Raw genomic sequence first — 96,907 nt, 5'->3', positions numbered from 1 at the left:
CTGAGCGAGGAGCGACTGGCGAAAACCGATGTGCTTCTGTGGTGGGGGCACAAGGACCACGGCGCCGTCAGCGACGAGGTCGTCGAGCGCGTTGCCAAGCGCGTCTGGGAAGGCATGGGCCTGATCGTCCTGCATTCCGGCCATTTCTCCAAGATCTTCAAGCGGCTGATGGGCACGCCCTGCGCATTGAAGTGGCGCGAGGCCGGCGAGCGTGAACGGCTCTGGGCGATCAACCCGCGTCATCCGATCGCCGAGGGCATCGGCGAGAACTTCGTGCTCGAGAACGAGGAGATGTACGGCGAGCAGTTCTCCGTGCCGGAACCGCTCGAAACCGTGTTCATCTCCTGGTTTGCCGGCGGCGAGGTGTTCCGTTCGGGTCTGACCTGGCGTCGGGGCGCCGGCAACATCTTCTATTTCCGCCCGGGTCACGAGACCTATCCGACCTATCACGACGCCAACGTGCAGAAGGTGCTGCGCAATTCGGTCAAGTGGGCCTACAACGTCGACAATCGCTACACGGCGATCCATGACGCGCCGAACGTGCCGGTCGAAAAGGCGCTGGAGCCGATCGTCGAGCGTGGGCCCAGGCTACATCAGGCCGGCGAAGCGGGTTACAGGTGAGCATCATGCGTCTTCTCGTTGTTGGAACCGGCGGCATGGCCAACAGCCATGCCCAAGCCTTCGCTCAGATCGAAGGCGTGGAAATGGTGGGAGCGGTCGATGTCGACCCCAAGCGCGCCAAAGGCTTTGCCGAGAAACACGGCATAGCCAATACGTTCACCTCGCTCGACGACGCCATTGCCTGGGGCAAGTTCGATGCGGCGACGAATGTGACGCCCGATAAGGCGCATCACCCGACGACACTGGCATTGCTTGCCGCCGGCAAGCACGTGCTGTGCGAAAAGCCGCTGGCGGAAAACTACGCCAAGGCGGCGGAAATGGCCGATGCCGCCGAGCGATCGGGGCTGGTGACCATGGTCAACCTGACCTATCGCAATGTCGCGCCGCTGCAGAAGGCGCGGGCGATGGTGCTGGCCGGCGACGTCGGCAAACTGCGTCATCTGGAGGCGTCCTATCTGCAGAGCTGGCTCGTCTCCAAGGCGTGGGGCGACTGGGCGACGGAATCGCAATGGCTCTGGCGGCTGTCGACCAAACACGGCTCGAACGGYGTGCTGGGCGATGTCGGCATCCATATCCTCGATTTTGCCGGTTATGGCGCCGGCACCGAGGCCGAGCGGATCTTCGCGCGGCTGAAGACCTTCGACAAGGCGCCGGGAAACCGSATCGGCGAATATGAYCTCGACGCCAAYGACAGCTTCGTCATGACGGCCGAGTTCRGCAACGGCGCCATGGGCGTGATCCATGCCAGCCGCTGGGCSACCGGCCATCTCAACGAGYTGCGGCTGCGGCTGCATGGCGACAAGGGGGCGCTCGAAGTGGTTCATACGCCCGATGGCTCGACGCTTCGCGCCTGCCTCGGCACGGATGTTGAAACGGCAACCTGGCGTGATGTCGATGCCGGCACGGTGCCGACCAACTACCAGCGCTTCGTCGCCGCGGTTCGGGATGCCAAGACGGTCGAGCCCGGCTTCCGCCATGCGGCTCGAGATGTCGATGCCGGCACGGTGCCGACCAACTACCAGCGCTTCGTCGCCGCGGTTCGGGATGCCAAGACGGTCGAGCCCGGCTTCCGCCATGCGGCRAACCTGCAGAAGGTGCTYGATCTGGCGATGGAGACCGAGGCGGAAAGGCGCGAACTCTCGGTCTGATAAACGCCTCAGCCGGCCGGCGGGGCGGTGGAGTTGCGCATGACCAGCTCCACCGGCCAGACCTCGTTGAGGTCGGCGGCCGGCGTGCCCTGAAGCAGATCCAGAACCATTTCGGCGATCCGCGTTCCCGCAGCGCGGATTGACGAGCGTGTGGTGGTGAGCGTTGGGATCAGGTTCTCGGGGCTGAGATACGGAAAGACGTCGTCGTGGGCGATCAGCGAGATATGTTCGCCGACCGTCATTCCGGCGCTGCGGATTGCCCGCATGGCGCCGAGTGCCGACATCATCGAGCCGGCCAGCACCGCCGTCGGCCGGTTCTCCTGAGCCAGAAACCCCTGCATCAGGCGAAAGCCCATCTCGTCGGTGAAATCGCCGTTGCCGAGCAGGTTGGGATCGATGCCGATGCCGCGAGCGCCAAGCGCCGCCGCATAGCCATCCTGGCGGTGTTCGGTAAAGGTATAGCCGCGATGGCCGTTGACGAGCGCGATGCGGCGATGACCGAGCGCGGTCAGTAGGTCGGTTGCCTGGCGGATCGCGCCGTAATTGTCGATGTCGAGAAAGGCGAAATTGCCTGCCGTCTCGGTTCGTCCGTGCAGGACGAAGGGCAGCCGCAGGTCTGTCAGCAGAGCGATGCGGGGATCGTCGACCGCGGGCGAATGCAGGATCACCGCATCGACGCGCTTGCTGGCTGCAAGCCGGCGATAGGTCGCAAGCTCCGCTTCCCGACTGTCGACGGTTGAAAGCAGGATATCGACGTCGGCCTGTTGCAGCCGGCTACCGAGCCCACCCATGAACTCGCTGGTGTGCGGGCCGAAATCGCCGCCGCCGCGAAAGACGATGCCGATGGTGCCGACGCGTCCGGTCGCAAGCCCAAGCGCGCTGGTGTTCGGTCGGTAACCAAGTTCGGCCGCCGCCTTCAGCACCCGTTCGCGCGTCGCCTTCTTGACTTCCGGATAGCCGCTGAGCGCGCGGCTGACCGTCGTTTGAGATAGCCCCAGCCGGCCTGCGAACTCCTTGAGATTCATTTCATTTTCCCGTTGCCGTGGAGATCATAGCCTACCGGGCTTTGCCCGTGCAACAAGGCATGGCGTCAGGGGGCAACAGTCGAGCCGACGGTATTTTCCACTGATTGGCCAAGACGACGGACCTGATTGCCGTAGTTGGCGCGGGTACGCGGGTCGAAGATCATGATCGGCGTGGACACCGCGATGCTGGCAGCACTGCCGACGGTCTGGGCGGTGCCCAGCGCCACCGCGCCGACGCGTTCGCCGAGGCCGACATCGGAATCGGTCACCGTCTGCCCGGCGATCAGCCGGTTGCCGAGCAGTTGCACAACCTCAGGGCTTTCGGCGAATTTTCCATGATTCAGCTTGTCGCCGCCCTTGAGTGCCGTCAGGTCGAGAACGGTGATACCGGCCTGTTCCAGCTGGGTGCGATAAGGCTCGACCGTCGGGTCGATCTGCCCGAGCCGATCGATATTGCCGGAGATCCGGCGCGAGAGGTTGAGCGCGCGGTCGTCGCGTGACACGAACAGCGTGAATTTCGGCCGTGCCTTGCCCATCGCCTGGATCTGCTTGCCGAACACGTCGACGTCGAGATCCGGCGAGGCGAGAATGACGTCGGTAATCTTCGGTGCAATGCGGCCGTCGCGGATTGCCATCTGTCTGAGCGCCTCGACCGTGACCCAGGATCCCATCGAGTGGGCCATGACGGTGATTTCGCCGACCTTCGGGTCGCGGGAAGCGCGGCGCAGCAAATCTTCCAGCGCATCGCGGGAATAGTTGGTGCTTTCCTTGTCGTAATTGTAGTCGAAGACGCTGGCGCGCGACGGCCAGGTGAAGATCACCGGCGCGACGTCCGTTCCTGAATCGTGGACGATCTGGGCATAACGATAGACCGCATCCTCATAACGGTTGTTGAAACCGTGAACGAAGATCAGCACGCGCCGGCTTTTCGGCAGGTTGCCCTTCAGCCAGGACTGCGCATCATCCTTGCCCTTGAGCGGCGTTACGCTGACCGTTGAAAACTCGCGTTCGGGATTGGCCGGCAGTTTCTTCGGCCATTGAACCTGACCGACCTCGCGGTTCTTGCCCGGCGGGATCGAGACGACGATTTCCGTCAATGAGAGTTCGTCCGAGCGCTCACCGCTGAAAAGCACGCCCGGCTCAGTAGAGGGCGCGCGGGTGGTGGCGACCAGCAGGTCGACCTCCGAAGCGCCGCCGGCCGTTCCCGAGGGAACGAGCACGCCGACGGGCCGGCTGGCGCAGGCTGCGAGAAAGGATGCCAGGAACAATATGCTGGCGACGCGGCTGATTTGGCCCGGTCGGCCAGCCAGAGAGAACAAACGCAGCAACAAAACCCCCAATGCCGCATCATGCGGCGTGCCGATCCGTCATCGGGACCAGGCAATTCTCTTGCCTGAGAAATGGCAGGATTTCTGCCCTCGGAATAGCTTTTCGGCCTGTTCGGGACCTTTCTGGCGTCGCACGTGCGGCAAACATGCAACATTTCGCGACAGGCGGCCCTGGGTAAAACCCCTCGATATTCATTGAAAAGGGTTTGACCTTTCAATAGCATCCGATCTTCCTTCTTTCGGTGCGGCATCGCATGCCTCATCTGATCTCCCTGAAAACATAAGGAAATCCGGAATGCAGGCGGTTTTCGATGGCCATAATGACGTGCTTCTGCGGCTGTGGCAGAACGCACGCAAGGGAAGCGACCCCGTTGCCGAGTTCGTCGAGGGTACCGATAAGGGGCATATCGATGCGCCACGTTCGAAAGCCGGCGGTCTCATTGGCGGTCTCTGCGCCATCTACGTGCCCTCCGGCGATCTGGTGCTGGCGGGGCCGGACGAGAACGGCCACTATGTCACGCCGCTCTCGGCACCGCTCGAGCATTTGCCGTCGCTCGGCGTTGCCGTCGAGATGGCCGATATTGCGGTTCGTCTCGACCGCGCCGGTGCCTGGAAGCTTTGCCGGTCGACGGCGGAGATCCGCGATGCAGCCGGGCAGGGCACTTTTGCATCCGTTCTGCACATGGAAGGCTGCGAAGCCATTGGTGCCGATCTGTCCGCACTCGAAACCTTCTACGCCGCTGGCCTGCGTTCGCTTGGACCGGTGTGGAGCCGCCACAACGTCTTTGCCCACGGCGTGCCCTTTGCCTTCCCGATGTCGCCCGATACGGCGCCTGGCCTGACCGAGGCCGGCTTCGAACTGGTGAAGGCGTGCAACCGCTTGGGCATCCTGATCGATCTCGCCCACATCACCGAGAAGGGCTTCTGGGATGTCGCCAAGACGAGCGACCAGCCGCTGGTTGTCAGCCATTCGAACGCCCATGCACTGACGGCGGTTGCGCGTAATCTCACAGACAAGCAGCTGGATGCCGTCAGCGAGAGCAAGGGGCTCGTCGGCCTCAACTACGCAACCACGATGCTGCGCGCCGACGCGCAGGAAAATGCGGCGACACCGCTTTCCGATATGGTCCGCCACATCGACTACATGGTCGAGCGCATGGGCATCGACTGCGTCGGGCTCGGTTCGGACTTCGACGGCGCGACGATACCGGAAGACATCGCCGACGCTGCGGGCAGCCAGAAGCTCGTTGCCGCGCTTAGTGGCGCCGGATATGGTGACGCCGAACTGGCAAAGATATGCCGGGAGAACTGGCTGAGAGTTCTGGGGCAGGCTTGGCACGAGGCCGCCTGATCCATGAAGAAGAGCCCCCAAAGGGCACAAACGAGGGAACTGCAAAAAAATGATGCACAAGCTCAATGGACGTCTTCGTCTTCTGACCGCTTCGGCAGCGCTGGCCATGGTGATGGCCGCGACCGCACCGGCCTTTGCCGAAACGCCGAAGGACACGCTGGTCGAAGCCTTTGCGATCGACGACGTTATTTCCATGGATCCGGGCGAAGCCTTCGAGCTGACCGCGGCCGAAATCACCGGCAACACCTACAGCATGCTGGTGCGCCTCGACATCAACGACACCACCAAGATTGTCGGCGATCTCGCCGACAGCTGGACGGTTTCCGATGATGGTCTGACCTATACGTTCAAGCTGAAGTCCGGCCTGAAGTTCGCCTCCGGCAACCCGGTAACCGCTGCTGATGTCGCCTGGTCGTTCGAGCGCGCTGTCAAGCTCGACAAGAGCCCCGCCTTCATCCTCACCCAGTTCGGCCTTACCGGCGACAACGTGACGGAAAAGGCCAAGGCCGTAGACGATACGACCTTCGTCTTCACCGTCGACCAACCCTATGCGCCGAGCTTTGTCTTGAACTGCCTGACGGCGACCGTTGGTGCCGTGCTCGACAAGAAGCTGGTGCTCGAAAACGTCAAGCCGGTCACGCCAACGGATGACTACAAGTACGACAACGACTTCGGCAACGAATGGCTGAAGACCGGCTATGCCGGTTCGGGTCCGTTCAAGCTGCGCGAATGGCGCGCCAACGAAGTCATCGTTCTCGAGCGCAACGACAACTACTATGGCGAACAGGCCAAGCTCGCCCGCGTCATCTATCGTCACATGAAGGAAAGCTCGGGCCAGCGCCTGGCGCTGGAAGCCGGCGACATCGACATCGCGCGCAACCTGGAGCCGGGCGATTTCGACGCCGTTGCGAAGAATGCCGACCTCGGCACGACCAATGCGCCGAAGGGCACGGTCTATTACATCAGCCTCAACCAGAAGAATGCCAACCTTGCCAAGCCCGAGGTGCGCGAGGCCTTCAAGTATCTGGTCGATTACGATGCGATCGGCTCGACGATCATCAAGGGCATCGGCGAGATCCACCAGAGCTTCCTGCCGAAGGGCGTGCTGGGTGCCCTCGACGAGAACCCCTACAAGTTCGACGTCGCCAAGGCGAAGGAACTCTTGGCCAAGGCCGGTCTCGCTGACGGCTTCACCGTCACCATGGACGTGCGCAACGGCCAGCCGGTCACCGGCATTGCCGAATCCTTCCAGCAGACACTCGGCCAGGCCGGCGTGAAGCTGGAGATCATCCCCGGCGACGGCAAGCAGACGCTGACGAAGTACCGTGCCCGCAACCACGACATGTATATCGGTCAGTGGGGCATGGACTATTTCGACCCGAACTCGAATGCCGAAACCTTCACCAGCAACCCGGACAACTCCGACGAAGGCAAGAACAAGACGCTTGCCTGGCGCAATGCCTGGGACGTTCCGGAACTGACGAAGAAGACCAAGGATGCCCTGCTCGAGCGTGACAGCGCCAAGCGTGCGGAAACCTACAAGGAACTGCAGAAGACCGTTCTCGGCGAAAGCCCGTTCGTGATCATCTTCCAGCAGACCGAAGTTGCCGGCTACCGCGGCAACGTCAAGGGCCTGAAGCTCGGCCCGAGCTTCGACACCAACTTCGTTGCTGGCATCTCGAAGGAATAACCCGAAAGGATAGTTCCCTTGAGCATGAGCGGAACAGAACGGATGGGCGGGCGCCGACGCGCCCGTCCGGCGAAGATCATGGGCGCCGTGTTGCGCTTCCTCGTGATCGTCGTCACCACCTATCTCGGCCTTCTGGCCGTGACCTTCTTCATCGGCCGGGTGATCCCGATCGACCCGGTGCTCGCCGTCCTCGGCGACCGGGCGCCGACGCATGTCGTCGAAAGGACGCGCGAGGCGATGGGGCTGAACCTGCCCCTGTACCAACAATTCTTGATCTATGTGCGCCAGGCGCTGACCGGCGACTTCGGTATTTCAGTGCTGACGACCAACCCTGTGATGACCGATATCCGCCGCGTGTTCCCGGCGACCATGGAGCTTGCGACGCTCGGCACCCTGCTCGGCGCCATCTTCGGCGTGCCGCTCGGTGTTCTCGCTGCCGTCAAGCGCGGCAGCATCGCCGACCAGATCGTGCGCATTATCGGCCTTGTCGGCTATTCCGTGCCGATCTTCTGGCTGGCGCTGCTGTCGCTCCTCGTGTTCTACGCCCGGCTGAAGTGGGTCGCCTATCCCGGCCGTATCGATATCGTTTTCGAATACACCTTCACGCCGATCACCGGCTTCTACCTGTTCGACGCGCTCTGGCAACGTCAGTGGGATGTGCTGTGGGACGTCTTCCGCCACATCATCCTGCCGGCATCGCTGCTCGGTTATTTCTCGCTGGCCTATATCAGCCGCATGACGCGCAGCTTCATGCTCAATGAGTTGCAGCAGGAATACATCGTTGCCGCCCGCGCCAAGGGGCTCTCGGAATCCCGCATCATCTGGGGCCATGCGCTGCGAAATGCCGCCGTGCCGCTCGTGACCGTGATTGCGCTTTCCTATGCCGGGCTGCTCGAAGGTTCGGTCTTGACCGAAACCGTCTTCGCCTGGCCGGGCCTTGGCCTCTACATCACCAATTCGCTGCAGAATGCCGACATGAATGCCGTTCTCGGTGGCACCATCGTCATCGGTTCGGTCTTCATCGGCATCAATCTGCTGTCCGATCTTCTCTATCGGACGCTTGACCCAAGGACGCGCCAGCGATGAGCACCGTCACTGAAACACGCCCGATGACACGCCGCGAATGGCTGTTGTCCGACCGGCCGCAATCGCGCACCCAGGCGCGCCTCGGCCGCGCCTACATGACCTGGCAGCGCTTTTCCGCCAACAAGCTGGCCGTTCTCGGCCTGTTGATCCTGCTGGCATTGGTGTTCGTCGCCGCTTTCGCCAACGTGCTGGCACCGCATTCGCCCTATATCGGCGACCTCGCCAATGCCCGCTTGCTGCCGCCCGGCACCCAGGGTTATCTGCTCGGCACCGATGATCTCGGAAGAGACATTCTCTCTCGGCTCATCCACGGCTCGCGGCTGACGCTTGCCGTCGTGCTTTTGGTCGCGATCATCGCCGCACCCGTCGGCCTCATCGTCGGCGCGGTCGCTGGCTATGCCGGCGGATGGGTCGATGCGGTGCTGATGCGCATCACCGATATCTTCCTCGCCTTTCCGAAGCTGGTTCTGGCTCTCGCTTTCGTGGCAGCGCTTGGCCCGGGCATCGAGAATGCCGTCATCGCCATCGCCATTACCTCCTGGCCACCCTATGCCCGCATTGCGCGCGCCGAGACGCTGACGGTGCGCAATTCCGACTACATCGCCGCGGTGCAACTGATGGGCGCGTCGCCGACCCGCATCGTCTTCCGGCATGTGATGCCGATGTGCATGTCGTCGCTGATCGTGCGCGTCACACTCGACATGGCCGGCATCATCCTGACGGCCGCGGGCCTCGGCTTCCTCGGCCTCGGCGCACAGCCGCCGCTGCCGGAATGGGGCGCGATGATCGCATCCGGTCGCCGCTTCATCCTCGACCAGTGGTGGGTTGCCACCATGCCCGGCGTCGCGATCCTGATCGTCAGCCTCGGCTTCAACTTGCTTGGCGACGGCCTGCGCGACGCGCTCGACCCGCGGGAGAGCGGACAATGAACCCGCTTCTGACCGTTGACGACCTGAAGGTCTCGTTTCCAACCCGCACAGGGGTGGTTGAGGCCGTGCGCGGGGTCTCGTTCACGCTCGGCCGCGAGCGCCTCGGCATTGTCGGCGAGAGCGGCTCCGGCAAGTCGCAGACGGGGCGGGCGATCATGGGTCTGACGCCGGCGCATGCGCGGGTCACGGCCAAGACGCTTTCCTTCGAAGGCATCGACCTGCTTTCGGCCGCGCCGAAGGTGCGTCGGGATTTGCGCGGCAAGCGCATCGCCATGATCCTGCAGGACCCGAAATACTCGCTGAACCCGGTGATGAGCATCGGCCGGCAGATTGTCGAGACCCTCAAACGCCATGAGAGCGTCAGCCGCGCGGAAGCGCGTGAGCGGGCGCTTGACATGCTGGAGGCCGTGCAGATCCGTGATCCCGGGCGCGTCTATGATCTCTACCCGCACGAAGTCTCGGGTGGCATGGGGCAGCGCGCGATGATCGCGATGATGCTGGTGGCTGGCCCGGAACTTCTGATCGCCGACGAACCGACTTCGGCGCTCGACGTGACGGTCCAGCTCGAAGTGTTGTCGATCCTCGACAAGCTGGTCGCCGATCGCGGCATGGGCCTGATCTTTGTTTCGCACGACCTGCGGCTGGTGTCGTCGTTCTGCGACCGCGTCATCGTCATGTATGCCGGAAAGATCGTCGAGGAACTGGCCGCTTCCGACCTCGCAAACGCCAAACATCCCTATACCCAGGGCCTGTTGAACTGCATGCCGGCCATCGGTTCCGATCGCCATCCCCTGCCGGTTCTTGATCGCAAACCGGAGTGGGCCCTATGACGACCGCCACCGTATCCGTCGAAAATCTTGTCGTCACCTATGACGAGTTCAAGGCGCTGGACGACGTCAGCATCGACGTCGCGCCCGGTGAATCCTTCGGGCTCGTCGGTGAATCCGGTTCGGGCAAGTCGACCTTGCTTCGCGCGGTCGCCGGCCTTGCGCCGGTGACGTCAGGCAAGGTCCGCGTGCATGACCGGGTTCTGATCGGCAACCGCCGGGACAAGGCGTTTTATCGCGACGTGCAGATGGTGTTCCAGGACCCCTATGGTTCGCTGCATCCGCGCCAGACGATCGACCGCCAATTGCTCGAACCTCTCGCCATTCACGGCGTTGCCGATGGCGAACGCCGCATTCTGAAGGCGCTCGATGAAGTCGGCCTCGGCTCGGGCTTCCGCTTCCGCTACCCGCATCAGCTGTCCGGCGGCCAGCGCCAGCGCATTGCCATTGCCCGGGCGCTGATCCTCGAGCCCTCGATCCTGCTTCTCGATGAGCCGACTTCGGCGCTCGACGCCTCCGTGCAGGCCGAGGTCCTGAACCTGCTCGAACAGGTTCGACGCGACCGAAAGCTCACCTTCATCATGGTCAGCCACGACCTCGGCGTCGTCACGCACATGTGCGACCGCCTGGCGGTGATGCAGAACGGACGGGTGGTCGAACGCCTGTCCTCGGCGGATCTTGTCGCCGGGCGGATCGGCGAAGAGTACACGCGCAACCTGATGGTTGCGAGCAAGGGCTTCCAGCGCAAGGGTGCCGCTGCCTGACTTCAAGGGTTGCACAGTTGGGCCTGACAGGGCCCGACTGTGGTCCAAGGACCCTGGAATAGTTGGGCCTCTCGTTGAGGCGCGCAGCGCGCGACGAGGAGCGCGCGTCACATATGGACGCCATGGCGCCTTTAAGCACGTGGCATTGATTTCTCCCGCAACCGATTCCGATTTTGGAAGAAAAATAAGGCGTTAGCTTGCCTTCTCCCAGATCGATGTGGCGTTGGCAATGACCTTGCGGATGTTGCGCTGCTCGCGCCACTCGCGTCCCATGTCGCGAATGACCGGCTTTCTTTCCGGCGAGAAGATGTAGTTGCGGTAGCCTGCGACGTAGCCTTCCAATGCCGGGTTGACGCCGGAATAGAACTGCTTCTCCGGGTCGCGCGACAAGTCCATCATCTCGGCGCAGCGGCGCGCGAACGTCCCGCGCAGGATAGATGGGGAGGTCGTGAATTTCGGGAAGGTGCGGAAGAGCGGGATCTTGATCCCAAGCAGGCGGCCATACTCGTTTCGCTGATGGAAGTGCCCTTTTCGGCGGATATCCCAGTTCTGATCGGCGGTGTGAAACGACACCTGCATGATCGACGGATCGGCAAAGGGGGCCAGCAGATCCTCGCCCACGTCGCGCAGCGCGACCCAGTCGTCTTCCAGATGGAAGACATAGTCCGACGTGGTCGCGGCCCATACTCTTGCGACTGCGGCGCAAAAACCCGGATGCTGCGGTTCGGAGATCGTCGCGTCGGGGAAATGGCCGCGAACGATGTCGACGCAGGCGGCATGATCCTCCGGCGAGCCGAAGACGGGATCGAGATTGAGATGGGCGATCCCCACATCAAAACGGCATAGGACCTTTTCACGGAAGCTGTTCAGCGTTGCTGAAAGCAACTCCGGTCGCCTGGTTGCGACAATGCAAAGATCGATCCTGGACATTGTGCTCCTGCCCGATGCCGTTTCCTTCGCCGTTATCGCGGATTTTGATGAAGAGTTGGCCTAAATCAAGCGGACGAATGGTATGGCGACGACGAAACGACCGCCCCAGGCGCGGATGGTGGCATTGTCAGCGACGATCTCGTCGGTCAGGTTCCAGGGAAGGATAACGAGATAGTCCGGCTTGGCCACCTCCAGGTGGCTCGGCGCATGCACCGGGATGTGGGTGCCGGGCAAAAGCTTGCCCTGCTTGAGGTCGTTGCGATCGACCGCAAAGGCGATCTCGCCGGGCTTCACGCCGCAGACATTGAGGAAGGTATTGCCCTTCGCGGCTGCACCATAGGCAGCGACCGTCTTGCCCTCGGATTTGGCGAGAGCGAGGAAGTCACGGAATCCCTGGCAGACAGCGGCGATGCGCGTATCGAATTTCGCGTAGGTCTCCATCTGCGTGAGGCCAGCGGCCTCTTCGCTCGCACGTATCGATGCCAGGCGCTCCGTCGCCGGGCGCGTGCCGGTTTCGGTCTGGGCGAAAACCCGTAGCGAGCCGCCGTGGGTCGGCAACTCTTCCACATCGAAGACCTTCAGGCCGGATGCTGCAAAAATGCGTTCAACCGCCGCCAGTGAGAGATAGGAATAGTGTTCGTGATAGATCGTGTCGAACTGGACGCCTTCCATCAGGCGCAGCAGATGCGGAAACTCGAATGTTGCGACGCCATCCGGCTTCAGCAGAATTGCAAAGCCGGCGACGAAATCGGCGATGTCGGGCACGTGCGCCAGCACATTGTTGGCGGCAGTCAGGTCCGCACGGATGCCGCGGGCAACCAGGTCCGTTGCCGTCTTCCGGCCGAAAAAGGCGACCTCGGTCGGAACGTTGCGGGTCTCGGCGATCTTGGCCGCGTTGGCTGCGGGCTCGATGCCCAGAACCGGAATATCCTTGGCGACGAAATATTGCAGCAGGTAGCCGTCATTGGACGCGATCTCCACCACCTGCGAGGCTCCATCGAGCTGGAAGCGCTCGGTCATGGCATCGGCGTAGCGACGGGCGTGATCGAGCCAGCTGCTCGAAAAGGAGGAGAGATAGGCATAGCCATCGGTGAAGATTTCATCGGCCGGCACGGTTTCCGTCGTCTGAACGAGCAGGCACTCGGAACAGACCATTGCCTTTAGCGGGAAGGCGCGTTCACGCGCGATCGCTTCCTCGGTCGGCTCCAGGAAGGAGTTGGACCAGGGGGTCGATCCCAGATCGGCGACGACGGTCTTAAGCGGGGTCGAGCAGAAGCGGCAGTTGTGGGACATTGGGTCGTCAGCCTTTCATGAATGCGTCGATCTGGTCGAGCGTCAGAGCGCGAGCGTCGCCGCCCTTGCGCCAACCGTCGTACCAGTTTGCCGTCCACGCGATCGCTTCGTCTTGCGAAAGTCGGGAGGCCCAAGAGAGAGTCATGGCGGCAAGCGCCGGATCGAGCCCGAGCGTCTGCATTTCCCGCGGCTGGTCGGTCGAGGAAACATCGCGCCATTGCGGCGGCAGGCCCATCGCGGCCTGGACCGCTGAGGCGACGTCACGGACGGGGATCTGACGCTCGGCAGGCGAGGGGCCGAAGTTCAGGGCATCAACGGCAGTCTCGCCGGCATAGAGCGCTTCGGCATAGACGAAATAGCCGTTGAGGCAGTCAAGCACATGCTGCCACGGCCTCGTCGCCATGGGGCTGCGAATATCGAGCGCCTTGCCGGACAGAGCAGCGCGGACAATGTCGGGCACCAGTCGGTCGGTCGAAAAATCGCCGCCACCGAGCACGTTGCCGCCGCGTGCTGTCGCTACCCGGATGCCGCGCTCACGCAGGAAGGCATCACGCCAGGTCGAGACGACCAGTTCACAGGCGGCCTTGGAGCCGGAATAGGGATCGTGCCCGCCGAGCGTCGCATCTTCGGGAAAGTGCCTTCCGCTTTCGTCGTTGCGGTAGACCTTGTCGGTCGTGACCACGACGATTGCCTTCAATGCCGGAGCAATGCGTGCTGCCTCGAGCAGGCGCACGGTGCCCATGACATTGACATCGAATGTTTCGGCAGGGGTTCTGTAGCTTTCTCGCACCAGCGGCTGTGCCGCCATGTGCAGGATGATCTCGGGATTGCTCTTTTGCACCGCGGCCGCGAGCGCATCGGCGTTGCGGATGTCGCCGAGATGCTCCTTGCCGTCAGCCTGTCGCAAAAGGGTGTGCAACGACGGCTCGGCGAGCGGCGCCAGCGCATAGCCGGTGACGTCGGCACCCATTTGCCTGAGCCACAGCTGCGCCCAGCTTCCCTTGAACCCGGTATGCCCGGTTAGAAAGATGCGCTTGCCCGCCCAGAAGTTCCGGTTTGCCAGGCGGCTCATGCCCAGATTTTCCACGGCGCCGAGCCCTGCTGCCAGAGCTCTTCGAGTTGGGTCTTGTCGCGCAGGGTATCCATCGGTCGCCAGAAGCCATCGTGGGGGAAGGCCATCAGTTGCCGGTCTCTGGCAAGGCCCTCCAGTGGCTTGCCCTCGAAGGACGTGCTGTCGCCCTCGATGCGATCGAGAACGCTTCGGTTCAGCACGAAGAAGCCGCCATTGATGCGGCCGTTGTCGCCGGCCGGCTTTTCCGTGAAGCTTCGCACCTCGCCGTCATGGGTCGCCAGCGCACCGTAACGCCCCGGCGGCATGACGCTGGTAACCGTTGCTTCTCTGCCGTGGCGAAGATGAAAGTCGGTCAGCGCCTTGATATCGACATCGGCAACGCCGTCCCCATAGGTCAGGCAGAACGTATCACCCAAGTGGTCCGCCACGCGCTTCAGCCGTCCACCGGTCATCGATTCCGTGCCCGTATCTACCAGTGTCACGCGCCAAGGTTCAGCCTTGTTGGAGTGAAACAGCGTTTCACCCGTCGCCATGTCATAGGTCACGTCGGATGAGTGGAGGATGTAGTTGGAGAAGTACTCCTTGATCATATAGCCACGGTAACCGAGGCAGATGACGAAGTCCGAGAAGCCATAGTGGCTATAGATCTTCATGATGTGCCAGAGGATCGGCCGCCCGCCGATCTCGATCATCGGCTTCGGGCGCAGATGGCTCTCTTCCGAGATGCGGGTCCCGTAGCCACCCGCAAGAATGACAACTTTCATACGACTGCCCCTTGACGCAGTTTACGATATAATACCGTGAAGGATTGCTCCAATAGCGCTATCTGCCGCGGACGGCCCCTCTATATCAGCAGCCGCTTGCCCGATCTACATCTGCAATCGCTTACGCAATTTCGGTTTATTGGCAGCGAGAAATCGCTTTTTTTGACGCACACTTTCGATCGATACGCTGACGAGTGGGTTCTCCAACGGGCTGCTAGGCCCTGAGAAGAAAGCCCTCCGGAGCCACGGTCACCAGAAGCTTGCCGTCAATTTCGCCATTGACGCTGAATTCGGGATGGTCCGCCAGATAGGCGCGCACGGCCGTCTTGGGGTTGTCGCCGACGTTCCACGGACGGTCATTGAAGAAGTCCCGTGGGAGGTCCTCGACGAATGTATCGAACACCACGCAGTAGCATCCCGAGGTGACGAGGGGGGCATAGGCTTCCAGTTCGGCGAGCACGTGATCGTGCGTGTGCATGGAGTCGAGGCACACCATTACCCGTTCGTATCCCTGCGCCGCCTGTTGAACCTGGTCAACGACGTCCTTGGCGATCGAGGAACCTTCGATCAGCTGGATTCTCGACGCCATTGGATGCTCTTCAATGGCCTTGCGATTGTGCTTGCGGATGTCGATATCGATGCCGATCACCTTGCGGTTCGAGACCTTCGGATCGATCGTGACGCCTTTTTCGATCGCATCGCACATATCCAGCATCGCCAGCAGCGAGGCGCTCAGAACGATCGAGCCGCCATGCGCGATACCGGTCTCGATGATCAGGTCCGGCTTTGTCGCCCAGACCAGTTCCTGCATCGCCTGGATGTCCTGCGGATACTGGATGATCGGGCGCCCCATCCAGTCGAAATTGTAGACGTAGCGTTTGTCCATGGACATCTGCCGCCATTGCGACGACAGCGCGGTGAACGCCTCGTCGGTGCCGTAGCCGGCAATGGCAGCCATGCGCTCTGCGGAGAATTGCTTGATCGGGTCCATCCGAAGTCCTTTCGGTCGATGCTGAGGATCGCCAGCGTGTTTTAAGGGGCAAACGAGAGTATGTCCGCAATTCTGTCGATAACGCGCTCTGGTTTAAACGCGAACTCGGCCCGTATGCGGTCGATGTCTATCGGTGGGAATGTGATTGTCGGAGCATGGTCGGCGACGTCAACCCGGCAGCCCGTGTGGCGAGCGAGCCCAGTCACCCAGTCAGCATTGCTGGTCTGTTGACCGCTCGCCACGTTGTAGATCGTTTCCTGTCCATTTTCGGCAATTTGCGTCAAGAGTTTAACCGCGTCGTCGATCCAGATATAGTCCTTGGCCGACGCCATACTGCTCCGCAGCGTGATGTGACCGGCCGCTGCTTCCCGACAGAGATCGCCGATGAAACTCTCCGATGTGGCCGATGCCGGCCCGACGACGTTGGACAGGCGGGCGATGCGCACATTCGGCCTGCCGGACGCATTGCAGATTGCCTCACCTGAAAGCTTGGAGAGATTGTACAGATCCGATGGGTTGCCGGGGCGAACGGTCAAAGCTGCCAATTCGTCCGTGTTCGTGCTGCCGGCATAGACCCGCGTCGACGACAAATAGAGAAACGACGTGAAGTCGCAGTCTCGCAGCAGTTCGGCGGCCAAGCTGACATGCGCCTCGATCGTATCGAAAGGTCTCTGCCGAAAGTCGGCCGTAAGCCCTATGGCGTAGATCACATGCGTGCCATGGCAGGCCTCGGTCAGGCGGGCGTCGCGTGCAGGGGCGATCACTTCGTGGCCGAGTGACGTCAGATAGGTCAACAGGTGGCGCCCGACAAAGCCGCGGGCGCCGAGCAGGGTAAATCTCAAGATCGATATCCCAGGGTTCTCAATGGATTCCCGCCGGTGATCGAATAGGCCTCGACCGTGCCGCGCACGATGCTGCCTGCCGCGATCACGCAGCCCTTGCGCAGGATAGTTCCATCGAGAAGCACACAATTGGCCCCAAGCCAGACATCGTCCTCGATGACGATACCGCCTCTGCTTTCCTGGAAGCCCTGCTCACGTATCGGGCGGCTCTTGTCGCGGAATTCGTGATTGACGGGTGCAAGCGTACAATTCGCGGCGATCAAGACATTGTCGCCGATGGTGATGCCGTGACCGCTGTAGAAAACGCATCCACTGTTGATCGTGCAGTTGCGGCCGATCACGATGTCGCCACTGCCGCCGGCCGGCTTGAACTTCACGAAACTGTCGATGACCGAGTTCTCGCCGATCACGTATTTCGAACCGCGCACGGAGGCTTCCAAATCAGCCAGGTCGCTTATCCGCGCCGTGAGGTGTGCCTCGATCATTGTTCAAGCCGTTCGCTGTGCACGGCCTGCACCAGTCGCACCCTGCAGGGTCACACTACGCTTGTCCGTGCTTGCATTTCCGCGCGTCTTATGTCCTGAGAATTTGTTGGCCGTCAATATCTGCGGGCTGGAACACGACCCTTGTTCTGCCCACCGACCCGTTCCACGAGAAAGCCGATGTCGCGTTTCAATCGTATCGCCACACCCATCCCCGATCTTTTGGTCATCGAGCGTCAGCGCTTTGGCGACGAGCGCGGGTTCCTCTCGCGCTTCTTTTGCCGCGAAGAGCTTGCCGATTTCGGCGCCGATGGCACGATCGCCCAGATCAACCACACGATGACGCACCTCAAGGGCACGATCCGTGGGATGCATTTTCAGCGTGCGCCGCATGACGAGGCCAAGTTCGTGTCCTGTCTCGCCGGCTCCGTCTTCGATGTCGCCGTCGATCTGCGCCCGGGTTCGCCCACCTACCTGCAATGGCACGGCGAGGTTCTGAGCGCAGAGAACGCGCGATCGATGATGATCCCCGGTGGATTTGCGCATGGATTTCAGACGCTCTGCGAAGACTGCGAACTGATCTACCTGCATGACAAACCCTATGCGCCGGAGGCGGAGGGCGGGCTCAATGCGTTCGATCCGAAGCTGGCGATCGGCTGGCCGTTGCCTGTCGCCCAGATGTCGGCGCGCGACCAGGCATTCACCTATATATGAAGCGATTGCTAAAATAGCGTCTGCTGCCTGATCCCTTGCATTGTGCTATCCTCTCGCGCTGGCGGCCGAGTGTCGGCGAGGCGATGGAGATGCAGCGCAAGCTGGTTGCGATCATGGTGGCGGATTTCGTCGGGTCGACCGCGGCGATGGAATCCCATGAGGAAGAAGCCGTCGAATGCGTCTCTGCGTGCCTGAAGGCCGTGGGCGACACGGTCGCGCGCCATGATGGCCGGGTCTTCAACACCGCCGGCGATGCCGTGCTTGCAGAGTTCACGAGCCCGGTCAACGCCCTTCGCGCAGCCATGGAGGCGCGCAGCTCGCTTGCGGCCATCCCCGATGCCACGCCCAACCACATGCGCTTCGGGTTGCATCTTGCCGATGTGCTTGCCGTCGGCGACGACCTCAGGGGCAACGGTGTCAATCTCGCCGCCAGGCTGCAATCGAGTGCTGCCGCCGGCGAAATCGAAGTTTCCCAAGCTCTGTACGAGCAGGTGCGGCGGGTCTCGCCCTGCGCCTTCGAAGAGATCGGCGAGCGTCGCTTCAAGGGTGTCAGCGAGCCGATGCGTGTCTATCGGGTCGGGACGACGATCGACAGGCATCGGTTTCTCTCGGCGCCGACGCGCGAGGCGCCGCCGGCCGCGATGCGGCCCAATTCGGTGATCGTCACGCCCTTCGTCGCCTTCGCTGCCGGTCAAGACGACCAGTCCTTCCTGACGGAGGGGCTGACCGACGACCTCACGCTGGAGCTCGGCCGGCTGAAGAGCCTGTTCGTCAGCTCGCGGTCGGCCTCCGTGGTCCTTGCCATCCGTGATCCCGTCGAGGTGGGGAGGGCACTGGGGGTGCGCTATGTCGTTTCGGGCTCCGTGCGCAAACTGGGTAGCCTCGTGCGGCTCAACGTGTCGCTGTGCGAGACGACCCACGGGCATCTGGTCTGGTCCGACCGGATCGAGCGGCCGTTCGAGGAGCTGCTTGCCATCATCGACGAGGTGACCGCCCGCATCGCCGCAACAGTGGCAGGACGGATAGAGCAGGCGGAGCTGGTCGCCGCGCGGCTGAAGCGGCCGGACAACATGTCGGCCTACGAGTACTACCTGCTTGGCCTCGACCACCATCGCCTGATCGGTGTCGCCGATCGGCATATCGGCGAAGCCATGCACTGGTTCGAGCGCTCGATGGATGCGGATCCAACCTTCGGACGGCCGGTCGCCATGCATGTGTGCGCCTGGAGCAACCTGCCCGATTTCGACCTTTCGGCCGGCGAGCAGCAGGTCGCACACGCGCTCGATCTCGATCCTACCGACCCGGACTCCCATCGCATCATGGGTGCGATCAAGTGCATGGAAGGCGACTTCGCGGCATCGCGGCATCATCACGAGCGGGCGATAGACCTGGCGCCCAACGATGCCTACATCGCGGGCCGTTGTGCGGCTTTCTACACCTATGCGAACCAGGCGGAGCGGGCGCTCGAGCTGCTCGACCGGGCGGAGATGCTGGACCCGTTTCTACCGGTGTGGATTGTAGAGGAGCGCGTCGCCTCGCTCTATGTGCTCGGCCGGCATGACGAGCTTTTTGCCGTGGCGCGGGCGCTTCCCTATCAGACCCGGCGCACGCTGATCTATCGTATCGCCGCGCGGATGGCGCGCGGCGATATTGACCGGGCGCGCCAGTTGGTGGCGCAGATCCAGGCGCTCGATCCAAAACTGACGGCCGGCTATATCCGCACCCAGGAGTTCTTTAGGGATCGGACGATCACCGAAGCGCTTGTCGATCGCGTGCATGCCGCGGGCTTGCCATTGGCCTGATGGCGCTGTCGGCGGATGACGCCGCCCTCGGTTTCAGCTCGCGCGCGCCAAAGCCACGGCGTCGGCCCCCGCCGGGAAATGCAGCTGTTCCGACGTATCATTTGCAGCGCGCCATACCGCGTCCGCCACATCGCTCTCCGTGGTAATCAGGGCCGGGTTTGCAAAAGCGGCAAAGATCGGCTGCGCGAAGGCCGCATAGGTTTCAGGGATCAGATCTTCGATGCGCACGCCGACATTTTGCGAAAACCGCGTGCTCGGAGCGTAGCCGGGCTCGACCAGTTTGGCGCGCACGCCGAAGGCGCGAAGCTCGTGGGTAAGCGACCCGGTAAACCCCTCGATTGCCGTCTTGCTGGCGGTATAGGCGGCGGCAAGAGGCATGGCGGCGAGCGTCACGCTTGATGTCACATTGACCACGACGCCGGACCGCCTGCGGCGCAATTGCGGGATCACCGCCTGTGTCATTGCCATGACGCCGAACGTGTTGGTCTCGAAGATCTTCCGCACATGAGCCATCGGCGTTGCCTCGAAAGCCCCGACCACGCCGATACCGGCATTGTTGACGAGCGCATCAATCGGACCGCTTACCTCCAGTGCCACCGAAATGCTGTCGGGGTCGGTGACGTCAAGCTGCACGATACGCATGCGCTCCGACCGGGGCAGGATATCCTCGCGCGGCGTGCGCATGGTCGCGACCACGTTCCAGCCGTTGGCGTGAAAGAGGCGGGCGGTTTCGAGGCCGTAGCCGGACGAGCAGCCAGTGATCAATACGGTTTTCATGACAATTTCCTTGTTCGGTTCAGATGGTGTCATGATACCGAGCGAAAACCGGACGATATATAATTGAAAGTCCGTATTTGATTTGCGATAGTCCGGAAATGATCGATCCACTCTCGGAAATCATCACGCTGCTGCGACCCCGCGCAGTGTTTACGAAAAGCATCAGCGGTGCCGGCCGCTGGGGCGTGCGTTATTCCGATTTCGGTCATCCCGGCTTCTGCACCGTTCTCGAAGGTGCCTGCCGTCTGGCGGTCGACGGTCAGGACGTGCTGGCGCTTGAGGCGGGCGATTTCGTCCTGCTGCCGACAACGCCGGGCTTCACCATGTCGGGCTTCGAGCCGGTTACCCCTGAATTCATCGACCCGAAGGCAACACCTGATCCGGGCGACGAGGTTCGCCACGGCGACCTCGATGGACCGCCAAGCGTGCGGCTGCTCGGCGGCTACTTCGTCTTTGCAACGGAGGATGCGGGATTGCTGGTGTCGCTGCTGCCGGCGCAGGTGCATGTGCGCGGCGCCGAGCGACTTTCGATCCTGGTTCGGCTGTTGACAGAAGAAGCCGCCGAACAGCGCGCCGGTCGCGATCTGGTACTGGCGCGCCTGGTCGAAGTGCTGCTCATCGAGGCGCTGCGGCTGACCCAGCGGCCGGACGCTCCGCCGGGATTGTTGCGCGGGCTCGCCGATCAACGGCTGGCGGAAGCGATCAGGGTGATGCACGGCAACCCGGCGCGCTCCTGGACAGTGGCCGAGCTTGCGAAGGCGGCCGGGCTCTCTCGTTCGGCGTTCTTCGAAAGGTTCACGCGCAATGTTGGCCTGGCGCCGATGGAATACCTGCTCGCCTGGCGCATGGCGATGGCAAAGGACCTGCTGCGCAGCCACAACGCCGAAATCGCCGATGTCGCCGAACGGGTCGGCTACGGCTCGGCCAGCACCTTCAGCACCGCCTTCAGCCGGCACGTTGGACAGGCGCCGGGACGGTATGCGCGGGCGGGTGCAGAGGGGTAGTCGCTCGGCGCCAGCCGATATGCTGTGCCAATCTCCCGATGCGTATCGATAGATTTGTTCTGCCCTTGAGTGTTTTGGCTCGCTATAGCCTTGGGTGTCGTGCAGCGCGGCTCAGTGTCGGAGTAATCGGGACGGCAGAAGGGATTTGGTTTCCAACGTTACTTGGAAATCAACTCGTTGCGCGCTTCCTGGTGTCCTGCTGACCATGGCCACGATGATCTCAAAGAGTTCGTCTTGCGCCTGCTGAGCGGTGATTTCTGCTGTCGCTGCGGCATGGGACAAGGCGTCGGCGGCGCCCAGCATCGCCCAGAAGCTGGACTGCATGATACCTCTAGGCTGAAAGCGTCGGATGCCCGGTGCTTTCTCCCGCGCAGAAAGAAGATCTCGTAGAACTTTCCCACGGCGAACGCTCTGTTTTAACACCGCCATGACGCGACAGGGCAAGCCCTTTAAGGCGCAGGCGACACACATCGCGCTAACACGATGAGGGGGCTCTTTCGCCCATTCCTGAAAACGTACACGCTAACCAGTGGTCGCTGAGCCAAAGTACGCTCCACCCTCAGTCGTCCAGAGCATTCATGATACTCCGGCCCCGCAGGACGATGGGCCGCCAAGGAGGGGGCGAACGCCGTAAGTTACCGTAACGTACTTGCTACTACGGAGCTTTGCGAAAAGGCTGCCTCGGGCGGGCATCACCCACGTGAGCCGTTAAATAAAGCAACGGGAGAACACCATGAACAGGCACGTGATCGGTCTGTCCCTAGGACTAGTTTTAGGGCAGTCAGCGATGGCTCAGGCCGCGCAGCCCGCTCTTACCGAGGCAGAGGCGCACTCTATTGCCGTGGACGCCTATGTGTATTTCTACCCGCTGTTGTCCATGGACATCAGCCGAAAGACATTCACCAACGTCGAACCCGGCAAGGAATTCGGGAAGGGTCCGATGAACGTCTTCACCAACGTTCCCGAGTATCCTCCGGCGGATTTCAAGGGTGTGGTCCGCCCAAACTTCGACACGCTGTATTCCTCCGCGTGGCTCGACATGACGAAGGAGCCCGTAGTCATCAGTGCTCCGGATACCGACGGACGCTATTACCTGCTTCCGATGCTGGACATGTGGACGGATGTTTTTGCGTCGCCGGGTTGGCGGACCACGGGCACAACCGCAGGGACATTCCTTGTCACGCCGCCGGGCTGGAGACCCGACTTGCGCGACAAGTTCATTGAGGAGTTCAAGCTCCCCGAGAACACCCAGCGAATTGAAGCGCCGACGACGCATGTCTGGGTTATCGGTCGGACAAAGACCGACGGCCCGGCTGACTACGATGCCGTACACAAGATCCAAGCGGGGTACAAGGTTACGCTCCTATCGGACTGGGGCAAGTCAGCGAAGCCGGTTGAGGTTAAAATCGATCCCAGCGTCGACATGAAGACACCGCCAAAGATCCAGGTCGATACGATGGACGCTGGCAAGTATTTCGCATATGCCGCCGAACTGCTCAAGGTCGAGCCGCCCCACCTGACCGATCAACCGATCCTCGCGGAGATGAAGAAGATCGGCATCGAACCCGGCAAGAGCTTTGACATGAGCAAGCTCGATCCGACCGTACAGAAAGCCTTGGAGAGCGCGCCGCAAGTCGCCCAGAGACTGATGGAATGGAAGCTGGCGACGTTGGCGAGGGTAGAGAACGGCTGGTCGATGAATACCGATACGATGGGAGTATACGGCAACTACTATTTGAAGCGGGCCATTGTTGCGCAGCAAGGCCTTGGCGCGAATCTGCCGGAAGATGCCATCTACCCTCTCAATCTCGCCGACGAGTCAGGGCAGCCGCTCGATGGCGCGAATAAATACACGATAGCGTTCGAAAAGAATGCCATGCCGCCCGTCAACGCTTTCTGGTCGATCACGCTGTACGACGCAGCCGGATTTCAGGTTGGCAACAGCCTCGAACGTTTCGCACTCAGTAGCTGGATGCCGTTCAAAGACAACGCAGATGGCTCGCTTGATCTCTACATTCAAAACGAGTCCCCCGGTCCGGATAAGGAGGCCAACTGGCTGCCTACACCGAAGGGAGCGTTCACTCTGACGATGCGCATGTACGCTCCGAAATCCGAAGCGCTGATCGGAAAATGGAATCCGCCGCCCGTCAGGAAGGTGCAGCTTCCGGCCCTGGCTACTCAGTGAGTTTTCGAACAGCAAACCTCGGCTGGGAGACAACTCGGGCTTGAGATGTGTTTTGCCAGTGGCCGTGTGAACGGCTACTGGCAAAAACCTAGTTTGTGGCAATCCGCAACTCTTCAACCAACAGCTCGAATTTTCGGCGGTCTTCGTCTGACAACCGAAAAGCGCTGGCAGATAGTCAGCAAGACCTTTTTCGACTACAGTTGATTATAGCGTGAGCACAATCCACGAAGTTCGATGGAGCCACTGGGCAGGAAAATTTCCAAATGCCAGCGGGCGATTGCTTGAGCCCGACTCGATCCCGGCCTCCTTTTCGGCGTCCATGGAACTCGGGAAGGAGCGCCCGCTTTGCCGATGCAAAATTTGTGAGTGGGGCACAGAGGTGGAACAGAACTCGGAGATCGGCCCAGCCGGGCCTGACGACTTCCCTGCCATTCGAGCCTTGTGCAACAGCTTCATCGACTGGTGCCGGTCACGCTACGGCGAAAACGCTTGGTTCGTCGACCGCTATTACACACCAGAAGAATGGGCCGCGCTCCTGGACAGCCTGCCGAGGATCCACTCGGCTCCACATGGCGAGATCCTTGTTGCCCGCCTGAACGGAAAGGTGGTCGGTTGTGTTATGATGCAGCGGATCGATGAACACACATGCGAGATGAAGCGCATGTTCATCAGCCCCGAGGGCCGAGGCTTAGGGCTGGGCCGCCGTCTCGCCGAAAACATCGTGCGCGTGGCTGCTGAGCGGGGCTACGCGACCATGCGGCTGGATACCGGCCGCAACCACGATGAGGCGCTGAGCCTCTACCGCTCTCTCGGATTCCAGGAGATCGCGCCTTATTACGACGCACCTCCTGAACTGTGCAACCATCTCATCTTCATGGAAGCCCCTCTGGCGGGATAGCTTCTTGGCACGCCATGGCCGCAGATACCGCGTTTGTATCAACTCGGCGACAACACGAGGACAAATGGCAGCGGCTGGCGGTAACGAGCGGGCTCGCAGAGGATCGTCTTCTTGAGGGGGTGAGGATGCTCAAGGCGCGCGAGCCACGTCAGCCTGTCACGGACATACTGGCTGGGCAGTTCATGACGTCTTCGGCGGAAATACGGCCCTGGGCAACTGATAGAAGGAAAACGTCCGGTCGGCGGCGGGCGCGGACCTAGCACCATCATTGTTCTGGAATGGTGGAAAGATGGCGCACCCGACAGGATTCGAACCTGTGACCTTTGGAATCGGAATCCAACACTCTATCCAGCTGAGCTACGGGTGCATCCGTTTGCAGCAAGGCCGCCGAAGCGGACTGTGAGCGGTTCATAGCTTAGCTTGCGCGTCGCTTCAATGGTGAAATGACGGAGTTCGCAGGGGAATTTGCGAGCGGCTCACAAATTGATGCGGAAGCCAGCCGATGGTCGAGCTTTGGAATGGGCCTGATGTGGCTGCCGGGCGGGGCGGGACAAGCTGTGCCCTTTGTGTCAGGCATGGCGGTGCGGGTGAGGGGAAAGGTCGGGCATGCAGAATGGATCAGTGGGGATGTCGAGGTGGTCTGCACCGGAGTCGAACATGACTCGTAAAGCGAGCTGAAGCCCTTGAAGCTTGCTACTCGGTTCCGCTTAAACCGATGAAACACATGGCCCGGCGATTGCCGGGCCATGTGGCGTCGTTGGTTAGGCGGTCTGCATGGCGCCGGGGCCGGGGATCGCCTTGGGCGGGACCTTGCCCATGATGATCATGCCGAGCACCTCGTCCTTGGTCACATCCTCTGTGCGGGCCTGGCCGACGACCTGGCCGTTCTTCATCACCGAGACGCGGTCGGCGAGGTCGAAGACGTCGTGGATGTCGTGGCTGATCAGGAAGATGCCGATGCCTTCGCGCTTCAGCTGCTTGATCAGCTCGCCGACCTGGGCGGTTTCCTGGGGCCCGAGGGCTGCCGTCGGTTCGTCCATGATCAGGATGCGGGCGTCGAACAGGATCGCGCGGGCGATCGCCACCGACTGCCGCTGGCCGCCCGAAAGCGCCTTCACCGGTTCCTTGAAGCGCTGGAAGTTGGGGTTGAGACGCCCCATGACTTCGCGGGCCTTGGCCTCCATCGCCACGTCGTCGAGCGTGCCCCAGGGGGTGCGCAGCTCGCGGCCGAGATAGAGGTTGGCGGCCGCATCGACGTTATCGGCGACGGCAAGCGTCTGATAGATCGTCTCAATGCCGTATTTCTTGGCGTCGCGCGGGTTGCTGATGTCGGCGGCTTCGCCATTGATCAGGATCTCGCCGCCGTCGCGCTTGTAGGCGCCCGACAGGATCTTGATCAGCGTCGACTTGCCGGCGCCGTTGTGGCCGAGAAGCGCCACGACCTCGCCGGGGTAGAGGTCGACGGAAGCGTTGTCGACCGCATGGATGCCGCCGAAGGAGATGGAAATGTTCTTCATTTCCACGAGCGGAGTGCGTTGGTCTTTCATTGGTCGGACTCCTTCTTACTTGGCACGGGCGCGGTAGATCGTGTCGAGCCAGACGGCGACGACAAGAACCACGCCGACGACGATGCGCTGGAACGGCGAGTCGATCCCCAAGAGCACCATGCCCGACTGCAGCGATTGCATGACGAGTGCGCCGATCATCGCGCCGGCGATCGTGCCGACGCCGCCGGCAAGCGACGTGCCGCCGATGACCGCGGCTGCGATCGTGTAGAGCTCGTCGAGCTCGCCTTGCGCGTTAGTTGCGGCGTTGAGGCGGGCCGTCGAGATCGCCGCGGCGATGGCGCAGAGCACGCCCATCAGCATGAAGATCTTGACGGTGACCCAGCGGGTCTTGATCCCCGCCAGTTCGGCTGCCTCAGGATTGCCCCCGAGCGCAAAGACATAGCGGCCGAAGCGCAGGCGAGTGGCGATGAATGTCATGACGATGCCGACGGCGATGGCGACCAGCACGGGGATGGCGATACCGTGCGAGATGAGCAAGCCGCCGTCCGGCCAGGCGATGCCGTTGGCGTCGGCATATTTGCGAGCAATGTTGACCGGCCAGTAATAGTGGTTGGCGATCGCCACCGCGCCCATCACCAGGATGCAGCCGAGGATGCCGAGGAAATATTCGGCCCAGACCGGGCGCAGCGGAAAGCCGAAGCGCTTGCGCTGCTTGCGCGAGTTGAGGATGGCCCCGACGATGGCGATACAGGCGATGATGCCGACAATCCAGCTGGCTGTCGCCCCGATGGACCCCTCGGTGCCACCGCCCATCAGGCGGAAGGTGGAATTCATCGGTGCAACAGTCTGGCCGCTGGTGACGAACCAGGTGGCACCGCGCCAGACGAGCAGGCCGCCGAGCGTGACGATGAAGGCCGGCACGTTGAGGAAGGCGATGATCGAGCCCTGGAGCGCGCCGATCGCGGCGCCGACGGCGATGCCGCAGGCAAGCGTGATGATCCAGATGGCGGGATGCTCGAGCCCGAGATATTGCGGCAGGACCTTGACCTGCATGACCGCCATGATCATGCCGCAGAAGCCAAGCACGGAGCCGACCGACAGATCGATGTTGCGGGTGACGATGATCAGTACCATGCCGGTCGCCATCACGGCGACGGACGAGGTTTGAACCGTCAGGTTCCAAAGGTTTCTCGGCGTCAGAAACAGGCCGCCGGTCATGATCTCGAAGCCGAGCCAGATGATGGCCAGCGCGCCGACCATGCCGAGCAAGCGGGTATCGATCTCGGTGGCGCGGAAGAAGCGCTTCACCGGGTTCTCGTCCGCGTTGCGGGCACGGTTGGCCTGGCTCTGTGTCTGATTGCCTTGTGTGATGTCGGCCATGGACGTGCCTTCCCCCCACTTTCTGTTGATGTCACCGCATCCGCCGGCGCCAAAGACCGGAATGGGACGCGACAAGTCTGATGATGAAGACAGTTGTCGAGCGCTTCTCTCGTTCGTGCCAACGCGTGCCTGAAGGTCTTACAGCGCCGCGTGTGAAATATGACGCGCTAAGGACGCTGTAAAACTTCAAGCATGCTTCATGATCCTCTCCTCAGATCGCTTCCGATTTAAGGGATCATGCAGCGGGCATTGTCCGCCCCGGTCACACCTTGCGCAAGCGCCGCAACGGGTTGCGTTGCGGCGCTTGTCGAAGGTTAGAGCTCAACTCTGTCCGGGCGGCTTATTTGCACGCAGCGACGTCGCCCTTGACGCCCTGGCAAGCTTCGTCCTTGGAGATCCAGCCGGCGTCGATGACGACGTTGAGGTTCTCCTTGGTGATCGGAAGCGGTGCGAGGAAGACCGACTGCATGGCGACGCCCTTGGGGCCGCCATTGAAGGCCGTCACGCCGGCGATTTCTTCCATCTTCTTGCCGCTCGCCAGTTCGGCGGCGATTTCGGCTGCGCGCTTGCCGAGTTCACGCGAGTCCTTCCAGACCGAAACGGTCTGGGTGCCGAGGGCGACGCGGTTGAGGGCTGCCTTGTCGGCGTCCTGGCCGGAGACCGGAACGGAGCCGGCGAGGCCCTGGGCATCGAGGGCTGCAATCGCACCGCCAGCGGTGCCGTCGTTGGAAGCGACGACCGCGTCGACCTTGTTGTCGTTTGCGGTCAGGAACTGCTCCATGTTCTTTTGGGCATTTTCCGGCTTCCATCCGTCGGTGTAGGCTTCACCGACGCTCTTGATCTTGCCGGCGTCGACAGCTTCCTTCAGCACTTCCATCTGTCCGGAGAACAGGAAGTCGGCGTTCGGGTCGGCAGACGAGCCCTTGATGAAGACATAGTTGCCTTCCGGCTTGACCTTGAACACTTCGCGAGCCTGCATGCGGCCCACTTCCTTGTTGTCGAAGGTGATGTAGAAGGCGGCCGGATTTTCGATCAGGCGGTCGTAGCCGACAACCGGAATGCCTTCGGCGGCAGCCTTTTCGATGGCCGGGCCGATGGCGTCGCTATCCTGTGCAAGCACGATCAGAGCGTTGGCACCCTGGGCGATCAGCGACTCGACGTCGGTCAGCTGCTTGGCAGCGGAAGACTGGGCGTCAGCGGAAATGTACTTGTCGCCGGATGCCTCAAGTGCTGCCTTGATGGCGGCTTCGTCGGTTTTCCAACGCTCTTCCTGGAAGTTCGACCAGGAAACGCCGACCACCAGATCCTTGGCGATGGCTGCGGAATGCATCGACGCGATGATGGCAGCCCCTGCCATCAGCTTCAAAACGGATTTCATTTCATCCTCCCGAGTGGCGGCCGGCTGAGCGTGCGAACCTCCCGCACCATCCTCGACCAGCCTTGCAACGCTGTCGAAATGCCACCGTAAACATCGTCCGGTTTTATTTTCTCGACAGTCGAGAAAATGAATGTCAGAGAATCCACGGCCTGTCAACACGGCCGACCCGGTTGCGTATGGACTGCCGATGCGCCGGTTTCCTGGGCTCGTCACCGGGGGTGCGGTGAGGGTCCGGGTGAAACGGACGCAGGCGGGAAGGGGATTGTTGTGTCATTTCAACAGTTCCGGCCGCCAAGCTCGGGTCGGGTGCCGCGTGATTTGCCGGCGACCCCGCTCGGTCTTGATCAATGGCCGTGCGTTTCAGCTCTGATGACAGCCTTCTCGCTCAGCGCCGAGCAAGTTCATTGCCACTCATCGCTGCCGGAAAGGGTCTGTGGATTATTTCTCGACAGTCGAGAAAATCAATGGCAGAGATTGACGAGGTGTCGACAAGGCGATCAGTGCCTTGCCTCGCCGTGCAACAGATGCTTTGGGAGGGCATGTGTTCGAAGGACCCGCCACCGGCAAGGACGTATGATGCTGACCAAGTCCAGCACTGAGCTCGTGCGTCAGCAGAACAGTGCGCTGGTCCTTGCCGCGCTCCGGCGCGCCCGCAATCTCTCGCATACCGAAATTTCCGCCGCAACCGGGCTCGCCTCGGCGACGGTGTCGGCGATCACGGCCGAGCTCGAGCGCGCCGGAGTGATCGCCAAGGCGGAACAGCATGTGCAGGGCGGACGAGGGCGCCCGCGCGTCCTGTTCACGCCACGTCGCGACTGCGGTTACATCGTCGTCGTGCGTATCTCTTCGGATGTGGTGCAGTATTCGCTGACCGACTATGGCGGCACGCTGCTCGACCGCTTCGAGGAGGGCCGCAATCACGACCAGCGCGGCACGGACGCGTTTGCGCGCACCTTCGTCGAGGCGCTGGAGCGCCTGCTGCAGCGCTCGCGCCTGACGCGCGACCGCGTGCTGGCCATCTCCATCAGCAGCAAGGGGCTGGTCGACGCCGATACGGACGCGGCACGGCTGCTCTGGTCTCCGGTGTTCGGCAGCGAGCAGCTCGACTTTGCCGCGTTGCTTGCGCCGGAATGGCGAGCGAGGGTGATGCTCAACAATGAGACCCTGCTGGTGGCACAGGCGCTGGCGGCCGAAGCGGAGCGCGCGCCGGACGGCGGATTTCGATCGCTTGCCGCCATCTCGCTCGGCCACAGCATCGGCCTCGGCGTTGCCCGCAAGGGCAGGTTCGGCGAGATCGACGTGACGGCGCCGAATTTCGGCCACATGCTGCATGCGCCATCGGCCGGACTGTGCCGTTGCGGCGCCTATGGCTGCATCGAAGCGGCTGCCGGTTTCTACGGCATTCTGCGGGCCGCCTTCGAAGTGCCGGCCGACACGATCCCGGCGAAATTCGTGCCAATTGCCGAAATGGACAAGATCGCAGCGAGTGCGCGCCAGGGGCATCGCATGGCCGGCTATGCCTTTCGCCAAGCTGGCATCGCGCTCGGCAACGGCGTCTCGCGCATGCTCAGTCTTTACGAGCGTATGCCGATCTACGTTACCGGCCCCGGCACGCGCTACTTCGATCTCTTGCGCGGCGGGTTGGAGGAGGGCGTATCCCAGTCACTCCAGCTCAGGCTTCAGGGCGCGCCCGAGATATCGGTCGTGCTCGACGAACAGCGGCTCGTGTTCGACGGCCATCTCGAGCGTGCTCTGGGCAAGATCGACAGCGAGATTGCTACGGCCGGATCGCACTAAGGAACAGCCGCTTTGGCGAGACGGGCGAGGCAACCATTTTTGGGGTTGTATCAAGGGCGAACAAACCAGCTAATACAATTTACAGTTATTTAGCAACTCCTTGTCAATGTGACATTGACGCGGGAGACGATGATGTTTTCAGTGATTGCATGCATACGCGATGATCACGATTGGCGTCTGGTGCTGGTGGCGGCCGTGGTTTGCCTGGCCGGTTGCGTCGCAACCATGCTGTTGCTGCTGCGTGCCCAGCGAAGCGAAGGCAGTCAGCGCGGTCTTTGGACCGCCGTCAGTGGTTTTGCCTGCGGCATCGGCGTCTGGTCCACTCATTTCATTGCCATGCTCGCCTATGATGGCGGGATGACGGTTTCCTATGGCGCCTGGGGGACGACGCTTTCGATCGTTCTCGCGATCGCGGCCGCCTGGGTTGCTTTCACGGTCGGGCTTGGCGCTCGCTCGCACTACGCCCTTGCATCTAGCGGTGTCATCCTGGGCGGCGGCATTGCCGCCATGCACTTTACCGGCATGCAGGCGCTCGAGATGCCGGGACACATTGTCTACGATGCAAGGTTCACGGTTTTCGGCATCGTCGCCGGCACCCTGCTGGCGATGGCAGCGCTGCATGCGTTTCATGTGCTGCGCAACGCCCGCAGGCTTGTCGTCTCGACGCTGCTGCTCGTCGTTGCCATCTGCGTCCTGCACTTCACCTCGATGAGTGGCATCACGCTGGTACCGGCGCCGGATATTCCGGCAGCCGATACCATCCATCCGGCCTGGCTTGCCGGCGGGGTCATTGCTGCCTCGACCATGCTGATCATCCTGGCCTTCGGCGCGCTGTTCGTCGATCGGCATCTGACCGACCTGCGCGGGCTTGCCAATGCATCGCTGGAAGGCATGGCCATCGTGCATGAAGGCCGCATCATCGACACCAACGAGCGTTTTGCGCGCCTGACGGGATGGAAGGTTTCGGAGCTCACCGGCCGAGATCCGGCGGAGGTTTTCGCCTTCGGTGAGGAAGGGCTGCAGAGCCATCATCGCGGCGACGGCCCCGGCGAAATCGATCTGATCAATGTGGCCGGCCAGTCCGTGCCGGTCGAGTTCATGTGCCGGACGGTCGAGTATCGCGGCCGCGAATGCGAGGTGATCTTCGTGCGCGACCTCAGCGCGCGCAAGGAAGCCGAGCGCACTATCGAGCATCTGGCCCACCACGATGTGCTGACCGATCTTCCCAATCGTGGTTTCTTCGACCGGCGCCTGGCCCAGGTCATGACGGTGGCGGCGGCGAAGAACGAGCAGCTTGCCATCCTTTGCCTCGACCTCGACCGCTTCAAGGCCGTCAACGACATTTTCGGCCATGGCGAGGGGGACCGCATCCTCATGAAGGTCGCCGACATCCTGCGCAAGGCGGTCGGCGAGGGGGATACCGTCGCCCGGCTGGGCGGCGACGAGTTTGCCATTCTTCAGGTGGGTGGCGAACAGCCCGACGCGGCGCGTCACCTGTCGGACCGCATCCTGACTTATTTTGCCGCCGAGATGGATACGAACCGCGATCCGACCGCCGTCGGCGTCAGCATCGGTGCTGCGATCTACCCTGCTGATGGCGACACGGCTGACCGGCTGCGCAACAATGCCGACACCGCTCTCTACCGCGCCAAACAATCGGGCAAGGGGATCGCCTGCTTCTTCGACACGGAAATGGACGAGACCGTGCGCACGCGACGGCAGATCGAAAACGACCTGCGCCATGCCGTGCTTCGCCGGCAGCTCTTCCTTGAATATCAACCGCTTGTCGATCTGCGCGGCGATCGGATCCTGGGCTACGAGGCGCTCTTGCGCTGGATGCATCCGGAGCGTGGCCTCATCAGCCCCGATGTCTTCATCCCGATCGCCGAGCAAAGCGGTTCGATCATCCAGATCGGCGAATGGGTGCTGGAGCAGGCCTGCAGGGAGGCGGCGAAATGGAACGAGCCTCTACCGGTTTCGGTCAATATCTCGCCGGTGCAGTTCCTGCTTCCCAATCTTTTCGATCAGATCTTTGGTATCCTGCGGCGAACGGGGCTGGAGCCGCGCCGGTTGGAGCTGGAGATCACCGAGGCGGCCCTTCTGCACAATCGCGAAGACGTTCTCGCCACCCTCGGACGACTGAGGATACATGGGGTGCGCATCGTCATGGATGATTTCGGCACCGGGCATTCCTCGCTCAGCAACCTGCAGACGTTCCCGTTCGACAAGCTGAAGATCGATTGCAGCTTCACTGCCGTGATCGACAAGGACCCTTCGGCGCACGCGATCGTCAGGGCGATCATTGCGCTTGGCAACAGCCTCAACCTGCCTGTCGTAACCGAAGGCGTGGAAACGGAGCGGCAAAGGCAGATCCTGGTCGACGAGGGCTGCCTCCAGGTTCAGGGCTTTCTCACTGGCAGGCCCGGCGTTGCCCCGAGCACCGGGCAGGAGGAGCAGTCAGGCGGATGGGAGAATGCGCCATTGCGCGCGGACGGCTGAGGCAATGAACTGAAACACGAAACGGCCGGGCGTGTCGCGCCCGGCCGTTTGTCTTTGCCAAACGGAAACCCGCTTCGCACTTTTCCTCGAAATGCTTTACGCGACGCTGATCTGGCGCTTTTCGATGACCGACTTCACGGCTGCGTCGGCAAGCGCGAGCGCTGCCAGGCCATCCTTGCCCGACGGGGTGATTTCCGTGCCCTTTTCGATCGCGGAGATGAAGCTCTCGATCTCGTTGGCATAGGCTTCGGTGTAGCGGGTCATGAAGAAATCGTGCAGCGGCGGGCGGGTGTAGCCTTCGCCATTGGCGATCTCGATCGACACCGGGCGCTGGTTTTCCGCCGAGACGACACCCTGGGAGCCGTGAACCTCGATGCGCTGGTCGTAGCCGTAGGTGGCGCGGCGCGAGTTGGAGATGATCGCCTGTTTGCCGGAGGCGGTCTGCAGGATGACGGACACACTGTCGTAGTCGCCGGCTTCGCCGATTGCCTTGTCGACGAGGACGGCGGCGGTCGCCGTTACCGATACGGGCTCTTCGCCGAGCAGGAAGCGCGCCATGTCGAAGTCATGGATCGTCATGTCGCGGAAGATTCCGCCCGAGCGCTTGATGTAGTCGACCGGCGGCGCGCCGGGATCGCGCGAGGTGATCGTCACCATCTCGACGTCGCCGATCTTGCCGGCGTCGATTGCCTGCTTGACGGCCATGAAATGCGGGTCGAAGCGGCGGTTGAAGCCGACCATCAGCTTGCCCTTGGTCTCGGCCACCACCTTCATGCAGGCCCGCACGCGATCGACATCGAGATCGATGGGCTTTTCGCAGAAGATCGCCTTGCCGGCGCGGGCGAAACGCTCGATCAGGTCGGCATGGGTATCGGTCGGCGTGCAGATGACAACGGCGTCGATATCGGCCGATTTTTCGATTGCCTCGATGGTGCGGACCTCGCAGCCATAGGCCTTGGCGATGGCATCGGCGGCGGCCGGAAAGGCGTCGGCCACGGCGACGAGCACGGCATCGGGATTGCCGCTGACGGCCTTTGCGTGAACCTTGCCGATGCGTCCGGCGCCCAGAAGACCAAATCTCACTGTCATCTCTGTCTCTCTCGAAATCCGGTCCTCGACCGGGAAGGTGCGTGATGATCGGCGCTCATCGCGCAAAGGCGCCGCGGAGGGGCAATTCCGCGATTGGGTTGCAAGGTGGTTGTCAGCGATGGTGCCCGAGCGGATGCCGCGCGCTTTCCTCTCCCTTGCCCGACCGTTTCTTCCGTGCGGGCGTCCGGCGCCATCTGTTCGGAATGAAATGGTCGAAGAAAACAATTTCGGAATTTTTATTCTATTTTCATGGTGCCCGTCAAGGGCGTGATGCGGTCGCGGGCTTGCGGCGGCCGGTGGATTTCCCCTACAAGACATCCGTTGCCGATCACGAGCGCAAGCACCCAGAGGACAGGATGATCAAACTCATCGACCCGGACCACGCCTTTTACCGTCCCTTGTGGCGGCGGGTTTTGATCTTTTTAGTCTGCGCCGGCTGGGCGGCGCTCGAATTCTATCACGACCAGCCGTTCTTCAGCATCATCGCTCTGGCGATCGCCGCCTATGTCGGGTCCTCTCTGCTGCTGTTTTACAAGCCGACAGACAAGACTGCCGGTGCTGAGGGCTCGGCGTCAAAAGACGAGACGCCCAAGGCTGACAACGACGCGTGAGCGGCGGTCAGGCCGCCTGCAATTGGCGCGACGCCTCGTCGATGAGCATGTTGGCGAGTTTCATCCGGACCGTCGCATTGGCGCGGTAGTCCTGCGGCAGGCGATCGGGATGATTGGCGGCGGCGAAGCTTCGCCGCTTGGCAGCGAGCGTCGTCAATGTCTCCCCTTCACCAAGGTCAAGTTCCTCGGCGACTTCGGCAAGGCTGATGCGGTTGAGAAATTCCGGCATCGGCTCTATCGGCGGCGGCTCGACGAAGGACGCATCGAAATAGGCTCGCTCGACGGCGCTGCGCGCAGCAGACGCGCTGTCGGCGCCGCCGGCGACGAACGTGGTTGCGAACAGAGGCGTGCGCGACGTCGCGAAAACCTCCGCATTGGCGGTCTCTTCCTCGTCTTCTTCCGTCTTCAGCCGCTCGAGCACGGACTGAAACACCGACATTCCGAACATGCAGCCTCCGCTATCCCGGCGCAAAATGCCGGATGGAGATTATCCCAGGCTGATCAACTTGATCATGCCCAGGCTGATCAACCAATGCTGGCTGATCATGCTCGTCCCTGTTTGAGAATGAGGTCGTAGAGCAGCTTGGCGCTCGGCGGCAGCGCGCGTCCCTCGGCGGTGATCAACCCATAGGGCTTGATGCGGATCGGGATCTCGGTTTTGAGGATGCGGATCTCGCCGGCCGGCGTGCCGTTGTCGGCGATCAGGTTGGCGACATCGAGCGCCACCGGCGCAATCGCATTGGTGTTGCGCACGATCGACAGCGTCAGGATGATCGACGAGGTGTTGATGACGGTCGCCGGTAGGCGCACACCCGCGGACATGAAGCTGTCTTCGACGGCGCGGCGCAGCAGCGTTCCCGGCGGCTGGAACACCCAGTCGTAGGCGGGCAGATCTTCGGCGCCGGCAATGGGCTTGTCGAGCAGCGGATGGCCGTCGCGCACGATCAGGCAGACCTCCTCGTAGCCGATCTCGACCATGTTGAAGAGCCGCGGGCTGAGATCGTCTGGGATGCGTCCGACGACGAAGTCGTGGCGGGCGGCGAGCAGCTCGCGCGTCAGCACATTGCTGTTTTCGATCTGGATGTTGATCTCGATGCCGGGATAGGCGGTGATGACCTGGCGGATTGCCGGAACGGCGAGGTTGAGCGCCGGCCCGGTCACCGAGCCGATCGACACCGAGCCGCCGCTGCCGGTCTTCAGTTCGCTGATCTCGCGCGAGGCCTCCCGCAGTTCCAGAAAGATCGTGCGCGCCCGCCGCGCCAACGCCTGGCCGTAGCGGGTCAGTTCTACGCCGCGTGCCACTCGCTCGCAGATCGGCGCCTTCAGGATCGTCTCGATCTCCGCCAGCATGCGCGAGGCGGCGGGCTGGGAGATGCCGAGCGTCTCGGCGGCCGCACTGATGCGACGATGATCGTCGATCGCCAGGATCAGCCGGAGGTGATTGATCTTCAGCCCTGAGCGAAAGAGCCCGCTGTCGAACTGTTCGGCGGCAATCCCTGTCGTGCCGGGCTTTCCTTCTTTCATCATCGTGGGCAATCCAGTTTTCAGGATGTTTCAAAAATCACACTGTTTTCGAGTAGTATATCAATATTGGTATGGTAGCAAAGCGATATTGTATTTGACAGTTATGGCTTTTGATTCCAGTTTTTCCCCATGTGCCAGTGCATGTGGGAGCATGCGGGCGGGGAGGACTTCCTTCACCTGGATCCACCGCCGGAGACGCGATCTCCGGGCCGGTGGATCGCTGCGCATAGGACGGGGAGGCTGCGGGCCTGCCGGCTTCAACACTTTTGGGAGAGACCAGATGAAATTGATTACTTCGCTTCTCGCAGCGGCCGCGATCTCCGTCGCGTCGTTTGCTGCGCCCGCCTTCGCACAGGACAAAGGCACGGTTGGCATTTCCATGCCGACGAAGACCTCGACCCGCTGGATCTCCGATGGCGAGACCATGGAGAAGCTGTTCAAGGAAGCCGGTTACACGCCGGACCTGCAGTTTGCCGACGATGATATTCCGAACCAGCTCGCCCAGATCGAAAACATGGTGACCAAGGGTGCCAAGGTTCTCGTCATCGGCGCCATCGACGGCACGACGCTTTCCGACATCCTGCAGAAGGCCCATGACGCCGGCGTCAAGGTCATCGCTTACGACCGTCTGATCCGCGATTCGGGCAATGTCGACTACTACGCCACCTTCGACAACTTCCAGGTCGGCGTGCAGCAGGCAACGTCGCTGGTGCAGGGCCTGAAGCTCGACGGCGCGACCGAGCCGAAGAACGTCGAACTCTTCGGCGGTTCGCCTGACGATAACAACGCCTTCTTCTTCTACGACGGTGCGATGTCGGTCCTGCAGCCGCTGATCGACAGCAACAAGATCGTCGTCAAGTCCGGCCAGAAGGGCATGGACCAGGTCGGCACGCTGCGCTGGGATGGTGCCGTTGCCCAGGCCCGCATGGAAAACCTGCTGTCCTCCAACTACACCGATGCCAAGGTCGATGGCGTTCTGTCGCCCTACGACGGCCTGTCCATCGGCATCATCTCGGCGCTGAAGGGCGTCGGCTATGGTTCCGGCGACATGGCGATGCCTGCCGTTACCGGTCAGGACGCCGAACTGCCTTCGGTCAAGTCGATCCTTGCCGGCGAACAGTATTCGTCGATCTTCAAGGACACGCGCGAACTCGCCAAGGTCACGGTCGGCATGGTCAATGCGATCATGGAAGGCAAGGAGCCGGAAGTGAACGACACCAAGACCTATGACAACGGCGTCAAGGTCGTTCCGTCCTACCTGCTGAAGCCGGTCGCGGTCGACAAGTCCAACATCAAGGATGTGCTGGTCTCCTCCGGTTACTACACCGAAGATCAGATCAACAACTGATAGGATGACGCACCTGAGGGTCCGCGATCCATCGCGGACCCTTTTATCCCGGTGAGGGAGCCTGTACTCTCTTGCCGACTGCCGCTGGAATGACTGAACATGGACAATATCATTCTCGAAATGCGTGGCATCACCAAGACGTTTCCGGGCGTCAAGGCGCTGGACAATGTCAGCTTCAAGGTTCGCGAAGGTGAGATCCACGCTCTGGTCGGTGAAAACGGTGCCGGCAAATCGACGCTGATGAAGGTACTGAGCGGCGTCTATCCCGCCGGCACCTATGACGGCGAGATCTACTACGACGGCGAGCCTCGCCGCTTCTCGACCATCTCTGACAGCGAACATCTCGGCATCATCATCATCCACCAGGAACTGGCGCTGGTTCCGCTGCTGTCGATCGCCGAAAACATCTTTCTCGGCAACGAGATCGCCACCAATGGGGTGATCCATTGGCCGCAGACCTTTGCCCGCACGCAGGAACTTCTGAAAAAGGTGGGCCTGAGCGAGCCGCCCGCCACGCTGATCACTGACATCGGCGTCGGCAAGCAGCAGCTGGTCGAGATCGCCAAGGCGCTGTCGAAGAAGGTGCGGCTGCTGATCCTCGACGAACCGACCGCCTCGCTCAACGAAAACGATTCTGACGCGCTCTTGAAGCTCTTGATGGAGTTTCGCGCGCAGGGCATGACTTCGATCATCATTTCGCACAAGCTGAACGAGATCCGCAAGGTCGCCGACCAGATCACCATCCTGCGCGACGGCGGAACCGTTGAAACGCTCGACTGTCAGACCGAGGATATCGGCGAAGACCGGATCATCAAGGGCATGGTCGGTCGTGCGATGGAAGATCGTTACCCGCCGCGCGAGCCCAAGATCGGCGAGACGCTCTTGGAAGTGAAGAACTGGAACGTCTTCCACCAGCATCACCGCGACCGGCAGTTCCTGCACGACGTCAATTTTACCGTGCGCGCCGGCGAAGTCGTCGGCATCGCCGGCCTGATGGGGGCGGGGCGAACCGAAACGGCGATGAGCATCTTCGGCAAGTCCTGGGGGCACAAGATCACCGGCGACGTCCTGATGCGCGGCAAGCCGGTCGACGTCAGCACCATCCCCCGCGCCATCGACGCTGGTCTCGCCTATGTCACCGAAGACCGCAAGCAACTGGGTCTCGTGCTGATCAACAACATCAAGGAGAACACCACGCTCTCCAACCTGAAGGCGGTGGCGTCCAACGGCGTCATCGACGATCGCAAGGAGGTCAAGGTCGCCTCCGACTATCGTTCGAAGCTGCGCATCCGCTCGCACTCGATCTATCAGGAAACGGTCAATCTTTCCGGCGGCAATCAGCAGAAGGTGGTGCTGTCGAAGTGGCTGTTCACCAATCCGGAAGTCCTCATCCTCGACGAGCCGACACGCGGTATCGATATCGGCGCGAAGTATGAGATCTACACCATCATCAACCAGCTTGCAGCCGAGGGCAAAGGCATCGTGATGATTTCATCGGAGATGCCGGAACTGCTTGGAACCTGCGACCGCATCTACGTCATGAACGAGGGCCGCATCGTCGCCGAGCTTTCAAAGGCCGAAGCGAGCCAGGAATCCATCATGCGTGCCATCATGCGTTCAGGGGAGAAACACTAATGGTCGCCGATACGAGCACCCAACCGAACAAACCCTCGATCGGGGACTATCTCAAGAACAACATCCGCGAATACGGCCTCCTGGTCGCGCTCGTGGTCATCATGCTGTTCTTCCAGTTCGTCACCAACGGCGTGCTGTTCCGCCCGGTCAACATCACCAACCTGGTGCTGCAGAACTCGTTCATCGTCATCATGGCGCTGGGCATGCTGCTGATCATCGTCGCCGGACACATCGACCTTTCGGTCGGCTCGATCGTCGCCTTCATCGGGGCGATATCGGCGATCATGCTGGTCAAGTGGGGCCTGCCGGCCTTCGTCGTCATTCCTGCCTGTCTTGTTGTCGGCGGCATCATGGGGGCGGCGCAGGGTTACTGGGTCGCCTATCAGAAGATCCCGTCCTTCATCGTCACGCTTGCCGGCATGCTGGTCTTCCGCGGGCTCACCTACGTGGTGCTCGGCGGCCGGCCGATCGGTCCGTTCCCGAAGGAGTTTCAGCTGCTTTCGACAGGCTTCGTTCCGGATTTCCTCTACTTCCTCAATCCGAGGCCCGACCTCATCCAGAACATGGTGGCGCTGGTGGCGGTGCTGGCACTCGTCGGCTACGCCATCTATGCGGGCGTGCGCAATCGCCGGGTCAACGAGCAGCACGGTAGCGAAAACGAGCCCTTCGTCTTCTTCGCCATCCAGATGGCGGTCATCGCCGTCGTTGCGCTGTTCATCGGCTATCAGCTTTCGACCTATCGCGGCCTGCCCAACGTGCTGATTGCCATGGGCGTGCTGATCGCGCTCTATACCTTCGTCACCACGCGCTCGACGATCGGCCGTCGCATCTATGCCATGGGCGGCAACGTCAAGGCGGCGAAGCTCTCCGGCATCAACACCGAGCGGCTGACGTTCTACACCTTCATCAACATGGGTGTTCTGGCCGCACTTGCCGGCATGATCATCACCGCCCGCCTCAACTCGGCAACGCCGAAGGCCGGCCAAGGCTTTGAACTCGACGTGATTGCGGCCTGCTTCATCGGCGGCGCCTCAGCGTCCGGCGGCGTCGGCAAGATCATCGGCGCGGTGATCGGGGCCTTCATCATGGGCGTGATGAACAATGGCATGTCGATCATGGGCATCGGCATCGACTACCAGCAGCTGATCAAGGGTCTGGTGCTGCTCGCTGCCGTCTTCTTCGACGTCTACAACAAGAACAAGGGCTGACCAGCGACCGAACGGCCCGGATCGAACCAGTACCATTGAACGGGCAGCTCCGGCTGCCGGGAGTGACAGCCCGGACTGTCAGGATTGGGTGGCGAGAGCCACCCGAGGGGCCGCGGTTTGCCTGAGATCAGGCGCGAGCAAGGCCCGAACGATGCAAGGAAGGACAGGATCGTGCTGATTTCTCAGATCAGGAACGAAGACGGATCGACAACGGTCGCGGTACGCGCGCCGGGCGAGGTTGCCCGCGCAGTCAACGGCGCGGCGAGCGTCTATGCACTGGCGATGGACGCGGCCAATGCCGGGCGTAGCCTCAAGGACACGATCGAGGCAAAGGGTCTTGGTGCTGCCGTCGATCTCGAAAAGGCCTATGCCGAAGGCCGTCTTCTGCCGCCGATCACCCACCCCGACCCCGCGCACCTGCATCTGACCGGAACGGGGCTGACGCATCTTGGTTCAGCCGCGACCCGCGACGCCATGCACAAAAAGACGACCGAGGCGGCGGAGGAGACGCTGACCGACTCGATGAAGATGTTCCGCATGGGCCTTGAAGGCGGCAAGCCGCAACCGGGCGAAACCGGCGTGCAGCCGGAATGGTTCTACAAGGGTAACGGCACCTCCGCCGTCGCGCCCGGTTCGGCGCTCGTCTCTCCGGCCTTTGCCGAAGACGGTGGGGAGGAGCCGGAGATGGCCGGCATCTACGTGATCTCTGACAAGGGCATGCCGTTCCGTATCGGCTTTGCCGTCGCCAACGAGTTTTCCGATCACAAGACCGAGCGGGTCAACTATCTCTGGCTCGCGCATTCGAAGCTGCGCCAGGCGAGCTTCGGGCCGGAAATCCGCGTCGGCGCAGCACCCGACGATATCAGAGGCACCTCGCGTATCCTGCGGAGCGGCAAGGTTCTGTGGGAAAAGCCGTTCCTATCGGGCGAAGCCAACATGTCGCACAGCTTTGCCAACCTCGAGCATCACCATTTCAAATATGGCCTGTTCCGCCAGCCGGGGGACATCCACGTCCACATGTTCGGCACGGCGACGCTCTCCTTCGGCGATGGTATCCGCACGGAAGAGGGGGATGTCTTCGAGATCGAGGCTGCCGAATTCGGCCTTCCCTTGCGCAATCCGCTCGCAATCGCCGCCGCCGAACCGGTCGCCATACATCAGCTCTGACATATGCGGTATGCCAGTGGCAGGCCGCGACAGGCGCGGTTGCCCGCGAAAAGTAGATGAAGGAGGCTGAGGCCCATGACATTGCACCAAAACCTGATTGCCGGCGAATGGGTTGGCGGTGATGGCGTTGCCAATATCAATCCGTCCGACACCAACGACGTGATCGGGGAATATGCCCGCGCCTCGGCCGAGGATGCGAAGGCGGCGATTGCTGCGGCCAAGGCGGCCTTTCCGGCCTGGTCGCGCTTCGGCATCCTCGAGCGTCATGCGATCCTTCGAAAGACCGCAGACGAGATCCTGGCGCGCAAGGACGAGCTCGGGCGACTGTTGTCGCGCGAAGAGGGCAAGACGCTGGCGGAAGGCATCGGCGAGACCGTGCGCGCCGGCCAGATCTTTGACTTCTTTGCCGGTGAGGCGCTGCGATTGGCTGGCGAGGTCATCCCCTCGGTGCGCCCTGATATCGGCGTCGAGATCACCCGCGAGCCGGTCGGCGTCGTCGGCATCATCACGCCRTGGAATTTCCCGATCGCCATTCCCGCCTGGAAGATCGCGCCGGCGCTCTGCTATGGCAACACCATCGTCTTCAAGCCGGCCGAACTGGTGCCCGGTTGCTCCTGGGCGATCGTCGAYATTCTCCATCGCGCCGGCCTGCCGAAGGGCGTGYTGAACCTGGTGATGGGCAAGGGCTCGGTCGTCGGCCAGACGATGCTCGACAGCCCCGACATCCAGGCGATCACCTTTACCGGCTCGACCGGCACCGGCAAACGCGTGGCACTGGCCTCGGTCGAGCACAATCGCAARTACCAGCTGGARATGGGCGGCAAGAACCCGTTCGTGGTGCTCGAYGACGCCGATCTYGGCGTTGCCGTCGAAGCCGCCGTCAACTCCGCCTTCTTCTCCACCGGCCAGCGYTGCACCGCSTCGTCGCGGGTGATCGTGACCGAAGGCATTCACGACCGGTTCGTGGCGGCRATGGGCGAGCGCATGAAGGGGCTCACCATCGACGAYGCGCTGAAGGCCGGCACCCATATCGGCCCGGTGGTCGACCAGAGCCAGCTCAACCAGGACACCGACTAYATCGCCATCGGCAAACRGGAMGGCGCSAAACTCGCCTTCGGCGGCGAGCTTYTGAAGCGYGACACGCCCGGCTTCTACCTGCAGCCGGCGCTGTTTACCGAGGCAACCAACCAGATGCGCATCTCGCGTGAAGAAATCTTCGGACCGGTCGCTTCGGTGATCCGGGTGAAGGATTATGACGAGGCGCTTGCCGTYGCCAATGGACGAGGCGCTTGCCGTTGCCAATGTAGGTCTCATGACAGCTGCCGCAATCCTTGCCGAGCATGCCGAGTGCCGCACCGACGCCAGCCTGATCGCAATTCCAGCTCGAGAAACCGCGGCTCCAGCGACGCATTTCAAGCGCAATGCCGAGGCCGGCATGGTGATGGTCAACCTGCCGACCGCCGGCGTCGATTTCCACGTGCCCTTCGGTGGCCGCAAGGGCTCCTCCCATGGCTCGCGCGAGCARGGTCGCYACGCCGCCGAATTCTACACAACCGTCAAGACCGCATACACCCTGGCTTAATGGGCGCCGTCGCAGGCCCGCGTTACGGCGCGGGCCGCTCAAGGAAGGATAAGATGAAGAAGAAAGCTGAGTGGCCGCGCAAGCTGCGTTCGCAGGAATGGTTCGGTGGCACGGGGAAGAATGCCATCATGCATCGCTCCTGGATGAAGAACCAGGGTCTGCCCGCCGATACGTTCGACGGCCGGCCGATCATTGGCATCTGCAACACCTGGTCGGAACTGACGCCGTGCAACGCGCATCTGCGCGATCTCGCCGAGCGAGTGAAGCGCGGGGTCTACGAGGCGGGTGGTTTCCCGGTCGAATTCCCGGTGTTTTCCGTGGGCGAGAGCACGCTACGGCCGACGGCGATGATGTTCCGTAACCTCGCGGCCATGGATGTCGAAGAGGCGATCCGCGGCAATCCGGTCGATGGCGTCGTGCTGCTCGGCGGCTGTGACAAGACCACGCCGAGCCTGCTCATGGGGGCGGCGAGCGTCGACATCCCGGTCATTCTGGTCTCCGGCGGCCCGATGCTGAACGGCAAGTGGCGCGGCAAGGACGTCGGGTCCGGTACCGCCATCTGGCAGTTTTCCGAAATGGTGAAGTCCGGCGAGATGTCTCTGGCCGAATTCATGGATGCGGAGCAGGGCATGGCCCGTTCGGCCGGCAGTTGCATGACCATGGGCACGGCCTCGACCATGGCGTCGATGGCCGAAGCGCTCGGCATGACGCTGCCCGGCAATGCGACAATTCCCGCTGTCGACGCCCGCCGGCGGGTGATCTCCCAGCTTTCCGGCCGCCGCATCGTCGACATGGTCAAGGAAGATCTGAAGCCGTCCGATGTCCTGACCAGGCAAGCCTTCGAAAACGCCATCCGCGTCAACGGTGCCGTCGGGGGCTCGACCAATGCCGTGCTGCATCTTCTGGCGCTCGCCGGTCGTATCGGCGTTGACCTGACGCTGGACGACTGGGACCGGCTTGGCCGCGACGTGCCGACGATCGTCAACCTGCAGCCGTCGGGCAAGCACCTGATGGAAGAGTTCTACTATGCAGGCGGTCTGCCGGTGGTCATCAAGGCGGTCGGCGAGATGGGCCTCCTCCACAAGGACGCCTTGACGGTTACCGGCGATACGATCTGGAACGGCGTCAAGGATGTCACCAACTACAATGACGATGTCATCGTGCCGCGCGAAAAGGCGTTGACGCAGTCGGGCGGCATCGCCGTGTTGCGCGGCAATCTGGCGCCCAAGGGCTGCGTACTGAAACCTTCGGCTGCGTCGCCGCACCTGATGCAGCACACGGGCCGCGCCGTCGTCTTCGAAAGCATCGAGGACTACCACGCCCGCATCAACCGCGACGATCTCGACATCGACGAGACCTGCGTCATGGTGCTGAAATACTGCGGCCCGAAGGGCTATCCCGGGATGGCCGAGGTCGGCAATATGGGGCTGCCGCCGAAGGTGCTGAAGAAGGGCATTACCGACATGATCCGCATTTCCGATGCGCGCATGTCGGGCACCGCCTATGGCACCGTCATCCTACACACCGCACCGGAAGCGGCGGACGGCGGCCCGCTGGCGCTGGTCGAGAACGGCGACATGATTGCGGTCGATGTTCCCGCCCGCACCATCCGGCTCGATGTTTCCGATGACGAACTGGCTCGGCGTCGGGCGGCGTGGGTTTCTCCGGTGAAGCCGCAAAAGGGCGGTTATGGCGGCCTTTACGTCAACACGGTGATGCAGGCCGACACCGGCGCCGACCTCGACTTCCTTGTCGGCACGCGCGGTTCTGTCGTCGAACGCGACAGCCACTAGCAGTTTGAGCCGCCACGGCCCGCCGATGCCGATTTATCCCGGCTTCGGCGGGCCGTGGTGGCTTTATTTTAGCGCATTCTTAAGATTGTCGAGTTCGCGAGTTTCACGCCGCCGGTATCCGGTGTAATGATGCAAGCGGAGTAGAATTTTGGGGACCGTGACGCTTTGCTCTCTTCCTGTCCGCAGGAGGCAGACGAGCGTCGCAGCATTGCATCTCAGACTATTGATTTAAGCTTCGTCTGTATTCGCGGGAGGTGTGTGTTGCTCTGCCGTGGTGCCGGTCGTTCACTTGCAGCAAAGCGGGTGATGCATGATCCTACGTGAACGGATCGATATTCCTGCCGACAAAACGTTCGACATTTGCATCGTCGGGGCCGGTGCGAGTGGATTGACGATCGCGTCGGATTTCGCCGGTGGACGCGTTTCCGTCTGCGTGCTCGAAAGCGGAGGGGCCGATGCGATCCCGACGGCCAGTGATCTCTCGGCGGGCGAAAGCACCGGGCTCACCTATGCCGAACTCGATACATGCAGGCTGCGCGGCTTGGGCGGCAGCACCCAGGCCCTGGGCTGGGGTGGTCTCTGCAAGCCGCTCGACGAGCAGGATTTCGCGGTACGCCCCTGGGTCCGGCACAGCGGCTGGCCCTTCGGCCGCGAGCATCTCCTTCCCTATTACCGACGCGCGCAGAAAACGCTAGGGATTGCGGATGTCGAGGCGCTTGGCCAGCGGCAGCCGCTGTTTCCGGGGAGGTCCGACATCATCTCCGTCGATCATCTCGAGCTCTGTCGGCACAATCGGCCCGGCAAACGCCTGCGTCATGCCCTCGAAAACGCTGACAATATCAGCATCCTTCTGCATTCCACGCTGCTCTATCTTTCGTTTGATGAAGAAAAGCGCACGGTCGGATCGGCTGTCGTCAAAAACGGGGCTGACGAAACCATTCACATCCGAGCGCGGACGTTCGTGCTTGCCGCCGGTGGCATCGAGAACGCGCGTCTCTTGTTGCTGAGCGGCGGACCGGGGAGCGACGACAGAACCACTGGGCGGTTTTTCATGGATCATCCGCGATTTTCCATCGGCACGCTGGTGCCGGCCAATGGCAGTGTTCTGAGAACTCTCAACGCTCTTGATCGAATCCGGATCGCGCGCGGCCAGCGGATCCGCGATGCGTTGAGTTACACGCGACAGCGCCCGTATCTCGTCAACGGGCTGACGCTGCCGGCGGAATTGCAGCAGCGCGAGGAGCTTCTCAATTATCGAGCATGGCTCGAGCCATGCTTCATCGGCCAGGACACAGCCAAGCTGCAGGCGATGAAAGAGAAACTGCTCGCTTACAGGGAGCAGCGGCTGCATGGCGTGGAGGCGAAGTCGGCGGTCCGCGCGGCGGGCAAGGAGGGTCTGGTCAGTTGGACCTGGCTCATGCATCTCGTGCGGCCCTCAAGCCTTCTGCGTTCCTTTCGCCTGCTTCACATCGTGGAGCCGGAACCGGAACCGGAAAGCCGCGTCATGCTGTCGAACAAGAAGGACCGTTTCGGATTGCCGATGGTCAATCTGCGCTGGCAGCTTTCGGCCAAAACGGTCGATTCCGTCATGCGTACGATCACAATTTTAGGCAGCGAGTTGACGAAGACCGGCCTGGGCAAGCTGATCGTGAAACCAGAGGAATTGACCGGGCTCGAAAAGCCGATGTGGACCTGGCACCACATGGGCACGACACGGATGCACGTGGACCCCGGTCAAGGGGTCGTGGATACGCAATGCAAGGTCCACGGAACGGATAACCTTTTCATCGCTGGCAGTTCAGTTTTTCCGACGGCTGGAAATGATACGCCAACCCTTACCGTCGTGGCGCTCGCCCACCGCCTCGCCGACCATCTGCTGCAGGTGGTTGGCGGATAGCTTGTCGGTGACTGGGGCGGTCGACGCACCAGCCAGCGCAATCCTTCTCAAAGTTTCATCCGACCCCAGGAAAAACAGCTGCGCCGCGATCGTACGGCTTCATTTTTCCGTCGGCGCGCTGGCGCCGGCCAAATCCGGAAAGCCGCGTCATGCGGACGACCCTAAGCTGAATTTACGGCGTTTCAGGAGATGGTTCTGGGGGACCTTTAGGCACAGGCACGAGATGGAATTGCTCAGCCCAATGGCATAACCCCACCGCTCCAGCGTTGAGCGCTGTCCCGCTTTCCGTCAGTGAATAGACGACCTTGGTCGGGGAACCCGGATAGACTTTTCGGTTCACAAGCCCGTCGGCCTCCAGTTCACGCAATTGCTGCGTCAGCATCTTTTCACTGACCGCAGGGATAGACTGCCGCAGCCGGCCAAATCGACGGGGCGCTGTGCCGAGCTCGCAAAGGATAGTTATCTTCCACTTGCCGGCGACCATCTTCATCGCTGTCGAAAAACCATTGTCCATAGGCCAGTCCGTCCCATTCGCCTTACCTGCGGGTAACCACTTACGCTTCTGTGCGTATTGGCACAGTACTCTTCACATCGTAGCTCTCTCAACGGCAAGCGTACCGAGCGTTGTGCCGACCAATATGGGGTGTCGGAATGAGGCCTGCAATCAGTGTTTTGGGGACCGGACGCATGGGATCGAGGGACCGAACAGCATCTTGCGGCCAGCCAGCCGACCCCATGACGGCCAGCTGGTTCCGGCAAAAGAAGGAGGACGCGCTCGGGTCTTGTTGCCTGCGCAGCAATTCAAAGTGCTACAGCGACCTTTGGGCGTCAAATAAGACGCGCGGCGCTGTAGTCAGACCAATGATCCATAGGAGTAGAATAAAATGCCTTTAGCGCATCTCATCGATTCGTACTGCGCTGCATGGTCGAACGAGGACGGCGAGCAGCGGCGGGCGTTGCTGCTGCCGATCTGGGCCGACGGCGCAACGTATACGGATCCAACAGTTCATGCTGCTGGCGCAGAAGAACTGCTCGCGCACATCGCAGGAATACAGGCCAAGCATCCTGGTGCACGCATTGCACGGACAAGCGACGTGGATGTTCATCATGGGATCGCACGCTTCGCGTGGAGGTTTGTGATGCCGGACGGATCATCCTTCCCTGAGGGGCTGGACATCATCTTCCTCCACCCTGGGCAGGAGCGGATAACACGGGTCGTGGGCTTTTTCGGGCCGTTGGTAAGGTCTTCAGGGGCATAGGCCCCCAATGGCGTGCTGTGGAAGCCGATCTGCAAAGAGGGTGTCGGCCCGATGCACCGGCGTTTTCGGCATTCGATATCGTCGAACGAGATCGAGAATTGATGCCGGACGGAGTTCGATGGGGCGCACTGCGGTGCGCCCCATCGCCAACCTTATTGGCTTTGCGTCTGGCTCTGGCTTTGCGCCTGCTGCTCGACGGTCACCGATACCTTCAGCGTCTCGTTGGCCTCACCATGGATCAGACCCGATATCGGGGCCGCATCGCGGTAGCAGAGGCCGGAGGCGATGCGCACATAGCGGTCATCCGGGCAGATCTTGTTGGCGGCATCGAAGCCGACCCAGCCGAGGCCCGGCAGATGGATCTCGGCCCAGGCGTGGCTTGCTGTCTGCTCCGTTTGCCCTTCCATCATCAGGTAGCCTGAGATGTAGCGCGCCGGCATGTCGAGCGAACGTGCCGCCGAGATCAGGATATGGGCATGGTCCTGGCAGACGCCGTGGCCGGCCTCGAGCGCATCCTCGGCCGCCGTCTCGGCGTGGGTTTCGCCGGCCTTGTACTCCACCGCCTCATGGATCATCGCCATCAATGCATGCATGCGGGCAAGATCGGTGTCGCCCTCGGCCGATTTCGCCAGGTCGCGGATCAGCTTGCCCCCCTTGGTCAAAGGCGTTTCGCGGGCATAAAGCCAAAGCGGGACGTAGGACTGATGCGGGCCCAAGACGCCGTGGCGGTCCTCGGTGTGGACTTCGCCGCTGGCGGTAATGCGGATCGCCTCGCGGTCGCCATCGACGCTGACGAGATGGACGCGATTGCCGAAGTGATCGTCGTAGCTCACCTCCATCACAGCACCGTCGACGAGCGTCTGCCAGCCGAGCACGGTCTGGCCGACCCCGGTGATCGGCGTCAGGCGCAGCCGCTGCAGCGCATACTGCACCGGCTCGTCGTAGTGGTATTCGGTCGTATGGCTGATTTTCAGGTGCATGCTGTCCTCCCGAAATTCAGTTGAAACGATAGCCGTCGGAGATTTCCTGTCCCAGAAGATTGTTCTGGCTGATGAAATCCTCGAGATATTCGTGCAGGCCCTGGTCCATGATGTCGGTGATCGAGCGGCTGCGCAGCGCGGCCAGCGTACGTTCCGCCGTTTCGTGCGCCTCGTGGCGCTCGCCATATTCGCGCTCGAGATAGCCGAGGTTGCTGGCGATCTTTTCATAGCAATAGGCAAGCGAACGCGGCATGCGACCGTTGGAGATCAGGAAATGGGCGATATTCGCCGGCTTCAGTTCGGCATCATAGACCCAGCCGTAGGCGCGGTGGGCCGAGACCGAGCGCAGGATCGATTCCCACTGCACATTGTCCATCGACGAGCCGACGGCGGCGACCGCCGGCAGCAGTACGTAGTATTTGACGTCGAGGATGCGCGCGGTGTTGTCGGCCCGCTCGATGAAAGTGCCGATGCGTGAGAAATTGAAGATCTCGTTCCTGAGCATCGTGCCGTGGAAGGCGCCGCGGATGAGGCCGGCGCGACGCTTGATCGTGTCGATGATCTCCGGCATGTCGGTCGGACGCGCTTTCCTGGAGAGCATCGCCTTCATCTCGAGGTAGCATTCGTTGGTCGCTTCCCACGTCTCGCGCGTCAGCGCCGTGCGCACCATGCGGGCGTTGTGGCGGCCCGCCTCGATGCAGGACATCACGCTCGATGGATTGCTGCGGTCGCGCAGCAGGAAGTCGATGGCATCGATGCTCGTCAGCGTCTCGTGCACTTCGTCGTAGAGTTCGCGCACACCAGCGCTTTGCAGCACGCCGTCCCAATCGCCTTCCGTTGCGCCGCTGCGCGTCAGCGCCATGCGCAGGCCGGCATCGATTAGCCGGGCGCTGTTTTCGGCGCGTTCGATGTAGCGGAACATCCAGTAGAGACCGTTTGCAGTTCTTCCCAACATGGTCTCAGTCCTCCAGCACCCAGGTGTCCTTGGTCCCGCCGCCCTGGCTGGAATTCACGACAAGCGAACCAGCCTTGAGGGCGACGCGCGTCAGGCCGCCGGGAATGATCTGCACCTTGTCGGAGACAAGGACATAGGGACGAAGATCCACATGCCGGGGCGCGATGCCCTTGTTGACGAGGATCGGAACGGTCGACAGCGACAGTGTCGGCTGGGCGATGTAGTTGGTCGGGCGTGCCTTCAGCTTTTCGGCGAAGAGCGCGCGCTCCTTCTTGCTGGCTGTCGGGCCGACCAGCATGCCGTAGCCGCCGGAGCCGTGCACCTCCTTGACGACAAGTTCTTCCAGGTGTTCGAGCACGTATTTCAGGCTTTGCGGCTCGGAACAGCGCCAGGTCGGCACGTTTTCTAAGAGCGGCTTGCGGCCGGTATAGAACTCGACGATCTCGGGCATGTAGGAATAGATCGCCTTGTCGTCGGAGATGCCGGTGCCGGGCGCGTTGGCAATGGTGATGTTGCCGGCGCGGTAGACATCCATGATGCCGGGAACGCCGAGCGCGGACTCCGGGCGAAATGTAAGAGGATCGAGGAAGTCGTCGTCGACGCGGCGATAGAGGACGTCGATCGCCTCGTAACCGCGGGTCGTGCGCATCTTCACCTTGCCGTCGATCACGCGCAGGTCCGATCCCTCGACCAGCTCGACGCCCATCATGTCCGCTAGGAAGGCATGTTCGTAATAGGCGGAATTGTAGATGCCGGGGGTGAGAACGGCGACGCGCGGCTTGCCGCTGCAGCCGGGGGGCGCCAGCGACGCCAGGCTCTGGCGCAGCAGGTTGGGATAGTTCTCGACCGGGCGCACGCGGTTCTGATGGAAGAGTTCGGGGAACATCTGCATCATCGTTTCGCGGTTTTCCAGCATGTAGCTGACACCGGACGGCGTGCGGGCATTGTCCTCCAGCACGTAGAACTGATCCTCGCCGGTGCGCACGATGTCGGTGCCGACGATATGGGTGTAGACGCCGCCCGGCGGCCGGAAGCCGATCATCTGCGGCAGGAACGCCACGTTCTTCTCGATCAACTCGCGCGGCACCCGTCCGGCGCGGATGATCTCCTGCTTGTGGTAGATGTCGTCGAGGAAGGCGTTGAGGGCGATGACCCGCTGTTCGATGCCCTGGGCGAGCTTGCGCCATTCTCGACCTGAAATGATGCGGGGGATGAGGTCGAAGGGGATGAGCTTTTCGGAGCTGTCTGCGTGTCCGTAGACCGCGAAGGTGATGCCGGTTTTCCGGAAGATGTTCTCGGCGTCCTTTGATTTCGCTATGAGCCGATTTCTGTCCTGGCTGGCATACCATTCATGATAGGTCGAATATGGCTGGCGCGGACTGCTGTCCGCATTCATCATTTCGTCAAATGCCAAAGGCGTGATCCCCTTATTTTTGACCATTTGAGTACAACGCTGGATGCAATGCAAGAAGCGTGCACAGTCGCGGGACAAGAAAGTTTTGGCGCGTTATCCCGCCGCTTCCGGGCAAGGCGATGCTCAACAATGGGGCGGGGACGGCCAGTCACCCGATCGGCCCCGACTTTGGCGTCTTAGAAAATAAGCAAATGCTTGAAATTTGGGCGTGTCTGGGAAGCTAGCCCAGGCCGAACACGGTGATTGCGGCGGCTGCCAGACCGGCCAGAACCAGCAGCGACAGCATGGCGGCGGCGCTGGCGCGCGGCCCGGCATCGGCGAGCTTGCGGATGTCGACCTCCAGCCCGAGTGCCGCCATGGCGATGACGGTGAGCCATGTGGCGAGGTGAGCAGCACCGGCGGCGGCCGCGTCGGGGATCATCCCGCTGTTGCGGGCGACCGCCACGGCGAGGAAGCCGAGAATGAACCAGGGCACGAAATACGCAAACGTGGCAAGGCGCACGCGGCGATTGCCGGCAGGCAGGTTAGGCGCCAGGGGATGCGCCTCGCTCGCGCGGTTGATGATCGAGAAGCACAAGACGACCGGGCCGAGCATCAGCACGCGCACGAGCTTGACCAGCGTGCCGACCTGGACGGACAGGGCGCTGAACGGAGCGGCAGCGGCCAGTACCTGCGGTACGGCGTAGACGGTCATGCCGGCCAGAACGCCGAAGCCATAGGGCGACATGTCGAACCAGCCGCCGATCAGCGGCAGGGATAGAACGACGGCAATGCCGAGAATTGCGGTGAACGAGATGGCGGCGGCGACGTCATCGCCCTCAGCACCGATGGCCGGCGCGACGGCGGCGATCGCCGAATTGCCGCAGATGGCGTTGCCGCAGGCGATCAGGGTCGCCATCCGCTTTGGCAAGCCGAGCAGCCGCGCTATCAGATAACCGGAGACGATCGACAGAAAGACGATGCCGACGATGGTTGCGAGCAGCACCGGGCCGCTTGCCAGGATCGCCTTGAAGCTGAGGGTCGCGCCGATGAGGACGATCGCCGCCTCCAGCAGCAGCCTGGAGGAAAAGCGGATGCCGGCCATCCAGCGATCGCCCGGTGTCCAGAAGGTGCGCAGCAGGGCACCGAGAAGGATGGCGATAACAAGCGCTTCCAGCCATGGCCGGCCGGTCCAGCTTGCCTCGAGGCGCTCAAGGCCGAAGGCGGCGAGTGCTACGAGACAACAGAGGATCAAACCCGGCGCGATGCGCGCTATGCGGGAAGAGAGCGTGGGTGCGGGGGCGGCCGATGGGGAATGCGATCTGGACATGGCCGCAACCTAGTCCGATTGATGAATCAGTCTAACGGATTGTTCTTGTCAATTCGATCGCTTTTTGCGATTGATTTTCCATGACCCTTGATCAACTTCGCATTTTCGTGGCTGTCGCCGAGCGTCTGCATATGACACGCGCGGCCGAGGCAATGAACGTCACGCAGTCTGCCGCCAGCGCGGCGATCGCGGCGCTTGAAACGCAACACAACGTCAGGGTGTTCGATCGCATCGGCCGCGGGCTGGCGCTGACGGAGGCGGGGAAGGCGTTTCTGCCGGAGGCGAAAGCCGTGCTTGCGCGCGCGACGGCTGCGACCGCTTGCCTCAACGACCTCTCGCATCTGCGCCGCGGCACGCTCGCGATCGCCGCAAGCCAGACGGTGGCAAGCTACTGGCTGCCGGCACGTCTCGCCCGCTTCACCCATGATTATCCGCATATCGACGTGAAGCTGACCGTGCGCAACACGGCGGTGGTCGCCGAGGCGGTCGAGGAGGGAACGGCGCAGCTCGGCTTCGTCGAGGGCAGGGTCGATGCGGAAAAGCTGGACCATCGCAGCGTGGCGGTCGACCGCATCGCGATCTATGCGCCACCCCGCCACCCGCTTGCCGGAAGGCCGGTCGATCTCGAAGCGCTGCTTGCCGCACGGTGGGTGTTGCGCGAGGAAGGATCGGGGACGCGGGCAATGTTCCTGCAATCGATGCGGGCACATGGTGCGGATATCGATCAGCTGAAGGTCGAACTCGAATTGCCGTCGAACGAGGCGGTACTGACGGCCGTCGAGAGCGGTCCCTTCATCACCGCCGTTTCCAGGCTCGCCGCCCAGCCTTTCGCCGATAGCGGCCGGTTGGTGGAATTGCCGTTCGAACTTGCCGAGCGCAGCTTCGAATTGTTGACGCATCGCGACCGCCAGTTCAGCCGCGCGGCCCGCGCTTTCGTCGATCTGCTCTAGGCGAACGCGAAGGCGATTGCCATCCGGTTCGGCTGCCCTAACAATAGTCGCGCCGGTCCCGGGCGGGCCGGTTCTGGTCTTGCCAGGAGGTGCACCGTGTTCGAAATCGTCGAAAGGCCGGCGCAGCGGATTGCCGGCTCCTTCTGGGAGGGGACCTTCGTCGAGGCGGCCGACGGGGCCGTTCGCCGGCTGATCGCTGAGATGCAGGAGCATCACCTGCGTGTCCATCCGAAGGACCATCCGACGCTCGTCGGTCTGTCGTGGAACGACCGTCCTGATGGCTTCCGCTATCTCGTCGGCTTTGTTTCCCAGACGGCGGAAACGACGCGTCACCCTGGCCATGTGGACCTACCGGCCATGCGTTTCGTCAGCGCCATGCACCACCCTGATGATGGCGACGTCTTCGCGCATTATCAGCACATGTTTGACTGGATCGGGTCTGAAGGGCTCGTGGTCGATACCGGCAGGCTGCACTATCGCGAAGAGTACGAGCCGGGCTTCGTCTCTCTCTCGCTGTCGTCGCTCAGGTTGATGGTTCCGATTACAGCGCCGCGCGTCAAACATGACGCGCAAAGGACGCTGTAACACTTTGAACTTGCTGCATAAGTTTGCCATTAAATCGATTCCGATTTAAGGAACTATGCAGTAGCTGATCGTCAGTATCAGAAAAATTGCTTTGACCATCAACGCCCCCGCGTCTATCGCGGCTGACCTCCCTTTGCCCATTCGGATAGGTCAATGACACTCGCCCGCCTGGCTCCGGCCATCTTCGTACTGCTCTGGTCGACCGGTTGGGTCGTCGCCAAATATGCGGCCGTCTATGCCGATCCGCTGACGTTTCTGGTGCTGCGCTACACCCTGGCGATCCTGCTGTTCATCGGCTTCTGCCTGGTGACCGGGGCGAAATGGCCGAAGTCGTGGTCGGCCGCGGCCCATGCGGTCGTCTCCGGCATGTTTCTGCACGGGCTTTATCTCGGCGCCGTCTGGTGGGCGATCGGGCAGGGCGTGCCGGCTGCGATCTCGGGCATCATCGCCGGGTTGCAGCCGTTGATGACGGCCGTCGCCGCCTCCGTCGTCATCGACGAGAAGCTCAGCGTTCAGCAGAAACTCGGACTGGTGCTCGGCTTCTTCGGCATCGCGCTTGCCGTGCTGCCCAAGGTGTTTTCGATCGACACCGGCGCAACGCCGATCCACCTTTTCCCTGTCATCATCAACGTGCTCGGCATGGCCGCCGTGACCTACGGCACGCTCTACCAGAAGCGGCACCTCCAGAGCGGCGACATCCGTACGATCGCAGCGCTTCAATATCTCGGCGCCCTGATCGTCACGGTCCCGCTGGCCCTGGTGCTGGAGGATCTGCACGTCACCTGGAACCTGCAGATCTTTGCGGCACTCGCCTGGTCGGTGCTGGGGCTTTCCATGGGCGCGATCGCGCTGCTGCTTTATCTGATCCGCCGCGGCCAGGTATCGCGCGCAGCCTCGCTCATCTATCTCGTGCCGCCGCTTGCGGCCGTGCAGGCATGGCTGTTCTTCGGCGAGGCGCTGACGCTGCCGATGATCATCGGCACGGTCATTGCCGTTGCCGGCGTCTATCTCACCAACCGCAAACAGCAGGCATAAAAAACGGCGGGCCGAAGCGACCCGCCGTTCTTATCACTTTGTTTTTACGCATTTCCTGATGGAAAACCTGCTTCGCAGGCTTTCTGAAAATGCGCTAGGCAATGTCTTGCCGATCAGCCCTGCTGGCCGCGGTTGCCGCCACCGGCGCCACGACGCATGCCGCCCTGGCCGCCTTCGCGGCGGTCGCCGGCCTGGCCTTCAGGGCGCGGGCCCTTGTTGCGCCATTCGCCCGGCTTCTGGCCGGGACGACCGTGGTGCTTCTTGGGTTCGTGGTTGCGGTTGCCTTCCGAACGGCCGTCGGCGTGGGGCTGGCCAGCCGGACGCTGATCGCGGCGGTCCTGCTTCGGGCGGTCGTCGCGCAGAAGATCGTCACCGGCAAAGCTGCTTGGAGCCAGTGCCGACTGGCGAGCCGGGCGTTCGCGGCGCGGGCGGGCGTCCTGACGCTGGCCGCCGCCGCCATTGCCGCGGTGCTGGCCGTTGCCATTGCCGTTGCCGCGACCGCCGCGTCCCTTGGACGGACGGGCCTGGTCGGCAGGCGCTTCGCCGCTGGCAACCGCGATGTTGATGCCCATCAGCTTCTCGATGTCGCGAAGCAGGCGGATTTCGTCCGGTGCGCAGAAAGCGATCGCGATGCCGTCGCGGCCGGCGCGGGCAGTACGGCCGATGCGGTGAACGTAGGCATCGGGAACTTCCGGCAGGTCGTAGTTGTAGACGTGGGTGACGCCGGGGATGTCGATGCCGCGGGCAGCGACGTCGGTTGCCACGAGCACGCGGATCTCACCGTCACGGAAGGACTTGAGCGCACGCTCACGCTGGCCCTGGCTCTTGTTGCCATGGATCGAGGCGGCCTTGAAGCCGACGTGGTCGAGATGCTTCATCAGCTTCTCGGCGCCATGCTTGGTACGGCTGAAGATCAGCGACAGGCCATCCGGATTGTCGGTCAGGGTCTTCTTGAGGATGGTCGTCTTCAGGTCCTTGCCGGGGACGAAATGAACATACTGTTCGACCTTGTCGGCGGCCTTGCCCGGAGGCGTCACCTGAACCTTGACCGGGTCGGTCAGATATTCGCCGGCGAGTTCAGCGATCAGCTTCGGCATCGTCGCCGAGAACAGCAGCGTCTGGCGGTTCTTCGGCACGAGCTTCGAAATCTTGCGCAGGTCATGGATGAAGCCGAGATCGAGCATCTGGTCGGCTTCGTCGAGCACGAGGTAGCGACCCTGGGTCAGCGTCACGGCCTTGCGGTTGATGAGGTCGAGCAGGCGGCCCGGCGTTGCGACCAGGATGTCGACGCCGCGGGCGAGCTGTTCGGTCTGCTTGTTGATCGAGACGCCGCCGACGACAACGCCGATCTTCAGCGGGGACTTCTTGACGAACAGCTTGAGGTTGGCTGCGATCTGGTTGACCAGTTCGCGGGTCGGCGCCAGCACCAGGGCGCGGATGTTGCGCGGGTCGGGGCGCTTGCCGTCGGCAACGAGCTTTTCGATCATCGGCAGGCCGAAGGCGGCCGTCTTGCCGGTTCCGGTCTGGGCGAGACCGATGAGGTCGTGGCCCTTCAACACCAGCGGAATGGCCTGCGCCTGGATCGGCGTCGGCTTTTCGAAGCCGTTGGCGGACAGGGTCTCCAGAATGTGTTCGGAAAGACCAAGATCTTTGAAGGTGGACAAATGTATATACCTTTTGGGGGCGCCAAACGCATTCGCCGGAACCGCTATCTGCTGTTCCGGTGTCGTTTGGCGTCAAGAACCCCGCGTGAATTGGGAACTTGTGGGTTAAGAAAAAAGTCGTCAAGCGCCTGTGCTGTCGCCGGTTACGGCGTATGGTTGCGCTTTTCCTTCTTCACGGCTTTCTGTGTTGCCGAGGGCGCGCTCACGCGGCGGCCTGAAGGTGACGCTGCGTCCATGTCGTCGTTTTGGCCCCAAAAGTCAAGGTCCATCTTTTCGCAGGTGCGAAATGAGGTGGGGGCTATTCGGCGACCGACAGCTCGAAATCGGCGTCGGCAGCCTCCTGGCCGTTGACGAGGATCACCACGCGATGGGTGCCGGAATAGTAACGACGGGTTGTGATTGGCCGAATCGCGTGACGCTTTTCGATCCTGATCGTCGCGCCCGGCTCCAGCGTCGCCGATGTCCACTTGAACACCTTGGGCGAGGTCGTGCCATTCGCTTTGCGGTGGTGTACGGCGTAGTCGATCATGATCTTCTGGGTGGTCTTCGCGGTGTGCCTGACCGAAAGCTTGAAGACGAGGCTTTCGCCGAGCGCGATGTCCGACCGGTCGAGCGAGAAGGCTGCGTCTATGCCGGCGGGTGCGGCAAAGCCGAAGTTCGAAAGAGCTGCCTCATGTCCCTGTTTCAGAAGCGTTCGCGAGGCATGGCGCAGCAATTGCTGCCGCTCCGGCGAGGCACCCACCATGTGTTCGGCCACGAAACCGGCCACCAGATCCGGGTGATCCTTGGCAATGTCGTTGAGGCTGTTGGCAACCGAGCGGCGCACATAGTCCTCGGGGTCGTCGAGGAGGGCCGTCAGGATCGGCAGGATCGGCTGGGGATCGCGGATGAGCTTCGGCAGCCGCATTGCCCAGGGCAGGCGCGGGCGGGTGCCTTCGCTCGCCAGACGCCTGACATGGTGATTGGCGTCCGTTACCCATGAGCCGATGATCGTGAGCGCCCGCTCCTGGTCCGTGTCGATGAACACGCGGATACCGAACTCGGAGGTGAAGTGCGGCGTCAAAGCGCGCAGCAGCCACAGCGATAGCTCGAAATCGCCAAGCCCGCGTGCGGCGACATATTGGCTGACGGGCAACAGGGTCCAGCCGCTGAGGCCGGGCCTCTCGTCGGTGTGCAGACAATCGCCAAGCTTTGCCGCGGCTTGCGGGAAGGACTGCGGTAGGGGTTTCGATGAGCGCATCGCGGATCTGCAGCGATCGTTGCATCAGTTCCAGTGCCTCGAGATTGTCGCTGGCAAGCGCCTCGAACCTTTTGCGGTCGAATGTCGGGCAGACCGCGCTCAGGCGGTCTGCGATGGCGGTGACGACGCCCGGATGCAACAGGTTTTTCAGTGGCTCCGCCATCTCTCGGTACTCTCCCGGCTCAGATCTGCTGTTCGACAGCAAAATGCTGCATCAGCATTACCGCGCTGATTGCCGCCATGTAAGGGGCGAAATCCGGGTCGCGACGCACGCGTTCGCCTGCCGATCTGGCATCATCGAGCGTTTCCCACTCGACCAGATCCGCGAGCATGTCGGGCTTTTCGCACGAGCCGACGGCGCGCCAGGAAATGAAGCCCGGATAGTTTGAAACGGCCTGCATCGCCCGATGGCGCGCGGCTGCGGCCGCGGGCTTGTCCACAACGATGCAGACGGCGAGTTCGAGGATGCTCTTGGTGGTCATGTCATGCTCCATGTTGATTGCCGCTTGACTAAAGCACAGTGCAACTGACAGCCTTATGGCCATAGCCTTACATCGACATGCGATGGGAATACGCGAATGAGACCTGCCGACCGGCTGTTTCGAATCATCCAGCTCATGCGGGCGACCGGCCGGACGATGACGGCGCAGGAAATCGCCGACAAGATGGAGGTGGCGCGGCGGACCATCTACCGCGACATGGAACACCTGATGGCTTCGGGTGCGCCGATCGACGGCGAGCGCGGTGTCGGATACCTCCTGCGCGAGAGCTTTGACGCGCCGCCGCTCGCTTTCACCTTCGAGCAGCTCGAAGCGCTGGCCTTCGGCGCGCGGGCCGTGCAGATGCTTGGCGACCACCGGCTGGCGCAGGCCGCGCGCGAGGCCATGGAAAAGATCGAACACGGACTTCCGCCCGAGCACGTGGCGCGGCTGCGCAGCGCCCCGATCCGCGCCTTCCGTTCGGCGCTGCAGCCGAAGCCGCCGCCGATGCTGGGTGACCTGCGCCGGGCGATCGCCGAGGAGCGCAAGGTGCGCATGGCCTATCAAAGCCTCGCCGATCAGAGCTCGGAGCGCACCGTCTGGCCGCTCGGCCTCAGCGTCTTCGGCCATCACTGGCTGCTGACCACCTGGTGCGAGCTGCGCCAGGACTTTCGCGACTTCCGGGTGGATCGCATCCGGGAGATGAAACTCGAGCGCGATCATTTCCAGTCGTCACCAGAGCGCAGCTTCGACGCCTATCTCTCGCGCATGTAGGATGACACCGTAAAAGTGCGCGCGATCGAGGAAAAGATGGAACCGGATCGGGCTTCATCCGTTTCTATTAAGGGCTTATTCTGGCCTGCCCACGAGCAACATCATTGCATGGGAGACAATCGTGCAGAACCGGACTTGGATACTGGCCGCGGATGGCAATACGGCGCGCTTCGTCAAGGGCGTCAACCTGCGGAAGGACGAACGTCAGCACCCGGAAGAAGAGGTTATTCACACCGACCCGAAACGCGCCCAGGATATCATGGCCGACAAGCCGGGACGCAGCCATTCGTCCGTCGGTCATGGCCGGTCGGCGATGGAATACAGCAGTGATCCGGTACGCGAGGAAAAGCATCGCTTTGCCGTCGATGTGGCCAGCAGGCTCGAAGGCTATCTGAACGACAACGCCTTCGACAGCCTGGTGATCTGCGCGGCGCCAAGGACGCTCGGAGATTTGCGCAAGCTGCTTTCTGCCAATGTAAGGCAGAAGACGGTGGCCGAAATCGACCGCAACTGCGTCACTGTGCCGATCGAGCAACTGATCGCCACCGCCCGCTCGGCCGTTTATCCCTGAAGCTTTTGCAGGGAAAGTGCTTAGCGGTTTCCCGTCTGGGCATGCGTAAGGCAGAGGGCGGAAATGCTCTCATACGCATGCCGCATCTTGATGTAACAAGGCGTCCCGTCAGAAATCCGTCGGGACGCCGCCTTCCTCCTTGCGTTTTGCAACGAAGGCGTCGAGTTCGTCTTCGATCGCCGGGTCCAGCGGCGGCCGTTCGTATTCGTTGAGCTTCTGCTTGAAGACACGGTTGGCGTGGTCATAGGTCGTCGGCCGGCCCGCCTCCGTCCAGGTTTCGAAGTTGCGCCAGTCGGAAAGGATCGGCGAATAGAACGCTGTCTCATAGCGTTGCAACGTGTGCAGCGTGCCGAAGTAGTGCCCGCCGGGGCCGACGTCGCGCACCGCGTCGAGCCCGAGTGCATCCTCGCTGACATCGAGCGGCGTCAGGAATTCCGCCACCATCTGCAGCATGTCGACGTCGAGGATGAATTTTTCGAACGAGGCGGTCAGTCCGCCCTCGGTCCAGCCGGCCGCATGCATGACGAAGTTGCCGCCGCCTTGCGTCAGTGCCCAGAGCGATAGCGCGGACTCGTAGGCTGCCTGCGCATCGAGCGTATTGGCGGCGTTGGTGTTGGACGTGCGGTAGGGAATGTTGTAGCGGCGGGCGAGCTGGCCGCCGGCAATGACCGCCTTCATGTATTCCGGCGTGCCGAAGGCGGGTGCGCCCGTCTTCATGTCGACATTCGAGGTAAAGCCGCCATACATGACCGGCGCGCCGCGCCGGACCATCTGGGTGAAGGCGATGCCGCACAGCGCCTCGGCATTCTGCTGCACCAGGGCACCGGCGATCGTGACCGGCGCCATGGCGCCTGCGAGCGTAAATGGCGTGACCACCACCACCTGATTGCGCGACGACATTTCGATGATGCCCTGCAGCATCGGCCCGTCGAGGCGCAGCGGCGAGGAGGTGTTGATGATGGTGAACAGCGACGGTTCGCGCTCCATCTGCTCCATGGATATGCCGCGACCGATGCGGGCGATCTCGATGCCGTCGGTGTTCCGCTCGCGGCCGAGCGAATAGACGTGGAAGACCTTGTCGGTGAGCTTCACCATGTCGGAGAGGCAGTCGAGATGACGCACGGATGCGTGCAGGTCGACCGGCTCGACGGGATAGCCGCCGGTGGTGTGGATGATGTCGTAGGACTGGGCGAGCTTCACCAGCTTGCGGAAATCCTCCTGATTGCCGGTGCGCCTGCCGCCTTCGCGGTCGGCCACGAAGGGGGCGCTGGCGATCTGGGCGAAGACCAGATTGTTGCCGCCGATCGCGACGTTGCGGGCCGGATTGCGCGCATGCATGGTGAAGGAGGAGGGAACCGAAGCGATCATCTCCATGATCAGCCCGCGATCGAAGCGCACGCGGTCGGTGCCGGGGGTGATATCGGCGCCCGCTGCCTTCATGCGCTGGCGCGCCTCGGGCAGGATGACATCCATGCCGATCTCTTCCAGGATCGTCAGCGACGCCTGATGGATCGCCTCGAGCGCGTCTTCTGACAGTACCGAGGATTTGCTCTGGGTGTTGACGAGATTGAGATATTTACCGCCTGAGGATTTTCGTGTGCGCTCGCCACTGCGGCCGCCGGGCCGGCGTCGCCGCTCGAGCGGGGCTGAGGAAGTTTCACCTGTGGCAGCATCCGGAAACTGATCGTCGTTCATGAAAAACCCACCGCGTTGCCGATGGATTTCTGTCGCAGATTTTTCGCGGTCATGCCCCTGCCATTTGCGACAGTTCAGTTCTCTGGTGGAGTAAAGGCCGTCAAAATGCCCGCGGACGCCGACTGCTCGCCTCGCTCAGCGCTTGTCTCCGCGCAGCATCTCGCGCTTCCCGGCGAAGCCCTTGCGCTTCTCGACGGCAAAGCCGGCCGCCTGCAGATTGCGGCGAACGAAGCCGGCGGCGGCATAGGTGGAGAAGCTGCCGCCGGCCGCGGTCTTGTCGAACACCAGCCGCATCAGCTCCTCCGACCACATGTCGGGATTGCGGGACGGTGCAAAACCATCGAGGAACCAGGCATCGAAGCGCTCCTTCGCTTGGGCGAGCCCCTCCAGTGCTGTGCCGCAAACGACGGTCAGGCGAACGCCATCGCCAAGATCGATCTCGATCCTGCCGTCGTTGGTTGCCGGCCAGCGATCGGTGAGGGCCAGCCGTTCGGCGTCGATCTCCGGCCAATGGGACAAGGCGCGGGAGATTTCCTCCGCCTGCATGGGAAAGCGCTCGAAACTGACGAAATGCAGCGTGCCGTCCGTGGTCGCCGTAGCTTTCCATTGCCGCCAGGTTTCACAGAAATTGAGGCCGGTGCCGAAGCCCAGTTCGCCGATGGTGAATGCCCCGCCGGAGGCCCAGCGTTCGGGCAGGCCGTTGCCGGCGAGGAACACATGTCCGCATTCGAGCCGACCGTCGGTGCGGCAATAAAAATGATCGCCAAACTCCCTGGAATAGGGCATATCGCCCTCGTGCCAATCGAGGCTTTGATGGGCCGGGGGCTGGTTCGGTTCTGCGGCGGATCCTGTCATGCGATGGCGATAATCCCGCCACCGGAGAAGGTCAATCGATGAGCGAACTTTTGATCGTCGGCGGCGGCATCATGGGGCTCTGGGCAGCCCTTACGGCAGCACGGACCGGCATGGACGTGCAACTGGTCGACGAGCATCGCATCGGGGCCGGCGCCAGTGGCGGCATACTCGGCGCGCTGATGCCGCACATGCCGGACAAATGGAACGCCAAGAAACAATTCCAGTTCGACGCCCTGGTGTCGCTCGAAAGCGAGATCGAAACGCTCGAGGCCGAAACCGGACTTTCGGCAGGTTACCGCCGCAGCGGGCGGATCATGCCGCTTGCGAAGCCGCATCTGCGCGAGATCGCTCTTCGCCACGAGCAGGATGCGACGCGCAACTGGCGGGCAGGCGACCGCCAGTTCTTCTGGCACGTGCGCGACGAGCTGCCGTCCGGATGGCTCAGTGCCGAGGCGGCGGCTTGCGGATTGGTGTTCGATACGCTTGGCGGTCGGCTTTCTCCACGCCAGATGCTGGCGGTTCTGCGTGCGGCACTGGCGCAATCGCCGAACGTGCGGATCGTCGAGGGGACGGGCGTTCGAGCAATCCATCCGGGCCAGGGCCGCGCCGAACTCGATGACGCCACGGAAATCGCCTTCGGCCATTGCATAGTTGCTGCCGGCGTCGACAGCTTTCCGCTCGTCGATGCGCTGTCGGGACCTCTCCGTGGACCGAGCGGCACGGGGGTCAAGGGCCAGGCGGCGCTGCTTCTGGCCGATGTCGATCCGCAATTGCCCGTCATCTTCACCGACGGCGTCTATATCGTCGCCCATGACGACGGGCATATCGCGGTCGGCAGCACCAGCGAGAACAAATATGCCGATCCGCAGTCGACGGATGAACTGCTGAATGAGCTGCTGGTGCGCGCCGAGGCGCTGGTCCCGTCCTTGCGCGGGGCGGAGGTGGTCGAGCGCTGGGCCGGCATCCGGCCGAAATCGACCGGCCGGGAGCCGATCGCCGGGCGCCATCCGGATCACGAAAACCTGTCGGTCCTGACAGGCGGCTTCAAGGTGAGCTTCGGCATCGCCCACCGCCTCGCGCGCTTCGTCGTCGACGAGATCACCGGCCAGCCGTTGATCGACATTCCGGGATCCTTCTTGTGCCAGAATCACATAGCGGCACTTCGCGAGAAACATCTTTAAGCTGGCGGCATAAGAACGGCCCCGCCATCGGCGGAGCCATGTCGGGACGATCGTAAACCCGATCCTTACATCCAGTAAGGCGGCACGCCGTAATAGTCATAGACCCGGCGTCCGTTCTCGCTGTTCCAGTCGTATTCCTCGTTGCCGTGATATTTCGGCGCCCGCTCGACCTGTTCGCGAGTCACATCAGTCCGATAGCCGCCGAGGTTCTCATCATAGGTCAGCTTGGCCCAAGGCAGTGGATAGTGATCTTCCCCGATGCCGAGAAAACCGCCGAACCCGAGCACGGCATAGGCCACGCGACCGCTGCGCTTTTCCAGGATAACGCGCTCGATCGAGCCGATGTGCTTGTTGTCGGCGCCATAAACCTTCGTGCCTTCAACCTTGTCGCTGGCGATCAGGTCATGGGTTTCCTTGATCCCGGCGTCCTGAAGGTTCGCATTGTGATAGGTCACGCTTCTTCTCCATCGTTGTTTGCTACCTCAGGGGAACGGCTGGTCGGTGGGATGGTTCCGAAAAAGCTGCGGGCGCGATCCGGACGGTAATCGCGTGGTATTGCCCCTTCCACTTCGTCAAGCTGTCACGCAAATCACCTAAGACGCGGGCAATAGAGCGTCGCGTCTTCCCGGGGAGGGTATTGTTGAAGCTCTAAGATTTTGAACCTGCGCACCCTGGCGACGATCGAGATCGATTGTCGCGGGTCTGTGCCAGAACGGATTTCCGGAGCATGCGCATGCGTTACGCCATTTGTTTCACGCCGCCGATGGCCGACCCGCTTTCAACGGTTGCCGCCAGTTGGCTCGGCCGCAATGTCTATTCCGGCGAGCCCACCGAGTTACCATCGATCTCCGGATTGACCGCATCCGAGATCGCCTTCCATACGGCTGTCCCGCGTCGCTTCGGCTTTCAGGCGGTGGTGATGTCGCCCTTCCGGCTTCACCCCGATATGGACGAGGCGCAGCTACTCAAGGCGCTGATGCATTTTGCCGGCGCCCAGACGCCGTTCGAGATCGAGCGCCTGGAAGTGGCCCGGCTCGGCCACTGCTGGGGACTGATGCCGCAGATCCCGAGCACGGCGATGCATCTGCTGGCCGCCAGCATCATCCAGGAATTCGACGCGTTCCGCGCGCCGCTCAGCGAAGACGACATCGAGCGCTCCGACCCCGACAGGCTGACGGCGCCGCAATTTTCCAACCTGCATCGCTGGGGCGATCCTCATGTGATGGATGAATATCGCTTTCACATGATGCTGACCGGGCCGCTCAATCTGGACGCGATGCGCAGCATCGAGGCACCGCTTCGCGACCTGTTCGAACCATGCCTGGCGCCGCCGCTGACGATCGGCAGCCTGGCGCTGTTCGTGGAGCAGGAATCGGGCGCGCCGATGCGCGTCCACTCGCAACACCCGCTCGGCAAGATTTCGGCGGCCAAGCGGGCCGAACGGATCAAGCGGCCGGCAGCCGAGGCGACGCTTGCGCCAGGCCCTATCCCGCCACTGTCGCGGATGGTCGCCTCGCTGATGGCCGGCCGCTAACCGTCTGCACCGACGTCATTTTGTCTCGACAATCCGGTCGGCGGTGATACCGTTCCGGAAAATTCGAAGGGTGATTTGATGTCTGAGACTTCCTATCCGCGTGACCTCGTCGGCTATGGCCGCAACCCGCCCAAGGCAAACTGGCCGGGCGATGCGCGTATCGCCGTGCAGTTCGTGCTCAACTATGAAGAGGGCGGCGAAAGCTGCATCCTCGATGGCGACCTGGCCTCCGAGAGCCTGCTCTCGGAGATCGTTGGTGCACAGCCTTGGCAGGGCCAGCGCAACCTCAACATGGAATCGATTTATGAGTACGGTTCGCGCTCCGGTTTCTGGCGGCTCTGGCGCATGTTCACCAGCCGCGACGTGCCGTTGACGGTCTACGGCGTGACGTTGGCGATGGCTCGCAATCCCGAAGCGGTCGCCGCCATGAAGGAAGCGGGCTGGGAGATCGCCAGCCACGGCCTGCGCTGGCTCGAATACAAGGATTTCCCCGAAGAGGTGGAGCGCGAGCATATCCGCGAAGTCGTTCGGCTGCATACCGAACTGACCGGCGAGCGCCCGCTTGGCCTTTACCAGGGCAAGCCTTCAAGCAACACGCTGAAGCTCGTTCTCGAAGAGGGCGGGTTCCTCTATTCCTCCGATTCCTATGCGGATGAGTTGCCCTATTGGGTGGCGGGGCTGACGGCCGACAAGCCGCATCTGATCATCCCCTACACACTCGACGCCAACGACATGCGCTTTGCGACGAACCAGGGTTTCAACTCCGGCGACCAGTTCTTCACCTATCTCAAAGACACGTTCGACGTGCTCTATGAGGAGGGCAAGGAAGGCAACGCCAAGATGATGAACATCGGCCTGCACTGCCGCCTCGTTGGGCGTCCAGGCCGCGCCGCGGCGCTGGCGCGGTTCATCGACTATGTCATGTCGCACGACAAGGTCTGGGTGCCGCGGCGCATCGACATCGCCCGTCACTGGTATGAACACCACAAGCCGGAAGGGGCTCTCTGATGTCCGATCGCGACGCCTTCGTCAGCCGCTTCGGCGGCGTGTTCGAGCATTCTCCATGGGTTGCCGAACGGGCCTACGACCGGGCGGCCGCAACAGGACTTTCGGCCGGCAACGTGCACTCGGCACTTTGCCAGGCCTTTCGCGCCGGTCTGCCGCGCGAAAGGCTGGCGGTGCTGCGCGCCCACCCGGATCTTGCCGGCAAGCTGGCGATCGCCGGCAAGCTGACGGCGGACTCGACGGCGGAGCAGGCGTCGGCCGGCCTCGACCGCCTTTCGGCCGACGAGCATGCCCGGTTCACGGCGCTGAACGAGGCCTATACGCAGAAATTCGGCTTTCCCTTCATCATCGCGGTCAAGGGCCTGACGAAGAACGATATTCTCGCCTCGTTCGAAAGGCGCATTGACAATTCGACCGAAGAGGAATTTGAAACCGCCTGTGCGCAGGTGGAGAAGATCGCCCGCCTGCGGCTGCAATCCATGCTTCCAGGAGACGAAAATGCCTGACATACCCGTTCGCTATCTGCGCTCATCTTTACCGAGGGCAGTCGAACCGGACCATGCCGACGCCGCCGGCAATGAGCACCGCGGGGCGATGGCCTGATGTCGCGTATTCTTTCGATCGAACCCCTGACGCAGGATGCTTTCGCGCCGTTCGGCACGGTCATCGAGGCTGATCCGGCTTCGATGCGGTACATCAATGGCGGGACCACCGAACGCTTCCATGGCCTGGCGCGTGCCGATGTTGTCGGCGAGGGTGCCGATGTCATCATCAATATCTTTCGCGGCCAGCCGCGCGCCTTTCCTTACGCGGTGGCGATGATGGAGCGACACCCCTTCGGCAGCCAGAGCTTTTCGCCGCTCGAGGACCGGCCCTGGCTCGTCGTCGTTGCCGAAGACGAGGGGGGCCGACCGGGAATGCCGCGGGTGTTCCGGGCGAACGGGCGGCAGGGCGTCAACTACGGGCGCAATGTCTGGCACCATCCGCTGATGTCGGTGGGCGCGGTCAGCGACTTCATCGTCGTCGATCGGGATGGGCCGGGAAACAATCTCGAAGAATATGTCTACGACGAGCCCTTCGTCATCGAGAGCGCAATATGAAGGAAGAGCAGCGATGAGCAGCACCGGCCGCCTGACCACCCATGTCCTCGACACTGCGCTCGGCACGCCGGCCGAAGGCTTGCGCATCGACCTCTTTTGGCTCGAAGGCGACGAGCGGCAACTGATCCGCACCGTTCATACCAACAGCGACGGACGCGTCGATGGGCCCATGGTCGAAGGCATCGGCTTCATGGCGGGCAGCTACGAGTTGGTCTTCCACGCCGGCGACTATCTTCGTCGTGTCGGTGCGGACCTGCCGGAGCCTGCCTTCCTCGACCTGATCCCGCTGCGCTTCGGCATTGCCGATCCGGCCAGCCATTATCACGTGCCGCTGCTTCTTTCGCCCTACGGCTACTCGACCTATCGCGGCAGCTGAGCGTGGGTGGATGAGTGTTCGCGGCGTAAAATTCAGTCGAAAACCGTCGCCTTGATCGGGATTGTGTGAGACGATTTTGAGACTCACGAGGGGAATTCGATGCGTTTCATCAATCCGATCCCTTTCGTCCGCGACATCGATCGATCCAGGGACTTTTACCGGGAGACACTCGGTCTGACGGTGTTGAAGGACTTCGGAAACTTCGTTCTCTTCGAGACCGGTTTTGCGATCCACGAGGGTCGTTCGCTGGAACAAACAGTCTGGCGGGAAGTCGGTCCCGCGGAAGAACCCTATGGGCGAGGGAACCTGCTGCTCTACTTCGAGCATGAGAATATCGAAGCGGCCTTCGAAAGCATTGCGCCGCAGGTGGAGCTGATCCACCCGATTGAGCGGCAAGCCTGGGGACAGCGGGTGTTCCGTTTTTATGATCCCGACGGGCACGCAATAGAGATCGGAGAGCCGCAAACTCTTGGATCTACTGCATAATTCCTCAAATCTGATCCGATTTGAGGATAGAATTATGCAACAAGTTTGAAGCGATACAGCGTCCTTTGCGCGTCATATTTGACGCGCGGCGCTGTAAAGGCGACCTGCATCAATCCTGAAGCTTACGACTGAACCGCCCGTCTCAAAGGACGGTTCGCCGCAAGAAACGATCGCATACGTTTAGTTTATGCGACCAATTTGGAACTGCAGGCATTCCACACACGTGTTGGAGGCCGGCCGCGAAGCCGCCCTTTTCAGGCAATCCGGCTTCGCCGGTTGGCGCGCTCGATCAATCCGCGAGAATGTCGCGGTTGACGTCGTTGATATCGCGCTTGCCGCAGAGCGCCATGGTGATGTCCATCTCCTTGCGGATGATTTCCAGCGCCTTGGTCACGCCTTCCTTCCCCATGGCGCCGAGGCCGTAGAGGAAGGGGCGGCCGATATAGGTGCCCTTGGCGCCCATGGCGACGGCCTTCAGCACGTCCTGGCCGGAGCGGATGCCGCCATCGAGATGCACCTCGATCTGGTGGCCGACCGCATCGACGATGCGCGGCAGCATGCTGATCGAGGAATGGGCGCCATCGAGCTGGCGGCCGCCGTGGTTGGAGACGATGATCGCGTCGGCGCCGGTCGCCGCCGCCATCTTGGCGTCTTCCGGATCGAGAATGCCCTTCAGGATCAGCGGACCGCCCCAGCGCTCCTTGATCCATTCGACGTCCTTCCACGAGAGTTGCGGGTCGAACTGTTCTGCCGTCCAGGCGCCGAGCGAGGACAGGTCGGTGACGCTCTTGGCGTGGCCGACGATATTGCGGAAGGTGCGGCGGTTGGTGCCGAGCATCTTCATGCACCAGCCGGGACGTGTCGCCATCTGCCAGAGATGCTTGGGGGTCAGCTTCGGCGGGGCCGACAGGCTGTTGCGCAGGTCCTTGTGGCGCTGGCCGAGGATCTGCAGGTCGAGCGTCAGCACCAGTGCCGAGCACTTGGCGGCCTTGGCCCGGTCGATGAGGTTCAGCACGAACTCGCGCTCGCGCATGACGTAGAGCTGGAACCAGAAGGGCTTGGTTGTGACCGACGCGACATCCTCGATTGAGCAGATGCTCATGGTCGACAACGTGAAGGGAACGCCAAAGGCTTCGGCCGCCTGGGCTGCCAGCATCTCGCCATCGGCGTGCTGCATGCCGGTCAGCCCCGTCGGCGCCAGCGCCACCGGCATCGACACTTTCTGGCCGATCATGGTCGTTTCCAGCGAGCGGTTGGTCATGTCGACCAGCACCCGCTGGCGCAGCTTCACCTTGGCGAAGTCTTCCTCGTTGGCGCGATAGGTGCCCTCGGTCCAGGCGCCGCTGTCGGCGTAATCGAAGAAGAGCTTCGGTACGCGGCGCTTGGCAAGGGCCTTGAGGTCGCTGATTTCGAGGATTTGCGTCATGGAAACGGCCTTCATCTGAAACACAGGTTAGAGCGGGATGCGGGCGGAAAGCCGCGGACACTTTTCCGCACCCAACTCTTGGGATGACTACCGAGGCCTTACCATGTTTGCCGGAGGCTTGTTAATAGCGCGGACGCAAAGAGGTCAATTTTTTTGACCTCTTTGCCAATGACGGTGAAGTCAGGCAGCAGCGAGTGTCGCCTTGGCCGGTTTTCCCGCCACATAGGTCTCGACGATCGCGCGGTCGTCGCCCATGGTCTGGAGCAGGAAAAGTTCATCGGCGAGTGAGTTGACCACTTCGGCGCGCAGCGCCATCGCCGGTGTTGCCGCCATGTTGAGCACGATGAAGTCGGCGTCGGTGCCGGCCTCGAGCGTGCCGATGCGATCGACCAGCGACAGCGCCTCGGCGTTGCCGCGGGTCATCATGAAGAAGCTGTCGAACGGGTTCAGCCGCTCGCCCTGCAGTTGCAGGATCTTGTAGGCCTCGTCGAGCGTCTTCAGCATCGAATAGCTGGTGCCGCCGCCGATATCCGAGGCGACCGAGGTGCGTACCGGCTTTTCGCGCCGGTTGAGCGCCCGCAACGGGAAAAGGCCCGAGCCGAGGAAGAGGTTGGATGTCGGGCAGAAGACCGCGACCGATCCCGTCTCGCACATCACGTCCGCCTCGCGGTCTGAGAGGTGGATGCAGTGGCCGAACAGGCTCTTCGGCCCAAGCAGCCCATAACGGGCGTAGACGTCGGTATAATCGGTGGCTTCCGGATAGAGTTCGCAGGTAAAGGCGATCTCGTCGCGGTTTTCCGACAGATGTGTCTGGACATGCAGGTCGGGAAACTCATGCACCAGCGATTTTGCGACGTCCATCTGCTCCGGCGTCGAGGTGATGGCAAAGCGCGGAGTGATGGCGACATGGTTGCGGCCCTTGCCGTGCCAGTCGCGGATTACCGCGCGGGTCTCGTCGTAGCCCATCTGCGGCGTATCGAGCAACCCCTGCGGGGCATTGCGGTCCATCATCACCTTGCCGGCGATCATGCGCATGTCGCGGCGTAGCGCCTCGGCGAAGAAGGCGTCGGCGGATGCCTTATGCACGGTGCAATAGGCGGCCGCCGTCGTCGTGCCGTGGCGGACCATTTCGTCGAAGAAACGGCTGGCGATGCGCTCGGCATGGGCGGTCTCGACGAAGCGGCACTCTTCCGGGAAGGTATAGGTGTTGAGCCATTCCAGCAGGTTGGCGGCGTAGGAGGCCATCACCTGCATCTGCGGGAAATGCAGATGCGTGTCGATGAAGCCCGGCACGATCAGGTGCGGGCGGTGATCGATCTCGACGATATCATCCGCTGCCTCGGCCTTCACAGTCGCGTAGGTGCCAGACGTTTTGATCCGGCCGTCTGCGACCAGCAGCGCGCCATCGCTTTCATAGGTGTAGGCGGCGCTGTCCTCGATTGCCATTGGCGCGCGGTGAAAGCTCAAGAGGCGGCCGCGGATGAGCGTCGTTGTCATTGTGTCTTGCCTTCCTCGACGGCGCTTTCGAACCAGGCTGCCAGCAACTGGCGCTCGTCCGTCGTCATGTCGGTTATGTTGCCGGGCGGCATGGCATGGCTGCGCCCCGCCTGGATATAGATTTCGCGGGCGTGGGCGGCAATCTCCTGATCGCTCTCTAACACCACGCCCTTCGGCGGCCGGGCGATGCCCTCATAGACCGGTTCGGCTGCGTGGCACATGGAACAGCGGGTCGAGATCGCGTCCTTGACGGCGGGGAAATGCGCATTCTCCGCAAACCGGGCAAAGACCGGCGCGACCTCGGCTTTTTCTTCGCCGGTCAGCACCTTCGGCACGGTCGACAGCCACATGATCAGGATGAAGAGGAGGACGGTGACGAGCCACGTCCAGGTAGGCCTACCCTTGCGGGCATGGGTCGTATTGAACCAGTGCCGGATGGTGACACCCATCAGGAACACCAGCGCCGCGATGATCCAGTTGAAGGCGGTGGCAAAAGCCAGCGGATAGTGGTTCGACAGCATGAAGAAGATGACCGGCAGGGTCAGGTAGTTGTTGTGCAGCGAGCGCTGCTTGGCCTGGGCGCCGAGCTTCGGGTCGGGCGTGCGCCCGGCGATCAGGTCGGCAACGACGATCTTCTGGTTGGGAATGATGAGGAAGAAGACGTTGGCCGACATGATGGTGGCGGTGAAAGCGCCCAGATGCAGGAAGGCGGCGCGGCCTGTAAACACCTGGGTATAGCCCCAGGCCATGATCACCAGCGCCACATAAAGAAGCGCCATCAGGCCCCAGGTGTTGTTGCCGAGCGGCGACTTGCAGAGCAGGTCATAGAAGACCCATCCGATGCCGAGCGAGGCGAGCGAGATCAGGATCGCGGACGTTGCCGAGATATCGAGCACGTGGCGATCGATCAGGAAAAGATCGGCACCGCCGTAATAGACCAGACAGAGCATGGCGAAGCCCGAAAGCCACGTCACGTAAGATTCCCATTTGAACCAGGTCAGGTGCTCGGGCATCGAGGCGGGGGCGACCAGATATTTCTGGATGTGGTAGAAGCCACCGCCATGCACCTGCCATTCCTCGCCGTAGGCTCCAACAGGCAGGTGGTCGCGCTTCACGAGACCGAGGTCGAGCGCGATGAAATAGAAGGATGAGCCGATCCAGGCGATGGCGGTAATGACATGCAGCCAGCGCACAGCAAAGGCCAGCCATTCCCAGGCGATGGCGAACTCGTACATTCAGGTCCCCTTTATTCTCTCCGTCAGCGCACCTTGCGCAAAAACCGGGAGTTGGGGAAGGGGGCGAATGCGCCTCCAAGCGTAAATTGCCGCGATCGGGACGATTTCGGGGTGAATTCACCCGGAATGATAAACCTGATGGATTCTAATGGGTTACCCTAGCTCGCGGAAGCCGCCTTGCGCTCTTCTACCCAATCGGCCCCGAACTGAACCGACGGGCAGAGTTCGCTGAGGATCCAGTCGCGGAAGATGCGGATCTTCGGGGTGTTGCGGCGCGCATGCGGGTAGGCCAGCCAGTAGTCGCAGCCGTCGCTGCAGCGCAGGTCGAAAGGCTGGTAGAGCCGGCCAAGCGCTACGTCGTCACCGTAGAATTCCGGTGTCAGGATCGCCACGCCCTGGCCGGCAACGGCGGCGCGCGCCTCGAAGGATTGCGCGCCGAGCCGGCTTGTCGGGCGGCCCTCGAGATCCGGATCGTCGACGCCGGCGGCCGAAAACCAGATCCGCCACCAGGGGTCGCCGGCATCGATGATCCTGAGCTTCAGGAGATCACGCGGCTCGCGGATGCCGCCAACGGTTTCGGCGAGTGCCGGGCTCAGCATCGGGCTGAACTCGACGCGCATCAGCGGATGTGTGTCGAGGCCCGGCCAGACGCCGGCGCCGGAGCGGATGGCGAGATCCGTGGGTTCCTTGGCAAAATCGACGAGGTTGTCGTTGGTGTCCAGGCGCACGGCGATGGTGGGGTGGGCGAGCTGAAACGAGCCGATGTTGCGGGCGAGCCATTGCGAGGCGAAGGTCGGGGTCGAGCTGATCAACAGTGTGCTGTCGATATCGCCGCGCGCTGAGGAGACGGCCTCCTGCAGCATCTCGAAGGCTTCGGTGACCCGTGGCGCCAGCCGCTGGCCGACATCGGTCAACGCGATCTGGCGTGGGCGGCGCAGGAACAAGGGCTCGCCGACGCTCTCCTCGATCAGCTTGACCTGGTAGCTGACGGCGGTCTGGGTCATGCCCAGCTCCTCGCCGGCCTTGGTAAAACTGCCGAGCCGGGCGACGGCTTCGAAGACCCTCAACGCATTCAGCGGAAACTGCTTGGACATCTTCATGGATAAGTTCTCTTGATGCATGCAGACGGATGTTCGATTGGAACTCAATCCTCTTCCACGGCATCCTGCAAGTCAACTTCCCAAGACGAACAGGTGCTCAAAATGACTTGCGACGTTATCGAACATACTGAAAGAAAACCGCTTCTTTCGCTGGATGCGGTCGTGCGGCTCACGTCCACCCTGTTTGGCCGTGCCGTTGTCGCCAAGCCGGTGCTCGACGTCAATGCGCTGTCCGACCATATCAAAAGAGACATGGGTTTCATGGATGGCCGTGGCCCCTATGGGGACGATGTCGAGGCGCAGGCCGACGCGCACCGCCTCGTCAACATCGACGAGCTGCCCCGGATCTGACCGGAGCTCTCACACGCCGCGCGTCGAACGGGATGCGCGGCGATGTCATCAATCAAGACGATTGTCGAAGGCGTTCGACGGCCATCAGCACGCGCTCCGGCGTCGCCGGCGCATCAAGGCGCGGGCATTCGCGATAATCGGCAACGCTCGCCACCGCCATCGACAGCGCCTCGAGCACGGAGATCGGCAGCATGAAGGGCGGTTCGCCCACGGCCTTTGACCGCCCGATGGTCTTTTCCGCATTTTCCGACCACTCGGCCAGTTTGACGTTGAAGATCTTCGGCCGGTCCGAGGCGAGCGGGATCTTGTAGGTCGAGGGTGCGTGCGTGCGCAGTCGGCCCTTGTCGTCCCACCACAGCTCCTCCGTTGTCAGCCATCCCATGCCCTGGACGAAACCGCCTTCGATCTGGCCAAGGTCGATCGCCGGATTGAGCGAGCGGCCGACATCGTGCAGCACGTCGACGCGATCGACCATGTATTCGCCGGTCAGCGTATCAACAGATACTTCCGACACCGAGGCGCCATAGGCGAAGTAGTAGAAGGGCGTTCCCCGTCCGGTCGCGCGGTCCCAATGGATTTTCGGCGTCTTGTAGAAGCCGGCGGCCGAAAGCTGCACGCGCGCCGTATAGGCAAGCTTGATGAATTCCGGGAAGGGTACCAGTTCTTCGCCGATCTTCACGTGATCGGGAACGAAAGTGACGTTTTCCGCCGTCGTCTGCCAGCGCTCGGCTGCAAAGGCGACGAGCCGTTCCTTGATCTGGCGCGCCGCATCGAAGGCGGCCATGCCATTGAGGTCGGAGCCGGACGATGCAGCGGTCGCCGAGGTGTTGGGGACCTTGCCGGTCGTGGTCGCGGTGACGCGCACGCGGTCGAGATCGACCTGGAAGCTGTCGGCGATGACCTGCGCGACCTTCACATAAAGGCCCTGGCCCATTTCCGTGCCGCCGTGGTTCAGGTGGATCGAGCCATCCTGATAGATGTGCACGAGGGCGCCGGCCTGGTTAAATGCGGTCATGGTGAAGGAGATGCCGAACTTCACCGGCGTCAGCGCGATGCCCTTGCGAATGACACGGCTCGCACGGTTGAACTCGATAATGGCCATGCGGCGCGCCTGGTAATCGGCGTCGACTTCAAGCTCGGCGACGATCCGGGCGATGATGTTGTCTTCGACCTGCTGGTGGTAAGGGGTGATATCCCGGCCGGAACCCTTCTCGCCGTAGAAATTGAGCTTGCGGATCTCGAGCGGATCCTTGCCGAGAGCGTAGGCGATCTCTTCGATCATGCGCTCGCCGCCGACCATGCCTTGCGGGCCACCGAAGCCGCGATAGGCGGTGTTGGAGACGGTGTTCGTCTTCAGCGGCTGCGACGTCAGTTTTACATGCGGGTAGAAGTAGGAGCTGTCTGCGTGGAACAGCGCGCGGTCGGTCACCGGTCCGGAGAGATCGGAGGAGTAGCCGCAGCGCGCAGCGTAATTGGCGTGAACGGCGTGGATGCGGCCTTCCTCGTCGAAGCCGACATCGTAGTCGACGAGGAAGTCGTGACGCTTGCCGGTGGCGGTCATGTCCTCGTCGCGGTCGGGGCGAAACTTGACCGCACGGCCGAGCTTTTTCGCCGCCACGGCTGCAAGGGCTGCGAACTGGTTGCCCTGCGTTTCCTTGCCGCCGAAGCCGCCGCCCATGCGGCGCACATTGACCGTGACCGCATTGGAGGGAACGCCGAGCACGTGCGAGACCATGTGCTGGATTTCGCTTGGGTGCTGGGTCGACGACCAGACGGTGACCTCGTCGTCCTCGCCGGGAATGGCAAGGGCGATATGGCCTTCGAGGTAGAAGTGCTCCTGGCCGCCGATGCGCATCCGGCCCTTCAGCCGGCGCGGCGCCTTTTCCAGTTCAGCGTCGGCATCGCCCCGCTGCAAGGTCAGGGGCTGGGTGACGAGCTCGCCGCCATGGGCTACCGCATCGGTGATATCGGTGAAATGCGCCAGGTCGCGATAGCTGATCTTCGCCAGCCGGGCAGCACGACGGGCGATGTCGCGCGTCTCGGCGATGACGGCAAAGGCCGGCTGGCCGTGGAACTGCACGATGCCGTCGGCAAGCACCGGCTCGTCATGCAGGTGGCTGGGGCTGATATCGTTGGAATGCGGCATGTCGCTCGCCGTCAGCACGCAGACGACGCCGGCCGCCGCGGCGACGGCCGAGAGGTCCATGGCGGTGATTTCGGCGTGGGCGCGGTCGGTCATCCCCAGCGCACCGTGCAGCGTGCCCGCCGGTTCCGGCATGTCGTCGATGTAATCGGCGGTGCCGGTCACGTGCTTGTGGGCGCTGTCATGGCGCTGGTGCGAATGCATCTGCCCCTTGATCGCCTTGCGTTCTTCGAAGGTCGACTTGTCCATGATTACCTCTCTCCCGCCGCGTAGCGCACGAGCTCCGCCGGCTGGCCGCCACTTTCCAGGAAAAAGCGCATCAGCAGGTTCTTCGCCGCCAGCATGCGATAGGTGCTGGTGGCGCGCCAATCGCTCAAGGGCTGATAGTCGGCCTCGAAGGCTGCCTGAGCGGCGCGCACCGTTTCCTCGGTCCAGGGCTTGCCGATGAGCGCGGCCTCGACGGTTGCAGCGCGTTTCGGCGTGCCGGCCATGCCGCCAAAGGCGATGCGGGCGGTCTCTACCCGGTTGCCGTCAAGCGAAATGCGGAAGGCGCCGAGTAATGCGGAAATGTCCTCGTCGCGGCGCTTGGAGAGCTTGTAGGCCGCAAACAGCTCACCCGCCGGCAGCGCGGGCACGAAGACGCTCTCGACGAATTCGCCGGCTTTGCGGTCCTGCTTGCCGTAGGCGATGAAGAAATCTTCAAGCGGCAGCGTGCGCGTCCCTTCCGTCGAGCGCAGCGTGACAGTTGCCCCCAGCACGATCAGGGGCGGTGGACTGTCGCCGATCGGCGAACCGTTGGCGATGTTCCCGCCGATCGTGCCCATGTTGCGCACCTGTTCGCCGCCGATACGGTCGATCAACCGGCCGAAGGCTGGATAGGCTTTGCTGAGCGCTGCAAAGGCGGCTGAATAGCTGACGCCGGCACCAATGGTCAGGCCGCCGTCGCTTTCCTCGATGCGCTGCAGTTCGGCGATGCCGTTGATGAAGACGACGGGATCGATCGGACGCATCTGCTTGGTGACCCAGAGGCCGACATCGGTGGCGCCGGCAACCACCGTCGCGCCTTTGTGCTCGGCAAGAGCGGTCGCGAGGCCGGTGGCATCCGCCGGCATGATCAGACAGCTTTCACCGTGGCGGACGGTGATCGTTTTCTCGGGTTGAAGCGCCTTGAGGCGGGCGATGGTGGCCTCGCGCGCAGCCGTGATCGGATCGAAGATAGCAGAAGGCCGCGCGCTTGCGGCGGCCTCGGCCGCCTTGACGATCGGCTCGTAGCCGGTGCAGCGACAAAGGTTGCCTTGCAGCGCCTTTTCGATGTCGGCCCGGCTGGGATTGTCGTTCGAAAGCCAGAGGCCATAAAGCGACATGACGAAGCCGGGCGTGCAGAAGCCGCATTGTGAGCCATGGAAATCGACCATCGCCTGCTGCACGGGATGAAGCGTTCCATCCCTGGCGGCGAGATGCTCAACGGTGACCACATGGGTCGCATGCAACGATCCGACGAAGCGGATGCAGGCATTGACGCTTTCATAGACCAGCGTTTCGCCGGCGAGCCGGCCGACGAGCACGGTGCAGGCACCGCAATCGCCCTCCGCGCAGCCTTCCTTGGTTCCTGTCAGCCGGCGCTCAAGCCTGAGATAGTCGAGCAGGGTAGCGGTCGGCGCGACGTCGGAAAGCGCCACCTCGCTATCATTGAGGATGAAGCGAATGCTGTCGTCGTCCTTGCGTTCCCTAACCTTAGGCATGCCATTCATTCCTGCTGATGCATGGCCGCAAAAACCGGAAGCGTTCCCGGCGACGGACCATGCGCATTTTCATAGAGTTAGGGCGTCGTCCGCCTCGTCTCAATGGACGGGCGGCTCTCTATTGCGCCGTCCAGCCGCCGTCCATGGAAACATGCGTGCCGGTGATCTGCGCCGCATCATCGCTTGCGAGATAGACGGCGAGCGACGCTACCTGCTCGACGGTGATGAATTTCTTGGTCGGCTGGCCCTTGAGCATTACGTCGTTGATGACCTGCTCTTCGGTGATGCCGCGGGTGCGGGCCTGATCCGGGATCTGCTTTTCGACCAGCGGGGTCAGCACATAACCCGGGCAGATCGAATTGGCGGTGATGCCATTTTCCGCAACTTCGAGCGCGACGGTCTTTGTCAGCCCCATGATGCCGTGCTTGGCGGCGACATAGGCCGATTTGAACGGCGAGGCGACGAGCCCGTGGGCAGAGGCGATGTTGACGATGCGGCCCCAGCCCTTTGCCTTCATGCCGGGCAGGGCGGCGCGAATGGTATGGAAAGAGGAGGAGAGGTTGATGGCGATGATCCGGTCCCATTGCTCGACCGGGAAATCCTCGACCTTCTCGACATATTGAACGCCGGCATTGTTGACCAGAATGTCGACGCTGCCGAAGCGTTTTGCCGCCGTTGCCATCAGGTCGGCGATCTCGTCCGGCTTCGTCATGTCGGCCGGGTGATAGATGACCGTTCCCGTGGTGAGCGCCCCGACTTCGTCCGTCGCAGCCTTGATTTCGTCCGGCGTGCCGAAGCCGTTCAAGACGATGTTGGCGCCGCCCTTGGCAAAAGCCTTGGCAATGGCAAGGCCGATGCCGCTCGTCGAACCGGTGATGACCGCAGTTCTCGTCATTCCTGATCTCTCCCTTTGCAGCGCCGCTGATCTTGCCCGTTTTTTGCGGCGCAACAGCGTCAACCTACGCGTAAAACCGCTGAGGTGACAATTGTGTTTTTCAGGCCGCCGACGCAGAGTTGCGGCGGGAGGCCTTGTCACGATTTCTTGCGTTTTGTTTTCGTTTGACATTCGTTTTGCCATCGTATTGAAGTTTTTCGAAATGGACGCCACGCCCAAGAGGAAGGGCGTCGAGACACGTGATGTGAGGCCGGGGAGGGGCATATGGGCGGATATATTCTCGCGATCGATCAGGGCACGACATCGAGCCGGGCGATCGTCTTCGACGGCAAGCAGCAGGTAGCAGGCCTCGACCAGAAGGAATTCAGGCAGCACTTTCCGAAATCCGGCTGGGTCGAGCACGATCCGGAGGAAATCTGGGATAGCGTCGTCGTCACCGTCAACGAGGCGATCAGGAAGGCGGGGATCTCCCCAAGCGATATCGCCGGCATCGGCATCACCAACCAGCGCGAAACGGTGGTGGTCTGGGATCGCGAAACCGGCAAGCCGATCCACAACGCCATCGTCTGGCAGGACCGCCGCACATCAGCCTATTGCGACAAGCTGAAGAAACAGGGTCTCGAAAAGACCTTCACCAAGAAGACCGGTTTGCTGCTCGATCCCTATTTCTCCGGCACCAAACTCAACTGGCTGCTGTCGAATGTGAAGGGCGCCCAGGCCAGAGCTGCCAAGGGCGAGCTTTGCTTCGGCACGATCGATACTTTCCTGATCTGGCGGCTGACAGGCGGAAAGTCCTTCGTCACCGATGCGACCAACGCCTCGCGCACGCTGCTCTACAACATCGCCGACAATGCCTGGGACGACGAGTTGCTCGACATCCTGCGCGTTCCCCGCGCCATGTTGCCGGAGGTGAAGGACTGCGCCGCCGATTTCGGCGTCACCGACAAGGAGCGCTTCGGCACGGCGATCCCGATCCTCGGTGTTGCCGGCGACCAGCAGGCCGCCACCATCGGCCAGGCCTGCTTCAAGCCGGGCATGCTGAAATCGACCTACGGCACGGGCTGCTTCGCATTGCTCAACACCGGCAAGGACATGGTGCGCTCGAAGAACCGGCTGCTCACCACCATTGCCTACCGGCTGGATGGCGAAACCACCTATGCGCTCGAAGGCTCGATCTTCGTTGCCGGCGCGGCGGTGCAGTGGCTGCGCGACGGCCTGAAGGTCATCAAGGCGGCTCCGGACACCGGCACGCTTGCCGAAGGCGCCGACCCGTCGCAGGAGGTTTACCTCGTCCCGGCCTTCACCGGTCTCGGTGCGCCGCATTGGGATCCCGACGCTCGCGGCGCGATCTTCGGCATGACCCGCAACACCGGGCCCGCCGAGTTTGCGCGTGCCGCGCTCGAAGCGGTCTGCTACCAGACGCGCGATCTGCTCGAAGCCATGCACAAGGACTGGCGCAGCAACGGCAAGGAAACCGTGTTGCGCGTCGACGGCGGCATGGTCGTCTCGGACTGGACGATGCAGCGGCTTTCCGACCTCCTCGATGCGCCGGTCGACCGGCCGACCATCCTCGAGACGACGGCGCTCGGCGTTGCCTGGCTCGCCGGCAGCCGCGCCGGCGTCTGGCCGAAGCAGGAGGAGTTCGCCAAGTCCTGGGCGCGCGATCGCCGTTTCGAGCCGGCGATGGACGAAGCGACGCGCAAGACGAAGCTCAAGGGCTGGCGCAATGCGGTCAAGCGCACGCTGACCTAGAGCATTTCCAGGAAAAGTGCGAAGCGGTTTTCCGTCAGGAAATGCGTAAAAACAAGGAGATAGAGCGTTTCTGCGACTCCGCTTAAACCGGAAACGCTCTCGCCCCGGACCCTTGGCTTGATCCAAGCGCCGTTTGGCATCATCCGGGAAACACAGTGTTTCCCGGACGCGCATTTGCTGCTTTCGCCGGGGCCAACTATCTGTCGGTAGAACAACGATAGGATGGGCATCATGGAACTCGGGCTTTACACATTTGCGGATGTCGATCCGAACGCTGCCGACAAGGGCCGGGAAGGCCAGCGTCGGCTTGCCAATTTGCTGGAAGAGATCGAACTGGCAGATCAGGTCGGCCTCGATGTCTTTGGCCTTGGCGAACATCACCGCCCTGATTATGCAGCCTCGGCACCAGCCGTCATCCTTGCGGCAGCCGCCGCGAGGACGAAGACCATAAGGCTGACGAGTGCCGTGACGGTGCTGAGCTCGGACGACCCGGTGCGCGTGTTCCAGCAGTTTTCCACGCTCGACCTTCTCTCCAACGGCCGGGCCGAAATCATGGCCGGGCGCGGCTCGTTCATCGAGTCCTTCCCGCTCTTCGGTCAGTCGCTCGACGATTACGACCAGCTCTTTGCCGAAAAGCTCGACCTGTTGATGGCGCTGCGCGAAGCGGAAAAGGTCTCCTGGGCGGGCGAGATGCGCCCTGCGATCAGCGATCGCGGCGTCTATCCGCGTCCGCTGCAGGAGGTGCTGCCGCTGTGGATCGCCGTCGGCGGCACGCCGCAGTCGGTTGCCCGTGCCGGTGCCCTCGGGCTGCCGGTGGCACTTGCGATCATCGGCGGAGAGCCGCGCCGGTTCGCTCCGCTGTTCGATCTTTATCGCGAGGCCGCCCGTCGTGCCGGCCAGGATCCGGCAAAGCTGAAGACCAGCATCAATGTCCATGGCTTCATCGCCGATACGACCGATCTTGCCGCTGACCAGTTTTATCGCCCGCAGGCCGAGGTGATGAACCGCATCGGCCGGGAGCGCGGCTGGGGGCCGACGAACCGGGCGCATTTCGACCAGGCGCGCAGCCCTGCCGGCAATCTCTTCCTCGGCGACCCCGAAACCGTGGCGGAGAAGATCGTCGAGAACTGGAAGCTCTTCCGCAACGACCGCTTCCTGCTGCAGATGGCGATCGGCCCGATGCCGCATGCCCAGATCATGCGCGGCATCGAACTCTACGGCACCAAGGTCGCGCCGCTGGTGCGCAAGGCGCTTGCCGAGCAGGGGGCCGGACAGACCGTTTCGGCCTGAGCCGCCACAGGCCGTTCATGTCTCGCTTGTCGGCGCTGGAAAATCCGGCACCGACCGGCTACATGTGGGCACGAAAGCGAGACACGGATGACCCTCAACAACGAAGAAGATCTGCTGCGGCTGAAGGAAATCGGCCGCATCTGCGCCAATGCGCTGCAGGCTATGGGCGAAGCGCTCGAGCCGGGCATCACCACGGCGGAACTGGATGCCATCGGCCGCAAGGTGCTGGAAGAGGCAGGTGCGCGCTCTGCGCCGGAACTCTGCTACCAGTTTCCGGGCGCCACCTGCATCAGCGTCAACGAGGAAATCGCCCACGGCATCCCCGGCAGCCGCATCATCCGCGCCGGCGATCTCGTCAATATCGACGTTTCGGCTGAGAAAGACGGCATCTTCGCCGACACCGGCGCTTCCTTTCCGGTGCCGCCGGTCTCGGCAGCCATCGACCGCCTCTGCCGTGACGGCAAGCGGGCGATGTGGGTCGGCCTCAAGCAAGTGCGTCCGGACCAGTCGCTTGCAGCGATCGGCAATGCGATCGGCGATTTCGCCCGCAAGAACCGCTATTCGCTGGTCACCAACCTTGCCAGCCACGGCATCGGCCGCTCGCTGCACGAGGAGCCGAAGGAGATCGCGACCTGGCCGGATCCGAGCGAGCGGCGGCGCATGACCGACGGTATGGTCTTTACCGTCGAGCCGTTCCTCTCGATGGGCGCGGACTGGGCCGAGAGCGGCGACAAGGACGACTGGACGCTCTACAGCGAACCGCGGGCACCGACCGTGCAATATGAGCACACGGTCGTCGTCACGCGCGGCGGTCCGTTGGTGGTGACGCTGCCCGGCTGACGGGCCATCGTTCGATTCCTTCAATAGGACATTCAATTATAGTGATTTGTGGTGTTCGTTTTGCAGTGCAATAAAACTGCTTATGACCACGATCGACAGACCACATCACGCAAGCCTCGCCTCCACCGCTACCGCCGGCGCCATTGCCATGGCGGTCGCCATGGGCTTCGGCCGCTTCTCCTACACGCCGATCCTGCCGGCGATGATGACGGACCTCGGCCTATCGCCGGCGGATGCCGGCCTCATCGCCTCGGCCAATTTCGTCGGCTATCTCGCCGGCGCCGTGCTTGGCGCTTACGGCTGGGCGCATGGGCAGGAGCGAAGGATCGGGCTTGCTTCGCTCGCGGCAACCACACTGCTGCTGGCGGCGATGGGCCTGACGTCCTCGGTCTTGGTGCTCAGTCTCATCCGCTTTCTCGCCGGCCTTGCCAGCGCGTTTTCGATGATCTTCATCTCCGGCATCGTCCTTGGTCACGGGCTGTTGGCGCGGTCTGAACATGTGCCGGCCATGCATTTCGGCGGCGTCGGGCTCGGCATCGCCTTCTCCTCGCTCTGCGTCTGGTTGGCACCTCTCGCTGGCGCCGCCGGGCTTTCAGCGTCGCAAGCCGACTGGTTCACCGGCGCTCTTGTCGCGCTTGTCGGCACGGTCGTCGTCGCTCTGATGCTGCCGGCCGGTCCCGTCTCCGGCAACGGCGCCGCACGTGAAAAGCCGCTGACCTGGACCCGCCCCCTGACGGTGGTGACGCTGACCTATGGGTTGTTCGGCTTCGGTTACGTGATCACGGCCACGTTCCTGGTGGCCATGGCCCGCGACGCGAGCGGCGGCCACAGCATCGAGTTCCTTGCCTGGCTGTTGACGGGCCTAAGTGCAGCGCTGTCGGTCTATCTCTGGCGCTTCGCCGTGCCGCGCTTCGGGCTTGCCGGTGTTTACGCGATCGGTCTTCTGGCCGAGGCTGTCGGCCTTGTGCTCACCGTCAGCCTGCCGCTGCCCTATGCGCCGCTTGCCGGTGGCCTGATGCTGGGCGCCACCTTCATGATGATCACCGCCTACGGCCTGCAGATCGGCCGGCATCTGGCGCCGGAAAGTCCGCGCAAGGCACTGGCGCTGATGACGGCGGCCTTCGGTATCGGCCAGATCATCGGTCCGGTGGTTGCCGGCTGGTTGGCCCAGCGCACCGGCAGCTTTGCAGCGCCGACCTTGATCGCGGCCGCGGTGCTGTTCGTCTGCGGCGGGGTGATCGTTGCCGAACTCAGGCGGATCGCAGCGGCGCTGCCGCGCTGAGCGGCGGCGGGAAGGTTGCGCCGCTTGCCGTAACACATGATGAAATAACGGTAACGTTCATATTACCTGATTGTTGAAAAAGGTGCTTTGCCCTAGTTTCGGCGCTTCGAGAGGCGAGTTGTTCTCCTCCCCCGAAACGAGAGTGCCGTACTTTGTTCCTATCTTTCTTCCCGAAGCCGAAGCTCTTTTTCATTTCCTTTGTCGTCTGGTCGCTTGTCGCCATCGCCTTTTGGTATGGTGAAGGCGAGCAGTTGGGTGCAGTCTTCGGAATGCCGCCCTTGCCCTCGGATGCGCCGCCGATCACCGGGATTTCTGCCTTCTGGTCGCCCGCCTTCCTCTGGTTCTATCTCTACTTCGGGCTGGTCGTCGGGCTGTTCGCAGCATTCTGGTATGTCTATTCGCCACATCCCTGGCAGAACTGGTCGATCCTCGGCTCAGCCCTCATTCTTTTCGTCACCTATTTCCAGGTGCAGGTGAGCGTCGCGATCAACAATTGGTACGGGCCGTTCTGGGATCTGATTCAGGCGATCGTCTCGAAGACGAAGGTGGTGACCGCGGCAGAGTTCTACGGAGAAATCGCCGTCTTCCTCGGTATCGCCTTGGTCGCTGTCGCTGTCGCGGTCATGACCCGCTTCTTCGTCAGCCACTATATCTTCCGCTGGCGCACGGCGATGAACGAGTACTACATGGCCCACTGGGGCAAGCTGCGTCGTATCGAAGGTGCTTCGCAGCGTGTCCAGGAAGACACAATGCGCTTCTCCACGACGGTGGAGGGCCTCGGCGTCAGCCTGATCGACAGCGTGATGACGCTGATTGCGTTTACGCCGGTATTGATCCGGCTTTCGGCCAATGTCACCGAACTGCCGATCGTCGGTGACATTCCCTATCCGCTGGTTACGGCCGCTGTGCTTTGGTCGCTGTTCGGCACGGTGTTCCTGGCGCTCGTCGGCATTAAGCTGCCGGGCCTCGAGTTCCGCAACCAGCGTGTGGAAGCGGCCTACCGCAAGGAACTGGTCTATGGTGAGGACCACGCCGATCGCGCTCAGCCGCCGACGGTCGCCGATCTCTTCGAAAACGTTCGCCGGAACTATTTCCGGCTCTATTTCCACTATCTCTACTTCAACATCGCCCGCATTTTCTATTTGCAGATCAACGGCATCTTCTCGTTGCTGATCCTGGCGCCGTCGATCATCGCCGGCAAGATCACACTCGGCGCGTTGAACCAGATCTCGGGTGCCTTCGGGCAGGTGACGTCGTCGTTTCAGTACCTGGTTTCATCCTGGCCGACGATTGTCGAACTGCTTTCGATCTACAAGCGTCTGCGCGCCTTCGAAGCGGCAATCGACGATGAGCCCCTGCCGGAAATCGAGCAGAAGTTCATCGCGGTTGGTGGCGAGGAAGAACTGGCCTAAGCTGGGCCAGGAGAGGACCAATCAGAAGGCGGAGCGATCCGCCTTCTTTTTTGCCTGCTCGATCATCGGCAGCGCCTGGGCGTAGCTGACGCAGGCGACATCAGGCTTGCTGCAGACCTCGGTCAGCAGCCGGTCGAGCGCGCGCCAGTAGGCGCCGCCATTCATCTCGACGAAATGGAAGCCGAGCTGCAGCGGGATGCGGTTGCCGGCATATTCCTTGTCGAAGGCTTGTCTGTAGGCCTCGTAGGTGCGCGCTTCGAAGGTGGCGCTGTCCTTCTTGTTTTCGATACCCATGGAATGGCGCACGAACAGATTGTAGTCCATGCCGATCACCGGCCGCTTGGACGGCCCTTCCGGGATCAGCGGCAGGCCGAAGCGCGGCAGACCGTCCTTCTCCATCGGCCAGCCCGGCCCCTTGGTCACCAGGCTCGCGTCATAGGTAAAGACCGATGCCTTCAGGGCTGGCAGCAGGCCGTCGCTCAGCGACAGGTAGGGCGCACGGAAACCCTTGATGCCGGTGCGGGCAAATTCCGCCCAGCCTTGCGGCTCGGCATCCGGCCTGTCGGCCTTCTTCCAGGCATCGCGCAGGGCGATGTCGAATGTCGAGAATTCGCTTTGCCAATCGGCCTTCGTCCAGCCCTTGCCGTCGAAATGGCCGCAGGCGTGGCTGGCAATGTCGTGACCGTCGAGATGGGCCTGCCAGATGTGACCGGCGCGGGCCGCGATTTCCTCTCGGCTCTGGGCAAAGCCGACATTGGAACGACCCGGTTTCAGCCCCGGCGGTCTGTAGCTCTGCTTGCCGTCGGCGCGCGTCATCAGGAACGTGCAGGAGAGGAAATAGGTGAAATGCGCATTGGTGCGCTTGGCCATCGCCAGGCTTTTCTCCCACAGCGCGTTGTCATGCGCCCCATCGAAAGACACGATGACGAGCTGCTTGTCCTTGGCAGGAACGGTCGGTGCGGCCATATCGGGCGTGGGTTCGGCAGCCGCGACGAGGGCAGGGCAAAGGGCGAGGGAAAGGGCAATAAATGTTCGGATCATGATATCTGCGACGATTTGCGTATGCCGTCCCTTTATCCAGGAATGCGGCAATCCTTTGATCTGTCTGGAAATTTCTGTGCACTCCGGCTATGTCGATAGCCGACAGAACAATAATGAAGGACGGGTGACGACATGGCGCTACTGATATTGGGTATCGTGATCTTCTTGGGCATCCATCTCGTTCGCAGCTTTGCACCCGGCCTGCGCGCATCGGTGATATCGAGCAGCGGCACCGGCGCCTGGCATGCGATCCACGGTATCTGTGCGCTTGTTGGCCTCGGTCTGATTGCCTATGGCTTCGATCAGGCGCGCGCCACCACCGGCATGCTCTATACGCCCCCGGTCTTTCTTGCACACATCGCGCTGACCCTGATGCTGATCGCCAGCATCTGTCTTGTGGCCGCCTATCTGCCCCCGGGCAAGATCCGCGCGGCCACAAAACATCCGGCGATCCTCGCAATCAAGATCTGGGCACTTGCCCACCTGCTTGCCAATGGCGAGACGTCGTCGGTGCTGCTCTTCGGCACCTTCCTCGTCTGGGCGGTGATCCTGCGCATTTCGATGAAAAAGCGCTGGCGCGCCGGCGAAATCACCTATCCGGCGTTCGTTTCCTATCGCTACGACCTCATCGCCATCGTGCTTGGTGCGGCCCTTTATGGCGTGATTGTGTGGAAGTTGCACGAACTGGTGATCGGTGTTTCGCCTATGGTTGTCGGCTAAATAACGCGCGCCCCCTTACAACAGCCGCAAAATCGGGTAGAAGGCGCAAAATCCTAATAGCGTGCAGGGAAGGCCGAGAGGCCGGGGCAATCGATGGCGAACCAAGACGACAGCTTTATCCGCGAGGTGAATGAAGAACTGCGTTCGGACCAGATGAAGAACATCTGGGCCCGTTTCGGCAGCGTCATCGTGGCGATTGCCGTGCTCATCGTTCTCGGAACCATCGGCAAGGTCGGCTACGACTACTGGCGTGACAACGCGTCGTCGAAGTCCGGCGACGAGTTCCTCCAGGCGCTGAACCTCGCCAAGGAAAACAAGGCCGACGAGGCGCTGGCCGCCCTCAACAACTTGCAGAAGGACGGCTATGGCGCCTATCCGGTGCTGGCTCGCCTTCGTGCGGCGACGCTGCAGGCCGAGAAGGGCGAGACCGATGCCGCCATCAAGGCGTTCTCGGAGATCGGCAAAGACACCAGCCTGCCTGAGGCGCTTCGCGACGCCGCCCGCCTGCGCGCCGCCTATCTGCTGGTCGATACCGGCACCTATGACCAGGTTTCGGCCGAAGTCGAACAACTGGCCGTGCCGCAGAACAATATGCGCCACTCGGCCCGTGAGGCGCTTGGCCTTGCTGCCTACAAGGCCGGCGATACCGCCAAGGCGAAGAGCTGGTTCCAACAGATCGTCGATGATCCCCAGAGCCCGCGCAATGTTGCAGGCCGGGCGCAGATGCTGCTCGACGTGATTGCCGCGAGCGGCAAAGCCTAAGCGCATATCCCTGAAGGCCGGCACCGGCCTTTGGAAAGGATATGTTGATTTTCAAAGTGTTGGAGCGCTGTATGTCTTGACGACGTGCAGCGCTTCAGGACGGAAACGGATACGTTCATGAGTTTCACCGTCGCCATCATCGGGCGCCCCAATGTCGGCAAGTCCACCTTGTTCAATCGTCTGGTTGGCAAGAAGCTGGCGCTCGTCGACGATACGCCGGGTGTCACCCGTGACCGCCGTCCGGGCGATGCCAAGCTCATCGACTTGCGCTTCCGCATCATCGATACCGCCGGCCTGGAACAGTCCGCACCCGACAGCCTTCAGGGCCGCATGTGGGCGCAGACCGAAGCCGCGATCGACGAGGCCGACCTGTCGCTGTTCGTGGTCGACGCCAAAGGGGGCCTGACGCCGGCCGACAACACACTTGCCGAGATGCTGCGTCGGCGCGGCAAGCCGGTCGTGCTCGTCGCCAACAAGTCCGAGGCCCGCGGTTCCGACGGCGGCTTCTATGACGCCTTCACGCTCGGTCTTGGCGATCCTTGCCCGATCTCGGCCGAACATGGCCAGGGCATGCTCGATCTGCGCGACGCGATCGTCGCTGCGATCGGCGAAGACCGTGCCTATCCTCAGGAAGACGACGTTGCCGAGACCGATATCGACCTGCGCCCGACCACCGGCGAAGCGGCGGAAGAGGACGACGAGGCCGAGCCTGCCTATGACGAGACCAAGCCGCTGCGCGTGGCGATCGTCGGCCGGCCGAATGCCGGCAAGTCGACACTGATCAACCGCTTCCTCGGTGAAGACCGGCTTTTGACCGGGCCGGAAGCCGGCATCACCCGTGATTCGATTTCGGTCGAATGGGACTGGCGCGGCCGCACCATCAAGATGTTCGACACCGCGGGCATGCGTCGCAAGGCCAGGGTGCAGGAGAAGCTGGAGAAGCTTTCGGTCGCCGATGCGCTGCGCGCCATCCGCTTTGCCGAAACGGTGGTCATCGTCTTCGACGCGACCATTCCGTTCGAAAAGCAGGACCTGCAGATCGTCGATCTCATCATTCGCGAAGGCCGGGCCGCCGTGCTTGCCTTCAACAAATGGGATCTGGTCGAGGACTGGCAGGCCGTGCTTGCCGATCTTCGCGAAAAGACCGAGCGGCTGTTGCCGCAGGCGCGCGGCATTCGCGCCATACCGATCTCCGGCCATACCGGCTACGGCCTCGACCGCCTGATGCAGGCGATCATCGACACCGACAAGACCTGGAACCGCCGTATCTCGACGGCGCGTCTCAACCGCTGGCTCGATTCCCAGCAGGTGCAGCATCCGCCACCGGCTGTCTCCGGCCGCCGCCTGAAGCTGAAATACATGACGCAGGTGAAGGCCCGCCCGCCGGGCTTCATGATCTCGTGCACGCGGCCCGACGCGCTGCCGGAATCCTATACCCGCTACTTGATCAATGGCTTGCGCAACGATTTCGACCTGCCGGGCGTGCCGATCCGCATCCACTATCGCGCGTCGGAAAATCCCTTCGAGAATAAGCGCAAGAAGCGCTGAGCCATCGGCGGCAGCGTCTGTGTCTTTGCAGCCCCTCGCGTCGATTTTGACGCGCAAGGGATGCTATCATGCCCAAAATCCGCAAGCGGCGGTCGGCTGCGGCGATGCCTCAGTCGACGAGCTTGTTCTTGTCGACCAGCGCGCCGTGATGGCCGATGACGCCGGCAGCGATGCGGGCGGCAAAGGCTGCAGATTCACTCGGCGTGTCGCCCGTGACGAGACGCGAGAGGAAGGCACCGTTGAAGCTGTCGCCGGCGCTGGTGGTGTCGACCACGCGCTCGACCGGCGTTGCCGGGACGTGGCTTGCTTCTGATCCCTCGAACGCCAGCGTCACACCCTTTTCCCCGTCCTTGACGACCACGTCGGCGACACCCAGCGCCTTGTAGCGCTCGATCGTCGCCTTGATCGAGCCGTCACCGAAATGCGTGACCTCGTCGTCGAAGCTCGGCATCACCAGGCTGGCGGCACGGGCGCCATCCGTCAGTGTCTGGCGCATGCGCTCGGCGTCGTCCCAAAGGCGAGGACGGATATTGGGGTCGAAGACGACGCGTTTACCCGCGGCCTTGGCGCGGCGCAGTTCGGCAAGCAGCGTTTCCACCGCCTCGGGCGCCAGGATCGCAAGGGTAATGCCGGAAAACAGGATGAGATCGGCGCCCTCGATGGCGCGGCGCAGATGCTCTGGGTCATCGGCGAGAAGTCTCGCTGCTGAAGCCGAGCGCCAATAGGAGAAGCTACGCTCGCCGTCCTTCAGATGGATCATGTAGAGGCCCGGCGTGCGACCCTCGATTTTGCGGACGGCCGCCGTGTCGATGCCCTTCTCGGCCATGAAGGCGAGCATTTCGTCGGAAACCGTGTCGGTGCCGACGGCAGAGCAATAGGCGACGGACCAGTCGATCGGCAGGAACAGGTGTGCATAATAGGCGGCGTTGAAGGTGTCGCCGGCATAGCTTTTGCGCAACAGGCCGCCCTCGGCCTGCATCAGTTCGACCATGCACTCCCCGATCGAAAGCATCGTTCCCGCCAACGTCTTCTCTCCCTTTGGTTTTTGCCGTGCTGACGGGATAAGGTTCAAGACCGGTCTCGGCAAGAGTTGTTTTTAGGGCGCTTGAGATTTGAGCGATGACTTGGCTGCCCTCCGGCGTTTACTCCCGCGCCGGGCGCGGTTACATCTTGGCGCACAGATCGGTTTCACGGGGGCAGGGCATGGCGTCTCAGCAGGTTTCGGGTGACGATTGGTGGCGCGGCGCTGTGATCTATCAGGTCTATCCGCGCTCGTTTCAGGATACCGATGATGATGGCATCGGCGACTTGAAGGGCGTCACGCGGCGGCTCGGCCACATCGCCTCGCTCGGCGTCGACGCCATCTGGCTGTCGCCCTTCTTCACCTCGCCGCAAGCCGACATGGGCTACGACGTCTCGGATTATTGCGACGTCGACCCGATGTTCGGCACGCTTGCCGATTTCGACGCGATGCTGGCGGAGGCGCACCGCCTCGGCCTCAGGGTGATCATCGATCAGGTGATTTCGCATTCATCCGACCGCCATCCCTGGTTCGTCGAAAGCCGGACCAGCCGCGAGAATCCGAAGGCAGACTGGTATGTCTGGGCCGATCCGAAGCCTGATGGCACCGCGCCCAACAACTGGCTTTCGATCTTCGGCGGACCGGCCTGGGAGTGGGACGGGGTGCGCAAGCAATATTACATGCACAACTTCCTTGCCTCGCAGCCGGACCTCAATTTCCACAATTCTGATGTTCAGGATGCAGTGCTGGATGCAGCGCGCTTCTGGCTCGACCGTGGCGTCGACGGTTTCCGGCTCGATACCGTGAACTTCTATTTCCACGACCGCCATCTCAGGGACAATCCGCCGCTGGTGCCGGATCCGGATGCGACGAGCAATGATGCGCCCGACGTCAATCCCTACGGCATGCAGGATCACCTCTACGACAAGAGCCAACCGGAAAACGTCGCCTTTCTCCAGCGGTTCCGGGCCTTGCTCGATGGTTATGGCGGCCGAACGACGGTCGGCGAAGTGGGGGACGGCGCGCGATCGTTGAAGACCGTGGCCGCCTATACCAGCGGCGGCGACAAGCTGCACATGTGTTATACCTTCGATCTGCTCGGCCCGGATTTCACTGCAGGTCATATCCGCCGCTGCGTCGACAATTTCCAGAAGGCTGTCACCGACGGCTGGGTGTGCTGGGCTTTTTCCAACCACGACGTCATGCGCCATGTCAGCCGCTTTGCGCGAAGCGATGCGGAACGGGAAGTGGTCGCAAAGCTGGCAATCACGCTTCTGGCGACCTTGCGTGGCTCGATCTGCCTCTACCAGGGCGAAGAGTTGGGTTTGACGGAAGCGGATCTTGCCTTCGAGGATTTACGCGATCCCTATGGCATCCGCTTCTGGCCGTCGTTCAAGGGGAGGGATGGCTGCCGCACGCCGATGGTGTGGGAGGCGGCCGCCAGGCATGCCGGGTTCTCCGTCGGAAAACCGTGGCTGCCGGTGCCGACAGAGCAGGCCCGCCTGGCGGTCGATACGCAGGAGGCTGGCGCTGGCACGGTGCTCAACCATTATCGCGCCATGCTGGCTTTTCGCCGGTCGCATGCGGCCCTGCACGATGGTGACATGTCGTTCATCGAGAGCAACCGCGACCTGCTGGCATTCATCCGCGAGAAGGATGGCGAGCGGCTGCTCTTCGTCTTCAACCTGACGCGCGTGCCGCAGGAATTTCTCGTTTCCGACGCGGCGATGGAAGGCGTGCCGTTGCCGGGTCAATCGGTGCGGGTCGCCGGCGGCGTGCTGAAACTCGATGCTCTGAGTGCCTATTGCGGGAAGCTCTGATGCGTGTGTTGCTAATGGACGGGGAGATGGTCGGCCGCTGGCTGGAGATGCGGCTTGCGCTCTGGTCCGACACGCCGGCCGCCGTGCACCGCGACGAGATCGATAGCAGTCTGGCTGCAGCCGAGCGACAGGCCGCGTTTCTTTGCGAGGACGATGCCGGTGTCGCGGTAGGCTTCGCCGAAGTGTCGCTACGCACCGACTACGTCAACGGCTGCGAGACATCGCCTGTTGCCTTCCTCGAAGGCATCTATGTGCTTCCGGGCTATCGCCGCCATGTCGTTGCGCGGGCGCTGATTACCGCGGCGGAACGCTGGGCGATCAGTCGCGGCTGCCGCGAGCTTGCATCCGACACCGATATCGACAATCTGGAAAGCCATGGCCTGCATATGGCGCTCGGCTTCGAGGAAACCGAACGCGTCGTCTATTTCCGCAAAGAGCTGTCGGTCGCCGCGGATAACTGAGCGAGCCGCGCTTCAGCCGATCAGCATGAACTTGTCGACGTCGACGAGGCCGCGGTCTGATATCTTCAGGTGCGGGATTACCGGTAGCGGCAGGAAGGCAAGTTGCAGGAATGGCTCTTCCAGCGTGGCGCCCAGCGCAAATGCCGCCTGGCGCAGATGGTGCAGGGTGTCGCGCACGGATTCGTGCGGTTCCAGGCTCATCAGGCCCGCGACCGGAAGCGCGATCTCGCCGGTGAGCTTGCCATCCTCGACGACGACGAAGCCGCCCTTGATCTCGCCAAGGCGATTGGCGGCGGTCGCCATGTCCTCGACGTTGACGCCGACGACGCAGATGTTGTGGCTGTCATGGCCGACCGTCGAGGCGATCGCGCCCTTCTTCAGGCCAAACCCCTGTACGAAGCCGTTGGCGTGGTTGCCGTTGACGCCGTGGCGCTCGATCACCGCCACCTTGATGATGTCGCGACCGAGGTCGACGCCGGTCTCGTTGCCATCCGCGGGCAGCCGGTAGCGGCGGTGCTCGGTGATGATCTTGCCCGGCAGGACGCCGATGACGGATGTCTCGCTGTCGGAGTAGGGCACGCCGAAGTCGCTGGCATTGACATGGCCGGCCTTGACGCTGTCGAGGCCGACGGGGGCGACCGGCTTGCGGGTGGCAAACAGTGCGTCGGTGACGCGGCGGCCGCCGGAAAAGACCATCTGCGCCCGGCAGCTTTCGAGACTGTCGACGACGACGAGGTCGGCGCGCCAGCCGGGGGCCACAAGGCCGCGGTCGCGAAGGCCGAAGGCGCGCGCGGCCGAGATCGAGGCGGCGCGATAGATCGCCAGCGGCTCGACGCCGGCGGCGATCGCGGTGCGGATCATGTGGTCGAGGTGGCCCTGCTCGGCGATATCGAGCGGATTGCGATCGTCGGTGCAGAGCGCCAGATAGGGCGAAAGCCGCTCGGTAATGATTGGCATCAGCGCGTGCAGGTCCTTGGAGACGGAACCTTCGCGCACCAGGATATGCATGCCCTTGCGGATCTTCTCCATCGCCTCGTCCGCGGTGGTGCACTCATGTTCCGTGCGGATGCCGGCCGAGAGATAGCCGTTGAGGTCCTTGCCGCGCAGCAGCGGCGCGTGCCCGTCGATGTGCCCACCCTGGAACGCCTCGAGCTTGGCGAGGCATACCGGATCCTTGTGGATGACGCCGGGGAAATTCATGAACTCGGCAAGGCCGATCACCTTCGGATGATCCCGGAAGGGCAGCAATCTTTCGATCGGCAGGTCGGCGCCCGCGGTCTCCAGATGCGTCGCCGGCACGCAGGACGACAGTTGCACGCGGATATCCATGATGGTTTCGAGAGCGGAATCGAGAAAGAACTGGATGCCCTCGGTGCCGAGCACGTTGGCGATCTCGTGTGGGTCGCAGATAACTGTGGTGATGCCGAGCGGCAGCACGCAGCGATCGAACTCATGCGGGGTGACGAGCGAGGATTCGATGTGCAGATGCGTATCGATGAAGCCGGGAACGACGATGCGGCCGGAGATATCGATCTCCTCGCGTCCCTCATAATCGCCATAGGTGCCAACGATGCGGCCGGCCGATATGGCGATATCGGAGGCGATCAGTTCACCCGTCACCAGATCGAAGAAGCGCCCGCCCTTGAGCACGATGTCGGCCGGCTCGCGGCCGACGCCCTGGTCGATCATTCGTTCCAAAGCCCTAGACATCTCTGCACCCCTCACTTCAGACCCGTAGATAAGATTAACCCTCTCCCCGTTGCCGGGGAAAGGGCCCTATTCGCAGATGGACGACGCAATCAGATATTGTTGACGAGAACGTCGCGAAGCTTGTCGAACAGCTCGTCGATCTCTGCCTTGGAGATGATCAGCGGCGGCGACAGCGCGATGATGTCGCCGGTGGTGCGGATCAAAAGGCCCTTTTCGTAGGCCTTCAGGAAGGCATTGAAGGCGCGCTTGGTCGGTTCGCCGGCGATCGGCTGCAGTTCGATCGCGCCGATCAGGCCGACATTGCGGATGTCGATGACATTAGGGCAATCCTTGAGGGAATGTAGGCCGTCTTCCCAATAGGAGGCAAGCTCGGCGGCGCGTGTCAACAGGCCCTCTTCCTTGTAGGTGTCGAGGGTGCCAAGCGCTGCAGCCGAGGCGATCGGGTTGCCGGAATAAGTGTAGCCGTGGAAAAACTCGATCAGGTGTTCCGGGCCGTTCATGAAGGCGTCATGGATTTCCGAGGTCACGAACACCGCGCCCATCGGGATCACGCCGTTGGTCAGCCCCTTCGCGGTGGTGATGATATCCGGCGTCACGTCGAAATACTGCGCGGCGAACGGCGTGCCGAGGCGGCCGAAGCCGGTGATGACCTCATCAAAGATCAGCAGGATGCCGTGCTTGGTGCAGATATCGCGCAGCTTCTTGAGATAGCCCTTCGGCGGGATCAGCACGCCGGTCGAACCTGCAACCGGCTCGACGATGACGGCAGCGATCGTCGAGGCATCGTGCAGGGTGACGATGCGCTCAAGCTCGGTCGCCAGATCTCCGCCATGCTCGGGCTCGCCACGGGTAAAGGCGTTCTGGGCCGGCAGGTGCGTGTGCGGCATGTGGTCGACGCCGGTCAGGAGCGTGCCGAACATCTTGCGGTTGGAGACGATGCCGCCGACCGAGATGCCGCCGAAATTGACGCCGTGATAGCCGCGCTCGCGGCCGATCAGGCGGAAGCGCGAGCCGTCGCCCTTGGCACGGTGATAGGCGAGCGCCACTTTCAGCGCGGTCTCGACCGATTCAGAGCCGGAATTGGTGTAGAGAACGTGGTTCATGCCCTCAGGCGCGATATCGACCAGGCGGTTCGCCAGTTCGAAGGCTTTTGGATGTCCGAGCTGGAAGGCCGGCGCATAGTCGAGTTCGCCTGCCTGTTCGCGGATCGCCTCGGTGATCTTCGGGCGACAATGGCCGGCATTGACGCACCAGAGACCCGCCGTGCCGTCGAGGACCGTGCGACCGTCATGCGTCGTATAGTGCATGTCCTTCGCGCCGACGAAGAGGCGCGGTTCCTTCTTGAACTGCCGGTTGGCAGTGAACGGCATCCAGAAGGCGCGCAGGTCGTTCGGCGTGGTGTTGAGGCGGTTCGACATTCCAGTTCTCCTCGGCATGGTCCCGTGTCGGGCGATCGCGCCCGCTTGGATTCTTTTACCCTTTGGTCAAACTATCAGGGCGCCGGTTCGGGTCAAGTCTGGAGCGCCGGCGCGTTATCGCTCAGGGCGCGCCCCGGAATTCGAGTGCGGTATATTCCGCTGGTGGCAAATGCCCGCCTATCCGAGGCGTCCCAAGAGTGGGAATTTCCGTTATCGGCTCAGACGTTTTCTCAAGTTTAACCTGTTTGCGTCAACGCTACCGCGCCGTGTATCGCCGGATCCATGGCAGTGTTTCCCGCCGTCCCCCGACGGTGCGGTCCGGTGGCGAAAGATGCGGAGTGGCGAGACAGTGTCGAGGTTGGGGATAGCGCCGGCGGCCATTGCCGTCCTCTTTCTGCCAGGCATGGCCGCGGCCGCCGACCTGATCGTCGACGGACGCTTCGAGCAAGGCCGGGACACTTTTTGGGCCGGGGAAGGCGTGGCTCTGACCCGGAGCGGAAGGCAGCTTTGTGCCGACGTTTCGGCGGGCGGTGACACCTGGGACAGGCTCATTGGTGTCAACGGGTTGAAACTCGAGCCCGGCCTTCACTACAGGCTCTCGCTGTCGACCGCGGCTGATCCTGCCCGTGCCGTGTCCGCCCGCATCCAGCGTGGCGCCGAGCCCTGGACGGTGCAGAGCGAGTTCAGCATCGCAGGCGCGCCGGAGCGTGCGCCGTTTTCGGCAGATTTCATGGCCTCCGAAGAGGATGAGGCCCAACTGATTTTCCCGCTCGGCGGCGCTGAAAAATCCTGGCGCTTCTGCATCGATGACTTGTCCTTGGTGGAGATCGAGGCCTCTGCTGGTGCGGCCAGCCGAGCGAACCAGGGGCCGGCCATTCGGGTGAACCAGCTCGGCTATTTCACCGATGGTCCAAAGCGGGCAACGGTGATCTCCGATGCGCGCCGCGCCATTTCCTTCCAACTGATCGATGCAGGCGATGCCGTCGTCGGCGAGGGGACAACGCGACCGAGCGGGTTTGATCCGTCCGCCGGCGTCAGGACGCACGTGGCGGACT

At 62.4% G+C, this 96,907-nt stretch carries 86 protein-coding genes, 1 tRNA gene and 3 pseudogenes (1 of these 90 only partly in view); 48 read left to right on the top strand and 42 right to left on the bottom strand.

Annotation, left to right across the window (positions count from 1 at the left end):
• Both ASD03_RS07715 and ASD03_RS07710 read left to right on the top strand, forming a co-directional pair.
• On the top strand, positions 1 to 621 hold a 621-nt coding region (locus ASD03_RS07715), incomplete at its 5' end, for a ThuA domain-containing protein (RefSeq protein ID WP_057212600.1).
• A 5-nt stretch (positions 622 to 626) separates the two neighbouring features.
• Positions 627 to 1,769 (top strand): Gfo/Idh/MocA family oxidoreductase, encoded by a 1,143-nt coding sequence (locus tag ASD03_RS07710; protein WP_057212618.1) that lies wholly within the window; start codon positions 627 to 629, stop codon positions 1,767 to 1,769.
• An 8-nt stretch (positions 1,770 to 1,777) separates the two neighbouring features.
• On the opposite strand, the gene ASD03_RS07705 is transcribed toward ASD03_RS07710, so the two are convergent.
• Positions 1,778 to 2,794 carry a substrate-binding domain-containing protein gene (locus ASD03_RS07705; protein WP_025428077.1) on the bottom strand — a complete coding sequence of 339 codons (1,017 nt, stop codon included), beginning with the start codon at positions 2,792 to 2,794 and terminating at the stop codon, positions 1,778 to 1,780.
• 65 nt (positions 2,795 to 2,859) lie between these two features.
• On the bottom strand, positions 2,860 to 4,083 hold the full coding sequence (locus ASD03_RS07700) for an alpha/beta hydrolase (protein ID WP_239637579.1): 1,224 nt from the start codon (positions 4,081 to 4,083) through the stop codon (positions 2,860 to 2,862).
• A gap of 334 nt (positions 4,084 to 4,417) precedes the next feature.
• On the opposite strand from ASD03_RS07700, the gene ASD03_RS07695 reads away from it, so the two are divergent.
• Genes ASD03_RS07695 through ASD03_RS07670 form a run of 6 tightly spaced genes read left to right on the top strand, consistent with a single transcriptional unit; the run spans position 4,418 to position 10,769 of the window.
• Positions 4,418 to 5,473: a dipeptidase gene (locus ASD03_RS07695; protein WP_057205801.1), complete on the top strand. Its 1,056-nt coding sequence runs from the start codon at positions 4,418 to 4,420 to the stop codon at positions 5,471 to 5,473.
• Positions 5,474 to 5,522: 49 nt separating this feature from the next.
• Complete coding sequence (locus tag ASD03_RS07690) at positions 5,523 to 7,163, top strand: ABC transporter substrate-binding protein (RefSeq protein WP_025428074.1); 1,641 nt, start codon at positions 5,523 to 5,525, stop codon at positions 7,161 to 7,163.
• A gap of 42 nt (positions 7,164 to 7,205) precedes the next feature.
• Positions 7,206 to 8,249: an ABC transporter permease gene (locus ASD03_RS07685; protein WP_025428073.1), complete on the top strand. Its 1,044-nt coding sequence runs from the start codon at positions 7,206 to 7,208 to the stop codon at positions 8,247 to 8,249.
• Positions 8,246 to 9,178, top strand: a complete 933-nt coding sequence (nikC, locus tag ASD03_RS07680; protein ID WP_025428072.1) for a nickel transporter permease — start codon at positions 8,246 to 8,248, stop codon at positions 9,176 to 9,178. Before ASD03_RS07685 ends, nikC begins: the two co-directional genes overlap by 4 nt.
• Entirely contained in the window at positions 9,175 to 10,008 is an 834-nt protein-coding gene (locus tag ASD03_RS07675) for an ABC transporter ATP-binding protein (protein ID WP_025428071.1), read from the top strand. Before nikC ends, ASD03_RS07675 begins: the two co-directional genes overlap by 4 nt.
• Positions 10,005 to 10,769, top strand: coding sequence for an ABC transporter ATP-binding protein (locus tag ASD03_RS07670; RefSeq protein ID WP_025428070.1), 765 nt, complete (start codon positions 10,005 to 10,007; stop codon positions 10,767 to 10,769). Before ASD03_RS07675 ends, ASD03_RS07670 begins: the two co-directional genes overlap by 4 nt.
• Before the next feature lie 192 nt (positions 10,770 to 10,961).
• On the opposite strand, the gene ASD03_RS07665 is transcribed toward ASD03_RS07670, so the two are convergent.
• The 7 genes from ASD03_RS07665 to ASD03_RS07635 all read right to left on the bottom strand — a co-directional run bounded on the left by ASD03_RS07665 (position 10,962) and on the right by ASD03_RS07635 (position 17,089).
• Complete coding sequence (locus ASD03_RS07665; protein ID WP_038576354.1) at positions 10,962 to 11,699, bottom strand: hypothetical protein; 738 nt, start codon at positions 11,697 to 11,699, stop codon at positions 10,962 to 10,964.
• 60 nt (positions 11,700 to 11,759) lie between these two features.
• Positions 11,760 to 12,992 (bottom strand): class I SAM-dependent methyltransferase, encoded by a 1,233-nt coding sequence (locus tag ASD03_RS07660; protein WP_025428068.1) that lies wholly within the window; start codon positions 12,990 to 12,992, stop codon positions 11,760 to 11,762.
• Between the two features lie 7 nt (positions 12,993 to 12,999).
• Positions 13,000 to 14,064, bottom strand: coding sequence for a CDP-glucose 4,6-dehydratase (gene rfbG / locus ASD03_RS07655; RefSeq protein WP_025428067.1), 1,065 nt, complete (start codon positions 14,062 to 14,064; stop codon positions 13,000 to 13,002).
• Positions 14,061 to 14,828: a glucose-1-phosphate cytidylyltransferase gene (gene rfbF, locus ASD03_RS07650; RefSeq protein WP_025428066.1), complete on the bottom strand. Its 768-nt coding sequence runs from the start codon at positions 14,826 to 14,828 to the stop codon at positions 14,061 to 14,063. The genes rfbG and rfbF overlap by 4 nt, the downstream gene beginning before the upstream one ends.
• Before the next feature lie 214 nt (positions 14,829 to 15,042).
• Complete coding sequence (locus tag ASD03_RS07645; RefSeq protein WP_025428065.1) at positions 15,043 to 15,819, bottom strand: cephalosporin hydroxylase family protein; 777 nt, start codon at positions 15,817 to 15,819, stop codon at positions 15,043 to 15,045.
• Between the two features lie 41 nt (positions 15,820 to 15,860).
• Entirely contained in the window at positions 15,861 to 16,661 is an 801-nt protein-coding gene (locus tag ASD03_RS07640; protein WP_025428064.1) for an SDR family oxidoreductase, read from the bottom strand.
• Positions 16,658 to 17,089 (bottom strand): acyltransferase, encoded by a 432-nt coding sequence (locus tag ASD03_RS07635; RefSeq protein WP_239637559.1) that lies wholly within the window; start codon positions 17,087 to 17,089, stop codon positions 16,658 to 16,660. The genes ASD03_RS07640 and ASD03_RS07635 overlap by 4 nt, the downstream gene beginning before the upstream one ends.
• 234 nt (positions 17,090 to 17,323) lie before the next feature.
• Here ASD03_RS07635 and rfbC point away from each other — a divergent pair, with 234 nt between their 5' ends.
• Together rfbC and ASD03_RS07625 are read left to right on the top strand one after the other, a co-directional pair.
• Positions 17,324 to 17,857, top strand: coding sequence for a dTDP-4-dehydrorhamnose 3,5-epimerase (rfbC, locus tag ASD03_RS07630; protein WP_025428062.1), 534 nt, complete (start codon positions 17,324 to 17,326; stop codon positions 17,855 to 17,857).
• Positions 17,858 to 17,946: 89 nt separating this feature from the next.
• A complete protein-coding gene (locus ASD03_RS07625; protein ID WP_057212616.1) occupies positions 17,947 to 19,659 on the top strand; it encodes an adenylate/guanylate cyclase domain-containing protein in 1,713 nt (570 codons plus the stop codon).
• 33 nt (positions 19,660 to 19,692) lie between these two features.
• On the opposite strand, the gene ASD03_RS07620 is transcribed toward ASD03_RS07625, so the two are convergent.
• A complete protein-coding gene (locus tag ASD03_RS07620; RefSeq protein WP_025428061.1) occupies positions 19,693 to 20,436 on the bottom strand; it encodes an SDR family oxidoreductase in 744 nt (247 codons plus the stop codon).
• Positions 20,437 to 20,534: 98 nt separating this feature from the next.
• Between ASD03_RS07620 and ASD03_RS07615 the strand changes: the two genes are divergently transcribed.
• On the top strand, positions 20,535 to 21,440 hold the full coding sequence (locus ASD03_RS07615; protein WP_025428060.1) for an AraC family transcriptional regulator: 906 nt from the start codon (positions 20,535 to 20,537) through the stop codon (positions 21,438 to 21,440).
• Positions 21,441 to 21,551: 111 nt separating this feature from the next.
• Here the strand turns inward: ASD03_RS07615 and ASD03_RS40315 are convergent.
• Positions 21,552 to 21,773 (bottom strand): annotated as a pseudogene (locus ASD03_RS40315) (hypothetical protein); the annotation flags it as partial.
• Between the two features lie 400 nt (positions 21,774 to 22,173).
• Here ASD03_RS40315 and ASD03_RS07605 point away from each other — a divergent pair.
• Both ASD03_RS07605 and ASD03_RS07600 read left to right on the top strand, forming a co-directional pair.
• On the top strand, positions 22,174 to 23,625 hold the full coding sequence (locus tag ASD03_RS07605; protein WP_025428058.1) for a DUF1254 domain-containing protein: 1,452 nt from the start codon (positions 22,174 to 22,176) through the stop codon (positions 23,623 to 23,625).
• 379 nt (positions 23,626 to 24,004) lie between these two features.
• Positions 24,005 to 24,523 (top strand): GNAT family N-acetyltransferase, encoded by a 519-nt coding sequence (locus tag ASD03_RS07600; RefSeq protein WP_081788909.1) that lies wholly within the window; start codon positions 24,005 to 24,007, stop codon positions 24,521 to 24,523.
• A 290-nt stretch (positions 24,524 to 24,813) separates the two neighbouring features.
• On the opposite strand, the gene ASD03_RS07595 is transcribed toward ASD03_RS07600, so the two are convergent.
• The 4 genes from ASD03_RS07595 to xylF all read right to left on the bottom strand — a co-directional run bounded on the left by ASD03_RS07595 (position 24,814) and on the right by xylF (position 28,789).
• Positions 24,814 to 24,890 (bottom strand) — tRNA-Arg (locus tag ASD03_RS07595).
• 394 nt (positions 24,891 to 25,284) lie between these two features.
• On the bottom strand, positions 25,285 to 26,070 hold the full coding sequence (locus tag ASD03_RS07585) for an ATP-binding cassette domain-containing protein (RefSeq protein WP_025428054.1): 786 nt from the start codon (positions 26,068 to 26,070) through the stop codon (positions 25,285 to 25,287).
• A 15-nt stretch (positions 26,071 to 26,085) separates the two neighbouring features.
• Positions 26,086 to 27,411 (bottom strand): sugar ABC transporter permease, encoded by a 1,326-nt coding sequence (locus tag ASD03_RS07580; protein ID WP_025428053.1) that lies wholly within the window; start codon positions 27,409 to 27,411, stop codon positions 26,086 to 26,088.
• A gap of 340 nt (positions 27,412 to 27,751) precedes the next feature.
• Positions 27,752 to 28,789, bottom strand: coding sequence for a D-xylose ABC transporter substrate-binding protein (gene xylF, locus ASD03_RS07575; RefSeq protein WP_025428052.1), 1,038 nt, complete (start codon positions 28,787 to 28,789; stop codon positions 27,752 to 27,754).
• Positions 28,790 to 29,365: 576 nt separating this feature from the next.
• Here xylF and ASD03_RS07570 point away from each other — a divergent pair.
• Together ASD03_RS07570 and ASD03_RS07565 are read left to right on the top strand one after the other, a co-directional pair.
• Positions 29,366 to 30,586, top strand: a complete 1,221-nt coding sequence (locus tag ASD03_RS07570; RefSeq protein WP_025428051.1) for an ROK family transcriptional regulator — start codon at positions 29,366 to 29,368, stop codon at positions 30,584 to 30,586.
• A gap of 132 nt (positions 30,587 to 30,718) precedes the next feature.
• Positions 30,719 to 33,085, top strand: coding sequence for an EAL domain-containing protein (locus tag ASD03_RS07565; RefSeq protein ID WP_025428050.1), 2,367 nt, complete (start codon positions 30,719 to 30,721; stop codon positions 33,083 to 33,085).
• A 96-nt stretch (positions 33,086 to 33,181) separates the two neighbouring features.
• Here ASD03_RS07565 and iolG read toward each other — a convergent pair whose 3' ends face one another.
• Positions 33,182 to 34,174, bottom strand: coding sequence for an inositol 2-dehydrogenase (gene iolG, locus ASD03_RS07560; protein ID WP_025428049.1), 993 nt, complete (start codon positions 34,172 to 34,174; stop codon positions 33,182 to 33,184).
• 44 nt (positions 34,175 to 34,218) lie between these two features.
• Between iolG and ASD03_RS41235 the strand changes: the two genes are divergently transcribed.
• Entirely contained in the window at positions 34,219 to 34,785 is a 567-nt protein-coding gene (locus ASD03_RS41235; RefSeq protein WP_309141689.1) for a hypothetical protein, read from the top strand.
• Between the two features lie 7 nt (positions 34,786 to 34,792).
• On the opposite strand, the gene ASD03_RS07550 is transcribed toward ASD03_RS41235, so the two are convergent.
• Positions 34,793 to 35,233, bottom strand: a complete 441-nt coding sequence (locus ASD03_RS07550) for a hypothetical protein (RefSeq protein ID WP_025428047.1) — start codon at positions 35,231 to 35,233, stop codon at positions 34,793 to 34,795.
• Between the two features lie 95 nt (positions 35,234 to 35,328).
• Complete coding sequence (locus ASD03_RS07545) at positions 35,329 to 36,309, bottom strand: LysR family transcriptional regulator (protein WP_025428046.1); 981 nt, start codon at positions 36,307 to 36,309, stop codon at positions 35,329 to 35,331.
• Between the two features lie 280 nt (positions 36,310 to 36,589).
• On the opposite strand from ASD03_RS07545, the gene chvE reads away from it, so the two are divergent.
• The 6 genes and pseudogenes from chvE (at position 36,590) to araD (ending at position 45,042) form a co-directional block, all read left to right on the top strand.
• A complete protein-coding gene (gene chvE, locus ASD03_RS07540; protein WP_025428045.1) occupies positions 36,590 to 37,657 on the top strand; it encodes a multiple monosaccharide ABC transporter substrate-binding protein in 1,068 nt (355 codons plus the stop codon).
• Positions 37,658 to 37,756: 99 nt separating this feature from the next.
• Positions 37,757 to 39,292 carry a multiple monosaccharide ABC transporter ATP-binding protein gene (gene mmsA / locus ASD03_RS07535; RefSeq protein WP_025428044.1) on the top strand — a complete coding sequence of 512 codons (1,536 nt, stop codon included), beginning with the start codon at positions 37,757 to 37,759 and terminating at the stop codon, positions 39,290 to 39,292.
• Entirely contained in the window at positions 39,292 to 40,500 is a 1,209-nt protein-coding gene (gene mmsB, locus ASD03_RS07530) for a multiple monosaccharide ABC transporter permease (protein ID WP_025428043.1), read from the top strand. Before mmsA ends, mmsB begins: the two co-directional genes overlap by 1 nt.
• A 171-nt stretch (positions 40,501 to 40,671) precedes the next feature.
• Positions 40,672 to 41,667, top strand: a complete 996-nt coding sequence (gene araD1, locus ASD03_RS07525) for an AraD1 family protein (RefSeq protein WP_025428042.1) — start codon at positions 40,672 to 40,674, stop codon at positions 41,665 to 41,667.
• A gap of 75 nt (positions 41,668 to 41,742) precedes the next feature.
• Positions 41,743 to 43,249 (top strand): annotated as a pseudogene (locus ASD03_RS37370) (aldehyde dehydrogenase family protein).
• A 53-nt stretch (positions 43,250 to 43,302) separates the two neighbouring features.
• A complete protein-coding gene (araD, locus tag ASD03_RS07520; protein ID WP_057212614.1) occupies positions 43,303 to 45,042 on the top strand; it encodes an L-arabinonate dehydratase in 1,740 nt (579 codons plus the stop codon).
• A 316-nt stretch (positions 45,043 to 45,358) separates the two neighbouring features.
• Here the strand turns inward: araD and ASD03_RS39650 are convergent, their stop codons facing one another.
• Together ASD03_RS39650 and ASD03_RS39645 are read right to left on the bottom strand one after the other, a co-directional pair.
• Positions 45,359 to 45,700, bottom strand: a complete 342-nt coding sequence (locus ASD03_RS39650) for a hypothetical protein (RefSeq protein WP_158071695.1) — start codon at positions 45,698 to 45,700, stop codon at positions 45,359 to 45,361.
• Between the two features lie 33 nt (positions 45,701 to 45,733).
• Complete coding sequence (locus ASD03_RS39645) at positions 45,734 to 46,102, bottom strand: hypothetical protein (protein ID WP_158071696.1); 369 nt, start codon at positions 46,100 to 46,102, stop codon at positions 45,734 to 45,736.
• A 24-nt stretch (positions 46,103 to 46,126) separates the two neighbouring features.
• Here ASD03_RS39645 and ASD03_RS39640 point away from each other — a divergent pair, with 24 nt between their 5' ends.
• The gene (locus tag ASD03_RS39640; protein WP_158071697.1) at positions 46,127 to 46,939 is read left to right on the top strand and encodes a GMC family oxidoreductase; all 813 of its coding nucleotides are present in this window, start codon (positions 46,127 to 46,129) and stop codon (positions 46,937 to 46,939) included.
• Between the two features lie 172 nt (positions 46,940 to 47,111).
• On the opposite strand, the gene ASD03_RS07510 is transcribed toward ASD03_RS39640, so the two are convergent.
• Positions 47,112 to 47,453, bottom strand: coding sequence for a helix-turn-helix domain-containing protein (locus ASD03_RS07510; protein WP_025428038.1), 342 nt, complete (start codon positions 47,451 to 47,453; stop codon positions 47,112 to 47,114).
• Between the two features lie 370 nt (positions 47,454 to 47,823).
• Between ASD03_RS07510 and ASD03_RS07505 the strand changes: the two genes are divergently transcribed.
• On the top strand, positions 47,824 to 48,198 hold the full coding sequence (locus ASD03_RS07505; protein WP_025428037.1) for a hypothetical protein: 375 nt from the start codon (positions 47,824 to 47,826) through the stop codon (positions 48,196 to 48,198).
• A gap of 152 nt (positions 48,199 to 48,350) precedes the next feature.
• Here the strand turns inward: ASD03_RS07505 and ASD03_RS07500 are convergent, their stop codons facing one another.
• From ASD03_RS07500 to ASD03_RS07485, 4 genes are all read right to left on the bottom strand, one after another.
• Complete coding sequence (locus ASD03_RS07500; RefSeq protein WP_025428036.1) at positions 48,351 to 49,178, bottom strand: transglutaminase family protein; 828 nt, start codon at positions 49,176 to 49,178, stop codon at positions 48,351 to 48,353.
• Between the two features lie 16 nt (positions 49,179 to 49,194).
• Positions 49,195 to 50,133, bottom strand: a complete 939-nt coding sequence (locus ASD03_RS07495) for an alpha-E domain-containing protein (protein ID WP_057205787.1) — start codon at positions 50,131 to 50,133, stop codon at positions 49,195 to 49,197.
• Positions 50,134 to 50,137: 4 nt separating this feature from the next.
• Positions 50,138 to 51,532 carry a circularly permuted type 2 ATP-grasp protein gene (locus tag ASD03_RS07490; protein WP_081788908.1) on the bottom strand — a complete coding sequence of 465 codons (1,395 nt, stop codon included), beginning with the start codon at positions 51,530 to 51,532 and terminating at the stop codon, positions 50,138 to 50,140.
• A gap of 235 nt (positions 51,533 to 51,767) precedes the next feature.
• Positions 51,768 to 52,856: a putative sulfate exporter family transporter gene (locus ASD03_RS07485; protein ID WP_082557274.1), complete on the bottom strand. Its 1,089-nt coding sequence runs from the start codon at positions 52,854 to 52,856 to the stop codon at positions 51,768 to 51,770.
• An 80-nt stretch (positions 52,857 to 52,936) separates the two neighbouring features.
• Between ASD03_RS07485 and ASD03_RS07480 the strand changes: the two genes are divergently transcribed.
• The 3 genes from ASD03_RS07480 (at position 52,937) to ASD03_RS07470 (ending at position 55,426) form a co-directional block, all read left to right on the top strand.
• Complete coding sequence (locus ASD03_RS07480; protein WP_025428032.1) at positions 52,937 to 53,806, top strand: LysR family transcriptional regulator; 870 nt, start codon at positions 52,937 to 52,939, stop codon at positions 53,804 to 53,806.
• Positions 53,807 to 53,902: 96 nt separating this feature from the next.
• Positions 53,903 to 54,391, top strand: coding sequence for a GyrI-like domain-containing protein (locus tag ASD03_RS07475; protein WP_025428031.1), 489 nt, complete (start codon positions 53,903 to 53,905; stop codon positions 54,389 to 54,391).
• A gap of 153 nt (positions 54,392 to 54,544) precedes the next feature.
• Entirely contained in the window at positions 54,545 to 55,426 is an 882-nt protein-coding gene (locus ASD03_RS07470; RefSeq protein WP_038576343.1) for a DMT family transporter, read from the top strand.
• Between the two features lie 113 nt (positions 55,427 to 55,539).
• On the opposite strand, the gene ASD03_RS07465 is transcribed toward ASD03_RS07470, so the two are convergent.
• From ASD03_RS07465 to ASD03_RS07455, 3 genes and pseudogenes are all read right to left on the bottom strand, one after another.
• Positions 55,540 to 57,090 (bottom strand): DEAD/DEAH box helicase, encoded by a 1,551-nt coding sequence (locus ASD03_RS07465; protein ID WP_025428030.1) that lies wholly within the window; start codon positions 57,088 to 57,090, stop codon positions 55,540 to 55,542.
• A gap of 298 nt (positions 57,091 to 57,388) precedes the next feature.
• Positions 57,389 to 58,493, bottom strand: a pseudogene (locus ASD03_RS07460) (DNA alkylation repair protein).
• 19 nt (positions 58,494 to 58,512) lie between these two features.
• Positions 58,513 to 58,812 carry a hypothetical protein gene (locus ASD03_RS07455; RefSeq protein WP_057212598.1) on the bottom strand — a complete coding sequence of 100 codons (300 nt, stop codon included), beginning with the start codon at positions 58,810 to 58,812 and terminating at the stop codon, positions 58,513 to 58,515.
• Between the two features lie 96 nt (positions 58,813 to 58,908).
• Here ASD03_RS07455 and ASD03_RS07450 point away from each other — a divergent pair, with 96 nt between their 5' ends.
• Both ASD03_RS07450 and ASD03_RS07445 read left to right on the top strand, forming a co-directional pair.
• Positions 58,909 to 59,583 carry a YafY family protein gene (locus tag ASD03_RS07450; RefSeq protein WP_057212595.1) on the top strand — a complete coding sequence of 225 codons (675 nt, stop codon included), beginning with the start codon at positions 58,909 to 58,911 and terminating at the stop codon, positions 59,581 to 59,583.
• 121 nt (positions 59,584 to 59,704) lie between these two features.
• Complete coding sequence (locus ASD03_RS07445) at positions 59,705 to 60,154, top strand: host attachment protein (RefSeq protein WP_025428027.1); 450 nt, start codon at positions 59,705 to 59,707, stop codon at positions 60,152 to 60,154.
• A gap of 108 nt (positions 60,155 to 60,262) precedes the next feature.
• Here the strand turns inward: ASD03_RS07445 and ASD03_RS07440 are convergent, their stop codons facing one another.
• Together ASD03_RS07440 and mnmD are read right to left on the bottom strand one after the other, a co-directional pair.
• The gene (locus ASD03_RS07440) at positions 60,263 to 61,849 is read right to left on the bottom strand and encodes a trimethylamine methyltransferase family protein (protein WP_057205777.1); all 1,587 of its coding nucleotides are present in this window, start codon (positions 61,847 to 61,849) and stop codon (positions 60,263 to 60,265) included.
• Between the two features lie 135 nt (positions 61,850 to 61,984).
• Positions 61,985 to 62,704, bottom strand: a complete 720-nt coding sequence (mnmD, locus tag ASD03_RS07435; protein WP_025428025.1) for a tRNA (5-methylaminomethyl-2-thiouridine)(34)-methyltransferase MnmD — start codon at positions 62,702 to 62,704, stop codon at positions 61,985 to 61,987.
• A 38-nt stretch (positions 62,705 to 62,742) separates the two neighbouring features.
• On the opposite strand from mnmD, the gene ASD03_RS07430 reads away from it, so the two are divergent.
• Entirely contained in the window at positions 62,743 to 63,885 is a 1,143-nt protein-coding gene (locus ASD03_RS07430; protein WP_025428024.1) for an FAD-binding oxidoreductase, read from the top strand.
• Positions 63,886 to 63,950: 65 nt separating this feature from the next.
• On the opposite strand, the gene ASD03_RS07425 is transcribed toward ASD03_RS07430, so the two are convergent.
• Positions 63,951 to 64,340, bottom strand: a complete 390-nt coding sequence (locus ASD03_RS07425; RefSeq protein WP_025428023.1) for a PRC-barrel domain-containing protein — start codon at positions 64,338 to 64,340, stop codon at positions 63,951 to 63,953.
• A 278-nt stretch (positions 64,341 to 64,618) separates the two neighbouring features.
• Between ASD03_RS07425 and ASD03_RS07420 the strand changes: the two genes are divergently transcribed.
• From ASD03_RS07420 to ASD03_RS07395, 6 genes are all read left to right on the top strand, one after another.
• The gene (locus ASD03_RS07420; protein ID WP_025428022.1) at positions 64,619 to 65,419 is read left to right on the top strand and encodes a DUF1045 domain-containing protein; all 801 of its coding nucleotides are present in this window, start codon (positions 64,619 to 64,621) and stop codon (positions 65,417 to 65,419) included.
• A gap of 78 nt (positions 65,420 to 65,497) precedes the next feature.
• Positions 65,498 to 66,427: an allantoinase PuuE gene (gene puuE / locus ASD03_RS07415; RefSeq protein WP_025428021.1), complete on the top strand. Its 930-nt coding sequence runs from the start codon at positions 65,498 to 65,500 to the stop codon at positions 66,425 to 66,427.
• A complete protein-coding gene (gene uraD / locus ASD03_RS07410; RefSeq protein ID WP_025428020.1) occupies positions 66,427 to 66,930 on the top strand; it encodes a 2-oxo-4-hydroxy-4-carboxy-5-ureidoimidazoline decarboxylase in 504 nt (167 codons plus the stop codon). The genes puuE and uraD overlap by 1 nt, the downstream gene beginning before the upstream one ends.
• 96 nt (positions 66,931 to 67,026) lie before the next feature.
• A complete protein-coding gene (locus ASD03_RS07405; RefSeq protein WP_025428019.1) occupies positions 67,027 to 67,524 on the top strand; it encodes an ureidoglycolate lyase in 498 nt (165 codons plus the stop codon).
• 13 nt (positions 67,525 to 67,537) lie between these two features.
• Positions 67,538 to 67,900 (top strand): hydroxyisourate hydrolase, encoded by a 363-nt coding sequence (gene uraH, locus ASD03_RS07400; RefSeq protein ID WP_025428018.1) that lies wholly within the window; start codon positions 67,538 to 67,540, stop codon positions 67,898 to 67,900.
• Between the two features lie 99 nt (positions 67,901 to 67,999).
• Positions 68,000 to 68,386, top strand: coding sequence for a VOC family protein (locus ASD03_RS07395; RefSeq protein ID WP_025428017.1), 387 nt, complete (start codon positions 68,000 to 68,002; stop codon positions 68,384 to 68,386).
• Positions 68,387 to 68,675: 289 nt separating this feature from the next.
• Here ASD03_RS07395 and ASD03_RS07390 read toward each other — a convergent pair whose 3' ends face one another.
• The 4 genes from ASD03_RS07390 to ASD03_RS07375 form a co-directional block, all read right to left on the bottom strand.
• On the bottom strand, positions 68,676 to 69,812 hold the full coding sequence (locus ASD03_RS07390; protein ID WP_025428016.1) for an alpha-hydroxy acid oxidase: 1,137 nt from the start codon (positions 69,810 to 69,812) through the stop codon (positions 68,676 to 68,678).
• 180 nt (positions 69,813 to 69,992) lie between these two features.
• Positions 69,993 to 71,309 carry a guanine deaminase gene (gene guaD / locus ASD03_RS07385; RefSeq protein WP_057212593.1) on the bottom strand — a complete coding sequence of 439 codons (1,317 nt, stop codon included), beginning with the start codon at positions 71,307 to 71,309 and terminating at the stop codon, positions 69,993 to 69,995.
• Positions 71,306 to 72,544, bottom strand: coding sequence for a urate hydroxylase PuuD (gene puuD, locus ASD03_RS07380; RefSeq protein ID WP_025428014.1), 1,239 nt, complete (start codon positions 72,542 to 72,544; stop codon positions 71,306 to 71,308). Before puuD ends, guaD begins: the two co-directional genes overlap by 4 nt.
• Before the next feature lie 158 nt (positions 72,545 to 72,702).
• Positions 72,703 to 73,644 carry a LysR substrate-binding domain-containing protein gene (locus tag ASD03_RS07375; protein WP_057212610.1) on the bottom strand — a complete coding sequence of 314 codons (942 nt, stop codon included), beginning with the start codon at positions 73,642 to 73,644 and terminating at the stop codon, positions 72,703 to 72,705.
• A 162-nt stretch (positions 73,645 to 73,806) separates the two neighbouring features.
• Between ASD03_RS07375 and ASD03_RS07370 the strand changes: the two genes are divergently transcribed.
• A complete protein-coding gene (locus ASD03_RS07370; RefSeq protein WP_128090423.1) occupies positions 73,807 to 73,995 on the top strand; it encodes a hypothetical protein in 189 nt (62 codons plus the stop codon).
• 52 nt (positions 73,996 to 74,047) lie between these two features.
• Here the strand turns inward: ASD03_RS07370 and xdhB are convergent, their stop codons facing one another.
• The 3 genes from xdhB to ASD03_RS07355 all read right to left on the bottom strand — a co-directional run bounded on the left by xdhB (position 74,048) and on the right by ASD03_RS07355 (position 78,775).
• Positions 74,048 to 76,387 (bottom strand): xanthine dehydrogenase molybdopterin binding subunit, encoded by a 2,340-nt coding sequence (gene xdhB, locus ASD03_RS07365; RefSeq protein ID WP_025428011.1) that lies wholly within the window; start codon positions 76,385 to 76,387, stop codon positions 74,048 to 74,050.
• A 2-nt stretch (positions 76,388 to 76,389) separates the two neighbouring features.
• Positions 76,390 to 77,880 (bottom strand): xanthine dehydrogenase small subunit, encoded by a 1,491-nt coding sequence (gene xdhA / locus ASD03_RS07360; RefSeq protein WP_057212608.1) that lies wholly within the window; start codon positions 77,878 to 77,880, stop codon positions 76,390 to 76,392.
• A 118-nt stretch (positions 77,881 to 77,998) separates the two neighbouring features.
• On the bottom strand, positions 77,999 to 78,775 hold the full coding sequence (locus ASD03_RS07355; protein WP_025428009.1) for a 3-hydroxybutyrate dehydrogenase: 777 nt from the start codon (positions 78,773 to 78,775) through the stop codon (positions 77,999 to 78,001).
• A gap of 264 nt (positions 78,776 to 79,039) precedes the next feature.
• Here ASD03_RS07355 and glpK point away from each other — a divergent pair, with 264 nt between their 5' ends.
• From glpK to sbmA, 5 genes are all read left to right on the top strand, one after another.
• Complete coding sequence (gene glpK, locus ASD03_RS07350) at positions 79,040 to 80,527, top strand: glycerol kinase GlpK (protein ID WP_025428008.1); 1,488 nt, start codon at positions 79,040 to 79,042, stop codon at positions 80,525 to 80,527.
• 231 nt (positions 80,528 to 80,758) lie between these two features.
• A complete protein-coding gene (locus tag ASD03_RS07345; protein ID WP_025428007.1) occupies positions 80,759 to 81,817 on the top strand; it encodes an LLM class flavin-dependent oxidoreductase in 1,059 nt (352 codons plus the stop codon).
• 87 nt (positions 81,818 to 81,904) lie between these two features.
• Positions 81,905 to 82,657, top strand: coding sequence for a type I methionyl aminopeptidase (map, locus tag ASD03_RS07340; RefSeq protein ID WP_025428006.1), 753 nt, complete (start codon positions 81,905 to 81,907; stop codon positions 82,655 to 82,657).
• An 82-nt stretch (positions 82,658 to 82,739) separates the two neighbouring features.
• Positions 82,740 to 83,939, top strand: coding sequence for an MFS transporter (locus ASD03_RS07335; RefSeq protein WP_164474910.1), 1,200 nt, complete (start codon positions 82,740 to 82,742; stop codon positions 83,937 to 83,939).
• A gap of 152 nt (positions 83,940 to 84,091) precedes the next feature.
• Entirely contained in the window at positions 84,092 to 85,351 is a 1,260-nt protein-coding gene (gene sbmA, locus ASD03_RS07330; protein WP_025428004.1) for a peptide antibiotic transporter SbmA, read from the top strand.
• A 21-nt stretch (positions 85,352 to 85,372) separates the two neighbouring features.
• Here the strand turns inward: sbmA and ASD03_RS07325 are convergent, their stop codons facing one another.
• Positions 85,373 to 86,392 carry a polysaccharide deacetylase gene (locus tag ASD03_RS07325; RefSeq protein WP_025428003.1) on the bottom strand — a complete coding sequence of 340 codons (1,020 nt, stop codon included), beginning with the start codon at positions 86,390 to 86,392 and terminating at the stop codon, positions 85,373 to 85,375.
• A gap of 132 nt (positions 86,393 to 86,524) precedes the next feature.
• On the opposite strand from ASD03_RS07325, the gene ASD03_RS07320 reads away from it, so the two are divergent.
• From ASD03_RS07320 to der, 3 genes are all read left to right on the top strand, one after another.
• Positions 86,525 to 87,112, top strand: a complete 588-nt coding sequence (locus tag ASD03_RS07320; RefSeq protein WP_057205760.1) for an NnrU family protein — start codon at positions 86,525 to 86,527, stop codon at positions 87,110 to 87,112.
• Positions 87,113 to 87,205: 93 nt separating this feature from the next.
• Entirely contained in the window at positions 87,206 to 87,874 is a 669-nt protein-coding gene (locus ASD03_RS07315) for a tetratricopeptide repeat protein (RefSeq protein WP_057205758.1), read from the top strand.
• Positions 87,875 to 87,991: 117 nt separating this feature from the next.
• Positions 87,992 to 89,422: a ribosome biogenesis GTPase Der gene (der, locus tag ASD03_RS07310; RefSeq protein ID WP_025428000.1), complete on the top strand. Its 1,431-nt coding sequence runs from the start codon at positions 87,992 to 87,994 to the stop codon at positions 89,420 to 89,422.
• A 109-nt stretch (positions 89,423 to 89,531) separates the two neighbouring features.
• On the opposite strand, the gene ASD03_RS07305 is transcribed toward der, so the two are convergent.
• A complete protein-coding gene (locus ASD03_RS07305; RefSeq protein ID WP_057212591.1) occupies positions 89,532 to 90,446 on the bottom strand; it encodes a sugar kinase in 915 nt (304 codons plus the stop codon).
• A gap of 179 nt (positions 90,447 to 90,625) precedes the next feature.
• On the opposite strand from ASD03_RS07305, the gene ASD03_RS07300 reads away from it, so the two are divergent.
• Together ASD03_RS07300 and aac(6') are read left to right on the top strand one after the other, a co-directional pair.
• On the top strand, positions 90,626 to 92,263 hold the full coding sequence (locus ASD03_RS07300) for an alpha-glucosidase family protein (RefSeq protein ID WP_025427998.1): 1,638 nt from the start codon (positions 90,626 to 90,628) through the stop codon (positions 92,261 to 92,263).
• Complete coding sequence (gene aac(6'), locus ASD03_RS07295; RefSeq protein WP_025427997.1) at positions 92,263 to 92,724, top strand: aminoglycoside 6'-N-acetyltransferase; 462 nt, start codon at positions 92,263 to 92,265, stop codon at positions 92,722 to 92,724. Before ASD03_RS07300 ends, aac(6') begins: the two co-directional genes overlap by 1 nt.
• A gap of 12 nt (positions 92,725 to 92,736) precedes the next feature.
• On the opposite strand, the gene ade is transcribed toward aac(6'), so the two are convergent.
• Positions 92,737 to 94,434 (bottom strand): adenine deaminase, encoded by a 1,698-nt coding sequence (gene ade / locus ASD03_RS07290; protein WP_025427996.1) that lies wholly within the window; start codon positions 94,432 to 94,434, stop codon positions 92,737 to 92,739.
• 89 nt (positions 94,435 to 94,523) lie between these two features.
• Positions 94,524 to 95,852, bottom strand: a complete 1,329-nt coding sequence (locus ASD03_RS07285) for an aspartate aminotransferase family protein (protein WP_025427995.1) — start codon at positions 95,850 to 95,852, stop codon at positions 94,524 to 94,526.
• Positions 95,853 to 96,201: 349 nt separating this feature from the next.
• Here ASD03_RS07285 and ASD03_RS07280 point away from each other — a divergent pair, with 349 nt between their 5' ends.
• Positions 96,202 to 96,907: the beginning of a glycoside hydrolase family 9 protein gene (locus ASD03_RS07280; RefSeq protein ID WP_239637558.1), read on the top strand. It continues 1,553 nt past the right edge of the window; the window shows 706 of its 2,259 coding nt (coding positions 1–706); it begins with the start codon at positions 96,202 to 96,204; its stop codon lies beyond the right edge, outside the window.

The sequence above is a fragment of the Ensifer sp. Root127 genome, assembly GCF_001425225.1.
Classification (GTDB): domain Bacteria; phylum Pseudomonadota; class Alphaproteobacteria; order Rhizobiales; family Rhizobiaceae; genus Ensifer; species Ensifer canadensis.
This window is presented reverse-complemented; position numbering and strand designations above follow the sequence as displayed.

What these genes read in the sequence shown, in the direction of transcription:
- ASD03_RS07705 (WP_025428077.1), bottom strand. Translation starts at nt 2,794, where the DNA reads ATGAATCTCAAGGAGTTCGCAGGCCGGCTGGGGCTATCTCAAACGACG.
- ASD03_RS07695 (WP_057205801.1), top strand. Translation starts at nt 4,418, where the DNA reads ATGCAGGCGGTTTTCGATGGCCATAATGACGTGCTTCTGCGGCTGTGG.
- ASD03_RS07690 (WP_025428074.1), top strand. Translation starts at nt 5,523, where the DNA reads ATGATGCACAAGCTCAATGGACGTCTTCGTCTTCTGACCGCTTCGGCA.
- ASD03_RS07685 (WP_025428073.1), top strand. Translation starts at nt 7,206, where the DNA reads ATGGGCGGGCGCCGACGCGCCCGTCCGGCGAAGATCATGGGCGCCGTG.
- nikC (WP_025428072.1), top strand. Translation starts at nt 8,246, where the DNA reads ATGAGCACCGTCACTGAAACACGCCCGATGACACGCCGCGAATGGCTG.
- ASD03_RS07675 (WP_025428071.1), top strand. Translation starts at nt 9,175, where the DNA reads ATGAACCCGCTTCTGACCGTTGACGACCTGAAGGTCTCGTTTCCAACC.
- ASD03_RS07670 (WP_025428070.1), top strand. Translation starts at nt 10,005, where the DNA reads ATGACGACCGCCACCGTATCCGTCGAAAATCTTGTCGTCACCTATGAC.
- ASD03_RS07665 (WP_038576354.1), bottom strand. Translation starts at nt 11,699, where the DNA reads ATGTCCAGGATCGATCTTTGCATTGTCGCAACCAGGCGACCGGAGTTG.
- ASD03_RS07660 (WP_025428068.1), bottom strand. Translation starts at nt 12,992, where the DNA reads ATGTCCCACAACTGCCGCTTCTGCTCGACCCCGCTTAAGACCGTCGTC.
- rfbG (WP_025428067.1), bottom strand. Translation starts at nt 14,064, where the DNA reads ATGAGCCGCCTGGCAAACCGGAACTTCTGGGCGGGCAAGCGCATCTTT.
- rfbF (WP_025428066.1), bottom strand. Translation starts at nt 14,828, where the DNA reads ATGAAAGTTGTCATTCTTGCGGGTGGCTACGGGACCCGCATCTCGGAA.
- ASD03_RS07645 (WP_025428065.1), bottom strand. Translation starts at nt 15,819, where the DNA reads ATGGACCCGATCAAGCAATTCTCCGCAGAGCGCATGGCTGCCATTGCC.
- rfbC (WP_025428062.1), top strand. Translation starts at nt 17,324, where the DNA reads ATGTCGCGTTTCAATCGTATCGCCACACCCATCCCCGATCTTTTGGTC.
- ASD03_RS07625 (WP_057212616.1), top strand. Translation starts at nt 17,947, where the DNA reads ATGCAGCGCAAGCTGGTTGCGATCATGGTGGCGGATTTCGTCGGGTCG.
- ASD03_RS07620 (WP_025428061.1), bottom strand. Translation starts at nt 20,436, where the DNA reads ATGAAAACCGTATTGATCACTGGCTGCTCGTCCGGCTACGGCCTCGAA.
- ASD03_RS07615 (WP_025428060.1), top strand. Translation starts at nt 20,535, where the DNA reads ATGATCGATCCACTCTCGGAAATCATCACGCTGCTGCGACCCCGCGCA.
- ASD03_RS07605 (WP_025428058.1), top strand. Translation starts at nt 22,174, where the DNA reads ATGAACAGGCACGTGATCGGTCTGTCCCTAGGACTAGTTTTAGGGCAG.
- ASD03_RS07585 (WP_025428054.1), bottom strand. Translation starts at nt 26,070, where the DNA reads ATGAAAGACCAACGCACTCCGCTCGTGGAAATGAAGAACATTTCCATC.
- ASD03_RS07580 (WP_025428053.1), bottom strand. Translation starts at nt 27,411, where the DNA reads ATGGCCGACATCACACAAGGCAATCAGACACAGAGCCAGGCCAACCGT.
- xylF (WP_025428052.1), bottom strand. Translation starts at nt 28,789, where the DNA reads ATGAAATCCGTTTTGAAGCTGATGGCAGGGGCTGCCATCATCGCGTCG.
- ASD03_RS07570 (WP_025428051.1), top strand. Translation starts at nt 29,366, where the DNA reads ATGCTGACCAAGTCCAGCACTGAGCTCGTGCGTCAGCAGAACAGTGCG.
- ASD03_RS07565 (WP_025428050.1), top strand. Translation starts at nt 30,719, where the DNA reads ATGTTTTCAGTGATTGCATGCATACGCGATGATCACGATTGGCGTCTG.
- iolG (WP_025428049.1), bottom strand. Translation starts at nt 34,174, where the DNA reads ATGACAGTGAGATTTGGTCTTCTGGGCGCCGGACGCATCGGCAAGGTT.
- ASD03_RS41235 (WP_309141689.1), top strand. Translation starts at nt 34,219, where the DNA reads ATGATCGGCGCTCATCGCGCAAAGGCGCCGCGGAGGGGCAATTCCGCG.
- ASD03_RS07550 (WP_025428047.1), bottom strand. Translation starts at nt 35,233, where the DNA reads ATGTTCGGAATGTCGGTGTTTCAGTCCGTGCTCGAGCGGCTGAAGACG.
- ASD03_RS07545 (WP_025428046.1), bottom strand. Translation starts at nt 36,309, where the DNA reads ATGAAAGAAGGAAAGCCCGGCACGACAGGGATTGCCGCCGAACAGTTC.
- chvE (WP_025428045.1), top strand. Translation starts at nt 36,590, where the DNA reads ATGAAATTGATTACTTCGCTTCTCGCAGCGGCCGCGATCTCCGTCGCG.
- mmsA (WP_025428044.1), top strand. Translation starts at nt 37,757, where the DNA reads ATGGACAATATCATTCTCGAAATGCGTGGCATCACCAAGACGTTTCCG.
- mmsB (WP_025428043.1), top strand. Translation starts at nt 39,292, where the DNA reads ATGGTCGCCGATACGAGCACCCAACCGAACAAACCCTCGATCGGGGAC.
- araD (WP_057212614.1), top strand. Translation starts at nt 43,303, where the DNA reads ATGAAGAAGAAAGCTGAGTGGCCGCGCAAGCTGCGTTCGCAGGAATGG.
- ASD03_RS39650 (WP_158071695.1), bottom strand. Translation starts at nt 45,700, where the DNA reads ATGCTCGCGGCCGAAGGGCCAGCCGCTGTGCCGGACCCAGGGGCGTAC.
- ASD03_RS39645 (WP_158071696.1), bottom strand. Translation starts at nt 46,102, where the DNA reads ATGATCCATGAAAAACCGCCCAGTGGTTCTGTCGTCGCTCCCCGGTCC.
- ASD03_RS07510 (WP_025428038.1), bottom strand. Translation starts at nt 47,453, where the DNA reads ATGGACAATGGTTTTTCGACAGCGATGAAGATGGTCGCCGGCAAGTGG.
- ASD03_RS07505 (WP_025428037.1), top strand. Translation starts at nt 47,824, where the DNA reads ATGCCTTTAGCGCATCTCATCGATTCGTACTGCGCTGCATGGTCGAAC.
- ASD03_RS07500 (WP_025428036.1), bottom strand. Translation starts at nt 49,178, where the DNA reads ATGCACCTGAAAATCAGCCATACGACCGAATACCACTACGACGAGCCG.
- ASD03_RS07495 (WP_057205787.1), bottom strand. Translation starts at nt 50,133, where the DNA reads ATGTTGGGAAGAACTGCAAACGGTCTCTACTGGATGTTCCGCTACATC.
- ASD03_RS07490 (WP_081788908.1), bottom strand. Translation starts at nt 51,532, where the DNA reads ATGATGAATGCGGACAGCAGTCCGCGCCAGCCATATTCGACCTATCAT.
- ASD03_RS07485 (WP_082557274.1), bottom strand. Translation starts at nt 52,856, where the DNA reads ATGTCCAGATCGCATTCCCCATCGGCCGCCCCCGCACCCACGCTCTCT.
- ASD03_RS07480 (WP_025428032.1), top strand. Translation starts at nt 52,937, where the DNA reads ATGACCCTTGATCAACTTCGCATTTTCGTGGCTGTCGCCGAGCGTCTG.
- ASD03_RS07470 (WP_038576343.1), top strand. Translation starts at nt 54,545, where the DNA reads ATGACACTCGCCCGCCTGGCTCCGGCCATCTTCGTACTGCTCTGGTCG.
- ASD03_RS07455 (WP_057212598.1), bottom strand. Translation starts at nt 58,812, where the DNA reads ATGACCACCAAGAGCATCCTCGAACTCGCCGTCTGCATCGTTGTGGAC.
- ASD03_RS07450 (WP_057212595.1), top strand. Translation starts at nt 58,909, where the DNA reads ATGAGACCTGCCGACCGGCTGTTTCGAATCATCCAGCTCATGCGGGCG.
- ASD03_RS07440 (WP_057205777.1), bottom strand. Translation starts at nt 61,849, where the DNA reads ATGAACGACGATCAGTTTCCGGATGCTGCCACAGGTGAAACTTCCTCA.
- mnmD (WP_025428025.1), bottom strand. Translation starts at nt 62,704, where the DNA reads ATGACAGGATCCGCCGCAGAACCGAACCAGCCCCCGGCCCATCAAAGC.
- ASD03_RS07430 (WP_025428024.1), top strand. Translation starts at nt 62,743, where the DNA reads ATGAGCGAACTTTTGATCGTCGGCGGCGGCATCATGGGGCTCTGGGCA.
- ASD03_RS07420 (WP_025428022.1), top strand. Translation starts at nt 64,619, where the DNA reads ATGCGTTACGCCATTTGTTTCACGCCGCCGATGGCCGACCCGCTTTCA.
- puuE (WP_025428021.1), top strand. Translation starts at nt 65,498, where the DNA reads ATGTCTGAGACTTCCTATCCGCGTGACCTCGTCGGCTATGGCCGCAAC.
- uraD (WP_025428020.1), top strand. Translation starts at nt 66,427, where the DNA reads ATGTCCGATCGCGACGCCTTCGTCAGCCGCTTCGGCGGCGTGTTCGAG.
- ASD03_RS07405 (WP_025428019.1), top strand. Translation starts at nt 67,027, where the DNA reads ATGTCGCGTATTCTTTCGATCGAACCCCTGACGCAGGATGCTTTCGCG.
- uraH (WP_025428018.1), top strand. Translation starts at nt 67,538, where the DNA reads ATGAGCAGCACCGGCCGCCTGACCACCCATGTCCTCGACACTGCGCTC.
- ASD03_RS07395 (WP_025428017.1), top strand. Translation starts at nt 68,000, where the DNA reads ATGCGTTTCATCAATCCGATCCCTTTCGTCCGCGACATCGATCGATCC.
- ASD03_RS07390 (WP_025428016.1), bottom strand. Translation starts at nt 69,812, where the DNA reads ATGACGCAAATCCTCGAAATCAGCGACCTCAAGGCCCTTGCCAAGCGC.
- guaD (WP_057212593.1), bottom strand. Translation starts at nt 71,309, where the DNA reads ATGACAACGACGCTCATCCGCGGCCGCCTCTTGAGCTTTCACCGCGCG.
- puuD (WP_025428014.1), bottom strand. Translation starts at nt 72,544, where the DNA reads ATGTACGAGTTCGCCATCGCCTGGGAATGGCTGGCCTTTGCTGTGCGC.
- ASD03_RS07375 (WP_057212610.1), bottom strand. Translation starts at nt 73,644, where the DNA reads ATGAAGATGTCCAAGCAGTTTCCGCTGAATGCGTTGAGGGTCTTCGAA.
- xdhB (WP_025428011.1), bottom strand. Translation starts at nt 76,387, where the DNA reads ATGGACAAGTCGACCTTCGAAGAACGCAAGGCGATCAAGGGGCAGATG.
- xdhA (WP_057212608.1), bottom strand. Translation starts at nt 77,880, where the DNA reads ATGCCTAAGGTTAGGGAACGCAAGGACGACGACAGCATTCGCTTCATC.
- ASD03_RS07355 (WP_025428009.1), bottom strand. Translation starts at nt 78,775, where the DNA reads ATGACGAGAACTGCGGTCATCACCGGTTCGACGAGCGGCATCGGCCTT.
- glpK (WP_025428008.1), top strand. Translation starts at nt 79,040, where the DNA reads ATGGGCGGATATATTCTCGCGATCGATCAGGGCACGACATCGAGCCGG.
- ASD03_RS07345 (WP_025428007.1), top strand. Translation starts at nt 80,759, where the DNA reads ATGGAACTCGGGCTTTACACATTTGCGGATGTCGATCCGAACGCTGCC.
- map (WP_025428006.1), top strand. Translation starts at nt 81,905, where the DNA reads ATGACCCTCAACAACGAAGAAGATCTGCTGCGGCTGAAGGAAATCGGC.
- ASD03_RS07335 (WP_164474910.1), top strand. Translation starts at nt 82,740, where the DNA reads ATGACCACGATCGACAGACCACATCACGCAAGCCTCGCCTCCACCGCT.
- ASD03_RS07325 (WP_025428003.1), bottom strand. Translation starts at nt 86,392, where the DNA reads ATGATCCGAACATTTATTGCCCTTTCCCTCGCCCTTTGCCCTGCCCTC.
- ASD03_RS07320 (WP_057205760.1), top strand. Translation starts at nt 86,525, where the DNA reads ATGGCGCTACTGATATTGGGTATCGTGATCTTCTTGGGCATCCATCTC.
- ASD03_RS07315 (WP_057205758.1), top strand. Translation starts at nt 87,206, where the DNA reads ATGGCGAACCAAGACGACAGCTTTATCCGCGAGGTGAATGAAGAACTG.
- der (WP_025428000.1), top strand. Translation starts at nt 87,992, where the DNA reads ATGAGTTTCACCGTCGCCATCATCGGGCGCCCCAATGTCGGCAAGTCC.
- ASD03_RS07300 (WP_025427998.1), top strand. Translation starts at nt 90,626, where the DNA reads ATGGCGTCTCAGCAGGTTTCGGGTGACGATTGGTGGCGCGGCGCTGTG.
- ade (WP_025427996.1), bottom strand. Translation starts at nt 94,434, where the DNA reads ATGTCTAGGGCTTTGGAACGAATGATCGACCAGGGCGTCGGCCGCGAG.
- ASD03_RS07285 (WP_025427995.1), bottom strand. Translation starts at nt 95,852, where the DNA reads ATGTCGAACCGCCTCAACACCACGCCGAACGACCTGCGCGCCTTCTGG.